Source organism: Pantoea sp. MQR6 (genome assembly GCF_022761075.1).
GTDB lineage: Bacteria > Pseudomonadota > Gammaproteobacteria > Enterobacterales > Enterobacteriaceae > Pantoea > Pantoea phytostimulans.
The window spans coordinates 917150-1032492 of the sequence record NZ_JAKYXB010000001.1 but is presented as its reverse complement, the minus strand read 5'-3'; the positions used below and the strand labels follow the sequence as shown (position 1 = coordinate 1032492).

The 115343-nt window shown below is 50.4% G+C and carries 106 protein-coding genes, 4 pseudogenes and 1 other annotated feature (2 of these 111 running past the window's edge); of the genes and pseudogenes, 51 read left to right on the top strand and 59 right to left on the bottom strand.

Annotated elements, in window-relative coordinates; translation table 11 throughout:
* Nucleotides 1–2569, bottom strand: the 5' portion of a protein-coding gene (hrpA, locus tag MUG06_RS04790; RefSeq protein ID WP_243077876.1) for an ATP-dependent RNA helicase HrpA. It extends 1334 nt beyond the left edge of the window; only the first 2569 of its 3903 coding nucleotides appear in the window; its start codon is at nucleotides 2567–2569; the stop codon falls past the left edge of the window.
* A gap of 257 nt (nucleotides 2570–2826) precedes the next feature.
* Here hrpA and azoR point away from each other — a divergent pair, with 257 nt between their 5' ends.
* Nucleotides 2827–3426 carry an FMN-dependent NADH-azoreductase gene (gene azoR / locus MUG06_RS04785; RefSeq protein WP_215846755.1) on the top strand — a complete coding sequence of 200 codons (600 nt, stop codon included), beginning with the start codon at nucleotides 2827–2829 and terminating at the stop codon, nucleotides 3424–3426.
* Between the two features lie 84 nt (nucleotides 3427–3510).
* On the opposite strand, the gene MUG06_RS04780 is transcribed toward azoR, so the two are convergent.
* The 3 genes from MUG06_RS04780 to MUG06_RS04770 are packed head-to-tail and all read right to left on the bottom strand — an operon-like array spanning nucleotide 3511 to nucleotide 6649.
* Nucleotides 3511–3831, bottom strand: coding sequence for a YdbL family protein (locus tag MUG06_RS04780; protein ID WP_243077875.1), 321 nt, complete (start codon nucleotides 3829–3831; stop codon nucleotides 3511–3513).
* A gap of 11 nt (nucleotides 3832–3842) precedes the next feature.
* The gene (locus MUG06_RS04775) at nucleotides 3843–4031 is read right to left on the bottom strand and encodes a YnbE family lipoprotein (RefSeq protein WP_215846753.1); all 189 of its coding nucleotides are present in this window, start codon (nucleotides 4029–4031) and stop codon (nucleotides 3843–3845) included.
* A complete protein-coding gene (locus tag MUG06_RS04770) occupies nucleotides 4028–6649 on the bottom strand; it encodes a YdbH family protein (RefSeq protein ID WP_243077874.1) in 2622 nt (873 codons plus the stop codon). Before MUG06_RS04770 ends, MUG06_RS04775 begins: the two co-directional genes overlap by 4 nt.
* Before the next feature lie 156 nt (nucleotides 6650–6805).
* On the opposite strand from MUG06_RS04770, the gene MUG06_RS04765 reads away from it, so the two are divergent.
* Nucleotides 6806–7798 carry a 2-hydroxyacid dehydrogenase gene (locus MUG06_RS04765; protein WP_243077873.1) on the top strand — a complete coding sequence of 331 codons (993 nt, stop codon included), beginning with the start codon at nucleotides 6806–6808 and terminating at the stop codon, nucleotides 7796–7798.
* 32 nt (nucleotides 7799–7830) lie between these two features.
* Here MUG06_RS04765 and MUG06_RS04760 read toward each other — a convergent pair whose 3' ends face one another.
* Nucleotides 7831–8106 (bottom strand): DUF333 domain-containing protein, encoded by a 276-nt coding sequence (locus tag MUG06_RS04760; RefSeq protein WP_215846752.1) that lies wholly within the window; start codon nucleotides 8104–8106, stop codon nucleotides 7831–7833.
* A 183-nt stretch (nucleotides 8107–8289) separates the two neighbouring features.
* Here MUG06_RS04760 and MUG06_RS04755 point away from each other — a divergent pair, with 183 nt between their 5' ends.
* Entirely contained in the window at nucleotides 8290–8946 is a 657-nt protein-coding gene (locus MUG06_RS04755) for an MgtC/SapB family protein (protein ID WP_215846751.1), read from the top strand.
* Nucleotides 8947–9349: 403 nt separating this feature from the next.
* On the opposite strand, the gene MUG06_RS04750 is transcribed toward MUG06_RS04755, so the two are convergent.
* Complete coding sequence (locus MUG06_RS04750) at nucleotides 9350–10330, bottom strand: 2OG-Fe(II) oxygenase family protein (RefSeq protein WP_243077872.1); 981 nt, start codon at nucleotides 10328–10330, stop codon at nucleotides 9350–9352.
* A gap of 573 nt (nucleotides 10331–10903) precedes the next feature.
* Here MUG06_RS04750 and MUG06_RS04745 point away from each other — a divergent pair.
* The 3 genes from MUG06_RS04745 (at nucleotide 10904) to ttcA (ending at nucleotide 14450) form a co-directional block, all read left to right on the top strand.
* The gene (locus tag MUG06_RS04745; RefSeq protein WP_243078495.1) at nucleotides 10904–11830 is read left to right on the top strand and encodes an ABC transporter substrate-binding protein; all 927 of its coding nucleotides are present in this window, start codon (nucleotides 10904–10906) and stop codon (nucleotides 11828–11830) included.
* Nucleotides 11831–11839: 9 nt separating this feature from the next.
* On the top strand, nucleotides 11840–13258 hold the full coding sequence (locus MUG06_RS04740; RefSeq protein WP_243077871.1) for an amidohydrolase family protein: 1419 nt from the start codon (nucleotides 11840–11842) through the stop codon (nucleotides 13256–13258).
* 256 nt (nucleotides 13259–13514) lie between these two features.
* Nucleotides 13515–14450 (top strand): tRNA 2-thiocytidine(32) synthetase TtcA, encoded by a 936-nt coding sequence (gene ttcA / locus MUG06_RS04735; protein ID WP_215846748.1) that lies wholly within the window; start codon nucleotides 13515–13517, stop codon nucleotides 14448–14450.
* A 50-nt stretch (nucleotides 14451–14500) separates the two neighbouring features.
* On the opposite strand, the gene MUG06_RS04730 is transcribed toward ttcA, so the two are convergent.
* The 3 genes from MUG06_RS04730 to MUG06_RS04720 all read right to left on the bottom strand — a co-directional run bounded on the left by MUG06_RS04730 (nucleotide 14501) and on the right by MUG06_RS04720 (nucleotide 17714).
* The gene (locus MUG06_RS04730) at nucleotides 14501–14638 is read right to left on the bottom strand and encodes a hypothetical protein (protein WP_243077870.1); all 138 of its coding nucleotides are present in this window, start codon (nucleotides 14636–14638) and stop codon (nucleotides 14501–14503) included.
* A gap of 354 nt (nucleotides 14639–14992) precedes the next feature.
* Nucleotides 14993–15976: a zinc transporter ZntB gene (zntB, locus tag MUG06_RS04725; protein ID WP_215846746.1), complete on the bottom strand. Its 984-nt coding sequence runs from the start codon at nucleotides 15974–15976 to the stop codon at nucleotides 14993–14995.
* A 118-nt stretch (nucleotides 15977–16094) separates the two neighbouring features.
* Nucleotides 16095–17714, bottom strand: a complete 1620-nt coding sequence (locus MUG06_RS04720) for an ABC transporter substrate-binding protein (protein ID WP_243078494.1) — start codon at nucleotides 17712–17714, stop codon at nucleotides 16095–16097.
* Between the two features lie 156 nt (nucleotides 17715–17870).
* On the opposite strand from MUG06_RS04720, the gene mpaA reads away from it, so the two are divergent.
* A complete protein-coding gene (gene mpaA, locus MUG06_RS04715; protein WP_215846745.1) occupies nucleotides 17871–18578 on the top strand; it encodes a murein tripeptide amidase MpaA in 708 nt (235 codons plus the stop codon).
* Here mpaA and ycjG read toward each other — a convergent pair.
* Entirely contained in the window at nucleotides 18553–19536 is a 984-nt protein-coding gene (gene ycjG / locus MUG06_RS04710) for an L-Ala-D/L-Glu epimerase (RefSeq protein WP_243077869.1), read from the bottom strand. The genes mpaA and ycjG overlap by 26 nt on opposite strands.
* A gap of 152 nt (nucleotides 19537–19688) precedes the next feature.
* Between ycjG and tpx the strand changes: the two genes are divergently transcribed.
* The gene (gene tpx / locus MUG06_RS04705; RefSeq protein WP_215846743.1) at nucleotides 19689–20192 is read left to right on the top strand and encodes a thiol peroxidase; all 504 of its coding nucleotides are present in this window, start codon (nucleotides 19689–19691) and stop codon (nucleotides 20190–20192) included.
* Between the two features lie 79 nt (nucleotides 20193–20271).
* Here the strand turns inward: tpx and tyrR are convergent, their stop codons facing one another.
* The 7 genes from tyrR to pspA form a co-directional block, all read right to left on the bottom strand.
* Nucleotides 20272–21837 (bottom strand): transcriptional regulator TyrR, encoded by a 1566-nt coding sequence (gene tyrR / locus MUG06_RS04700; protein WP_243077868.1) that lies wholly within the window; start codon nucleotides 21835–21837, stop codon nucleotides 20272–20274.
* Between the two features lie 169 nt (nucleotides 21838–22006).
* Nucleotides 22007–23059, bottom strand: a complete 1053-nt coding sequence (locus tag MUG06_RS04695; RefSeq protein WP_243077867.1) for a YcjF family protein — start codon at nucleotides 23057–23059, stop codon at nucleotides 22007–22009.
* Nucleotides 23056–24453, bottom strand: a complete 1398-nt coding sequence (locus MUG06_RS04690; protein WP_243077866.1) for a YcjX family protein — start codon at nucleotides 24451–24453, stop codon at nucleotides 23056–23058. Before MUG06_RS04690 ends, MUG06_RS04695 begins: the two co-directional genes overlap by 4 nt.
* The gene (gene pspD / locus MUG06_RS04685) at nucleotides 24434–24679 is read right to left on the bottom strand and encodes a phage shock protein PspD (RefSeq protein ID WP_215846741.1); all 246 of its coding nucleotides are present in this window, start codon (nucleotides 24677–24679) and stop codon (nucleotides 24434–24436) included. The genes MUG06_RS04690 and pspD overlap by 20 nt, the downstream gene beginning before the upstream one ends.
* A 56-nt stretch (nucleotides 24680–24735) precedes the next feature.
* Nucleotides 24736–25086, bottom strand: coding sequence for an envelope stress response membrane protein PspC (pspC, locus tag MUG06_RS04680; RefSeq protein WP_215846740.1), 351 nt, complete (start codon nucleotides 25084–25086; stop codon nucleotides 24736–24738).
* Entirely contained in the window at nucleotides 25083–25310 is a 228-nt protein-coding gene (gene pspB / locus MUG06_RS04675; RefSeq protein WP_215846739.1) for an envelope stress response membrane protein PspB, read from the bottom strand. The genes pspC and pspB overlap by 4 nt, the downstream gene beginning before the upstream one ends.
* Nucleotides 25311–25346: 36 nt before the next feature.
* Nucleotides 25347–26012, bottom strand: a complete 666-nt coding sequence (pspA, locus tag MUG06_RS04670) for a phage shock protein PspA (protein ID WP_215846738.1) — start codon at nucleotides 26010–26012, stop codon at nucleotides 25347–25349.
* A 164-nt stretch (nucleotides 26013–26176) separates the two neighbouring features.
* Here pspA and pspF point away from each other — a divergent pair, with 164 nt between their 5' ends.
* From pspF to MUG06_RS04630, 8 genes are all read left to right on the top strand, one after another.
* Nucleotides 26177–27181, top strand: coding sequence for a phage shock protein operon transcriptional activator (gene pspF, locus MUG06_RS04665; protein ID WP_243077865.1), 1005 nt, complete (start codon nucleotides 26177–26179; stop codon nucleotides 27179–27181).
* Nucleotides 27182–27727: 546 nt separating this feature from the next.
* The gene (gene sapA / locus MUG06_RS04660; RefSeq protein ID WP_243077864.1) at nucleotides 27728–29350 is read left to right on the top strand and encodes an ABC transporter substrate-binding protein SapA; all 1623 of its coding nucleotides are present in this window, start codon (nucleotides 27728–27730) and stop codon (nucleotides 29348–29350) included.
* A complete protein-coding gene (sapB, locus tag MUG06_RS04655; protein WP_215846736.1) occupies nucleotides 29351–30316 on the top strand; it encodes a putrescine export ABC transporter permease SapB in 966 nt (321 codons plus the stop codon). It abuts the gene before it with no gap.
* Nucleotides 30303–31193, top strand: coding sequence for a putrescine export ABC transporter permease SapC (gene sapC, locus MUG06_RS04650; protein WP_243077863.1), 891 nt, complete (start codon nucleotides 30303–30305; stop codon nucleotides 31191–31193). The genes sapB and sapC overlap by 14 nt, the downstream gene beginning before the upstream one ends.
* A complete protein-coding gene (sapD, locus tag MUG06_RS04645; protein ID WP_215846735.1) occupies nucleotides 31193–32188 on the top strand; it encodes a putrescine export ABC transporter ATP-binding protein SapD in 996 nt (331 codons plus the stop codon). Before sapC ends, sapD begins: the two co-directional genes overlap by 1 nt.
* 1 nt (nucleotide 32189) lies before the next feature.
* A complete protein-coding gene (gene sapF, locus MUG06_RS04640) occupies nucleotides 32190–32993 on the top strand; it encodes a putrescine export ABC transporter ATP-binding protein SapF (protein ID WP_243077862.1) in 804 nt (267 codons plus the stop codon).
* 142 nt (nucleotides 32994–33135) lie between these two features.
* The gene (gene fabI / locus MUG06_RS04635; protein WP_215846734.1) at nucleotides 33136–33924 is read left to right on the top strand and encodes an enoyl-ACP reductase FabI; all 789 of its coding nucleotides are present in this window, start codon (nucleotides 33136–33138) and stop codon (nucleotides 33922–33924) included.
* Between the two features lie 341 nt (nucleotides 33925–34265).
* On the top strand, nucleotides 34266–35384 hold the full coding sequence (locus tag MUG06_RS04630) for an oxidoreductase (protein ID WP_243077861.1): 1119 nt from the start codon (nucleotides 34266–34268) through the stop codon (nucleotides 35382–35384).
* Here the strand turns inward: MUG06_RS04630 and MUG06_RS04625 are convergent.
* A complete protein-coding gene (locus tag MUG06_RS04625; RefSeq protein WP_215848275.1) occupies nucleotides 35381–36277 on the bottom strand; it encodes a LysR family transcriptional regulator in 897 nt (298 codons plus the stop codon). The genes MUG06_RS04630 and MUG06_RS04625 overlap by 4 nt on opposite strands.
* A gap of 408 nt (nucleotides 36278–36685) precedes the next feature.
* On the opposite strand from MUG06_RS04625, the gene MUG06_RS04620 reads away from it, so the two are divergent.
* Complete coding sequence (locus MUG06_RS04620) at nucleotides 36686–37024, top strand: hypothetical protein (protein WP_215846732.1); 339 nt, start codon at nucleotides 36686–36688, stop codon at nucleotides 37022–37024.
* Nucleotides 37025–37093: 69 nt separating this feature from the next.
* Here MUG06_RS04620 and MUG06_RS04615 read toward each other — a convergent pair whose 3' ends face one another.
* Nucleotides 37094–37510 (bottom strand): cell envelope integrity TolA C-terminal domain-containing protein, encoded by a 417-nt coding sequence (locus MUG06_RS04615; protein ID WP_243077860.1) that lies wholly within the window; start codon nucleotides 37508–37510, stop codon nucleotides 37094–37096.
* 147 nt (nucleotides 37511–37657) lie between these two features.
* Nucleotides 37658–37909, bottom strand: coding sequence for a bacteriocin immunity protein (locus MUG06_RS04610; RefSeq protein ID WP_243077859.1), 252 nt, complete (start codon nucleotides 37907–37909; stop codon nucleotides 37658–37660).
* Between the two features lie 201 nt (nucleotides 37910–38110).
* Between MUG06_RS04610 and MUG06_RS04605 the strand changes: the two genes are divergently transcribed.
* On the top strand, nucleotides 38111–38560 hold the full coding sequence (locus MUG06_RS04605; RefSeq protein WP_243077858.1) for a hypothetical protein: 450 nt from the start codon (nucleotides 38111–38113) through the stop codon (nucleotides 38558–38560).
* Here the strand turns inward: MUG06_RS04605 and MUG06_RS04600 are convergent.
* The 8 genes and pseudogenes from MUG06_RS04600 to MUG06_RS04565 all read right to left on the bottom strand — a co-directional run bounded on the left by MUG06_RS04600 (nucleotide 38526) and on the right by MUG06_RS04565 (nucleotide 42480).
* Nucleotides 38526–38711 carry a hypothetical protein gene (locus MUG06_RS04600; protein ID WP_243077857.1) on the bottom strand — a complete coding sequence of 62 codons (186 nt, stop codon included), beginning with the start codon at nucleotides 38709–38711 and terminating at the stop codon, nucleotides 38526–38528. The two genes, MUG06_RS04605 and MUG06_RS04600, sit on opposite strands and share 35 nt — an antisense overlap.
* 478 nt (nucleotides 38712–39189) lie before the next feature.
* Nucleotides 39190–39375, bottom strand: a pseudogene (locus tag MUG06_RS04595) (DNA translocase FtsK); the annotation flags it as partial.
* Nucleotides 39376–39704: 329 nt separating this feature from the next.
* Nucleotides 39705–39878, bottom strand: coding sequence for a hypothetical protein (locus tag MUG06_RS04590; RefSeq protein ID WP_243077856.1), 174 nt, complete (start codon nucleotides 39876–39878; stop codon nucleotides 39705–39707).
* Nucleotides 39875–40535: pseudogene (locus MUG06_RS04585) on the bottom strand (phage antirepressor KilAC domain-containing protein). The gene MUG06_RS04590 and the pseudogene MUG06_RS04585 overlap by 4 nt, the downstream one beginning before the upstream one ends.
* Nucleotides 40536–40741: 206 nt before the next feature.
* Complete coding sequence (locus tag MUG06_RS04580; protein ID WP_243077855.1) at nucleotides 40742–41191, bottom strand: lysis protein; 450 nt, start codon at nucleotides 41189–41191, stop codon at nucleotides 40742–40744.
* Nucleotides 41172–41686: pseudogene (locus MUG06_RS04575) on the bottom strand (lysozyme). Before MUG06_RS04575 ends, MUG06_RS04580 begins: the two are co-directional and overlap by 20 nt.
* A 101-nt stretch (nucleotides 41687–41787) precedes the next feature.
* On the bottom strand, nucleotides 41788–41910 hold the full coding sequence (locus MUG06_RS04570; RefSeq protein ID WP_243077854.1) for a phage holin: 123 nt from the start codon (nucleotides 41908–41910) through the stop codon (nucleotides 41788–41790).
* A gap of 162 nt (nucleotides 41911–42072) precedes the next feature.
* Complete coding sequence (locus tag MUG06_RS04565) at nucleotides 42073–42480, bottom strand: lipoprotein (protein ID WP_243077853.1); 408 nt, start codon at nucleotides 42478–42480, stop codon at nucleotides 42073–42075.
* Nucleotides 42481–42894: 414 nt separating this feature from the next.
* Here MUG06_RS04565 and MUG06_RS04560 point away from each other — a divergent pair, with 414 nt between their 5' ends.
* Nucleotides 42895–43080: a hypothetical protein gene (locus tag MUG06_RS04560; RefSeq protein WP_243077852.1), complete on the top strand. Its 186-nt coding sequence runs from the start codon at nucleotides 42895–42897 to the stop codon at nucleotides 43078–43080.
* Nucleotides 43081–43358: 278 nt separating this feature from the next.
* On the opposite strand, the gene MUG06_RS04555 is transcribed toward MUG06_RS04560, so the two are convergent.
* Nucleotides 43359–44675 (bottom strand): MFS transporter, encoded by a 1317-nt coding sequence (locus MUG06_RS04555; RefSeq protein ID WP_243077851.1) that lies wholly within the window; start codon nucleotides 44673–44675, stop codon nucleotides 43359–43361.
* Nucleotides 44676–44796: 121 nt separating this feature from the next.
* Complete coding sequence (locus MUG06_RS04550; protein WP_243077850.1) at nucleotides 44797–46827, bottom strand: choline transporter; 2031 nt, start codon at nucleotides 46825–46827, stop codon at nucleotides 44797–44799.
* A gap of 246 nt (nucleotides 46828–47073) precedes the next feature.
* Here MUG06_RS04550 and betI point away from each other — a divergent pair, with 246 nt between their 5' ends.
* Genes betI through betA form a run of 3 tightly spaced genes read left to right on the top strand, consistent with a single transcriptional unit; the run spans nucleotide 47074 to nucleotide 50867 of the window.
* Nucleotides 47074–47667: a transcriptional regulator BetI gene (gene betI, locus MUG06_RS04545; protein ID WP_243077849.1), complete on the top strand. Its 594-nt coding sequence runs from the start codon at nucleotides 47074–47076 to the stop codon at nucleotides 47665–47667.
* Between the two features lie 14 nt (nucleotides 47668–47681).
* The gene (gene betB / locus MUG06_RS04540) at nucleotides 47682–49154 is read left to right on the top strand and encodes a betaine-aldehyde dehydrogenase (protein ID WP_215846720.1); all 1473 of its coding nucleotides are present in this window, start codon (nucleotides 47682–47684) and stop codon (nucleotides 49152–49154) included.
* A 24-nt stretch (nucleotides 49155–49178) separates the two neighbouring features.
* Nucleotides 49179–50867 (top strand): choline dehydrogenase, encoded by a 1689-nt coding sequence (betA, locus tag MUG06_RS04535; RefSeq protein WP_243077848.1) that lies wholly within the window; start codon nucleotides 49179–49181, stop codon nucleotides 50865–50867.
* A gap of 69 nt (nucleotides 50868–50936) precedes the next feature.
* Here betA and aroD read toward each other — a convergent pair whose 3' ends face one another.
* Nucleotides 50937–51803 (bottom strand): type I 3-dehydroquinate dehydratase, encoded by an 867-nt coding sequence (gene aroD / locus MUG06_RS04530; protein ID WP_243077847.1) that lies wholly within the window; start codon nucleotides 51801–51803, stop codon nucleotides 50937–50939.
* A gap of 95 nt (nucleotides 51804–51898) precedes the next feature.
* On the opposite strand from aroD, the gene MUG06_RS04525 reads away from it, so the two are divergent.
* The 3 genes from MUG06_RS04525 to MUG06_RS04515 all read left to right on the top strand — a co-directional run bounded on the left by MUG06_RS04525 (nucleotide 51899) and on the right by MUG06_RS04515 (nucleotide 56062).
* Nucleotides 51899–52960: an FUSC family protein gene (locus tag MUG06_RS04525; protein WP_243077846.1), complete on the top strand. Its 1062-nt coding sequence runs from the start codon at nucleotides 51899–51901 to the stop codon at nucleotides 52958–52960.
* 184 nt (nucleotides 52961–53144) lie between these two features.
* Nucleotides 53145–55556: a membrane-bound PQQ-dependent dehydrogenase, glucose/quinate/shikimate family gene (locus MUG06_RS04520; protein WP_243077845.1), complete on the top strand. Its 2412-nt coding sequence runs from the start codon at nucleotides 53145–53147 to the stop codon at nucleotides 55554–55556.
* 179 nt (nucleotides 55557–55735) lie between these two features.
* Nucleotides 55736–56062, top strand: a complete 327-nt coding sequence (locus MUG06_RS04515) for a four-helix bundle copper-binding protein (protein WP_243077844.1) — start codon at nucleotides 55736–55738, stop codon at nucleotides 56060–56062.
* A gap of 88 nt (nucleotides 56063–56150) precedes the next feature.
* Here the strand turns inward: MUG06_RS04515 and iraP are convergent, their stop codons facing one another.
* Together iraP and MUG06_RS04505 are read right to left on the bottom strand one after the other, a co-directional pair.
* The gene (gene iraP, locus MUG06_RS04510) at nucleotides 56151–56480 is read right to left on the bottom strand and encodes an anti-adapter protein IraP (protein ID WP_215846716.1); all 330 of its coding nucleotides are present in this window, start codon (nucleotides 56478–56480) and stop codon (nucleotides 56151–56153) included.
* A gap of 279 nt (nucleotides 56481–56759) precedes the next feature.
* Entirely contained in the window at nucleotides 56760–58346 is a 1587-nt protein-coding gene (locus MUG06_RS04505) for a PTS transporter subunit EIIC (RefSeq protein ID WP_243077843.1), read from the bottom strand.
* 262 nt (nucleotides 58347–58608) lie between these two features.
* Here MUG06_RS04505 and MUG06_RS04500 point away from each other — a divergent pair, with 262 nt between their 5' ends.
* The 5 genes from MUG06_RS04500 (at nucleotide 58609) to pdeR (ending at nucleotide 67637) form a co-directional block, all read left to right on the top strand.
* Nucleotides 58609–60912 (top strand): FdhF/YdeP family oxidoreductase, encoded by a 2304-nt coding sequence (locus MUG06_RS04500; RefSeq protein ID WP_243077842.1) that lies wholly within the window; start codon nucleotides 58609–58611, stop codon nucleotides 60910–60912.
* A gap of 114 nt (nucleotides 60913–61026) precedes the next feature.
* Nucleotides 61027–62961, top strand: coding sequence for an exoribonuclease II (locus MUG06_RS04495; protein ID WP_243077841.1), 1935 nt, complete (start codon nucleotides 61027–61029; stop codon nucleotides 62959–62961).
* Nucleotides 62962–63143: 182 nt separating this feature from the next.
* The gene (locus MUG06_RS04490; protein WP_243077840.1) at nucleotides 63144–65210 is read left to right on the top strand and encodes a carbon starvation CstA family protein; all 2067 of its coding nucleotides are present in this window, start codon (nucleotides 63144–63146) and stop codon (nucleotides 65208–65210) included.
* The gene (locus tag MUG06_RS04485; protein ID WP_243077839.1) at nucleotides 65203–65493 is read left to right on the top strand and encodes a CstA-like transporter-associated (seleno)protein; all 291 of its coding nucleotides are present in this window, start codon (nucleotides 65203–65205) and stop codon (nucleotides 65491–65493) included. The genes MUG06_RS04490 and MUG06_RS04485 overlap by 8 nt, the downstream gene beginning before the upstream one ends.
* Nucleotides 65494–65651: 158 nt before the next feature.
* Entirely contained in the window at nucleotides 65652–67637 is a 1986-nt protein-coding gene (gene pdeR / locus MUG06_RS04480) for a cyclic di-GMP phosphodiesterase (RefSeq protein ID WP_243077838.1), read from the top strand.
* Between the two features lie 15 nt (nucleotides 67638–67652).
* Here the strand turns inward: pdeR and MUG06_RS04475 are convergent, their stop codons facing one another.
* The 3 genes from MUG06_RS04475 to araD form a co-directional block, all read right to left on the bottom strand.
* Nucleotides 67653–68519 carry a crotonase/enoyl-CoA hydratase family protein gene (locus tag MUG06_RS04475; RefSeq protein ID WP_215846711.1) on the bottom strand — a complete coding sequence of 289 codons (867 nt, stop codon included), beginning with the start codon at nucleotides 68517–68519 and terminating at the stop codon, nucleotides 67653–67655.
* Nucleotides 68520–68660: 141 nt separating this feature from the next.
* A complete protein-coding gene (kdgT, locus tag MUG06_RS04470) occupies nucleotides 68661–69644 on the bottom strand; it encodes a 2-keto-3-deoxygluconate transporter (RefSeq protein WP_243077837.1) in 984 nt (327 codons plus the stop codon).
* 229 nt (nucleotides 69645–69873) lie between these two features.
* Entirely contained in the window at nucleotides 69874–70572 is a 699-nt protein-coding gene (gene araD / locus MUG06_RS04465) for an L-ribulose-5-phosphate 4-epimerase (protein ID WP_243077836.1), read from the bottom strand.
* A 338-nt stretch (nucleotides 70573–70910) separates the two neighbouring features.
* Here araD and osmB point away from each other — a divergent pair, with 338 nt between their 5' ends.
* Nucleotides 70911–71126, top strand: a complete 216-nt coding sequence (osmB, locus tag MUG06_RS04460; protein ID WP_031374546.1) for an osmotically-inducible lipoprotein OsmB — start codon at nucleotides 70911–70913, stop codon at nucleotides 71124–71126.
* Nucleotides 71127–71207: 81 nt separating this feature from the next.
* On the opposite strand, the gene yciH is transcribed toward osmB, so the two are convergent.
* The 5 genes from yciH to pgpB all read right to left on the bottom strand — a co-directional run bounded on the left by yciH (nucleotide 71208) and on the right by pgpB (nucleotide 74825).
* Nucleotides 71208–71531 (bottom strand): stress response translation initiation inhibitor YciH, encoded by a 324-nt coding sequence (yciH, locus tag MUG06_RS04455; protein ID WP_243077835.1) that lies wholly within the window; start codon nucleotides 71529–71531, stop codon nucleotides 71208–71210.
* Nucleotides 71528–72250 (bottom strand): orotidine-5'-phosphate decarboxylase, encoded by a 723-nt coding sequence (gene pyrF, locus MUG06_RS04450; RefSeq protein WP_215846709.1) that lies wholly within the window; start codon nucleotides 72248–72250, stop codon nucleotides 71528–71530. The genes yciH and pyrF overlap by 4 nt, the downstream gene beginning before the upstream one ends.
* Before the next feature lie 197 nt (nucleotides 72251–72447).
* Nucleotides 72448–73617 carry a lipopolysaccharide assembly protein LapB gene (lapB, locus tag MUG06_RS04445; RefSeq protein ID WP_215846708.1) on the bottom strand — a complete coding sequence of 390 codons (1170 nt, stop codon included), beginning with the start codon at nucleotides 73615–73617 and terminating at the stop codon, nucleotides 72448–72450.
* A gap of 6 nt (nucleotides 73618–73623) precedes the next feature.
* On the bottom strand, nucleotides 73624–73932 hold the full coding sequence (locus tag MUG06_RS04440) for a LapA family protein (protein WP_215846707.1): 309 nt from the start codon (nucleotides 73930–73932) through the stop codon (nucleotides 73624–73626).
* 128 nt (nucleotides 73933–74060) lie between these two features.
* On the bottom strand, nucleotides 74061–74825 hold the full coding sequence (pgpB, locus tag MUG06_RS04435; RefSeq protein WP_243077834.1) for a phosphatidylglycerophosphatase B: 765 nt from the start codon (nucleotides 74823–74825) through the stop codon (nucleotides 74061–74063).
* A 227-nt stretch (nucleotides 74826–75052) separates the two neighbouring features.
* Between pgpB and ribA the strand changes: the two genes are divergently transcribed.
* On the top strand, nucleotides 75053–75646 hold the full coding sequence (ribA, locus tag MUG06_RS04430) for a GTP cyclohydrolase II (protein WP_215846705.1): 594 nt from the start codon (nucleotides 75053–75055) through the stop codon (nucleotides 75644–75646).
* Between the two features lie 31 nt (nucleotides 75647–75677).
* On the opposite strand, the gene acnA is transcribed toward ribA, so the two are convergent.
* The 4 genes from acnA to topA all read right to left on the bottom strand — a co-directional run bounded on the left by acnA (nucleotide 75678) and on the right by topA (nucleotide 83382).
* Nucleotides 75678–78359: an aconitate hydratase AcnA gene (gene acnA, locus MUG06_RS04425; RefSeq protein ID WP_243077833.1), complete on the bottom strand. Its 2682-nt coding sequence runs from the start codon at nucleotides 78357–78359 to the stop codon at nucleotides 75678–75680.
* Nucleotides 78360–78967: 608 nt separating this feature from the next.
* The gene (locus tag MUG06_RS04420; protein ID WP_215846704.1) at nucleotides 78968–79126 is read right to left on the bottom strand and encodes a YmiA family putative membrane protein; all 159 of its coding nucleotides are present in this window, start codon (nucleotides 79124–79126) and stop codon (nucleotides 78968–78970) included.
* A 494-nt stretch (nucleotides 79127–79620) separates the two neighbouring features.
* Nucleotides 79621–80595, bottom strand: a complete 975-nt coding sequence (gene cysB / locus MUG06_RS04415) for an HTH-type transcriptional regulator CysB (RefSeq protein WP_215846703.1) — start codon at nucleotides 80593–80595, stop codon at nucleotides 79621–79623.
* Between the two features lie 189 nt (nucleotides 80596–80784).
* The gene (gene topA / locus MUG06_RS04410; RefSeq protein ID WP_243077832.1) at nucleotides 80785–83382 is read right to left on the bottom strand and encodes a type I DNA topoisomerase; all 2598 of its coding nucleotides are present in this window, start codon (nucleotides 83380–83382) and stop codon (nucleotides 80785–80787) included.
* Nucleotides 83383–83753: 371 nt separating this feature from the next.
* On the opposite strand from topA, the gene MUG06_RS04405 reads away from it, so the two are divergent.
* Nucleotides 83754–84002 (top strand): DUF2498 family protein, encoded by a 249-nt coding sequence (locus MUG06_RS04405; protein ID WP_243077831.1) that lies wholly within the window; start codon nucleotides 83754–83756, stop codon nucleotides 84000–84002.
* A 41-nt stretch (nucleotides 84003–84043) separates the two neighbouring features.
* On the opposite strand, the gene sohB is transcribed toward MUG06_RS04405, so the two are convergent.
* Nucleotides 84044–85090, bottom strand: coding sequence for a protease SohB (gene sohB / locus MUG06_RS04400; protein ID WP_243077830.1), 1047 nt, complete (start codon nucleotides 85088–85090; stop codon nucleotides 84044–84046).
* Nucleotides 85091–85265: 175 nt separating this feature from the next.
* Between sohB and MUG06_RS04395 the strand changes: the two genes are divergently transcribed.
* Together MUG06_RS04395 and cobO are read left to right on the top strand one after the other, a co-directional pair.
* Nucleotides 85266–86027 carry a YciK family oxidoreductase gene (locus MUG06_RS04395; protein WP_215846700.1) on the top strand — a complete coding sequence of 254 codons (762 nt, stop codon included), beginning with the start codon at nucleotides 85266–85268 and terminating at the stop codon, nucleotides 86025–86027.
* Nucleotides 86027–86617 (top strand): cob(I)yrinic acid a,c-diamide adenosyltransferase, encoded by a 591-nt coding sequence (cobO, locus tag MUG06_RS04390; protein WP_243077829.1) that lies wholly within the window; start codon nucleotides 86027–86029, stop codon nucleotides 86615–86617. The genes MUG06_RS04395 and cobO overlap by 1 nt, the downstream gene beginning before the upstream one ends.
* Before the next feature lie 64 nt (nucleotides 86618–86681).
* Here cobO and rluB read toward each other — a convergent pair whose 3' ends face one another.
* Complete coding sequence (gene rluB / locus MUG06_RS04385) at nucleotides 86682–87572, bottom strand: 23S rRNA pseudouridine(2605) synthase RluB (protein ID WP_215846698.1); 891 nt, start codon at nucleotides 87570–87572, stop codon at nucleotides 86682–86684.
* A 765-nt stretch (nucleotides 87573–88337) separates the two neighbouring features.
* Here rluB and MUG06_RS04380 point away from each other — a divergent pair.
* The gene (locus MUG06_RS04380; protein WP_243077828.1) at nucleotides 88338–88985 is read left to right on the top strand and encodes a serine protease; all 648 of its coding nucleotides are present in this window, start codon (nucleotides 88338–88340) and stop codon (nucleotides 88983–88985) included.
* Between the two features lie 5 nt (nucleotides 88986–88990).
* On the opposite strand, the gene MUG06_RS04375 is transcribed toward MUG06_RS04380, so the two are convergent.
* Nucleotides 88991–89611 (bottom strand): L-threonylcarbamoyladenylate synthase, encoded by a 621-nt coding sequence (locus tag MUG06_RS04375; RefSeq protein WP_215846696.1) that lies wholly within the window; start codon nucleotides 89609–89611, stop codon nucleotides 88991–88993.
* Nucleotides 89612–89623: 12 nt separating this feature from the next.
* Nucleotides 89624–90508 carry a PHP domain-containing protein gene (locus MUG06_RS04370; RefSeq protein WP_215846695.1) on the bottom strand — a complete coding sequence of 295 codons (885 nt, stop codon included), beginning with the start codon at nucleotides 90506–90508 and terminating at the stop codon, nucleotides 89624–89626.
* Between the two features lie 154 nt (nucleotides 90509–90662).
* Nucleotides 90663–90767 (top strand) — a sequence feature (Trp leader region).
* Nucleotides 90768–90790: 23 nt separating this feature from the next.
* Between MUG06_RS04370 and MUG06_RS04365 the strand changes: the two genes are divergently transcribed.
* The 6 genes and pseudogenes from MUG06_RS04365 (at nucleotide 90791) to MUG06_RS04340 (ending at nucleotide 97810) form a co-directional block, all read left to right on the top strand.
* The gene (locus MUG06_RS04365) at nucleotides 90791–92353 is read left to right on the top strand and encodes an anthranilate synthase component 1 (protein WP_243077827.1); all 1563 of its coding nucleotides are present in this window, start codon (nucleotides 90791–90793) and stop codon (nucleotides 92351–92353) included.
* A pseudogene (gene trpD, locus MUG06_RS04360) lies at nucleotides 92353–93946 on the top strand (bifunctional anthranilate synthase glutamate amidotransferase component TrpG/anthranilate phosphoribosyltransferase TrpD). Before MUG06_RS04365 ends, trpD begins: the two are co-directional and overlap by 1 nt.
* Before the next feature lie 2 nt (nucleotides 93947–93948).
* On the top strand, nucleotides 93949–95310 hold the full coding sequence (trpCF, locus tag MUG06_RS04355; RefSeq protein ID WP_243077826.1) for a bifunctional indole-3-glycerol-phosphate synthase TrpC/phosphoribosylanthranilate isomerase TrpF: 1362 nt from the start codon (nucleotides 93949–93951) through the stop codon (nucleotides 95308–95310).
* Nucleotides 95311–95357: 47 nt separating this feature from the next.
* On the top strand, nucleotides 95358–96548 hold the full coding sequence (gene trpB / locus MUG06_RS04350; RefSeq protein WP_215846690.1) for a tryptophan synthase subunit beta: 1191 nt from the start codon (nucleotides 95358–95360) through the stop codon (nucleotides 96546–96548).
* Nucleotides 96548–97351: a tryptophan synthase subunit alpha gene (gene trpA, locus MUG06_RS04345; RefSeq protein ID WP_243077825.1), complete on the top strand. Its 804-nt coding sequence runs from the start codon at nucleotides 96548–96550 to the stop codon at nucleotides 97349–97351. The genes trpB and trpA overlap by 1 nt, the downstream gene beginning before the upstream one ends.
* 144 nt (nucleotides 97352–97495) lie before the next feature.
* The gene (locus MUG06_RS04340) at nucleotides 97496–97810 is read left to right on the top strand and encodes a BON domain-containing protein (RefSeq protein ID WP_215846688.1); all 315 of its coding nucleotides are present in this window, start codon (nucleotides 97496–97498) and stop codon (nucleotides 97808–97810) included.
* A 53-nt stretch (nucleotides 97811–97863) separates the two neighbouring features.
* Here the strand turns inward: MUG06_RS04340 and ompW are convergent, their stop codons facing one another.
* A complete protein-coding gene (gene ompW / locus MUG06_RS04335; RefSeq protein WP_243077824.1) occupies nucleotides 97864–98496 on the bottom strand; it encodes an outer membrane protein OmpW in 633 nt (210 codons plus the stop codon).
* 254 nt (nucleotides 98497–98750) lie between these two features.
* On the opposite strand from ompW, the gene MUG06_RS04330 reads away from it, so the two are divergent.
* The 4 genes from MUG06_RS04330 to yciA all read left to right on the top strand — a co-directional run bounded on the left by MUG06_RS04330 (nucleotide 98751) and on the right by yciA (nucleotide 101014).
* On the top strand, nucleotides 98751–99167 hold the full coding sequence (locus tag MUG06_RS04330) for a YkgJ family cysteine cluster protein (protein ID WP_215846687.1): 417 nt from the start codon (nucleotides 98751–98753) through the stop codon (nucleotides 99165–99167).
* 27 nt (nucleotides 99168–99194) lie between these two features.
* On the top strand, nucleotides 99195–99929 hold the full coding sequence (locus MUG06_RS04325; protein ID WP_243077823.1) for a YciC family protein: 735 nt from the start codon (nucleotides 99195–99197) through the stop codon (nucleotides 99927–99929).
* A gap of 56 nt (nucleotides 99930–99985) precedes the next feature.
* Complete coding sequence (locus MUG06_RS04320) at nucleotides 99986–100522, top strand: septation protein A (RefSeq protein ID WP_243077822.1); 537 nt, start codon at nucleotides 99986–99988, stop codon at nucleotides 100520–100522.
* 69 nt (nucleotides 100523–100591) lie between these two features.
* Nucleotides 100592–101014: an acyl-CoA thioester hydrolase YciA gene (yciA, locus tag MUG06_RS04315; RefSeq protein ID WP_215846685.1), complete on the top strand. Its 423-nt coding sequence runs from the start codon at nucleotides 100592–100594 to the stop codon at nucleotides 101012–101014.
* A 152-nt stretch (nucleotides 101015–101166) separates the two neighbouring features.
* On the opposite strand, the gene tonB is transcribed toward yciA, so the two are convergent.
* A complete protein-coding gene (tonB, locus tag MUG06_RS04310; protein ID WP_243078493.1) occupies nucleotides 101167–101922 on the bottom strand; it encodes a TonB system transport protein TonB in 756 nt (251 codons plus the stop codon).
* Between the two features lie 203 nt (nucleotides 101923–102125).
* On the opposite strand from tonB, the gene MUG06_RS04305 reads away from it, so the two are divergent.
* Nucleotides 102126–102422, top strand: a complete 297-nt coding sequence (locus MUG06_RS04305) for a YciI family protein (protein ID WP_215846684.1) — start codon at nucleotides 102126–102128, stop codon at nucleotides 102420–102422.
* 71 nt (nucleotides 102423–102493) lie between these two features.
* Nucleotides 102494–102667 (top strand): hypothetical protein, encoded by a 174-nt coding sequence (locus MUG06_RS04300; protein WP_215846683.1) that lies wholly within the window; start codon nucleotides 102494–102496, stop codon nucleotides 102665–102667.
* 31 nt (nucleotides 102668–102698) lie between these two features.
* On the opposite strand, the gene MUG06_RS04295 is transcribed toward MUG06_RS04300, so the two are convergent.
* Nucleotides 102699–102872, bottom strand: coding sequence for a YciY family protein (locus MUG06_RS04295; protein WP_215846682.1), 174 nt, complete (start codon nucleotides 102870–102872; stop codon nucleotides 102699–102701).
* A gap of 162 nt (nucleotides 102873–103034) precedes the next feature.
* Here MUG06_RS04295 and cls point away from each other — a divergent pair, with 162 nt between their 5' ends.
* A complete protein-coding gene (gene cls / locus MUG06_RS04290) occupies nucleotides 103035–104495 on the top strand; it encodes a cardiolipin synthase (RefSeq protein ID WP_243077821.1) in 1461 nt (486 codons plus the stop codon).
* A 44-nt stretch (nucleotides 104496–104539) separates the two neighbouring features.
* Entirely contained in the window at nucleotides 104540–104863 is a 324-nt protein-coding gene (locus MUG06_RS04285; protein WP_215846680.1) for an HI1450 family dsDNA-mimic protein, read from the top strand.
* Between the two features lie 45 nt (nucleotides 104864–104908).
* Here the strand turns inward: MUG06_RS04285 and oppF are convergent, their stop codons facing one another.
* From oppF to MUG06_RS04250, 7 genes are all read right to left on the bottom strand, one after another.
* Complete coding sequence (gene oppF / locus MUG06_RS04280) at nucleotides 104909–105910, bottom strand: murein tripeptide/oligopeptide ABC transporter ATP binding protein OppF (protein ID WP_243077820.1); 1002 nt, start codon at nucleotides 105908–105910, stop codon at nucleotides 104909–104911.
* Entirely contained in the window at nucleotides 105907–106920 is a 1014-nt protein-coding gene (locus MUG06_RS04275) for an ABC transporter ATP-binding protein (RefSeq protein ID WP_215846678.1), read from the bottom strand. Before MUG06_RS04275 ends, oppF begins: the two co-directional genes overlap by 4 nt.
* Before the next feature lie 11 nt (nucleotides 106921–106931).
* Entirely contained in the window at nucleotides 106932–107840 is a 909-nt protein-coding gene (gene oppC, locus MUG06_RS04270; RefSeq protein WP_243077819.1) for an oligopeptide ABC transporter permease OppC, read from the bottom strand.
* A 14-nt stretch (nucleotides 107841–107854) separates the two neighbouring features.
* On the bottom strand, nucleotides 107855–108775 hold the full coding sequence (oppB, locus tag MUG06_RS04265; RefSeq protein WP_215846676.1) for an oligopeptide ABC transporter permease OppB: 921 nt from the start codon (nucleotides 108773–108775) through the stop codon (nucleotides 107855–107857).
* 91 nt (nucleotides 108776–108866) lie between these two features.
* Nucleotides 108867–110507 carry an oligopeptide ABC transporter substrate-binding protein OppA gene (oppA, locus tag MUG06_RS04260; RefSeq protein ID WP_243077818.1) on the bottom strand — a complete coding sequence of 547 codons (1641 nt, stop codon included), beginning with the start codon at nucleotides 110505–110507 and terminating at the stop codon, nucleotides 108867–108869.
* A 161-nt stretch (nucleotides 110508–110668) separates the two neighbouring features.
* Nucleotides 110669–112240, bottom strand: a complete 1572-nt coding sequence (locus MUG06_RS04255; protein WP_243077817.1) for an ABC transporter substrate-binding protein — start codon at nucleotides 112238–112240, stop codon at nucleotides 110669–110671.
* A gap of 629 nt (nucleotides 112241–112869) precedes the next feature.
* The gene (locus tag MUG06_RS04250; RefSeq protein WP_215846674.1) at nucleotides 112870–113529 is read right to left on the bottom strand and encodes a YchE family NAAT transporter; all 660 of its coding nucleotides are present in this window, start codon (nucleotides 113527–113529) and stop codon (nucleotides 112870–112872) included.
* Between the two features lie 448 nt (nucleotides 113530–113977).
* Between MUG06_RS04250 and adhE the strand changes: the two genes are divergently transcribed.
* A protein-coding gene (adhE, locus tag MUG06_RS04245) for a bifunctional acetaldehyde-CoA/alcohol dehydrogenase (RefSeq protein WP_243077816.1) crosses the window boundary here: on the top strand, nucleotides 113978–115343 show its 5' portion. It continues 1322 nt past the right edge of the window; only the first 1366 of its 2688 coding nucleotides appear in the window; it begins with the start codon at nucleotides 113978–113980; its stop codon lies off the right edge, out of view.

Genomic DNA, 115343 nt, shown 5'->3' with positions numbered 1-115343 from the left:
GATTGCCTTGATGCCAGAAGTTCGGGTAGTCAAGCTGACTGACCTTATCCGCGCCCTCTTTGATCAGCATCTGCTTATCAAAGTTGAGCAGTTCCGCATTCTCGCGGCTGGCCCGCTTCCACCAGCTGTCGAAATGCTTAGCGGAGACCACCTCTTTGCCGACGCGCTGGTCATAGAACGCAAACAGCGTTTCATCATCGACTAAAATGTCACGACGACGTGATTTGTGTTCCAAATCTTCGACTTCGCTGCGCAACTTCTGGTTGGTGCGGAAAAAGGCGTGACGCGTCTGCCAGTCACCTTCCACCAGCGCATGGCGAATAAACAGCTCTCGGCTCAATGTCGCATCAATGCGACCATAATTGACTTTGCGGCCCGCAACGATAGGCAACCCATAAAGCGTGACTTTTTCCGTCGCCATCACCGCGCCTTGAGCCTTCTCCCAATGCGGTTCGCTGTAGCTGCGTTTGATCAAATGCTGTGCCAGCGGCTCGATCCATTCTGGATCGATGCGTGCAGCGATGCGGCCCCACAAGCGGCTGGTTTCCACCAGTTCAGCCACCATTGTCCATTTGGGCGGCTTTTTGAACAAACCAGAACCCGGGAAAATGGCGAAGCGTGCATTGCGTGCGCCGGTAAACTCTTGCTTGTCGGCATCTTTTTGGCCGATATGCGATAACAAACCTGTCAGCAACGCACAGTGAACTTCGCGGAACCCAGCGGGTTCGCTGTTAACAGGGATCCCCAGTTCACGTACCACCTGACGCAGTTGCGTGTAAATGTCCTGCCATTCGCGCACGCGTAAGTAGTTAAGAAAATCGGTTTTACACTGGCGACGGAACAGATTGCCGGACAACGCCTTTTGCTGCTCGCTGAGGTAATTCCACAGATTAACGAAGGCGAGGAAATCGGACTCTTTATCAGCGAAGCGGCGATGCTTTTCATCCGAAGCCTGCTTTTTCTCCGCCGGACGTTCACGCGGATCCTGAATCGACAAGCCCGCAGTGATAATCATCACTTCACGTACGCAGCCATATTTTTGCGCTTCCAGCACCATACGGGCCAAACGCGGATCGACCGGCAACTGCGCCAGCTGGCGTCCTGAAGGGGTGAGTTTGTAGTGCCCATCCTCTTCGTTCAGCGTCAGCGCGCCCAGCTCTTCCAGCAGGCGCACGCCGTCCTGAATATTGCGGCGATCGGGCGCTTCCACAAACGGGAACGCAGCGATATCGCCTAATCCCAGCGCGGTCATCTGCAAAATTACCGAAGCCAGGTTGGTACGCAAAATTTCAGGATCGGTAAAGGCCGGGCGACTCAGGAAATCATCTTCGGAAAACAGGCGAATACAGATCCCTTCCGATACGCGCCCGCAACGCCCTTTACGCTGATTTGCCGACGCTTGAGAAATTGGCTCAATCGGCAAGCGCTGCACTTTGGTACGGAAGCTGTAGCGGCTGATACGCGCGGTGCCGGGATCGATAACATATTTGATACCCGGCACGGTCAACGAGGTTTCTGCCACGTTGGTTGCCAGCACAATGCGACGTCCGCTGTGCGACTGAAACACGCGGTTTTGCTCAGCATTGGATAAGCGCGCGTAGAGCGGCAAAATCTCGGTATGCGGTAAGTCACGCTTGGTGAGTGCATCCGCGGTATCACGGATTTCACGCTCGCCGCTCATGAATATCAAAATATCACCGGCGCTTTCATGGCCCAGCTCATCAACGGCATCGAAAATGGCTTGTAACTGATCGCGGTCGCCATCGTCAGCGTCTTCCACAATCGGGCGATAACGCACTTCAACCGGATAAGTACGGCCTGAAACTTCAATTACCGGCGCGTTATTAAAGTGACGTGAAAAACGCTGTGGATCGATAGTGGCTGAAGTAATGATGATTTTCAGATCGGGACGACGCGGCAACAGCTCGCGCAGATAACCCAACAGAAAATCGATGTTAAGACTGCGCTCGTGCGCCTCATCGATAATAATGGTGTCATATTGCAGCAGCAGGCGGTCTTGCTGAATTTCTGCCAGCAAAATACCGTCAGTCATCAGCTTCACTTGGGTCGTTTCGCTGACCTGATCGTTAAAGCGCACCTTGTAACCGATGCAGCCACCCAACGAGGTATCCAGCTCATCCGCAATACGGTTCGCTACGGTACGTGCAGCCAGGCGACGTGGCTGCGTGTGGCCAATCAGCCCTTTCACGCCGCGTCCCAGCGTTAAGCAAATTTTTGGCAGCTGCGTGGTTTTACCCGAACCGGTTTCACCGGCCACGATCACCACCTGATGTTCGCGAATCGCGTCAGCAATCTCTTGCTGCTTTTGGCTGACCGGCAAATTTTCGGGGAAAGTGATGGTTGGCGTGGCCGCGATGCGCTGTGCAACACGCTGTTCAGCTGCGGCAAAATCTTGCTCCAGCTCCGCCACAATCCCTTGTTGCGCTTCACTATTTTTAACTTTTTTTGCGCCATGCAAACGACGCTGCAAACGCTGCCGATCGCGCAGCATCACAGCATCAAGCCGCGACCAGAGCGGCGCGAGAGAAGAATTATCCGGTGATGACATAGTAATGACGTACCTTACTCAGACGGTGTCGCTGTGAAATACAGCGCCCAATGGGGCTGGGATAACCAGCTGATTCAATAAAATAATTGTGCGCATAATAGCACATTTCAGGCGTTGCCGAGACCGGGCGCACGTGAAGCTTATTCAATAAATTCGAACATAGATCTCGAAATATTGCGCTTTCACCGTGCCGCTGATATCCGTAGAGTGTAAAGCATTGAGCGGGAAGCCTTCCGCATAACAGACAGGAAAATACCATGAGCAAAGTTTTAGTTCTGAAATCCAGTATCCTTGCAGGCTATTCACAATCAAGCCAACTGGCTGACTTCTACGTTGACCAGGCTAAAGCCAACGGTGACGACGTTACCGTTCGTGACCTGGCAGCAAACCCGATTCCGGTACTGGATGGTGAACTGGTTGGCGCACTGCGCCCGTCTGACGCTCCACTGACACCGCGTCAGCAAGAAGCGTTGGCGCTGTCTGATGAGCTGATCGCTGAACTACAAGCCCATGACGTGGTTGTTATTACTGCGCCTATGTACAACTTCAACATCCCAACGCAGCTGAAAAACTACTTCGACCTGATTGCGCGTGCTGGCGTCACGTTCCGTTACACCGAAGCGGGCCCAGAAGGTCTGGTTAAAGGTAAGCGCGCAGTCATCCTGTCCAGCCGTGGTGGCATTCATAAAGACACCGCTTCTGACCTGTTAACGCCATACGTAAAGCTGTTCCTTGGCTTCATCGGTATCAGCGACGTTGATTTCGTCTTCGCTGAAGGCATCGCTTACGGTCCAGAAGTGGCAACCAAAGCCACTGAAGATGCTAAAGATGCAATCAAGCAGATTGTTGCTGCTTAAGCTTTTGATGCCGTTGTACCTTGCCGGGCTTAATGCCCGGCTTTTTTATGCGCGTTAACCTGTGAATAAATGCTGTCGCGACGGTTACTTCTTTAGCCATTGTCCGTTTATCCCACGCACATACTCACCCGCTTCGGCCCTTCTCACCAGTTTTTGCCCGGCAATGCTGGCCACGTCTGAGGTGGTGAGATTGTTTTGCTGCGCCAGGCGCTGATACTGCGCGCTGCGCCCTTCATTAATACGCTTAACCAAAGCCAACGTCTCATTATCCTGCTCACGGGCAGCGATATAGCCGGAAAGCGTTTCGCCTACCCGACCTTGCTGGCGCGCTTCATCCAACGTGATCGCCCACGCCGGTTGGGCAACTATCCAGACCAAAAGCAGCACGGCGCTGATGCGTTTCATGCAGTTTCTCCTCAGAACAGATCGCTCTGGTTTTTCAATAACGCTTCCACGTCTTTATCCACTTTGATATGAATTTCATGCTCAATTTTTACATTCATATTGATCGTGATCGGCTCCTTGGGTGCGGCGACTTCAATGCGCGGCACGCATCCGATCAGCGGCAGCCCGGCGGCTAAAACCAGTAATGCCCTAAGGCTCATGGTTGAGGGTCCTTTTTCGATGGCAAGGTGGCGTTTTGCTCCACCCAGGATTGCAAATTATCGCCAAAACGCAGGCTGCGCCATAGCTGGAACAGATTTTCCTGATGACGATAGTTGAGATTAACGGTTTGATTACGATTGCTGAAGCGGCTTGTCCCTTGCACCTGCGCATCCATCGTCAGGTCGCCCAGATTATCCAGATTGATGGTGGCCCACGAGCGGGAAATTTCCATGTAACGCAGCCAACTCATTGCCGCGCCCGCTGCCATATTGTTGCTGGTAATCGCATCAGCCATGTCTTTGTCCAGCCTGAATGTCAGCGACCCGCTGTTGGCAATCCAACCCTTTTCAATCAGCCAGCGTTGATGATTAAGCCACAGCGGCAATTCACCGTTAACCTTGCCGGACATAGCAAACTGCTTGGGTTTGATGGCGGTAATGAGCTCACTCAAACTGATATCACGCAGCGCAACACGAGCAACCTTGTGTTGCGGCATGCGTAACGATGGCAACGTAATTTGCCCGCCGAGCAAATCCAGGCTGACGTCCTGCAGCGTTAATGGATGTGATTCCGTCCAGGGATAAGCCCCCTGCAAATCGGCACGTATGTTCTGCAGGGCAAACTGATTTTTTACCTCAGCGATACGCAGTGAAACCGGGCCGCGCACGCCCAGTTGCCAGCGCTGCTGCTTAAGGCGGAAAGGCAATGAGAAATCGACGCCATTGATTTGGCTGTCAGGCGTCCAGACGCTGCCCTGTTTGACCGTCCAGTGTCCGCCCGCTTCAAAACCTTGTTCCGGCGCGGCAGAAAAGGCGATTTGCGCGCGCAGCTCACCGGACTGAATTTTCATCTTCAGATCCTGGCTCAGTAAAGGTTGAAAAACAGTGAGCGATTGTGCTGGCCACCAGGCTTCGCCGCGCAGGCGTTCGCCATCCCAACGACCGTGGACGCGCAATGGGCCAATATCGCCTGCCTTTAGCTCACCGCGCCAGATAAAGTGGCTTGGATCGCGCCCTTTGGCTTTAAATTCCAGATCTGAGTTGGGTAACCAGCCGCCGTAGCTAAACTGCGTTTGCCCCGACTGCATTTTGAACCCGCCATCAAACGACGGGCGTTGCACATCTCGCTGCCAGTTAACCGGCGTCGTCAGCGTTAAACGCGGCTTACTGACCTGCACCATGCCATATTCCAGCTGATTGAACCCCGTTGATAAGGTATCGAGATGAATCAGCGTATCCTGCCAGCCGCCAGTGCCCTTCACATCCCACTTTGCATTGAGCGGCAACATTTCGCCGCCCCCCCAATAACGCCAGTTCCATTCGCCTTTATCTGGCCAGAAATTATTTGCCCGGCCATCAAGGTGCAGCAAAAACTTTCCGAAGCTGGGATCGTGGGCTTTTAGAATCGCCTGTAATCGACCATCAATACCTTGCGAAGAGAGTCGCACGCCGGCCAGCGGCCAGCGGGCTTCATCAACGTCCAGCGTGGCCAGCAACCGCCCGCGCAACCGCAGAAGCGCGCCAGGTTTTAACGTCAACAACGGATCAAGAACCGAGCCGCTGAGCTCACCTGGAATGGTGCCGTACAGCTGCATCTCCGCGAGCTTGCTTTCGCCGGTGAGCTGAAACGGCAGCTGGCTTTGCGTCATACTCAGATGACCCGGCCCGATCCCTAAAACGACGTTGCCTTTGCCGCCGCGCCCTTGGGTTAACAGATTAAGTCGGCCTGTTATGCGCGCAGCTTCCAGCCCGGCTTGCCAGTTATCCAGCGTCAGGTTGATAAAGCCCGACAGCGGCTGTGCATCCAGCGGCCAGTAATATTGCCCTTTTTCGATGTGGATCTGCTGCGCGCTGGCCTGCCACGGCAAACTTAACAACGGCTGCGGAATGCCCTGCATCATCACTTTTAACATGCCTTGCTGCTGTTGCCAGTCAAGCGTGACGTCAAGCGGATCGGGGAGTGCCCCCAGTGACAGTTGCCCACTCACGTTACCGTTCACCGGTAAGCCATCGGCGAATTTCGGTAACTCCAGCTGACCACTTACGGTAACCGGTTCAGGGAGTGCGCCATTTTTAAACGTCAGTCGCTGAATGTTGAGCTGCTGACCTTTTAACGTCGCCTCAAGCTGTAGGTTGTCGCCCTGATAATGCAACTGCTGCTGACCGCTCTCTAGCGCCAGATCCAACTGACCGGCATACGCTTGCCAAGGTGCAATGATCAGTTGATCAATATGCAGATCGGCGCCAGGCAGCATGGCTTGCCATTCAGCCAGGCTTTTGGGTGCAGAGGGATTATCGTTTGTGGCAGGAATGTGTTGCAGACATTCACTGTTTACACTGACTTGCCCCGCGTTGAGCCGCCAACGTGAGAGATGCCAGCCCAGTGAAGCGTGTTCAACCGAGGCTAAGACGCAATCGCCGGTCAGATAGCGAATGTGAGGAAACCACACGCCGCCGTCACGCCAGCGTGGCGTGCCTTCCAGTTCGATTCGTGTTTCAGGAGGCAGCCAGATGCCGACCAGCCGCGGCAGCCATTGTGTGATGGTGAGCAATAAACCCAGCACCAGCAGAATCAGCGCCAGAATCGCAGCAAGTCGTCGACGGAAAATCCGCGGCATGACAGCAATAATCCTTTTTCTTACAGTATCCTGACAAAGATGATGGCATGTTACGCGCACAAGGTGAAGGATTGCCGGCGAGATGATGAAGCAGATTCAGCAAAGCGCGGCAGAACACGTTATCCTTGGAATATCCCCGTATGCAGGAGCAAAACGATGAAAATCGCGGTTTACAGCACCAAACACTACGACCAGAAATATCTCGAGCAGGTGAATCAGGAGTATGGCTACGAACTGGTTTTTTTCGACTTTTTGCTGACCGAATCCACGGCCAAAAATGCCGTGGACTGCGATGCTGTGTGCATCTTTGTGAACGATGATGGTAGCCGCCCGGTGCTTGAGGAGTTGGCTGCGTTAGGTGTTAAGCACATCGCACTGCGTTGTGCTGGTTTCAATAATGTGGATTTAGCCGCCGCGGCTGAGTTGGGCCTCAACGTGGTGCGTGTTCCTGCCTATTCGCCTGAAGCCGTGGCGGAACATACGATTGGCCTGATGATGACACTTAATCGCCGCATTCATCGCGCCTATCAACGCACCCGAGATGCCAACTTTTCTCTGGACGGTTTAACCGGTTTTAATATGCATAACAAAACCGCAGGCGTGATCGGCACCGGCAAAATTGGTGTGGCGACGATGCGTATCTTGAAGGGATTTGGTATGCGCTTATTGGCCTATGATCCTTACCCAAGCCAGCAAGCGCTGGAATTAGGCGCCGAATATGTTGACCTCAAAACGCTGTTTGCTGAGTCAGACGTGATTACGCTGCATTGCCCGTTAACCCCCGAGAATCATCATCTGCTCAACGCAGGCGCTTTCAGCCAGATGAAAGATGGCGTGATGATCATTAATACCAGTCGCGGCAGTTTAATCGATTCACAAGCAGCAATTGATGGATTGAAACAGCAAAAGATCGGTTCGCTTGGCATGGATGTCTATGAAAACGAACGGGATTTATTCTTTGAAGACAAATCAAATGACGTGATTCAAGATGATGTTTTCCGCCGTTTGTCAGCCTGCCATAACGTGCTGTTTACCGGACATCAGGCTTTTTTGACTGCCGAAGCGTTGACGGCAATATCACAAACTACGCTGAGTAATCTCAGCCAGCTCGAAAAAGGCGAATCTTGCCCTAACCAGCTTTCAGCGTAAAAGACGCGGGCCGGTTTAGCCGGCCCTCTACGTTAACGTGCGCAGCGTCCGCCAATCAACGCTTGTTCATCACAGCGGCGGCCATTAACCAACTGGCACATCCCCACGCGTGAACCATCTAACTGATGCGAAAACGCCAATGTTCCACCGGCACCCGCACAATTACTCTCGGCTAAAGAAGACATCACAACGTGGGGTTGGATATGGGCGGCGGTAGCTTGTTGTGGCGGTTCATTGTCATCACTGTTGCTGCTACAGGCGGATAGCAACAAAGCGGCGCCGGCCAGCAGAAGGGTGGCAGCTTTCATCAGTCAAACTCCGGGAATTGAGGTTAGGGGCGGAGTCAGCATATGTCAGGCAGCGCAAGGGGTCGAGAGGTGAAACAGCTTTTTACAAAATTTCCTGGCTAGCTTTACAAGCAGAATTATCTTGTTTAGCGCCATGCTTGGTTTGACAGATTAAAAACGGTTCTGATATTTCGGAGAAAAGCCATGTTAACGGATATGCTAATCCGCATCGCCCTTGCCGGCGTGTTAGGTGGATTAATTGGGATGGAACGCCAGATGCGGGCCAAAGAAGCGGGCTTGCGCACCCATATCTTAGTGGCGATAGGCAGCGCGATGTTTATGCTGGTATCGAAATATGGCTTCGCCGATATGCTCAACGATCAACATGTTTCTCTGGATCCCAGCCGTATCGCTGCGCAAGTCGTTAGCGGCATGGGCTTTTTGGGTGCGGGTACTATCCTCATCCAAAAGCAGGTAGTTAAGGGCTTAACCACCGCCGCCGGACTTTGGGTGACCGCCGCAATCGGTTTAGTGATTGGTAGCGGCATGTATGAAATCGGCATTTACGGCACGGTTTTAGCTTTAGTGGTGCTGGAAGTCTTCCGCCGTCTGAGCCATCTACTGATAGGCAAACATCATACCATTGTGGTGTTCCTTAAAGCGAAAAGCGTGCCGCTGGTGTTATTGGTGTTACAGCGTGAAGGCATTCGCTATGGACATATTGCTGTGGTAAATCGCAATCCAGAAACGGGTTTATGTGAACTTAGCGTCCATGTGACGTTGTCACACAAAGCCAAAGATGCGCATCTTTATGAGAAAGTCATGGAAATCAAAGGGGTGCAGTCGCTTGAACTGATTTGAATCTCATTAAAATGAGATGCCCTTGCGTGAGCTATTACCACCACTCAGAAGAGAACGCGGTGTTTAACTTCGGCTTTCGGTTAAGCGTTGATCATCAACGCCAGCGTGCTTTGCGATTGCTGAATCAGCATAGCGAAGCGTTACCGCTTGAGATTCATCAAATATTTTTAAGTGACAACGTCACAATAAGTCGGTGTTGAGCGGCAATGATTCAGCTTAAAAAGCAGTTAAATCACTCCCCCCTCCTGTTGCGGTTGCGCTCTGTGACACAGTCGATGCGCTGGTTGATAAATCGGTCTGGATCATTGGCGGTGATATGGCGGGCTCGACCTAAGCTTAGCGATCACGGTAAGCGCAAGCGTCATGGCGAGAAATGCCCGGCGTGACCGGGCATTCTTGTTAATCAATACTTACCTGAGAAGTTCGCGCTGATCCGCTGCGCCAGATACTCTTTTGCAGAGATGGCAGGATACTTTTTCTCCGGGCCTTCAATGATGACATCTTCATTGGCCTGGCAAAAAAAGGCCAGACTGTAGCGAGCTGGAACCGATTCGCCTGGCAATGGATTACTAACCCGATGAAAATTAGACGGCAGTTTGTCATCGCTCCAGCGCATTAGCATATCGCCAATATTACAGGTGATCAGCCCTTCTGACGGTTCAATCGGCGTCCAGACTTGTTCATCCATCTCTTTGCCTGGACAGACCTGAAGCCCACCTTGTCCATCACGTTGAAAAAGCAGCGTCAGACAATCGAAATCAGTATGCGCACCCGCACGCCACGGGCCATCCGGTTCGCCACTAATGGCAAAATAGTGCAGCATGCGTAAGGTGCTTTGATACGTCTCACGCGACGGATCATGCGCTTGAGTAAAGAACGTTTCAGGCATGCCCAGCTTAATGGCGAAGCAGGATAATAATTTCATTCCCACTTCCCAGCATTGGCGTTCAAACGTCAGCGCGCGCTGTTTGAAGCCCGGCAACGTGACATCGTCAGGCCACAGCCCTTCCATACGTGGCCGGGTAATCTGATAAGACTCTTTTTGATCGGGTTTACCGGTTGAGGGGCGTATTTGCGAGCGATATTCCCACCCTGCGTTACGTCGCAAAGGATGACGAGCTTTATCGGCTTCGGGTAATGCGAAGAATCGCTCTGCATTCGCGAAAGCTGAATTGATCTCTTCAACAGCAACACCATGACCGGAAACCTGAAAGAAACCGATATCGGTGGCGGCTTGCCATACCTGATCGGCTATTTCCTCTTTGCGCTGGTCAAAATCGGTCAGGTCGATAATGCGCACTTCGCGTGCTGCTTCCACGCCTCGCGCGCCCATCCGCGATTCTTTTGATAACTCATGTAATGCATAAGCTGATGTATTGGTCATTGGTCTACCTCGTTAACGATTTTCAACGAATGACCCACGCCTGAGCGACGGGTCAAAGCCTCACTTCACAACTACGTGATTGAGCAATGACCCACCGAGAATGATATCGGCTGACAGCTTCTACTCTCTGGTCATCAAGCAAGTGCTGTGCCACTTAATAAATTCTTTATTAATCAGGTCGTTGATATTTTTTGGCTGCCTAAAAGCGCTGCTTATGCACTAAGAATGTGCATTTCTGCACCTTTTGCGCCATTAGCGTGCTTAATGGCGACTCTGCTCCTCAGTGGATTTTTCTGTTTTTTTTAAAATCACTTTCATAATCATTGAGATATACTCACCGTTTTGTAGCTGGCATGTGGCTTGCAACAAAAAATTCAGAGTATAAGCGGTCAACATGGCAGCAGAATCCATGTGGGACATTGCTCTGCAGCTTCGGCTGTACCTCGTCAGGGGGCGATGATAAGCATCGCGAGCACAACGCTTAGCCACTCATCCCCTGATGGCATTTTCATGCTTGAATTGGGGGTTACAATGTCAATGTCGTTATTCCGTTTATCTCTTTTCACCTTCGCGATGAGTGCTAGCGCCCTCTCTCACGCCGCAGACAAACTGGTTCTACAAACAACCTGGGTTGCGCAAGCAGAACAAGGGGGTTATTACCAGGCTGTTGCCACCGGAATTTATAAAAAATATGGCCTTGATGTTGAGGTGCGTTCTGGTGGGCCGCAACTTAATAACATGACGCTGCTGCTGGCAAAGCGTGCAGATGTCATCATCAGCTATGACCTTCAGGTACTACAGGGCATTGCGAAAAACTTTCCCCTGAAAGCGATTGCCGCGCCTTTCCAGTTTGATCCACAAGGCATTATCACCCACAGCGATGTTGATTCTTTGGCGAGTTTGAAAGGCAAAACCGTATTAGTGTCTGCCAGCGGTCAAGCCAGCTGGTGGCCATGGTTGAAAAGCAAATATCAGCTCAGCGACGCTCAGGTTCGCCCTTATACCTTCAACATGCAGCCTTTTCTCGCCGATAAAAATACGGCGCAGCAGGCGTATGCCACTTCAGAAGTTCAGCAGATCAAAGCCGTTCAACCGGACAGTAAATTCTATCTTTTTGCCGATTACGGCTATCCCGCTTATGGCGGCATTCTAGTCACGCGCGACGATCTGCTGGCAGAAAAACCGGAGGTCATGAAACGCTTTGTTGCCGCATCAATGGAAGGATGGAAATCTTATCTTAGCGATCCTAAACCCGGTAATGCCCTGATAAAAAAAGAGAATCCACAAATGACCGATGCCGTGCTGGCCTTTGGCGTTGGACAGCTCAAAACGTTACATCTCATTGAGGGCGGCGATGCGGCTAAGCAAGGAATTGGCGCCATGACACCTGCACGCTGGCAGGCAACACGAGACTTTATGGTTAACGCTGGCCTGCTGAATAAATCCGTTAACTGGCAGAGCGCGTTTACGACCCAGTTTTACCCGCAGCCTGCCCTGTAAGGAGAAAGAATGGACGCGCTACTGATCAAAAATTGCCATGCGATTCTCACGGGAAACCGCCAACAGCCGCGCAGCACTGCAAGTGATATTCGCATCCGGCAAGGCATTATCACTGAAATGGGAAGCCTGACATGCCAACAGGGAGAGAGGCTGGTCGACGCCCGAGATTGTGTTGTCTATCCCGGCTGGGTAAATACCCATCACCATCTGTTTCAATCTCTGCTAAAAGGTGAGCCGCAAGGGTTGAATCAGAGTCTGGGCGCGTGGCTGGCTGCCACGCCCTACCGTTTTCGTGGCGCTTTCGATGAGCAGACCTTTCGCGTGGCGACGCGTGTGGGTTTAATTGAACTGGTGCGTTCTGGTTGCACCACGATTGCCGATCACCACTATCTTTATTGGCCCGATATGCCGTTTGATGGCGCTGAGATTCTGTTTGATGAAGCGCAGAAATTAGGCGTGCGTTTTGTTTTATGCCGGGGCGGCGCCACCCAAAGTCGTGGACTCGAGAGCAGCTTACCGACAGCCTTACGGCCTGAAAAATTTGATCGATGGATGGAGGACGTCGAACGGCTGGTTCAGCGCTATCATCAACCGAGCCAACATGCCATGCGCCGCGTGGTTATGGCACCCACAACGACATTGCATTCAACTACGCCGCAAGAATTGCGTGAAAGCGCCAGCCTGGCGCGAAAACTTGGCATTGGTTTACACAGCCATCTCTCAGAGACTGTCGATTATCTGGATGCGGCAAAAGCAAAATTTGGCATGACGCCTTTGCAGTTTTGCGCCGAACATGACTGGATTGGTGAGGATGTCTGGTTTGCTCATCTGGTCAAATTGCTGCCTGAAGAGATTGCGCTGCTTGGTGCATCGCGCTCAGGTATTGCTCACTGCCCGCAAAGCAATGCGCGGCTTGGTAGCGGTATCGCTGATTTAATTGGGCTGGAGCAAGCGGGTGTGAAAATTTCCATTGGCGTGGATGGTGCCGCCTCTAATGAAGCCGCAGATATGCAAAGCGAAACCCATGCAGCATGGCAATTACAGCGCGCACGTAAAGGGATGCTGGCGAAACCGCGTTACGCGGGCGGAACCTTTGAAGGCGGCGGCGATGCCGCCACGATTGAAGATGTGGTGCGTTGGGGAACGTCTGGCGGTGCGCAAATATTAGGATTAGATACGGGGGAACTTCGCCCGGGGATGGCGGCTGACATCGCTGTCTATCGACTTGACGATCCGCGCTATTTTGGCCTGCATGATAGTGCAATCGGGCCAGTGGCGTGTGGCGGACGCGCGGCATTGAAAATGTTGCTCTGCCAGGGAAAAGTGATTGTCGAAGATGATGTGATTCCCGGCGTCGATCTGGCTGAGCTGGGACGCGAGGCGGCAGAGGCTGTAAAAATTTTGCAACAGCGGGCAAATGTAAACTGATGGCGTTAAGGCTTTGTCGGTTCATTCAAAGCCTTAATAGCGTTTAATTACAGAGGATAGAGGGGGAAACTTATCGCAAGGAGGACCTGACAGGCCTGTCGGTGAACACGCCGGCTTACGCTAAAATCATGCTGGCTTTCATCGCCGCAATCCGTACCATACTGTGCATAGTCGATGTCGCTCTGTTTAGTGACCGGGTCACGCGCTGACGCAGCGCGTTTATCGGGTGCTCACCTCAATGTCAGGCAATAATTAAATGCAACAAAGTCAAGAAGATACAAAGAAAGCGCAGTACAACCTTAATAAACTGCAGAAGCGCCTGCGCCGTGATGTCGGTTCTGCCATTGCTGACTTCAATATGATTGAAGAAGGTGATCGCATCATGGTTTGCCTTTCCGGCGGCAAAGACAGCTACACCATGCTCGAAATTTTGCGTAACTTGCAGAAAAGTGCGCCCGTCAATTTCAGCCTGGTGGCGGTGAATCTCGATCAGAAACAGCCCGGTTTTCCGGGTCACATCCTGCCGGAATATCTGGAATCACAGGGCGTTGAGTACAAAATTGTCGAGGAAGATACCTATTCCATCGTCAAAGATAAGATCCCTGAAGGCAAAACGACCTGCTCGCTGTGTTCTCGCTTGCGTCGTGGCATCCTTTATCGAACCGCGAGTGAGTTGGGTTGCACTAAGATCGCCTTAGGCCATCATCGTGATGACATTTTGCAGACGATGTTCCTGAACATGTTCTACGGCGGAAAAATGAAAGGAATGCCGCCGAAGCTCATGAGCGATGACGGCAAACACATCGTTATTCGCCCGCTGGCCTACTGTCGTGAAAAAGATATTATTCGTTTCTCTGAGGCGCGCCAGTATCCAATCATCCCTTGCAACCTGTGTGGTTCACAGCCGAACCTGCAGCGTCAGGTCGTAGCAGATATGCTGCGCGATTGGGATAAACGTTATCCCGGTCGTATTGAAACCCTGTTCAGCGCAATGCAAAACGTGGTGCCATCGCATATGGCTGATATCAATTTGTTTGACTTCAAAGGCATCAAACACGGCGATGCCGTGGTGGATGGTGGCGATTTAGCGTTTGACCGGGAAACCTTACCGGTGCAGCCGATTGGCTGGCGCGCAGAAGAGGAAGAGTCGCCAGTCCTGAGTACGCGACTGGATGTGCTGCAGATTAAGTAAAATTCAACGTAGAAACAGAGAGGGCGCGCTGCATAACAGCGCGCCCTTTTTTATCTGTGCGGCGGCGGATCCATAACCGGCGGGAAGTCAGGGTTGGGTGGATCGGGTTGCGGCTGAGGTTGTGGAAACGGATCGGGGATTGGCGTTGGGTCAGTTGGAATCGGTTCGCTGGCGATAATCGCGTTCATGCCGTTCTCCTTCTGTTGCGTGGACACTTTTCGAATGTATTTTTCGTCTGTACTTATCGTATGTACTTAAGCATAGGAAAGAATGTGCGGCTGAGCCAGGCGGGCAAAAAAAAAGCCGGCGGATAAGGCCGGCATGATTCGAATTATAATGTGCTATGCAATAATTCTAAAAAGGAAGTAAGACAATATGGAGCGCAACGCCCATCGCTTGACGTTGCATTCACCTGCGGAAGAGAGTTTGCGTCAATCGGCGTTCGCCGTTATTGATATCGATCAGTTTTTATCGCCCTTTCTCCATCATCGGTCCGATAAAAACGTCTCTGTAACTTGCTGATAACCCTTTTTAAGCAATTTTTAAAGCCAGCGCCGCCGTTTGAGGTAGCCCGCTACGCCCAAGGCTAATACCACCAACAGAAAGCAAAAAACGCTGAAACCGTAGCGCCATTCGCCACCGGGAATGCCGCCTAAATTGACGCCAAACAAGCCAGTCAGGAAGGTCGCGGGCAAGAAGATCATCGCCATTAATGACATGGTGTAAGTCCGACGGTTCATCGATTCCGCCATCACTGACGCGAGTTCATCTGCCAGCACCGCAGTACGCGCAACACCCGCATCTAAATCATCCAGACCACGCCCTAAACGATCCGAAATTTCCTGCATGCGACGGCGTTCGGTATCATCCATCCAGGGTAATTTTTCACTGGCGAGGCGTGCATAAACATCACGCTGCGGTGCCATATAGCGCCGCATGACGATCAGTTGTTTACGCAGTAAGCCCAATTCGCCCCGTGCGGGAATGCGTTGATCAAGCAGTGCATCTTCCATCTCGATGATTTTATCGTGCAGCTCTTCGATAAATTCACTGGCGTGATCGGTTAAGGTGTCGCAGATATCTATCAGCCAGCTACCGCAATCCACCGGACCATTACCATTCTGCAGATCAGTCAACACTTCATCTACTGCATACACTTTGCGGCGACGGGTTGAGACGATCAACTTATCGTTGATAAACATCCGCATAGCAACCAACTGGTCTGGCCGTGAATCACTGTTGTGGTTGACGCTACGCAGCACAATCATGAACCCGTCACCCAACCGGCTAACGCGCGGACGCATACTGTCTCCCGCCAGCGCATCGCGCACTGAATCAGGCAGCAGCGGCGTAGATTGCAACCACTCGGCACTTTGGCGATGGGTGTAATTTAGATGGAGCCAACACGGCTTCTCGCAGTGAATAATATCTTTATCTTCGATGGCAATCTGGCCACCCTTACCGTCAAGCTGACAAGCAATAATGGCATCTGAAACTTGTAACGCTTTGCCTTCAATCACATCCACGATGGAGCCTCACTACCAAAATCAATACGATACAGTCTAGCGTGGCAGCAAACAGATGCAATCTTCTGGCTGTGAGTAAAAATGTCAGAACGCGGCCTGTGAACAGGCCGCGGCAGGATCACTGTTTTTCTATCCAGAGTTCGCGGCTATAGGCCACATCTTCGGGGTTGGTGATGGGATAACCTTTCACCCACGGCTTGATTAAACGGCCATTGGTATATTGATAAATGGGCGCAATGGGGGCCTGATCGGCAAGGATTTGCTCTGCACGATTGTAATCGACGTTGCGGGCTTGTTCGCTGGTTTCACTGCTGGCCTTTGCCATCACCGCATCGTAATCCTCATTTTTAAAGCGTGCGATGTTGCTAGTGTTGCCAGATGTTAGCAGGCTAAGAAAAGTTGACGGCTCATTGTAATCACCCACCCACGAAGCGCGAATCACATCAAAATTACCGCTGTTTCGGCTGTCGATATAGGTTTTCCACTCCTGATTTTCCAGCGTGACGTCAACGCCGAGATTCTTTTTCCACATTGAGGCGACAGCAATGGCAATCTTTTGGTGGCTTTCAGAGGTGTTATACAGCAACTTGAGATGCAAAGGCTTTTCAGGTCCATACCCTGCTGATGCCAGTAATGCTTTGGCTTGGGCATTGAGCTCATTTTGTGGATGCTGCTGTAAAATGGAGTCCAGCGGTTTGAATCCTGCGGTCACGTCTGGCGTGAAGTGCCAGGCCGGTTTTTCGCCGGTTCCCACTACTTTTTCTGCAATAATGCTGCGATCAATACTCCAGGACAGCGCCTTGCGCACCCGCACATCCGCCGTAGGTCCTTTTTGCGTATTAAACGCGTAGTAATAGGTGCCGAGTTGATCCGGTGTATACACCTCGCCCGGTAATTCTTTCTTCAATAGCGCATACATGTTTTTGGGGAAAGATTCGGTGATGTCGATGTCATTAGAGCGATAGCGTTTGGTCGCGCTGGATTCCTCGTTAATCGGTAAAAACGTCACTTTAGAGAGCACCGAATGCGCGTTATCCCAATATTGCGGATTGCGCGTCAGCACAATTTTTTCATTTACCACTCGATCGCTGAGCTGATACGCGCCATTGCCCACCAATTTGCCCGGCGATGTCCAGCTTTCACCCTCTTTCTCTACCACTTTTTGTGGTACCGGGAACAGCGCCACGTTAGCAACCAGGCTTGGAAACCAAGGCACCGGGCGATCCAGTGTCACTTTCAAACGCTGATTATCCAGCGCAGTCACGCCAAGTTTGTCTGGGCTGATTTCACCTTTGGTGATCGCTGTCGCATTTTCAATGCCGCTAAGAGCGGCAAACCAGGCGAAAGACGCGCTATTTTTAGGATCGACCAGCCGCTGCCAGCTGTAGACAAAATCGTGCGCAGTAACCGGCTCACCATTTGACCAGCGAGCCGTGTTGCGCAGGGTGAAAATCCAGGTTTTGTTGTCGCTGCTGCTCCAGCTTTGCGCCACGCCCGGCACGATTTTCCCGTGTGCGTCCTGGTTAGTGAGACCTTCAAACAGGTCGCGGATCACTTGAATTTCAGGTAATCCCACGGCTTTCACAGGATCGAGCGAAGCGGGTTCATCTTTTATATGGCGTACGATTTCTTGTTTATCGGCGAGTTGTGCACCCGCCGGTACATTGGCCGCCAGCGCGGGCGAGATAACACTGGCCAGGCTGAGCGCCGCCAACGTCATGCGAAACGTGTTGATCATCATCACCTCTTTACCCCAAAGAAGCGCTGCATCAGACCCTGTCTGACGCAGCTTGTCCTCGGGCACTTTAGCGCAAATTGCTGATTGATAAATAGCTATTTTCCCGCGCAGGCTTTTCAGCTACTTTTAGGGTAAACCCCTTCAAAGAGAGTGAACATGTCGTCATTACACCCGCGATCGCTGCGAGGCAAACTGGATGTTCCGTTTCAGCTTTATGGCAAATCGGTGTTGGGCGCACCGCTGCTTTGGTTCCCCGCGCCGCAGGCCGATGCAGACAGTGGTTTGATTCTGGCGGGCACGCATGGCGATGAAAACGCGACAATTGCCACGCTCTCTGCTGCCATGCGTAGCTTGCCCGATCATCTCCGTCGTCATCATGTCGTGCTGGCAGTGAATCCAGATGGATGCCAGCTTGGATTACGCGCTAATGCCAATGGTGTCGATCTCAATCGCAACTTTCCGGCGGCTAACTGGCAATCGGCCGATACGGTGTACCGCTGGAATAGCGTGGCTGACGATCGCGATGTCAGGTTATCTACCGGCACGCATCCCGCGTCGGAACCCGAAACGCAGGCGCTGTGCGCATTGATTCATCAGCTCAAACCGGCCTGGATTGTCTCGTGGCATGAACCGCTGGCCTGTATTGACGATCCTCATCAGGTTGCAGTGGGTGAATGGCTGGCACAGCACACCGCGTTGCCCCGCGTGAGCGCCATCGGTTATGACACGCCGGGCTCCTTTGGCAGCTGGTGTAACGACCTGAGTTTGCCCTGCGTAACAGCGGAGATGCCGGTGATTTCCGTGGATGAAGCCACGGAAACCTACCTTGACATGATGATTAAGTTACTGCGCTGGCAGCAATAATCACCCGGCCGTTTTGCACTTTCAGTGCCGGTTCAACATCCACTGCGAGCCAGGTTGGACCGTCTAAATCAGCGAAACGCGCCTTCGACACCAACGGTAACGCTGCACGAATGGCGCGTGAAGTACAGAGCATGCAGCCCAGCATCACCTCGAACCCCATTTTGCTGGCGGCATCGGCCAGGGCTAATGCTTCCGTTAGCCCGCCTGCTTTATCCAGTTTGATGTTAACCATTTCATAGCGACCACGCAGTGAAGGCAGGCTGTCACGCGTGTGGCAGCTTTCGTCAGCGCAAATCGGCAGCGGATGGATAAAGGTCGCCAGCGCGGCATCTTCCCCTGCTGGCAGCGGCTGCTCCAGCATCGCGATATTCAAATCGGCTAATAACTGACAACGCGCCGCCAATCCCTCTGCATGCCATGATTCATTAGCATCAACGATCAAGGTTGCGTCCGGCACCGCGGCACGTATTGTGATTAGCCGTTCAGTGATGAAGCTGTTGTCCAGCTTGATTTTTAACAACGTCGCCCCATTTTGCCATAAGGCCAACGCGCTACTGGCCATCGCTTCCGGCGCATCAATACTGACAGTTTGTGCGGTGACGACCGAATCGGGCGCGGTCATGCCGCTGAGTTGCAGCAACGATTGCTGCCGCTGATTTACCGCCAGATCCCACAATGCGCAATCAATGGCATTACGCGCTGCGCCAGCGGGAAGCGCCAATTGCAACGCTTCACGTGTCATACCTTGCTGGAGTTGCGGCAGCAGCGTGGCGATCTGTTCCAACACTAACGGCTCGCTTTCACCGTAACGTGCATAAGGTGTCGCTTCACCCACACCTTTGATACCGGCTTCTTCCAGTTCAACCACCACAACTTTAGCTTCGGTACGACTTCCACGTGCAATCACAAACGGCGTGTGTAACGGCCAGGTTTCGGGATAACTTTTTACCGTTCTCATCACCTCTCCTTAATCAGCTCGCTGGCGACTTAGCCCTGAGCGTAGTACAACGAATGCACTCGTAAACCCTTAAAAAATATGTCATAAACAATGACTATATTTCATCTTACGCAAATTTTTCGGCAATTATTCCATCATAAAAAGGAACATCTATGTCCCAGACAGTTCATTTTAAAGATCAGCCCGTGCTGGTTGCAGGTCAGTTCCCACAAGCGGGCGAGCGCGCCAAGCCTTTTACGCTGGTTGCAAAGACGCTGGCAAATGTCTCGCTCTCTGAGTATGCAGGAAAACGCAAAGTTCTGAACATTTTCCCAAGCGTTGATACCGGCGTTTGTGCAACATCGGTACGCAAATTCAATCAGCTCGCCAGCGAATTGAACAATACCGTGGTGCTGTGTATTTCAGCTGACTTACCTTTCGCTCAGTCGCGTTTCTGCGGTGCAGATAACCTGAACAACGTCATCACGTTGTCTACTCTGCGTGGCACTGAGTTCAAACAAGATTATGGTGTCGAAATTGCGGAAGGCGCACTGCAGGGTTTAACGGCTCGCGCAGTGGTAGTGTTGGACGAGAATGACAATGTTATCTACAGCCAACTGGTGAATGAAATCACCAATGAGCCTGATTACGACGCGGCACTGGCTGTACTGAAGTAATAAAAAAAGCGGATAACCTGGTTATCCGCTTTTACGTTTATTTTCAGTCTTTGATTCGTGGCTGCTTATTCAGAACAGGCTACTCACTTTCCGTACGCTTTTGCCCCAAACCATATTCACGCAGCTTATTCGCAATAGCCGTATGCGAAACGCCTAAACGTTTAGCCAGCTTGCGCGTACTCGGATAGGAAATGTAGAGACGCGTCAAAATGGATCGCTCGAAACGACTGGTAATTTGATCCAGCGTCCCTTCCATGGCTTCATCGCCCAACGCCACATCCAGCGCCTGCTCTGGCAGAACAATGTCCTGCGGTCGCAGTTCATATCCTTCAAGCTGAGTCAGCGCACGATAGAGCGCATTTTTCAGCTGACGCACATTGCCCGGCCAGCTGTAACGCATTAAGAAAGGGGCTAACTGTGGCGACAACCGAGGACGCGGAATACCTTGCTCATCCGCGAAGCGGGCAATAAACATCTCCGTGAGCGGCAATATGTCCTGAGGACGATCGCGCAGCGGCGGCAGATTCAGCGTTAATACATTCAGACGATAAAACAGGTCTTCACGAAATTCGCCTCGCTGGACTAACTCAATTAAATTCTTCTGCGTCGCACAGATCACCCGAACGTTAACATGAACCTCGTGCTCTTCCCCAACGCGGCGGAAAGTGCCGTCATTGAGGAAACGCAGCAGTTTAGTCTGCATGCGTGGCGACATCTCACCAATTTCATCCAGCAGCACCGAACCACCATTAGCCTGCTCAAAAAAGCCTTTTTTGCCTTCCAGCGCATTGGGGTACGCCCCCGCTGCATGGCCAAAAAGTTCACTTTCCGCGACTTCATCCGGCAATGAGGCACAGTTCAGCGCCAGGAACGGCATTTTACCGCGAGCACTGCGCAGATGGCAGGCACGCGCCAGCATATCTTTGCCGGTGCCGGTATCACCCACAATCAGCAGCGGCGCATCGTGCATCGCTAACTTGCGCGCCTGATCGACCACCTGACGCATTTTCGGCGTAACAGCAACGATATGATCGAATTCTGATTCATCGGTAACAATCAGGTTTTGCAGCTGGCGTCCCATGCGCGCTGTGGATTTCAGCATCACCATAGCGCCCACCGGCTGATCGCCTTGGCCCTCTTCCGCTGTGAGATAAATAGGACGCGCTTCCATCAGGAAATCACGCCCTTCAATCACCACATGCTGCGCCTGAGCTTCAACCCGATCGCTCTCCAGCCAACGCATAAAGTTAAAGCCGTTGATCAGGTTGCCCGCGCTGAAGTTACGCATTTTCTGTTCGTCGAGATTGAACAGGTTTAGGGCGGCTGGGTTAGCCAGTTCTACTTTGCTTTTGAGATCGATAGAAAACACCGGTTCGGGCATCGCAACCAGCAAAGCGCTCAAGGCGCGATGCTCGCGTTCAGATGGCATGTACGTGACAGTGCGCACATCCGTCACGCCCGGTGTACGGCGGATTTCGGCCATAAGATTACTGAACTGTTCGAATTCCAGCGCTGAGAAATTTAGATAGATACGGCCCAAGGCCGCGATTTCGATGCCGCGCAGATCAATATTACGCGCCACCAACAGGTCAAGCAGTTCGCGCGTCAAACCGATGCGGTCTTGACAGAAGACTTCCAAACGCATTGCGATGGCCTTAAACAGGTTAAGATTCAGCGATAATACGCTAACTTAGCGCGTGACAGAAAGAGATCTGTCAGGAAAAGTTGACAGTTTTTGTGTCTGTGGCGAGGATTTAGGCGAGATGAGTAATATGCGCGCTGCGATAACTCAGCGCGCGTCGAGCAACGCGGCGTTAAGCGTTGCTTTTTTGCAGCGCCTCTTTGAGTTGCCCAACAAGTTCACGGCGGAAATCGCCTAAACGCGGCTTATCTTCTTCCAACCAAGGCAACGGACGGCATAATTCCATCGCCTTGATACCCAATCGCGCTGTTAGCAAACCTGCACCAATGCCTTGCGCAGCACGTGCTGAAAGCTTTGCCGCAATATCCTGCGATACCCAATCCATTCCCACTTCGCGCACCAGTTCAGAAGCGCCAGCAAACGCCATGTTGAGTAAGACTAAGCGGAACAAACGGATCCGGCTAAAATAGCCGAGCTCAATGCCGTAAATAGCGGCGATGCGGTTCACCAGGCGCAAATTACGCCAGGCGATAAAGGCCATATCGACCAACGCCAGCGGACTGACCGCAATCATCAATGTTGATTCAGCGGCATGACGGCTTATTTCACGACGCGCCTGACGATCCAACACCGGTTGCACCAGCTGGGCATACAAGCGCACAATTTCGCTGTCGTTATGGGTTTCGTGTAGCGACGCTTGCCAGCGCTGTAACGCGGGATGCGCCTGATCAAGCTCCGCCTGCTTCGCCAGTTTTTCACAAAACGCCCGGCCTTGACCGATGCCATGGCTATACAGCAATTCACGCCCAACATCACGCTCTTCGGCACGCTGACGTAGCTGATATAAACGCCGCCACTCACTGGCTAACGCACCGACGCCAGCGGCAATGATTAATCCACCCGCTACGCCGCTACCCAGCGAAAACCAGTCGCGTTCCAGCCAGGCATCATGCGTCCATTGCACCCCTTGGGCAACCACGCTTATGCCAAAAAGAGCGATTCCAGCGCCGACCATTTTTCGCCAAATACTGCGTTTTGGTTTGAGTGCCGCCTCAACTGCTCGCTCACCTGCACCCTCTTCTTCGACGTTGACATCATCCTCTTTCACGGCAAGAAAGGCGGCTTGTGCATCTTCTTCAAATGCCTGCGCGGGACGCAACGGCATTTCGCGCGCATCATCCAGCGGGCGAGCAAAATCGATACGAGGTTTTAATGGATCGCTCATCGCAGTTTATCTCCCAATAAAAATTCCAGCGCAGCATCCATGCGAATGTGAGGCAGCGGACGATCAACATCCAGTTGTTGTGGGCGAAATTGCTCAAACTGAAAACCCTGCTGCTGCCAAAAAGCATTGCCCGGCAAGCGCGGTGGCACTTCGCCCGGATACACGGTAAGCGGTTCATTATCATCAAGTCGATGACCGCGCAGCGCCGGGATTTTCTCACCACGGTGATCAACTAAACCGCTCTGCGTAGCCTGCACTGACGCCAGACCGATGCAATCCATTTTAATGCCTTCAAAGGCGGCATTTTGCCAGGCGTCCTGAACCAACTGCTGCAACAGTGAAACCATGTTGCCGTGCTGATCGCTGGTGATGTGATCGGCTTTCGTGGCGGCGAACAGCAGCTTATCAATCACGGGTGAAAAGAGTCGGCGGAACAGCGTCCGCTGCCCGTAATGAAAACTCTGCATCAGCTGGGTCAACGCCAGCCGCATATCGTTAAACGCCTGCGGCCCGCTGTTCAGTGGCTGAAGGCAGTCGACTAACACTATTTGGCGGTCGAAGCGCAGAAAGTAATTTTTATAGAAGCCCTTCACCACGTGTTGGCAATAGTAATGAAAGCGCTGTTGTAGCATGGCAAAATTACTGCCTTTATCGGCCTGCGCCAGTTTGCTGGCTTGCGCATCGTCGCCGGTTGGCCATGGGAAGAATTGCAGCGCAGGCGCACCCGCCATATCGCCCGGCAAAACAAAGCGGCCCGGCTGAATAAAGTGCAAACCTTCAGATTTGCAGCGATGCAGATAGTCGGTCCAGGCGGCAGCGATATCGGCCAGTCGATTTTCATCAGCAGGCGCGAAAGGATCGAGTTGCTGGCACATTTCGCGCCAGGGTTTTGCCCATTCAGCGCGGTCGCCCTGCAGCAAGCCATTCATTTGCCGTGACCAGTCAGTGTAATCCTGCGCCAGCATCGGCAGGTCGAGCAGCCATTCACCCGGATAATCGACTATTTCGAGATAAAGCGTGGCGGTATCTTTGAAGTGACGCATCAGCGAATCGCGGGGGCGATAACGTAGTGCCAACTGCATCTCGCTGACGCCGCGCGTAGGCGTTGGCCAGGACGGCGGCGTGCCATAAAGCTGCGCCAGTCCTTCATCGTAAGTGAAACGTGACGTGCCCATGTCACGCTGCGGGACGCGTTTTACGCCCAGCAGGCGCTCATCCCGCACCACGGAAAACAGCGGCAATCGTGCGCCGCTGTTAACATTAAGAAGTTGATTGACCAACGAAGTGATGAATGCAGTTTTCCCGCTGCGGCTCAACCCGGTTACCGCTAAACGTAGATGGCGATCAACCCCACGATTCATCAACGCTGTTAATTCAGTTTGCAGTCTTTTCATCTTTTTCCTTGATGAAGCGCGATGCCGCCCGGTTCATCACGCGTTTCAGCAGCGGCTCCAGCGCCAGTGAAAGCAGAAGACGTAAAGGACGACGCGCTACGGATTTCACTGCCCAACCAGTAACGCCGGCGGGACCGTAGGTGACAGCATTGATAATGATGAATTTAGCCGCCGACTTCAACGCGGGTGCCGCGCGATGGCGAAAAGCAGATGAACGTAGTGACATCAACACCTCCGAGGAGTCAGCAAAAGGGCCTGAAACAGGCCCGTGAAAGATGAAAATCAAATCTGACGAAAGCGGCTACGCACGCTAAAGGTTTCTGAAGTGACGTAGCGCTCGATATCCCGCACGCTGCGCTCGTCATGCTGCAAGGCGGTTTCTAGCTGATCCAGCAGTTCGCTGGCGCTCGGCTGGCGTTCGTTCGGCGCAGCATCAGCGGGTTTTACGTCTAACACAAAACCCAAAACAAAATAGGCGATAACAGTAAACACGAACAGGCCAAAGAACAGCGATAACACCACAATGACCCGTAACAAACGCACCGGAATGTCGAGGTATTCAGCTAAGCCAGCGCACACGCCCATTAACTTTCCCTCATCGGGTATGCGCCACAACTTACGTCCTTTCATCATGGCTGCCTCCAGTGTGGGTGCTCCGCATCAAGAATCGCTTCCAGCGCCTCAATGCGGTCGCGCATGCGCTGCGCATCTTTGGTGACGAGCTGTAAACGCTGAATTTCACTCTGCGACAGCTCCGATCCGCCGTTACGTTTGTTGCTGTAATGCAGCCATAACCAGATCGGCGCAACGAACAACACGAAAATCGTTAACGGTATGGCAAGAAAAAGTGCGCTCATTGACTCTCCTTAATCAGTATTCGCAATTATGTGAATTTATTCGCTGCGGTTCATTTTGGCTTTCAGCGCATTCAGCTGCTGGCTAATTTCGTCATCCGCTTTGAGGTCAGTAAATTCCTGATCCAGCGTTTTAGGCTTACCAAAACCGTAGCTTTCCGCTTCAGATTCCATGTGATCGATGCGGCGCTCAAAAGATTCAAAGCGCGCCATTGCTTCATCGATTTTTCCACTGTCGAGCTGACGACGGACATCACGTGAAGAAGAAGCCGCCTGATGACGCAGCGTCAATGCCTGCTGACGAACCCGCGTTTCGCTGAGTTTTTTCTCCAGCTCGCCGATTTCGCCTTTCATACGCTCCAGCGTTTCTTCAACCAGGCTGATTTCCTGCGTTAAGGTGGCAATCAAATCGGTAAGCTTCTGTTTTTCGATTAACGCAGAACGGGCCAAATCATCTTTATCTTTACGCAGCGCCAGCTCAGCTTTTTCCTGCCATTCAGACTGCTGGATTTCAGCCTGCTCAATACGACGGCTCAGCTGTTTCTTTTCAGCCAGTGAGCGCGCTGAAGTTGAGCGAACTTCAACTAACGTGTCTTCCATTTCCTGAATCATCAGGCGTACCAGTTTCTGCGGATCTTCTGCACGCTCCAGCAGCGAGTTGATGTTAGCGTTTACGATATCGGCGAAACGAGAAAAAATACCCATAATGATGTTCCTCTTTAAAAGTCATATGTGCGTCATGCGCTGATTATCTAATTCAAGATGCGTGCCAGTTTTTATCATCCTGATATTGCTGACTTTTAAAAAATCACTACACTTAAACCCTACTTCGTTGTAGTCAATTTGATTAACGGATGGCGAATTTCATCATGTCAGAGCAAAGAGATAATCTGTTGGGCGAATCCAACAACTTTTTGGAGGTGCTTGAGCAAGTGTCTAAGCTGGCACCGCTGGAAAAGCCGGTGTTGGTCATCGGCGAACGCGGGACGGGCAAAGAGTTGATTGCCAGCCGCTTGCACTATCTTTCCGATCGCTGGCAAGGTCCGTTTATTTCTTTGAACTGCGCTGCGCTTAATGAAAATTTGCTCGACTCTGAACTGTTTGGTCATGAAGCGGGCGCCTTTACCGGCGCGCAAAAACGTCATTTTGGCCGCTTTGAGCGCGCTGATGGCGGCACACTTTTTCTGGATGAATTAGGCGCAGCGCCGATGTTAGTGCAGGAAAAGCTGTTGCGCGTCATTGAATATGGGCAACTGGAGCGCGTAGGCGGCAATCAGTCTTTGCAGGTCAATGTGCGGCTAGTATGCGCGACCAACGAAGACTTGCCGGTGATGGCGGCGGAAGGAAAATTTCGCGCTGACCTGCTCGATCGTTTGGCCTTTGATGTGGTGCAGCTACCGCCACTGCGTGAACGGCGCAGCGATATATTGGTCATGGCAGAACATTTCGCTATCCAGATGTGTCGGGAACTGGGCTTACCGCTGTTTCCGGGTTTCACCTATGAAGCGCGCAAAACCTTGTTGGATCATAGCTGGCCGGGAAACGTGCGCGAACTCAAGAATGTGGTTGAACGCTCGGTTTATCGTCATAACAGCAGTGAAGAGATGCTGGAAAAGATCATCATCAATCCGTTTGCGTCACGTGGCGAGCCTAATAAAGTGACTGACATCAAAACGGATTTCGCCGACCTTCCTGCTTTACCGGTTGATTTGCGCCAATGGCAGAATCAGCAGGAACGTGAGTTAGTCGAAGCTGGTTTACTGCAAGCGAAATATAATCAGCGCCGCGCAGCAAGCTTGTTGGGTGTCACTTACCACCAGCTTCGCGCCATGATGAAAAAACACGGTATTCAGGCAAGGGACGATGTGAGTTAACGCGCACCGGTTTTTTCTAAATAGTTTGCGCCGAGGCAAGGCGGCAAGCGAGTTTCAATCATGTATGAGCGCGCACCGGTCTTTTCTAAATAGTTTGTGCTGAGGCAAGGCGGCAAGCGAGAGCGTCCCTGGGAGCTTACTCAGGTAAGTGACCAGGGCAAACGAGTGCAGCCAACGCCGCATCAGTGCAAAATATGACGAAAAATCAGGTAAGTGATCAGGGCAAACGAGTACAGCCAACGCCGCATCAGTGCAAAATATGACGAAAAAAGAAAAAGGCCCGCACAAGGCGGGCTAAATACTGGAAGCAATGTGAGCAATGTCGTGCTCTTCTTCGGTAGAGCCACCGTCGAAGCGCAGATGAATAATAATCATTCCTATTATCATCTGTAAAGCTCTAATTGAGAATTTTTCTCATTTCCACACTAACACTGTGATTACTTTTTGCGCCGCAGCGAATAATAATCGACCTGCCAGCGCCACAGATTTTGGACAAAGGCTGCTTTGCTATACACTCAGCGTAATGCCTCAAAATCGTTGAGTTCTATGTCCAAACTAATCTTTTCGCTGTTGCTCAGCCTCAGTGTATTGAGTGCGCCTGCGTGGTCTGCACCTGCGGGCGACATTCGCCAGAGCGGCTTTGTTTATTGCGTTAACGGCACGCTGAGCACGTTTAATCCACAAATGGCCAGCAGCGGCTTAGCGGTTGATACGCTGGCTGCCCAGCTCTATGACCGTCTTCTGGACGTCGACCCTTACACGTATCGGCTGAAACCTGATCTGGCCGCAAGCTGGGAAGTGCGCGATAACGGTGCGACCTACCGTTTTCACTTGCGCTCGGGCGTGCATTTCCAGCAGACCAACTGGTTCAAACCCACACGGACGCTTAATGCTGATGATGTGGTGTTCAGTTTTGCTCGCATGTTTGATCGCAAACATCCCTGGCATAACGTTAACGGCGGCAGTTATCCCTATTTCGACAGCCTGCAATTTGCCGATTCAGTGCAAAGCGTGAAAAAAATCGATAACAACACCGTTGAGATGCGGCTCAATAGCCCGGATGCTTCGTTTCTTTGGCATATGGCTACGCACTATGCGCCTGTCTTATCGAAAGAGTATGCCGATCAGCTCAGCGCTGTAGGTCGTCAGGAAGAACTGGATCGCCAGCCAGTTGGCACCGGGCCGTTCCAGCTCAGCGAGTACCGTACAGGTCAATATATTCGTCTGGCACGCAACCCGCAGTACTGGAGAGGCGTGCCGCGTCTGCAACAGGCGGTGATCGATCTCGGTGCTGGCGGCACAGGACGCTTATCTAAGCTGCTGACCGGCGAATGCGACGTACTCGCCTACCCCGCCGCCAGCCAGCTCAGTATTTTACGCGACGATCCACGTCTGCGCATGACGTTGCGTCCCGGTATGAACATTGCCTATTTGGCGTTTAACACGCGTAAAGCGCCGTTAGATCGCCCTGAAGTGCGTCATGCGCTGGCATTGGCGATTAACAATGAACGTCTGATGGAGTCGATTTATTACGGCACAGCCGAAACCGCCGCGTCGATTTTGCCGCGCGCATCCTGGGCTTATGACAACAATGCACGCGTGACGGAATATAACCCCAAAAAATCACGCGCAGCACTGGAAGCGCTGGGTGTTACAGATTTGCATCTGCGTTTAGTGGTGCCTTCGTCATCACAATCCTGGAATCCCAGCCCGTTAAAAACTGCTGAGCTGTTACAGGCGGATTTAGCGCAAGTTGGCGTTAGCGTCACTATTGTGCCGGTTGAGGGAAGGTTCCAGGAAGCCCAGCTTATGTCAATGAATAATGACTTAACCCTGGCGGGATGGGCTACCGACAGCAACGATCCTGACAGTTTTTTCCGCCCACTATTAAGCTGTGCCGCCATTCGTTCGCAAACTAATTACGCGCACTGGTGTATGCCAGCCTTCGATGAAACGTTGCAAGACGCGCTGTTGACGCAACAGTTGGCGGGAAGAATTGATAACTACGATCGTGTTCAGCAGATGCTGGCGCAGGAGCTACCAGTGCTGCCGCTGGCGTCGTCGCTGCGTTTGCAGGCGTATCGCCACGATATTAAAGGGTTGGTGTTGAGCCCGTTTGGCAACGCCTCGTTTGCCGGTGTCTATCGTGATGAGCGAGAGGAGCCTTAAGTGATTATCTATATTCTGCGTCGCCTGTTGCTGCTGGTGATCACGCTGTTTCTTCTGTCACTGGTGAGCTTTAGTTTGAGCTATTTTACGCCGAATGCGCCGCTGGAAGGCGCATCGCTGATGGATGCTTGGTGGTTTTGGTTCAAAGGCATGTTGCAACTCGACTTTGGCCTTTCCAGTACCAACGGTCAAGAGATCGGATTACAGCTGCGTGAAGTCTTCCCCGCGACGATGGAGCTGTGCATTCTGGCGTTTATCTTGGCGTTGCTGCTGGGTATTCCGCTGGGTATCTGCGCGGGTGTGATGCGTAACCGCTGGCAGGACAAAATCATCAGTGCGCTGGCGCTGCTCGGCTTTTCCATGCCAGTGTTCTGGCTGGCGCTGCTGTTAACGCTGTTTTTCTCGTTAACGCTGGGCTGGCTGCCGGTTTCGGGCCGTTACGATCTGCTCTATCCGGTGCAAAACGTCAGCGGCTTTGCCCTGATTGATGCCTGGATAAGCCCATCGCCGTGGCGCCATGAGATGTTGATCAGCGTGCTGCATCACATGATTTTGCCCGTTACAGTGCTGGCGATTGTGCCCACCACCGAAGTGATTCGTCTGCTGCGTACCAGCACCAGTGAAGTGATGGATAAAAACTATGTCAAAGCGGCCGCCACCCGCGGTTTATCGCGCTTAACAGTGATTCGTCGCCACGTCCTGCATAACGCTTTGCCGCCGGTGATTCCGCGTCTTGGTCTGCAGTTTTCCACCATGCTCACGCTGGCGATGATCACCGAAATGGTATTCAACTGGCCAGGCTTGGGCCGCTGGCTAATCAACGCCATTCGCCAACAAGATTACGCAGCCATCTCCGCAGGTGTCATGGTAATTGGTGGCTTAGTCATTTTGATTAATGTGATCTCTGATGTAGTGGGTGCGGCGATGAATCCGTTAAAACATAAGGAGTGGTATGCCCTCAGATAATATCTACGCTGAGAAGCGACTGCCCAGCGCATTTCGTCAGAGCTGGCACCACTTTTATAGCGATACACCCGCCATGATTGGCTTGTACGGCTTTGGTGCCGTGCTGCTGCTGTGTTTGTTTGGCGGCTTGCTGGCGCCTTACGGCATCGATCAGCAGTTTCTCGGTTATCAACTCTTGCCGCCTTCATGGTCACGTTACGGCGATGTCTCTTTTTTCTTGGGCACTGATGACTTAGGTCGTGATGTATTAAGTCGCTTGCTGAGCGGTGTTGCCCCTACAGTGGGCTCCGCCATTCTCGTTACGCTGTTTGCCGCATTCTGGGCGCTGGTGCTGGGTGTATTAGCGGGAATGACGCATGGCGTGCGATCGGCCGTGATGAATCATGTGTTGGATACCTTGCTGTCGATTCCTTCGCTGCTGTTGGCGATTATCGTGGTCGCGTTTCTTGGGCCGCGCCTGGAACACGCCATGCTCGCCGTGTGGCTGGCGCTGATGCCACGGCTGGTGCGCGCCATTTACAGCGCGGTACACGATGAACTGGAGAAAGAATATGTGGTGGCGGCGCGGCTTGATGGTGCCACCAGCCGCAATATTTTGCGCTATGCGATCTTGCCGAACGTGTTGCCCATGTTGATCAGCGAGATCACGCGCGCGTTATCTATGGCGATACTGGATATTGCAGCATTGGGATTTCTCGATCTGGGCGCGCAGCTGCCTTCGCCTGAATGGGGCGCCATGCTGGGTGATTCGCTGGAGCTGATTTATGTGGCACCGTGGACGGTGATGTTACCCGGCGCGGCGCTGATGGTCAGCATACTGATTATTAACCTGCTCGGTGATGGCATGCGTCGTGCTGTCGAAGCGGGAGTGGAATAATGCCGTTACTTGATATTCGTAATTTGACGATTGAATTTATGACTGCTGACGGCCCGGTAAAAGCCGTTGATCGCATTAATTTGACGTTGACCGAAGGGGAAATTCGCGGCCTGGTTGGCGAATCGGGCTCGGGCAAAAGTTTGGTTGCCAAAGCCATTTGCGGCGTAACCAAGGACAACTGGCGCGTGACAGCAGACCGCATGGTATTTGACGATATCGATTTGCTGCGCCTGTCGCCGCGCGAACGTCGTCGCATTATTGGTCACAACGTTTCAATGATATTTCAGGAGCCGCAAGCCTGTCTTGATCCATCGGAAAGTGTTGGTCGCCAGTTGATGCAGGCGATTCCGCGCTGGACCTATAAAGGACGTTGGTATCGGCGCTTTTGGTTCTGGCGCAAAACGCGTGCTATTGAATTATTGCATCGCGTCGGCATTAAAGATCACAAAGACATTATGCGCAGCTTCCCCTATGAGCTGACCGATGGCGAATGCCAAAAAGTGATGATTGCGATCGCGCTGGCGAACCAGCCACGCCTGCTGATTGCCGATGAACCCACGAATGCGATGGAGCCGACTACACAGGCGCAAATTTTCCGTCTGCTGAGCCGCCTGAATCAAAATAACAACACCACCATTTTGCTGATCAGTCATGATTTGCGCACCATGAGCCATTGGGCCAATCGTATTAACGTCATGTATTGTGGGCAAACCGTGGAAACGGCGCAAAGTGAAGATTTAATGTCTGTACCGCACCATCCTTATACGCAAGCGTTGATCCGCGCGATGCCTGATTTCGGCCGTTCACTGCCGCATAAAAGTCGTCTGAATACGCTCTCCGGTGCGATCCCATCGTTAGAAAGCTTACCGATTGGCTGCCGTCTGGGACCACGTTGTCCTTACGCGCAACGCAAATGTGTAGAAACACCGCGCCTGACCGGCACTAAATCGCATCTTTATGCCTGCCACTTCCCGTTGAACATGGAGGGCCAATAGCATGGAAACGCTGCTGGAAGTGCGCAACCTTAGCAAAACATTTCGCTATCGCACCGGGTTGTTTCGCCGTCAACACGTTGAGGCGGTTAAATCGGTGAGTTTCACGCTGCGTGAAAAACAGACGCTGGCGATTATCGGTGAAAACGGCTCGGGAAAATCGACCTTAGCGAAGATGCTGAGCGGCATGATCCCGCCGAGCGAAGGCGAAATCCTGATTGACGATCACGCCCTGGAATATGGCGATTATGGCTATCGCAGCCAGCGCATTCGCATGATCTTTCAAGACCCCTCGAATTCGCTTAACCCGCGCCAGCGTGTTAGCCAAATCCTTGATTTCCCCTTGCGGCTTAATACCGAACTTGATGCTGAAGCGCGAGAAAAGCGCATTATTGCCACGTTACGTCAGGTGGGTTTGCTGCGTGACCATGCCGGTTATTACCCACACATGCTGGCACCAGGGCAAAAGCAGCGTCTGGGTCTGGCTCGAGCGTTAATTCTTCAACCCAAAGTAATTGTTGCGGATGAAGCGCTGGCTTCACTGGATATGACAATGCGTTCGCAGCTGGTGAATCTGATGCTGGAACTGCAGGACAAACACGGTATCGCCTATATTTATGTCACCCAGCATCTCGGTATGATGAAACACATCAGCGATCAGGTTCTGGTTATGCATCAAGGTGAAGTGGTTGAGCGTGGTGGCACCGCCGATGTGCTGGCGTCTCCCCTGCATGACCTGACCAAGCGACTTATTGCCAGCCATTTCGGTGAAGCACTGACCGCCGAAGCCTGGCGCCGCGAGCACTGATTTTTGCTGCCTGTCGCGGAAATAACGGGTCGATTTACCCGATCACAAAGAGACGTGCTAGAATCCGCACGTCGATTAACGTCGGTCGCCTACTTTTTAATCAATGCGACCGCCAACAACAATGACCATAAGGATTACAGCTATGGGTTTTCTTTCCGGTAAGCGCATTCTGATTACTGGCGTTGCCAGTAAACTTTCCATCGCCTACGGTATTGCACAGGCGATGCACAAACAGGGCGCAGAACTGGCTTTCACCTACCAAAACGACAAATTGAAAAGTCGTGTGGAAGAGTTTGCTAAAGATTTGGGTTCCGACATCGTTCTGCCGTGCGACGTTGCAGAAGACGAGAGCATCAAATCACTGTTCACTGAACTGGCAAAAACCTGGCCGAAATTTGACGGTTTCGTTCACTCCATTGGTTTTGCCCCAGGCGACCAGTTGGTGGGTGATTATGTGAATGCCGTAACCCGTGAAGGTTTCAGCATTGCTCACGACATCAGCGCGTATAGCTTCGTTGCGATGGCGAAAGAGTGCCGCGAGATGCTGAACCCAAGCTCAGCGCTGCTGACGCTTTCTTACCTGGGTGCTGAGCGTGCTATCCCGAACTACAACGTGATGGGTCTGGCAAAAGCTTCTCTGGAAGCCAACGTGCGCTACATGGCGAACGCGATGGGTCCAGAAGGCGTACGTGTGAATGCCGTTTCTGCGGGTCCAATTCGTACCCTGGCAGCTTCAGGTATCAAAGACTTCCGTAAAATGCTGGCACACTGCGAAGCGGTAACCCCGATTCGTCGTACCGTAACCATCGAAGATGTCGGCAACTCAGCAGCTTTCCTGTGCTCTGACCTGGCTGGCGGCATCACCGGCGAAATCGTTCACGTTGACGGCGGCTTCAGCATTGCTGCCATGAACGAGCTGGAACTGAAGTAAGTTCTGCAATAAATCGTGAAATCAGTTTTAAGGGCGGGTCTGACTCGCCCTTTTCTTTTGCATCATTTATACCCCAAATCATTCGCGCTGCAGAAAGGCAGCAAGCTTATCAGCTCCAGGAGCTTACTTTGGTAAGGCTGGGGCGAAGAAGCCCGCCCAACCTATCTGCAGTTTGAATGATGTCGGGCTAGTCGTCGTTATATTCAATCGCTATTAATTATCACCGAACAATCTTTTGCCCTGGCTTGCCCTTCGGCGACGATAAGTCAGCCCTTCGTCGCCGCGCTGTTTTCAGATTATTGCTCAGCTGCGACGAACCTGAATTTGCAAAAGGATTAACCATGGAACATCGCCGCTACCCTGGCCATAACCACTGGTTTTACGAGAGCCAGACCAGCCCGCGTAACTCACAAGCGGCACCGCTGGTTCCCGAAGCTGCCCACATTGACGATCGCTTCCTGCTCGGTTTGCAGCAAGAGACATCTGCGCTGCAGTCGCTGCTGCTTGATAATCAGCCTGCCCTGTTGGCAGCACGCGATCTTAGCCAGCTACTTTTTCCTGACAGCTCAGCGCCGACGTTGACGCACACGCTGACCTTGTATGATCGACTCAGCACCGCGCTGACCGTGGCGCAGGTAACGGGCGTACAGCGTTTGTGCAATCACTATTCAGCTCGCCTGAATCCGTTGCCGGGGCCTGATTCATCACGTGAAAGTAATAATCGGCTAACTCAGATCACACAATATGCACGCCAGTTAGCCATGCAGCCTGAGGTTATTAACGCAGCGTCCATTACCGCGCTGGATGCGGTGGGATTAACCGAGCCTGATATTGTTACGTTAAATCAGCTGATCGGTTTTGTCTGTTATCAGGCGCGAGTGGTAGCGGGAATACATGCGCTGCAGGGCTTGCCGGTACGTTGGTTGCCGGGTATCACGCCACCGCCTGACGCAGATAGCAGAGGCTTTGGCCAACCACCGTCCTGGCTGCCCACACTTAAGCCTCTTGAATTGCGCTACGCCAGTGCCGAGCAGCTGGCAGCCATCACTTTCTGTCAGCCCATTACAGAACTTACCGATGCGGTGTGGGTGTTAGCGCACGATCCGGCGGCGCTGTATGGCTGGGCAACGTTGAATCAGCGACTAGAACCCAATCCATCAACCCGTTTGGCGCAAGCCGCCAGTGCACGTATTCTCGGTAGCCGCTGGGCGTTTCAACACAGTTTCCCAGATGAAGCGTTGATTGCATCAGTGGATGAGGCTGAGCTAAGTGAAGAACAGCAGCAGATCGTTACGCTGGCGGCGCAGCTCACCCGCACGCCAGAACGCTTTAGTGCAGCACAATTGCAGCCATTACTCAGTCGTGAATGGGATCAACCCGCGTTGTTTGATTTAATTCAGGCGGTTGCGCTGAGTAACTGGAACAGTCGGCTCTACTTCGCACTGGGCGAGGCGCGTTAAGCCGTAACATATCCACGCGCTTCATCAAAGAAATGCTGAGCCAGCGGCGTTGCGCGCCCCGGCTCCGCAATCACTAATGCCGCCTCTCGCGGCATTTTTGTTACATTAATCGGACGCTGGGCTAAACCGTGCAGCGATTCCGGCAGTAAATGCCCTATCGGCGAGACCAATACACCCAATCCCACTTGCGTACACTGCAACAACTGCATAATCGATGCGCTTTCAACAATCACGCGCGGAGTAAAAGTAGCTTCTCGGAACGCCATATCCAGATAGCGACGGAAGTAACGCGTCGGCTCGGCCAGACAGAGCGGCTGTTGCGCCAGGGTTTGCAAAGTGAGCGTTTCATGCTGCAGCAGATCAGGAAAATGTTCGGGATGAAAAACGGCCTCAACACCACGATCAGCGAGCATGGCGGTTTGGAAATGCAGCTCCCGCAGCGTTGCCATTTCAAAAAAACCAATGCCGACATCAACGGTATGGCTGTTTAATGCCTCCAACAGCTGATCGGCGCTGAGCACCGCGATACGGTAATCCAGCTGCGGGTAGCGCGCTTTAACGGCCTTGAGGAGTTGCGGTAGCGCGACGCTGCATTGCGGCACTACGCCCACACGCAAGGTACCGTTAACGCCGTGCTTGAGGGATTCAACTTCCAGCTTCAAGCCTTGATAAACTGAGACAATTTCTCGCGCCCAGGCTAAAACGCGATCGCCTTCAGGCGTAAATCCAGCAAAGTTGTTGCTGCGGTTAATCAACGACAATCCTAGTTCACGCTCAAGATTTTTGAGCCGCATCGATAAGGTCGGTTGAGTAACGAAACTGGCTTCGGCGGCGCGCCCAAAATGACGTTCGCGCTCTAGATTGCAGAGATAAATAAGTTGCTTGATATCGATTTTGTTTACCTATCAATAACTTAGGGTGAGTAAATTTCTTAAATAGAATAATTATGTACTACTGTGTGTACTAAACAAAAATTCACCCCGTCGATAAGCGACTTTTTGTTACCAGTGAATGTTCTTAGACAACCCGTGTATTGTCAAACTATACCGGCCTACGGCCCTCATGCATGCAAAGCACTTCATACGTCACCTTGCCCACAATCGTGACGTCTTCCAGTGACTCACCCTCTATCGCCTCACCCTCTTCTGTGATGATGGCCTGATACATAAACCTGCCGATCGCCGCTTCACCCAAAAAGTTATACGCGACCTTGTCACCTATTTTTACCGTTAGCGCCCGGTCAACCTTGTTTGTCGGTGAGAGCCATTTAAACTCTCTTAGAAAAAGAAATAAGATTAATTATGAGTAAGAGCCAAGAGTTGGATTGGTGCTTAAATAAAGATGATTCGCTTTATTTTTATCCTCTTTGTATTGAGGTTCAGGGCAACTATAAAATTTGGTGTGACTTGAGCGGATCATATGAATTAACTCTTTCAGATGTTACTTACAAAGACAAAGTAATGGTCATGCTTGAATACAAAGATGAGGATGATGATAGACCTGCATCAATTGCTTTCATTGAGACGGACAACAGCATTGAATCTATGCTTGCTTTTATCAAAAATACTGATTCTGCATTTCATGAGCCATTACACATAACGATCCATGAATGGGCGTTGCAATGCTTTTACCGCTCGTAACCATTGCCCACCGATTGATGAGATTTCTGGTGGCAATAAAAAACCGCCCGGAGGCGGTATATTCTTGCATCAAGGCGCAAAACGCATGGGTATCTCATCTTTCAGATATGCTGGTCGCATAGGAAAGGTATTTGATTCTATAGCCTGATTTGTAGCCTCAATTGCTGCCACACACAGGTCTGGGTCTCCACCTTTAGATGTAATGCTTACCGGCGGTTTCCCCAACGGCTGCATGATTACTAAATCACAGGTCTTTCCTTGATACTTATCAGCATCGAAAAATCGGTATTGGATTGCTGTTACCACTTGGCAAAGCCATAAATTGGTGTCTCGGCTTGCAGCTTGTGCTGGTATCTGAGATTCACACTGACTTTGTATTTCTGACGCTGTTGGAAATTTGAATGGCCTATTTGGATGTCTGCCGTTATTAGATTGGCAGCCAACTAACAATAAAGCGGCTATCAGGTATAGTGATTTTTTCATCATGGCTTCCATGCAGGTTTTTTAAAACTTATACCACTCTGGACACATAACGAAAACTACGATCTAGATTGAGTAAACCATCATCAGGCGCACTCGCAAATGCGTCTTGTGATGCCCACAAAAAAAGCCTCCGTAAGGAGGCTTTATGATTTATGACTTAAAGCCACTCTTACCATTAGCTTTGCGCCATGATTTAACAGCGGCGACAATCTTCACAGGTGTTGCGTCCTCATCTTCGCTGTAATAAATCAGGTCAGAACCTTCAGGGTGCTCACTTACTGAAATGAAATTTTCCAGAAGTTTATCCTGATAATCTTCGCCGCCCTCAGCGCTACAGATTTCACTCACAAGTTGGGTGAATTCTGCTTCCGTATACTCTTCGAAACTTGGCTTTAAATTCATTGAACACCCTCATGTTTAGAGTGATGTTAACCCAAGCTGTTCAAGAGAGCACTGAACTGAAATGCGCAGATGTCAGCAGCCACCTCTGGTAGATAATCAGAAGGGCGGCCAGTTTTAGATTTGATCGCCATATTTATTGCTCTAATGTTTTTTTGTGATGAACCGATAAAGATCAACTTCACTATTCAAAATGGGTAGCTTATGTCGATTCTCAATTTCCTTGCCGGGCCAAGCATGGCGGAACTTGCCTTCAGGTCTATATACGATCTTTACAAGTCAAATACCGGGGATGCAAAAGCGAGCCCTGAGGAAAAAGCAGAGACTGTTGAGACCGCTAACTCGCTTGTTGATATCCAGGCGAAAGCACAACAGGAATTGGCAATAGCCCGAAGAATCCTCATTGCAGAGTGCGTGGAAATTACTGAAGTATATGAAGCCTCAGGCAATGGAGGAGTCGGTGTTAAATACGAAAATTCTGCTCTCCATGGTGGGGCCCACGGAGAAGGCCGAAAAATGACACAAAGGACGATTAAGTTCACAGGTTTCAATCAAAAAATTGAAGAAGTTATTTCACTTCTCGATGAAAGCTACAAAATGAATCATAAAGATGACGAGCCTAACCCCTCCCAACAGGCACATACTCCATCTTGAGCACATCATCAGGCGCGAGGTATATCCAAGCGCCACCTTCCCGGGCAACGCCAATGAATCCGTTAACCATCTCTGGCTGTGATCGGTTCATCAGGCCTTCGTGAGTTTCGCCTGATTTGGTAGTGACGGTAATACGGTAGGTGTTAAGCATATTCACTCCAATAAAAAACCGCCCGTGCTCGATTGCACTTATTTTTAAATCATAAATGAACGTAATGCATTGTCTGCGTTAGGATTTTTATATTTTTCTGAGGATATTCTTAATATAAAATGCCTGAAATATCCTGTATTGAGCCATACCATGCCCGTCATCAAAATTCACTGCACGAGTTGCGGTGGAGACCGCTTCAAGGCCTCGACAAACTCACTAAAAGCTGAGCAGGTATCACATATTTACTGCGATCAATGCTCAGCCCCGGTAAGGGTCAGTGATGTGGTTTGGTATCAGGAGGATTTCATTTCAGCACGGGCGCTCGCTTTAGAAGATAATGTTTCCTTCGCTGATTGCATTCGCCTTATAGCCGGAACGTAGCATTATCAATACCTACCCGCAGATGAGCTTTGTAATGGCAACAAAAAACCGCCCGGAGGCGGTTATGAACCTAATAAACACTCTGTATTACTAATGGTTAAATCAATTCGCGACTACCGTCACGGTTTGCCGGAGAAACAATGCCTTGGGATTCCATTTGTTCGATGAGGATTGCGGCACGGTTATAGCCAATACGGAGTTGGCGTTGAAGGCCTGATATTGAAGCCCGGCGCTTTTCGACTACAAACGCTACGGCCTGATTATATAAAGGGTCAAGCTCATCGCTTTTTTGATTAGATGCCCTCCAGTGTTCATTTTCTTCACGGACTGACGGCATTGGCTGGCAACTTACTGGAACGATGTATTTTAGCTCCACTGCTTTAGATTTAGCTAATCGCTCAAGATGCTCCCCAAGAACAATATCGATCAAAAATGGATCCGTTACTTCTATAAAATGATATCCCTTTTCAATCAACGACCAATGCGTCGAATAATGCTCCCAAGCTATAAAAAATTTCATTTCACCCCCTTTGCTCTGTCGTTAAGGGATGAATATACATCAGGCGCACGCGCAAATGCGCCTTGTGATGAAAGCCGTTGAGGAAGAGACTCTCAACCATTTCTCCTATTTTTTGCCTCTTCCATAGCCATTAGGGCATCAAGAAGAACCTCAGCTTTTTCGACATTAGATGCGCCGACCGCAATGCGTCCACAGTTCAAATCCTTAAAACCATCCTTTAGATAGCGGCAGATGGTTTCAAGTTGCTGCATTTCATCTTTCGTCATGCAGCCCGCCCACTCACCTTATTGGATACCAGTAATCCGGCAATCCACTGAATACCTTTCGGCGTGCCCGTTGTGTTGATTCTCACCGGTTTTAACTGTGAAGCGTCCAGCGTCCAGATGCTGAGCATATGGCGTAAGCTTTCCTGCAAGTCGATACATAATGTCGTGTTCAACCAGAAACAAGCGGAACTGAGTTTCTTTAATCTTCAACAACTTTGCAGCCTCATGAAAACCCATAGCTCCTGATGCCTCGACGTAGCTATCAACAAAATCAGCTTTTGGTGCCGCAATTGCGAGCTTGTTTTCCAGTTCCGCCTTTTGCTCTGCGAGGTCAGCAGCAAGGCGGAGCGCTTCAGGTAATGTCTGTGGGATACGTACTAACTCTTCAAGCTCATGCATCCGCTTGATCACTTTCATGCGCAGCAATGCGCTATACCCTGTCACAAGGCATTCTGTATGTTCGCGATCCAGAACATACTCGGTTTGCTTGCGGTTCATGGTGTCCAGATAGATACGAGCAAATTTGCTCACATCCTCCTGAAGCTGTTCCATCATAGTTTCTATGTCGCGCTTTACATCGGGATGACGCTTGCCAGTTACTTCCGCTATTTCACGGCTGGTCATCGTCAGAGCCTGATCATTTACTGGCTGTTGCATGAGCTGGTACTCCTATAGAGAAACAAGCCTGTCGCACAGATTAAGCCGCCCCCTAAGATGCACCATTTACGGCTAATCTCAGGCTTGCTTTTCTGTAGGCTTAGGGGTTGATATTTGCGCGTGCGAGGCGCATAAAAAAGTCCCGCATTGCGCGAGACTCATTTAATAGACTTTGTGCTTTGCAAAGTGCGGTCAATAAATATTTTTTATTTCAGGCACTGCTCTCTGACGTACTGCTGCAAACCGGCTATTTGCTTTCCGGCTGTTTCGATTCGCTCTCTGAGGGTGAAATAATCCCGTTGAGCGGCGTCAGTAAGTCGGGCGCGGGCTGCATCATCCATGCCGGAGGAGGCGGTGGATTGCTTCGTGCAGGTGGCGTTGAGCTGCAACCGACGCTTGCCAGCAATAACATCGTCATGCAGCTGCTCGATAGTGGCTTTAGCATCAGCTAGCTCCTGTGTGTATTTGGCATCGAGAGCAGCAACACTTTGCTGGCGGCGCTGCATATCGTTGATTGTTTCCTGTCGCGTTTCCGCCAGGTGGGATGCTGATTCGTATTTGCTGTGGTAGTAGTTAGCTACCGAAGCAAACGCCGCAATGCAAAGGCAAAGCAGGAACCACAACAGCGCACGCCAGTTATTTACCAGCCAGATCATCAACACTCTCCGCCAGGCACATGGTGCGTTCCATATCGCGGCGGTTCATCAGTCCGCGCCACTTCTGCCCTCCGGCGTAAATCCAGCGGCGCAACTCTTCGCGTAGGCACCGTCAACATCACCGGTATTCAGGCGCTTCAGGAGGGTTGATTTTGAGAAGGCACCCGTCCCGACGTTATATGTGAAGCTGTAGAGCGCGGCGCGCTGATATTCGCCGAGCAGCACCTTGACCATTCCGTCTACAGCTTTCTTTACGGGTTGCAGGTCATTCCACATCAGGCGATCTCATTCGCGGTCGGTGTACTTTTTACCTTTGATGATGTCGTTACCGGTATGACCGTCACAGACAGTCCATACGTCAGCCACATCTTTGTAAGGCTCATACACACGCCCTTCTACGCCATCCTTACCGCCAAGGTATACAGTAGCGATCAACATAGAGCCGCCCCCCGCTGCTGCAATCAGTTTGTTGCGCAGGCCGTTTGACATAGCCATAGGTTAATCCTCAGTGAGTTCCGGCGCGGTGGGCCAGCGTTGAAGCGCCTGAATCTGCGTGAGTGTTGCTTTACGTTTGTAATACCAGTTGATACCGAGCGTCAGTAGCGCGACAGAATACCGGCCAGAACGTCAACAGCACTCCATTCGTCGGGGCTAAGCCTAGTCAACAGACCATTGGCAATAGTCCCGGCTGATGCCAGTTTGCTCATATCGATACTCATATACACCTCCGTGATAACGGTCGGTGCTGTTTGTAGTCAGAAGAAAAGAGCGCTCCTCCCCATCACAGCAATGAGGGTCATCCGATTTAGTTTTGGGAGGGCGCTAAAACGAAAAAGGCCCACCGAAGTGAGCCTTTAAAATTTGATTATGAGGGTTTACCCTTATTTACTTACAACATCACCGACACATTTAACTGTGGACCAGCAATTATGGCCCCAATCTACGCCACCTGATTTGCAAACGGCGTTTACGACAGCGTCACCGCCCATGACCGCAGCTTTATATCTCATATCCTGAAGGGCTTCTGCGCCGTTAGCGACGTCAGGGCCAGAGCTGGTTGCAAAGATATTCCCGCCAATTTCAGTAACCATCATTGACGATCCACCTCTACGAGCACAACTCATACCCATGACCTCGCCCAGCATTTTCGCTTGCGGGTATGGATTATTAGAGTAGCCCTCCATGTTGGCGAACTTAATTCTTGCGTCTCGGGGCATATCTTCAATGTCATTCGAGGCGCACCCAGCGAGTACAGCCGCCGCCATCAAAACCAGTAAATACTTCTTCATTTTGATTCTCCAGGATATTTGGACGGAGAATCTTATACACCTTAGGGCCATATGGTTAATTTAATTTCCAGCTTTTTTGATTTAAAGCAAACCCAATTAACCACTGCATCAAGGTAATCTTCTTAGCCCCGATCAGCCTGCCTTAGCGAGCCTTAATAATTATTTGATATTTCGGTTAAAACACGAAGAAACATTTTGCCTATAATTATAGGTTAACCTATATGTAATCACATCAGCAAGATGCTGAAACGGGAAGGCCCCTACCGAAGCAGAGGCCAACGAGAAAAGGATTATGATGAAATTAATCATCATCCTGAATGTTCTCTTAGTGATTAGCTCGCCAGCTTACTAAGACAGTCAGGAAGAGAGGGAGAAACCCCCTCTCACCCTACCCACTTAATCTAGGATTTTCATATGGCACAGTCAATATCTGACATTCAGAAAAAGAGCGATGAAAAGCGCGGCGTGAAGGTTAAAGGTATTAAGCTCCACATGAACGTTATCGAATTGCTGGAACGACTGGCAAATGAGACTGGAGAATCACAGGCGGCAGTGGTTACTAAAGCATTGCAGATGTATGCCGAAAACCTTAGTAAGTGATAAAAATTTTTTTAGCTAATGAGGGTGGATCAATGATGGCCTTAGATGAAGCAATCCAAACGATTATTGATGATAATCAGCAACTTACTTAGAAGAATTTCACTACCCCAAAGGGTGAGTACTGCGTGGTATTCAATAACAAAAACGAATAGGTATTAGTGAAACTTGTTCTTCAAAACGATTGGCTTCAAGGCTCATGCTGCTTAATCAAATCTCTGGTTTTCTGCCTGTAATGCTTCGCCAGCTCCTGCAACTCTTCCCGCGTCCACTTTTTCAACTCATGTGGGCCCATCACAGGTGGGCTGTTCGCCCTTCTGCTCCTCGACTTCATCCTCGTTGCTCCCCATCGATGCCTGAATCACCTCCTCTTCAAGCGTCGGATTTAATGCCGCACCCAACGGTGAAGTTGCCAAACTGTCTGGCAATACCACGTGCGGTAACGGTACTTCGGTGGTCGGCATCGGAATATGTTTAGCGGTGTAACTTAACAGAGCAATGGCTACTGCGCACAGCATGAAACAGAGATAAAGCATATTGCTACCGAGCGGTTGCATCAGTGCGCCAGCGATCAGCGGCCCAATACTGGCACCAATACCAAATGCCATCAGCAGGCAGGCGGTTAAAGAAACACGACGTTCAGCAGCGACCTGATCGTTAGCTAACGCAACCTGTAACGGATAGAGCGAGAATTGCATCATGCTGGCGATAAAAGAGACGCCCAACAACCAGCCAAACGTCAGGTGCGGCAGCAAGACCAGCGGCAATGCGCTAATAGCAAACAGCACGGCGATAAAGAACAGCAAGCGCTGGCGATCGTAGCGGTCAGAGAGCCAGCTCAGCGGAAATTGCGACACCAGCCCGGCAAATATCGTTAAGCTCATGAACAGGCCGGTTTGTGCGGTTGAAAAGCCTTTGCTACTGGCATATACCGGCGCTAGTCCGTAAAACGCCCCTATCGCCATGCCGGTAATCAGCGTGGTGCCCAGCAGTTTAGGAATGGTATGAATGAAATAGCCCAGCTCCATTGGCGCGGGCGACATCGCCTGTACGTTGGTGCGAGTGGTCAAGGCGATAGGCACCAGACACAGCGCAAAGCAGAGTGCCACAATCAGCAAGGTGCTGACGCCAAAACCGCTTTGCAGCGTCAGTAAAACCTGCCCACCACTTAAGCCTAAATAGGTCGCCACCATGTAAAAACCAAAAATGACGCCACGCTGCGAAGATTCAGCCTGATCGTTCAACCAACTCTCCAGCACCATGTACTGGCACATCATGCAAAGACCGATGATCAAGCGTAGAAAAACCCACAGCGGGATGAAGTCTGTCAAACCATGTCCAATCACGGAGGCGGTAATGATGCCAGCGCAGGAGACGTAAGCACGGATATGGCCCACGCGGGCAATCAGGTTATGCCCAACTTTGCCGCCAATGACCAAACCGACATAGTTAGCCGCGATGATGGCACCAATCAGCGCACCATTAACCTGCTCATGCGCTAGCCGCAGCGAAACGTAGGTAGTCAGAAGGCCGGAACCTAACAGCATCAACAATGTGGTGGCATAAAGCGGAAGAAACGTGCTGAGGATTTTTTTCATACGACTCCCTGTCAAAATCAATGAGACATAACGCCTTAAAGATAGATGATTTGTTGACGTTGCGGGTCAGCGTAGAACTGAAAAAAGCCGGAGAAAGATTCTCCGGCCTGTGCCATGCGCGTTAGACGTTGGGGAACGTAATATTGTTGCCCGGCGCTTCACGATGAAGATGGATAAAGTTCAGGTGGCGTTCGTACTGATCGAGAATATCGATAATCACCTGTTCTTTGCTGTAATCCATTAAATCGTTGCCTTGACTGCCTTCCAGCAGGAAGGTTTCCAGGCGGTAATAGGTTGATTTACCGCTGCGTGCGCGGTAGGTGAAGCCCGGAACCGAATACTGTTGCGGCCAGACCTGATAAACAAAGTCCTGCTCTTCACCCAAATTCACCCGCAGATCGAGATAGCCGATCGGGTTAGCTTCATCGGCTGGCACGCTTTCCAGCGTCACTTTACCGCCACGCAGTTCCAGCTCTTTCGCAACATCCTGCATCGCCGGGAACACCACGGTTTCCATCATTTGCTGGGTATAACGTGTGCCGGGATAGTTCATCAAACGTGACAGGCGTTTTTTCCAGCTCAGACGATCATTTGCCGCCGCAAGATAGGGAGCAGTTTCACGCGAGGCGCTGGCCCGACGGTAATCCTCAATTTTCAGCGATTTATACAAACCCGCCATCACAAAGAACATGACAAAACTGAACGGCAGCCCCATGATTACCGTGGTATTTTGCAACGCCGAAATACCGTTGGTCATCAACATACTCAGGGTTAATACGCCGATGGCAATTGACCAAAAAATACGTAACCAGTTCGGTGCATCACTGTTGATGTCTTTCAGCTTCGAAGTGAAGTTGCCAAGCACCAGCGAGCCAGAATCGGCTGAAGTGACATAAAACAGCATACCGGTAATCGTTGCCACGGAAGCACTCAGCTTAAAGGCGGGATATTGCGCCAGCAGGCTATAGAAGCCGCGTTCCGCATGGCCCATCACTTCCTGCGCAAATCCTGCATCACCGTGAATGATTTCGTACAGCGCGGCATTACCGAATACCGACAGCCACAACAGCGTAAAGGTAAACGGAATAATCAGCGTTCCCAGTACGAATTCACGAATAGTACGACCACGAGAGATACGCGCCAGAAACAAGCCAACAAACGGCGACCAGGCAACCCACCACGCCCAGAAGAAGAGTGTCCAGCTGTTCATCCATTCGGTTGGACGATCAAAAGCAAAGGTGTTCAGCGTCATGCCCATAAAGCGATTAATGTAATCGCCCACGTTCAGCACGAGCGCATTCAGCAGGAATTCAGTATTGCCCATAAACAGCACAAACAGGATCAAACCCAGCGCCAGCGCCACGTTGATCTCTGAAAGAATACGGATCCCTTTGTCCACGCCGGACGTCACGGAAATCGTCGCAATGACCACAGACAAAATAATCAGTGCCGTTTGCGCGGTCAGCCCTTCAGGAACATCAAACAAGACTTTCAGACCGTAGTTCAACTGAACCACACCGATACCTAATGTCGTGGCAATACCAAAAATCGTGCCGACTACAGCAGCAATATCCACGGTATGGCCGATTGGCCCATTGATTCGCTTACCAAAAATAGGATACAGCGCCGAGCGTATGGTCAATGGTAAGTTGTAGCGATAGCTAAAGTAACCCAGCGCAATTCCCATTAAGGCGTACATCGACCAACCGGTTAAGCCATAGTGGAACAGTGTCCAGACCATTGCCTGGCGAGCCGCTTCCATGGTTTGCCCCGCCCCTTCTGGCGGCTGCATGTACTGCGCAACCGGCTCAGCAACCGAGAAAAACATCAGGTCAATACCGATACCGGCGGCGAACAGCATGGCCGACCAACTCAGTACGCTGAATTCAGGTTTTGATTGTTCCGGGCCAAGCTTGATCGCACCAAAACGCGAACAAGCCATATAGAGCACAAATACGATATAGAGTGAGGCGGATAACATGTAGTACCAGCCAAACGTCGCAGAAACCCAGTTTACTGTTTTTAAGATCCAGCTTGCGGCCAAATCGCTATAAAGAATTGTCACAAGTGAAAATGTCAGAATCAGTCCGGCTGACGTGTAAAACACAACAGGATTGATTCTGTCTTTTTCACTGGCAGGTGAATTAATCATCGATTACCTCTGGTTAATTTACTGCAAAATATCAAGAGCTTACTTCAAAGTCAGGCGATGTCTGACTCGTATCCTTCCCTTTTATTGCCAAAACTTAATCTGCGCTACGGCGTTGTATTGCGCTTCCCACCGCTGCGTTTATCGTAACAACTGAAGCACAGCATCCTAACAACTTTTCTTTTTATATTGAACGTGCAATCAAAAAAAGTTTTAATAGAGGCTCGAATTGAGGGTGGAGTTGGAGTTATGCCAAAGGTGGGGATGCAGCCGATAAGACGTCGGCAACTGATTGATGCGACCCTGAGCACAATTAATGAAGTCGGGATTAATGATGCAACTATCGCCCAGATTGCGCGCCGTGCAGGCGTGTCGACCGGGATCATTAGTCACTACTTCAAAGACAAAAATGGCTTATTAGAAGCCACAATGCGCGACGTGACCCGCCAACTGCGTGATGCGGTTGCCGCCAGGCTGCGGCCTTTGGCTGATGCCAGCACAGAAGCGCGCTTGTGCGCGATTGTCGAAGGCAATTTTGACGAAACGCAGGTGCACAACGCCGCCATGAAGGCCTGGCTGGATTTTTGGTCCAGCAGCATGCATCAACCCCAGCTCAATCGCCTTGAGCGCGTCAGTAGCAGTCGGTTGTTTTCAACGCTGGCAGCAGAGTTCCGTCGTGAAATCCCCCGCGATAAGGCGCGTCTGGCGGCTTATGGCTTAGCCGCATTGATTGACGGTTTATGGCTACGTGCCGCATTAAGCGGTAAGCCCTTCAATCCAGACGCGGCCAGAACCTTGACCACACAATTCATCCGTCAGCAGTTGGCTGGCGAGCACGAATAAAGGAAGGAGAAGATATGTCCCTGTTCACCGAGCAAAAATTATATATCGATGGTGCTTACGTAGCCGCGACCGAAGGCGAAACTTTCCAAACCATCAATCCGGCCAATGGCGAAGTGTTGGCTGATGTGCATCAGGCAGGTGCAGTGGATGTTGATCGTGCCGTTGCTGCGGCGCAAAAAGGTCAAAAAGTTTGGGCAGCCATGACCGCAATGGAGCGCTCACGCATTTTGCGCCGTGCGGTTGATATTTTGCGCGAGCGTAACGACGAATTAGCTGAGCTGGAGATGCTCGATACCGGTAAGCCGTACAGCGAAACCGTCAGCGTGGATATCGTCACCGGCACCGACGTACTGGAATATTACGCTGGCCTGATCCCCACGCTGGAAGGCCAGCAGATCCCGCTGCGTGATACTTCATTCGTTTATACCCGCCGTGAACCGCTGGGCGTGGTGGCAGGCATTGGTGCCTGGAACTACCCCATCCAGATCGCGCTATGGAAATCCGCACCCGCATTAGCTGCGGGTAACGCAATGATCTTCAAACCCAGCGAAGTGACGCCATTAACCGCGCTCAAACTGGCAGAAATCTACACCGAAGCTGGCGTGCCAAATGGCGTATTTAACGTGCTGCCGGGCACCGGACAAGTCACAGGTCAGCTGCTGACTGAACATCCCGGCATCGATAAAGTCTCGTTCACCGGCGGCGTCGCCAGCGGCAAGAAAGTCATGGCTAATGCAGCGGGATCTACGCTGAAAGAGGTCACCATGGAGCTGGGTGGCAAATCTCCGCTGATCATCTTTGATGATGCCGATCTCGATTTGGCTGCCGACATTGCCATGATGGCCAACTTCTACAGTTCAGGTCAGGTTTGCACCAACGGTACTCGCGTCTTTATCCCTGCCCCGCTGAAAGCGGCATTCGAAGCGAAAATCGCTGAGCGCGTGGCACGCATCCAACCTGGCGATTTGCGCCAGCCGGAAACCAACTTTGGTCCGCTGGTGAGCTTTAGCCATCGCGATAATGTCATGCGTTATATCGAGTCAGGTATCGCTGAAGGGGCGCGCGTGCTGTGCGGTGGCAAACGCCTTACTGGCGCGGGCTTTGATCAGGGAGCTTGGGTTGCCCCCACCGTGTTCACCGATTGTCACGACGAGATGAAAATTGTGCGTGAAGAGATCTTCGGCCCGGTGATGTCAATTTTGAGTTACGAGAGCGAAGAAGAAGTGGTACGCCGCGCCAACGCCACCGAATTTGGTTTGGCTGCGGGCGTTGTGACGCAGGATCTGAATCGTGCGCACCGCGTGATTCATCAAATTGAAGCGGGCATTTGCTGGATTAACACTTGGGGTGAATCGGCAGCAGAGATGCCGGTCGGCGGTTACAAACATTCCGGCGTGGGTCGTGAAAATGGCCTGATGACGCTGCAAAACTACACCCAAGTGAAATCTGTGCAGGTCGAACTGTCACGTTTTCAGTCAATATTTTAATTATTCCAACCTGAGGAACGACGAATGGAATTTGATTACATCATCATCGGAGCCGGATCCGCAGGGAATGTTTTAGCTACACGCCTGACCGAAGACAGCACTGTAAACGTTCTACTGCTGGAAGCAGGCGGTCCAGATTATCGTTTTGATTTCCGCACCCAAATGCCTGCGGCGTTAGCGTATCCACTCCAGGGAAAACGCTACAACTGGGCTTACGAAACCGATCCTGAACCTTACATGAACAACCGCCGCATGGAATGTGGTCGTGGCAAAGGTTTAGGGGGGTCGTCGCTGATTAATGGTATGTGCTACATCCGCGCCAACGCGATGGACCTCGATGGCTGGGCCAAAGAGCCGGGCCTGGAATCGTGGAGCTATCTGGATTGCCTGCCGTACTACCGCAAAGCCGAAACCCGTGATATCGGGCCAAACGATTATCACGGCGGAGACGGCCCGGTTTGCGTGGCAACGCCAAAAGCGGGTAATAACGTGCTGTTTGAAGCGATGATCGAAGCGGGCGTGCAGGCGGGTTATCCGCGTACTGAAGACCTCAACGGCTATCAGCAGGAAGGTTTTGGTCCAATGGATCGCACCGTAACGCCACAAGGTCGTCGCTCCAGCACCGCGCGCGGTTATCTTGATCAAGCTAAAGGCCGTACCAACCTGAAAATTATCACGCATGCCACCACCGACCGCATCGTGTTCGAAGGCAAGCGTGCTGTCGGCGTGGAATATTTGGTGGGTGAGAGTAACACCTCACATAAAGCCCATGCGCGTCGCGAAGTGTTGTTGTGTGCAGGCGCGATCGCATCGCCGCAGATCTTACAGCGCTCGGGTGTTGGCCCGGCGACTTTGCTGAAGCAGTTCGATATTCCTGTGGTACAGGATCTGCCTGGCGTGGGTGAAAACCTGCAGGATCATTTGGAAATGTACCTGCAGTACGAATGCAAAGAGCCGGTTTCTATTTATCCGGCATTGAAGTGGTGGAACCAGCCGAAAATCGGTGCTGAATGGATGTTAAATGGCACCGGCCTCGGTGCCAGCAACCAATTCGAAGCGGGTGGCTTTATTCGAAGCCGCGAAGAGTTCGCCTGGCCGAATATTCAGTATCACTTCCTGCCGGTTGCGATTAACTACAACGGTTCTAATGCGGTTGATGCGCACGGTTTTCAATGTCATGTCGGTTCGATGCGTTCGCCAAGTCGGGGCCATGTGCGGTTGAAATCACGCGATCCGCGCCAGCATCCTTCGATTCTGTTCAACTACATGGCGTCTGAACAGGATTGGCACGAGTTCCGTGATGCCATTCGCATCACCCGCGAGATCATTCAGCAACCAGCCCTGGATAAATATCGCGGTCGCGAAATCAGCCCGGGTCTTGATTGCCAGACCGATGAGCAGCTGGATGAGTTTGTGCGTAATCATGGCGAAACGGCTTATCACCCTTGCGGTACCTGTAAAATGGGTACCGATGCGATGTCGGTGGTTGATGGCGATGGACGCGTTCACGGCCTGGAATCATTGCGTGTAGTGGATGCATCCATTATGCCGCTGATCATCACCGGTAACCTGAATGCCACCACCATTATGATTGGCGAGAAAATTGCTGACCGTATTCGTGGTCATCAGTTACCGCGCAGCACAGCGAAATACTTTGTGGCGGGCGATACGCCAGTGCGTACAGAGCCAAAGCGCGCAAATCAACACGCATAACGATCACCCATATTGCACTCGCGCCAACAGCTAAGTTGTTGGCGCTTTTTTGTCTGTTAACCGACTTGGTTAACTATCCTGACCCGCCTGATGCAGCGCTTTCAATGTTTGATACAGTACATTCACGTCCAACTGGCCGGGAGCAGACGCTTGTCCCAGGTTACCAAACGTCAGATTGCTGCCATACACTTCACCCGCGATACGGCTAATTGTCCCCTTTCCTCCCATTGCCATTGTCAGCAAAGGCTTATCACTGTGCTGTCGCATTTGCCAGGTGACAGACGTTAAGCGATTCACATCCTCTGGCGTTTTCGGCATCACGGCAATTTTCAACACATCAGCACCGTGCGCGGCTTGCCATTCCAGACGCTGTAACATCTCTTCATTAGACGGCGTAGCATTGAAGTCATGATAAGAGAGGATCACCGCCACCTTTTGCTGTCGCGATTCTGCCACCAGCTTTTGTATTGGTTGCTCACCGATGCGCATCTCAATATCAACCATATCAGCGAATCCCGCGGCCAACCATTGCTGATAAAGTTGCGTATAACGCGCATCGTCCAGCATTTTTTCTCCCCCTTCCTGTTTGGTACGAAAGGTCAGCAGCAACGGCTTACCGTTCAGTTTTTGGCGCATCGACTGGCCCAATTTAGCGACGCGCGGTCCATCCATAGCAAAAGCGATTTTATCAACACGCAGTTCAACGATACTCACTTCATGCGTGCGCGCGGCTTGCTCAGTTTCTTGCAGCACGCTGGCTTCATCCTGCCCTGAGGTCGAGACGATAATCGCGGGTTGTCCCTGACCAATGCGCACATTGCCTACCTGAAGCGGCTGAACCTGCTGTTTTTTCGACTCTGGCTCTTGAGCACTGGCGTCTGTCGCGCAAACAGAAACCGCCATCGCCAGTAAAATCGCTGTGGGTGCGTTTAACATTAATTTCTCCTTTCGCTTTGGTATGATCATTTCAGTTTTTAAGATCTGGTTCACACTTTTAAGATAGGCAAGAGAGAAGCAAGGAGAGAATAAATATGAAAGTGGATGCCGGACTGAAGCACGACCTGCGGCTGGGCCTCTGTTGTTTGCCTGCACTGATGCTGATTTTTATCGGCGGATTTCTGTTAAATCATGTTGCCGAAGCGAGCGTTATTGCCAGCGGTGCTTTGCCGCTGGCCTTTGGTGCCAGTAAAACCTGGGAAGGCTCTTCATTTAAATTGCTGCTGGCAACCGTGGTGGGACTCGGTTTCTCATCCTGGCTGGGCGCCATGGCGGGATCGGTGTTGCCGCTCTACATCAGCCTGGCCATGATTTATACCGCGGCCTACGCCATCATCACGGGTATCGATGGCACCGCGGGTTGGGTATTCCTGCAAGCGGCGATCGCCTTTCTGGTCTCAGGTTACTTTCCTGGCGATATGGCGCATGCCACTCACCGAGCGCTGCTTATTTCCATCGGCGGCTTGGTACAGTTAACAATAATTTGCCTGCTGTTGAGCAAAGGTCATTTTCATTTGCAGTGGGTGAGCCGATTTTCACTGTTCTCCTTTCTGCGTCAGGAGACGCTAAAACATCGCCACAAACTCCATCTGCGCTGGTCAGTGCTGTTTGGTTTATTGTCGATGGGGATGGCGCTGTTCACCGTTGAACTTTATCACCTGAAGAATGGCTACTGGACCGGTATGACTCTGCTGTTGTGTTTGCGCAACCACTATCAAGAATCACTGCTGCGGGTGCCGGCAAGGCTGTTTGGCACGTTTCTGGGCTGTTTGTCGGCGGGCGTCCTGATGTACTTTTTCCCACAACTTGCCGTGCTGGCATGCGGTTTTATCGTTTCAGGTTACGTCGCGTTTACCCTTTCCTATCGCCTGGCAACCGGCTCCTATTTTGTCTTTACCTTTTTCGTCACCCTGATGGTGGTATTTATGATTTCACTGACCGGGTTAGCGCAGGGAAATGTGGCAGCCGATCGCCTGACTGCAACGGCAATTGGCGGAGCCTACGCATTAGCCGCAATCTTATTCACCCGTTTGGCGACGGCATTACAAATCCGACTTAGCGACAATAAAAAGTCCGATCCTGAATCATTATATTGAATCAACGAACCCGGAAACGGTATGCCGATAAGGGTTCGAAAACTTCAGGAACAATAATTTACCAATTAAATCGCATTGAAAAATAAGCGTATTTTGGAAAAATCATGTGATTTAAAGCATGCCGTCTGCAAAGTGTCAGTTTTTCTATAGGCTTTACTGACAATCTTTTACAGAGGGATGTATTGTGGCATCAACATCGCTGCGTTTTTGGCCAACGCTAAGTGGTCTTTTGGTCAGCTTGTTTGGTTTAGCTTATTTGATACTCGGAGGCTGGCTGGCTTTTTCAGGCGGCACGCCGTGGTATCTGCTGTTTGGTATTGGCTTCTTAATCAGCGGCATTCAACTTTTACGGCGTCGCTCGTCAGGTATCTGGCTCTATTTGATCACTTTTTTGATTTGTGTGGTGTGGTCATTAACGGAAGTGGGACTCGATGGCTGGCAATTAATGCCTCGTCTTCTGGCGCCAGCAATTCTTGGCATTTGGCTCTGCATGCCTTGGGTTGTGCGTCCAATCATCACGGCTGCTGCTCAACGCCGTTCAACGTTGGCTGCCGCATTGATTTATCTTCTCTCTATCGGCGGCATTCTTTACAGCGGCTGGCAAGTCACTGACGCCCGCTTTGTTCATCATCTCCCCTTTCCCGCCGTGCAATCTGCTCAGCGCTCAGCCACTGAAGATAACGGCAATGACTGGAAACATTACGGGCGCACGGCGGCTGGACAACGCTTTTCTCCGCTAACGCAAATTACGCCGCAGAACGTAAATGAATTAAAACCGGCATGGCGTTACGACACCGGTGATGTCATGCGTAAAGGCGAAGACAAGGCAGGACGTGAGTTCAGTTTTGAAGTGACACCCATTAAAGTGGGCAACAGCTTGTACATTTGTACGCCTCATCGTGAAGTGATTGCGCTGGATGCCACCACAGGAAAACAGCGTTGGAAATTTGATCCGAAATCGAATACTTCAGCTAATGAATACCTTGCCTGCCGTGGTGTGGCATGGAGCCAGGTTGATAGTGATGCGACCTGCCCACAGAAAATCATTACGACTACGGCGGATGCGCGCATGGTGGCGCTGGACGCACGCACCGGCAGACCGTGCGAATCTTTTGGTCAACATGGTTATGTCTCTCTTACCGATCACATGGGCAACGTGCCACCTGGATTTCATTACATCACTTCGCAGCCGATGGTGCTGGAAGGCCGTATCGTGTTAGGCGGTTGGATATATGATAATCAAACCACGGGCGAACCCTCAGGCGTTGTGCGTGCCTATGATGAGAAAACCGGTGAATTGAGTTGGGCGTGGGATTTGGGTCGAAATCCAGCGAATGCGCCGTTAAAAGCGGGTGAAACCTATACACGCGGTACACCAAACGGCTGGGGAACCTACACCGCCGATCCAAAATTGGGTTTGATTTATATTCCGCTGGGTAACGCCACACCGGATTACTACGGTGCGGGAAGACGCACTTTTGACGAAAAATATTCAAGCTCAATCGTTGCACTCGACATTCATAGCGGCGAAGAAAAATGGCATTTCCAGACGGTGCATCATGACGTATGGGACTTTGACTTGCCGATTGGTCCAACGTTAGTTGACCTGCCCACTCCAGATGGAAAAGGTGTGCATGCGCTGGTGCAAACCACAAAGATGGGGCAGTTGTTCTTGCTGGATCGTCGAACCGGTAAGCCGCTGGCTCAAGTGAATGAAAAATCTGTTCCCACCTCGCCCTCATTACCGGGCGAACATCTTTCACCAACGCAGCCTGATTCCGTGGGTATGCCTAACCTTGCCCCGCCCATATTAAAAGCAACCGACACCTGGGGCGCTACGCCGTTTGATCAGCTTTGGTGCCGCATTCAGTTTCACCGTTACCGTTATCAGGGTAATTTCACGCCACCAGCAGCGGGAACTTCCATCGCTTATCCTGCCTTTGATGGGGTAATGGATTGGTACGGTGCATCAATTGATCCGCGCCATAATGTCATGATTGCCAATACCAGCTATATCCCTTTCACCATGCAAATGATGAAAAGTGACGACGCTATTAAGCAAGGTCTGATGCAGAAATGGGCAGGCTGGGCCAGCGGTCAACCTTATCTAAAACCTAAGGAATTCGCGGTGGGCCCTGAATATGGCACGCCTTGGGCGGCAGTCGTCAAACCCTGGCTCAGCCTATTAGGTGCCCCGTGTAGCACACCGCCGTGGGGCAAGTTATATGCCATCGACCTCACCAGCCGCAAAATTATCTGGGAACGTCCGGCTGGCACGACGCGCGATATGAATATTTTCGGTACACATACTAACGCTCCGCTGCCAACCGGCATCTTTATGATGGGCGGCAACGTCATTACTCAAAGTGGACTGATTTTCATGGGGGCAACGGCCGATAATTATCTGCGTGCTTATGACGAAGCCAGCGGAAAAGAACTGTGGCGCACCCGCTTACCGGCAGGCGGCCAGGCTACGCCGATGACTTACCAAGGTGAAGATGGCAGACAATATGTGGTTATTGCGGCGGGAGGACACGGAGGTTTGGGTACAGCCTCAGGGGATTCTGTGATGGCTTATGCGCTGCCTTCTCATTAAATATTTTCTTTGGGCTGTGCTTTTTTCAGCCCTGCTTATTCCCTTTACATAAAAGTAAAAAGGTTTTTTTATTGTTAGATATAATAAACCAGCCACTGAAATAGTTATTAACATATTACTGATTTGCATAAAGTCGGTTTTATTTTCAGACTTAAGGAGGAATAAATTGAGGAGGAAATATGATTGAACAATATCGTCATTGCATTGAAGCATGCTATTTCTGCGCTGCCGCCTGTGATAATTGTGCCGCATCCTGTTTAAAAGAAGAGAATTTAGAAATGATGCGGGATTGCATCAGACTGGATACACAATGCGCCAGCCTCTGTCGTTTAAGCGCGCAATTTATGGCACTGGACAGCGATGCTGCAAAAGCATTATGTGCAATTTGCGCGGATATTTGTCAGCAATGCGGCGAAGAGTGTGGGAAACATCAGCATGATCATTGCCAGCAATGCTCAAAAGCGTGTCTACACTGCGCTGAAGCATGCCGCAAAATGGCCGCTTAACATACGTGATTAACCGCCTGAAAAGGCGGTTTATTACTGGTGGTGAATTATAAAAGATCACTAAGCGTGAAAGTCAGCATTAATAATTTTAGGCATTTTTTGCATCAAAAGGGCCTGTATCGCCGGAGTTAAGCACAGCATTTTCTTTGGCGATCATTTGGGAAACTCTAACCATATCCTGGAACTCTTGCAGCAGGAGTTCTGCTTCAGGTCGATAGGGATCATAGGGATCAACCATGACAGAGTTGATGGCTTTATTCACGCTGCCAATGAGTTCGCTCAGTCCACCATTTTGGCCGATGGTCAAAAGCAAGGCACTCATCATCAGAGATTGCGCTTCTACTCGAGCGGCTAGCTGTTTAGCTTGAGCATCCATATTCGAAATTTTAGCAAGCATACTCAGTATGACATTATTCATCTGACCTCCAGTCTTTTATTCAGAAAAACAATGAGCGCTTAGCGCTGAACATACAGAGTTTACCTGAAAAAGGGGGGAATATGCCACATGGTCAGACCAGAGTGCTGTTTTCAGGTAATTAACCGCGCCTATCTTCTGTGGATAAGATTAATAAAATTAAACCCATAAAAGAAGCTTATATACTCAATATTAATTACGTTGCAACAGTGAAGAGATAACCCTGCTGCAACGCGGAGAGAATAAACCGCAAGAACCTTTCAACGTTCTGCCGCTTCGCTTTTAGGCTACACCCAATGCTGTTTTTACTTCATTCGCAATTTTTTCAACTTGCGGGCCATATATGACCTGGACATCGTTATTACTGACACGGTTTATTCCATTAGCGCCAGTGCTCATTAAAGTCTGATCAACGACTTCCTTCATATCTTTAACCCGGACGCGCAAACGCGTAAAACAGCAATCAACATCTTCAATATTCGCATGGCCGCCTAAACCACTGATGATCACTTGGGTGCGCTCGTTGGCAGCAACCACCTGCGGTTTTTCATCCTCAGATTCTCTGCCTGGCGTTTCTACGTTCATTCGGGTAATGACGAAGCGGAAAGCGTAGTAATAGAGCGGTGCATAAATCACGCCCAGCGCCAGCGTCCACCACCAATGCGTTTTGCTGCCGCCGAGCATGCCAAACACGACCAAATCGATAACGCCACCCTGAACGTTCCCGATCATCAAGTGCAACATCGACATCAACATAAATGAGAGGCCGGTCAGAAAGGCATGCAGTAAATAAAGCACCGGCGAAACGAAGATGAAACAAAACTCCAGCGGTTCAGTGATACCGGTAGTAAAAGAGGTTAATGCTCCCGCCATCACCAGCGCCTTGACGCGTTGCTTATGCTCTGGCCTTGCCGTGTGATAAATCGCCAGCGCCGCTGCGGGTAAACCAAACATCATTACTGGGATTTTTCCCTGCGCAAGAAACTGGGTGGCAGTGCGAATGGTTTCATCTGGAATCATACCAGGATGGGTTAAAGAGGTATTAAAGATATTCAGTGCACCGACAACACTTTGGCCATCAACAGTTGCCATACCGCCAATCGGCGTAAAACGCACCGTTTCATTCAGAATATGGTGCAGGCCGGTAGGAATCAGGATGCGCTCGAAGGCACCTAGCAGAAAAGCGCCATATTGTCCGCTTTTACCAATCATCTGACCGATCCAGGCAATGCCCTGACCTATGGTTGGCCATATCATTGCTAACAGCACACCGATGAGCGGTAAACAGACCACGGTGACAATTGGCACAAAGCGACGCCCTCCAAAGAAGCTGATCGCCGTGGGCAACTGCTGGGTGTAGAAACGATTGTGTAGCGCAACTGTTGCTAAGCCAGCAATGACGCCGCCGAGCACACTCATGTTGTAGGTGAAGACGCCCAGCATCTCGATGTATTCCGCCGAGGTCATCATCGCCGTGGTTTGATCCATGCCCGCCTGCTGTAACGCTTCTGGCGTGGTCGTAGCGGCAGTTAAGCCTTTGGCGGCCAACGTGGCATTGATACCGACATTCATCGCAATGTAACCAATCACCGCTGCAAAAGCCGCCGTGGGTTTTTCTGCTTTGGCCAAACCGATGGCGCTGGCCACGGCAAAAAACACCGGCAAATTAGCGAACAGCGCGCCAGCAACTTTGCGGATAAAGCCAATGATTAATTGTGGAACCTGCATCTGCGCAAACGCATCGCCGGTAATCGCCGGATTTTGCATTGCTGCTGCCAATCCAAGAAATATCCCCGCAGCGGCAATGACCGAGATCGGCATCATCAACGCTTTGCCAAAAGCATGAATCTGGCTGGTCAGCTGTTTCATGGTATCGCGCCCTCTTCTGTTGTGAAAAAACAGTATTAGCGCGATGTAGAAACTTCACCCGTAAACGCCGGGTTAAACGCGAGTAAAATTTGACCAACATCACATTTAAGTCAAATGCACGATAAACAGTGACTATCGCACCATTAAGTCAATCAATTAGACAACTTTTATGCAGAGCGGCACACTTCCCTTCACCATCAGGCCATATCCTGATAACAAACTTTCTACAATATTTTCCAATAAAAATAAGCCTGCACTCATTATGAAATTTAAACGCAAAATCAAACCTTACCGTGCCGCAGCGGGCGGTTGGGGTTCACTGGAAGCTACCACGCGTTTCGTCTTTGACAGCAAAGCTGCACTGAAAAATATGCGTAATCTGCTACGCATGAATAAAGCCCGCGGTTTTGACTGCCCAGGCTGCGCATGGGGCGATGACAACAAAAGTACGTTTAGCTTTTGCGAAAACGGCGCAAAAGCGGTCACCTGGGAAGCGACACGTCGTGTCGTCGATACCGACTTCTTTGCTAAGCACAGCGTTAATACGCTTTACGCGCAGAGTGATTACTTTCTTGAATATCAGGGCCGTTTAACGCATCCGCTGCGTTACAACGCCGAAACCGATCATTATGAACCCATCAGCTGGGATGAGGCGTTCGCGCTAATTGCACGCCATATCAAGGCGATGGATAATCCTGATCAAATGGAGCTGTACACCTCCGGCCGCGCCAGTAATGAAGCGTCCTGGCTTTATCAGTTGTTTGGCCGCCTGATGGGCACGAATAACTTCCCTGACTGCTCCAATATGTGCCACGAAGCCAGCGGTACTGGCCTGAAGCGCAGTATCGGCGTAGGTAAAGGCACGATTCGCCTGGATGATTTTGACCACGCTGACGCGATTTTTGTCTTCGGTCAAAACCCGGGAACGAACCATCCACGCATGCTGCACAGCCTGCGTCACGCTGCCGATCATGGCGCGAAGATCGTAACCTTTAACACGCTACGTGAGCGCGGTCTGGAACGGTTTGCCGATCCACAAAAACCCCTTGAAGTCATGACGTCTAAAGCGGGCACCATCAGTTCGGCTTATTACCAACCGAATTTGGGGGGTGATATGGCGGCGGTACGCGGCATGGTGAAGACGCTGCTGGAAACGCACCGTGCGCGTCTGGCTGCGGGTGAAAGTGGCTTGTTCGATCAGGCTTTTCTGAATGCCAAAACGCAAGGCGTTGAAGCGTACTTTGCAGCAGTTGATAACACCGATTGGGCGCAGATCGTGGCGCAATCAGGTCTGACTGAGGCGCAGATCCGCGAAGCCGCGGCGATTTATCAAAGCGCCGACCGGGTAATTTGTACTTGGGCGATGGGCATTACCCAGCACAAACATTCGGTTGATACGGTTCGTGAGATCACTAACCTGCAACTGCTGTTTGGGCAACTGGGTAAAAAAGGCGCGGGCCTGTGTCCGGTTCGCGGTCACAGTAATGTTCAGGGCAACCGCACCATGGGCATCGATGAGAAACCGGCTAAGCCGTTCCTTGATGCGCTGGGCAAACATTTCGATTTTGAACCCCCACGTGCAGCAGGCCATAACACCGTTGAAGCCTTGAATGCCATGCTACGTGATGAAGTCAAAGTGTTGATCGCGTTAGGCGGTAATCTCGCTGCAGCAGCGCCAGATTCACCGATTACCGAAGAAGCGATGTCGCGTTGCGGTTTGACGGTGCACATCAGTACCAAGCTGAACCGCAGCCATTTGGTTCCGGGGCATGAAGGATTGATTCTGCCGACGTTGGGTCGCACCGAGCGTGACGAGCAGGCGACCGGCAATCAGTTCATTACTGTGGAAGATTCATTCAGCATGGTGCACGCCTCTGAAGGCATCGGCATGCCGCTGGCGGATACGCAGCGTTCAGAAACGGCGATTGTGGCAGGTATTGCACACGCAGTACTCGGTGATGACAAAGTAAAATGGCTGGATTTGGCCGGTGATTACAACCTGATCCGCGATCATATTGCCGCCACGATCCCAGGCTTCACTGATTTCAATGAAAAATGCGACCTGCCGGGCGGTTTTTATCTGGGCAACGCCGCAGCGGAATTGCGTTTTAATACGCCGTCAGGAAAAGCAGAATTTAGCCACGCAGCACTGCCAACGTCACTGTTTCCCAACCTGAATGCGGACGTGCCGTTTACCCTGCAAACTCTGCGTTCCCACGACCAGTACAACACCACGATTTACGGTCTCGACGATCGCTATCGCGGCGTGTACGGCCAGCGCGAAGTGGTGTTTATTAACCCTGATGACATGGCCGAATTGGGTTTCAGCGAAGGTGAGTTGGTTGATATCGAAACGCTGTGGAACGACGGGATTACGCGTTGCGTCAGCGGCTTCAAGCTGGTGCCATACAATATTCCGCGCGGCAATCTCGCGGCCTATTATCCCGAAACCAACCCGCTGGTCCCACTCAATAGCTTTGGTGACGGCAGCGGTACGCCAACCTCAAAATCGGTACCGGTAAAACTCGAACTTTCACAGGCACTTCCCGGTCAGCGAATTGCCTAAAATCCTTGTTACAGCATTGTTAAAAAGCCGCGCTAAGCGGCTTTTTGCCTTGCCGCGCGACCCCGATTCGCGTAAAACTGTCAGCCGCTCTTAGGCCACGAAACTAAAAAAATTATGTTCCAGGATAACCCGCTGCTCGCGCAGCTCAAAGAGAAGCTCCACTCGCAAACGCCTCGCGCCGAAGGTGTGGTAAAAGGCACTGAAAAAGGCTTCGGCTTCCTCGAAGTTGATGCGCAAAAAAGCTACTTCATCCCGCCTCCGCAGATGAAGAAAGTGATGCACGGTGACCGCATCGTTGCCATCATCCATAGCGATAAAGACCGTGAAAGTGCTGAACCAGAAACGCTGGTTGAACCGTTTCTGAGCCGCTTTGTTGGCCGCGTGCAGAAGAAAGACGATCGTCTTTCAATTGTCCCGGATCATCCGCTGCTGAAAGATGCCATCCAGTGCCGCCCGGCCCGTGGTGTGACACATGATTTTCAAGCTGGCGACTGGGCAGTGGCTGAGATGCGCCGCCACCCGCTAAAAGGCGACCGCGGTTTTTATGCTGAACTGACCGAATTTATTATCAAAGCTGACGATCACCTTGCGCCATGGTGGGTGACGCTGTCGCGCCATAACCTTGAGCGTGAAGCGCCAGACGTTGGCTTTGGCGAAATGATGGATGAGAAACTGACGCGTGAAGATCTCACCGCACTGGATTTTGTCACCATCGACAGCGCCAGCACCAAAGATATGGATGATGCGCTGTACGTTGAGGAACTGAACGATGGCGCGCTGCGTCTGACTATCGCCATCGCCGACCCCACCGCTTACGTGCCAGAAGGCAGCCAGCTCGATAAAGTGGCGGCGCAACGTGCCTTTACTAACTATCTGCCAGGCTTCAATATTCCAATGTTGCCACGCGAACTCTCTGACGATGTGTGTTCGCTGCGTCCGAATATGCGCCGTGCAGCGTTGGCTTGCCGCGTGACCGTGGCAAAAGACGGCACTTTAGGCGAAGATCCACAGTTCTTTGCTGCCTGGATTGAATCTAAAGCCAAGCTGGTTTACGACGACGTCTCTGACTGGCTGGAAAACAGCGGCGAATGGCAACCCGAGAACGAAGCGATCGCGAACCAGATTCGACTGTTGCATCGCATCTGCCTGGCACGCGGCGAATGGCGTCAAACCCATGCGCTGGTGTTTAAAGATCGCCCAGATTACCGCTTCCTTCTGGGTGAAAAAGGCGAAGTGCTGGAGATCATTGCCGAGCCACGCCGCATCGCTAACCGCATTGTTGAAGAAGCGATGATCCTGGCTAACGTCTGCGCGGCCAAAGTGCTGCGTGAACGCCTCGGCTTTGGTATCTACAACGTTCATGCCGGTTTTGATGCGACCAATGCCGAGCAAGCAGCAACAGTGCTGGCTGCACATGGCATCACCGTGGATGCGGAAGCAATCACTACGCTGGAAGGCTTCCGCGTGCTGCGTCGTGAACTCGATGCGCAGCCAACGCAGTTCCTCGACAGCCGCATTCGTCGCTTCCAGACTTTCGCTGAAATCAGCACTGAACCAGGCCCACACTTTGGTTTAGGCCTGGAAGCTTATGCGACCTGGACTTCGCCGATCCGTAAATTTGGCGACATGATCAACCATCGTTTGCTGAAAGCGATTATCCGGGGTGATGACATTGCACGCCCGGATAGCGCGCTGACCGTGACCATGAGTGAGCGTCGTCGTCTGAATCGCATGGCTGAACGCGATGTCGGTGACTGGCTGTATGCGCGCTATCTGTCGCCGTTCGCTGGCAGCGATCGTAAATTCAGTGCCGAAATTATTGATGTGTCACGTGGCGGTATGCGCGTCCGTTTGCTGGAGTTCGGCGCGGTCGCCTTTATCCCTGCCCCGTTTATTCACGCGGTGCGTGATGAACTGGTCTGCAGCCAGGAAAACGGCACGGTTCAGATCAAGGGTGAAGTCGCTTTCCGCGTCACCGACGTTATTGACGTGACCATCGCTGAAGTGCGCATGGAAACACGTAGCGTTGTGGCTCGCCCAGCGGTATAAGCACGAAAATTTGCGGGACAACTCAGGTTGTCCCGCACTTTCCCCAAATTATTTGCCTAAATGTTAAATTTGTACCTCGCCTCACACTTCTCTATCGATTAACTTCCACTTACATTCCATTACATTAAGTTTAACTCGTTGTTTTCGATCGCCTCTCTCTCGATCCCTACAAGGAGTTAGTCATGAAAAACGTCAAAACCGGAGTCATCTGGTTAGCGGTGGCGTTAATCGGCGCGGGCGCGTTTGCCATGCTCGCCTTAAACCGTGGCGAGCACGTCAACGCCGTTTGGCTGGTCATTGCCGCTGTCGCCTGCTACAGCATCGCTTATCGCTTTTACAGCCTGTTTATTGCGCGCAACATTTTTGAACTGGACGACCGTCGCCTCACACCTGCCGAACGTCTTAACGACGGGCTGGATTATGTCCCAACCAACAAATGGGTGCTTTTTGGCCATCACTTTGCTGCCATTGCAGGCGCAGGTCCGCTGGTTGGCCCAATTTTAGCGGCTCAAATGGGGTTCTTACCGGGCACTATCTGGATTCTGGTCGGCGTAATGATGGCTGGCGCAGTGCAGGACTTTTTGATTCTGTTCATTTCCACGCGCCGTGACGGACGCTCCTTGGGTGAAATGGCGCGTCAGGAGTTAGGCGCTTTTGCTGGTGTGATTACTATGCTGGGTGCGCTGGGCGTAATGATCATTATTCTCTCGGCGCTGGCGTTGGTCGTGGTGAAAGCCTTAGCGGACAGTCCTTGGGGACTGTTTACCATTGCCGCCACCATACCGATCGCGCTGTTTATGGGCGTTTACATGCGCTTTATCCGCCCCGGTAAAATCGCTGAGGTCTCGTTGATTGGCTTTGTGCTGATGATGGCCGCGATTATCTTCGGTGGCGATGTGGCACAACATCCCTACTGGGGGCCCTTTTTTACGTTGAAAGGCACGTCACTGACGTGGGTCTTGGTAATTTACGGCTTTATCGCTTCGGTGCTGCCGGTTTGGTTACTGTTAGCGCCGCGTGATTATCTCTCGACCTTTCTGAAAATTGGTGTGATCGTTGGCTTGGCGATTGGCATCGTGTTTGCCATGCCAGAGTTGAAAATGCCTGCGGTGACGAAATTCATTGACGGCACCGGCCCGGTCTTCTCCGGCGCGCTCTTCCCCTTCTTGTTTATTACCATTGCCTGTGGCGCGATTTCTGGTTTCCATGCGCTGGTTTCAAGCGGTACTACGCCAAAACTGATCGAGCGCGAAAGTCATATTCGCTTTATCGGCTATGGCGCGATGCTGATGGAATCCTTTGTCGCCATCATGGCGTTAATCTGTGCATCGGTGCTGGATCCGGGCGTCTACTTTGCCATGAACTCTCCGGCAGCGCTGATTGGCACCACGGTTGAAAATGCCTCTCAGGTCATTAACGGCTGGGGCTTTGTGGTAACGCCAGAAGTGTTGAGCGGCATTGCACGTGACGTTGGTGAAGGATCGATTTTATCACGGGCCGGTGGCGCACCGACCTTTGCGGTTGGCATGGCGCATATCATTACGGAAGTGTTCAACAGCCGCGCCATGATGGCGTTTTGGTATCACTTCGCCATTCTGTTTGAAGCGCTGTTTATTCTTACCGCTGTTGATGCAGGCACACGCGCCTGCCGCTTTATGGTGCAGGATTTGGTCGGCACCGTGGTGCCCTCAATGGCCAACAACCGTTCGTGGTTAGGTAACATGGCCGGTACCTCGGTAGCTGTCGCGGGATGGGGCTTTTTCGTTTATCAGGGCGTAGTCGATCCGCTTGGCGGTATCAACACCTTGTGGCCACTGTTCGGTATTGGTAACCAGATGCTGGCTTCAATGGCGTTGATCCTCGGAACGGTAGTGCTGTTTAAGATGAAGAAACAGCGTTACGCCTGGGTCACGATTCTGCCCACGATTTGGCTGTTTATTACCTCAATGACTGCGGGCTGGCAGAAAATCTTTCATGAAAAACCTTCGATCGGTTTCCTTGCGCAGGCAAATAAATTCCGTAGAGGTTTAGATGAAGGCGTGATTCTTGCGCCAGCAAAAACTGTAGCCGATATGCAAACCATCGTTTTTAGCAACCAAATCAATGCCGCTTTGTGTGGATTCTTCATGCTGGTGGCGGTCACGATGTTAATCGCTGCGGTGTTTGTTATTCGTCGCGCCCTGCGCAGTAACGTGCCGACTACCCATGAATCTGAGCCAGCGTTACGTAAGGAGGTGCGTCATGTTTGATGCCATTCATCGTGCTACACGTCCACAAGGCGTATGGCAAATTGAACGTTGCCAGCGGCTATCAGCGCCAGATACGGCGAAATTTAGCTGGCGCGCGCTGTGGCAAGGTTTACAACAGAGCTTTCGCTTAATGGTCGGCGTTCAGGATTATCAAAAATATTTACAGCATATGCAGCACCATCATCCCGATCAGACAGCAATGACAGAGCGAGATTTTCATCGTTATTGCCTGGATGCTCGCTTTCCAAGCCAAGCGGGGAAACTGGGTAAATGCCCTTGCTAAATCAACGCCATCGCCCCGTTTTTACGGGGCTTTTTTGTGCCATTCATAGCTGGACAACAAAATATATTCAGTTTGCATCTTGTGCTCGCGTCAGATGATGAATACTGTTGCTAAAATAATGAGATAACGCCTGCAGAGCACTTCCCGGAGGAAGTTCCATGACCGATGAACAAGGGCAAACCTTGTTGTATACCTTATTTGGTACAACCAGCCCTCATTGGCGTCTAACCGCGGACAGCGATGCGCTGCATTTTGCTGAAGACGAATCGTCAAATACCAACATTGCCCTGCCGCTGACGCCGGGCCAGGCCAGTTTAATCCGCGCAATGCCAGTGATCACCTCGACAATTAATCTTACGCTGCCGCTACACGGCGTGCCGGTGCCAATGCACTTGGTGGGCCGCAAGGTAAACCAGTCATCCTGGGGCGGAACGGCTTCTGCGTGGGGTGATACCTCTGCCGTGGCACGTGATTTGACGCTGGGTCTTTCATTTGCTGAGCAAGTGGTTTCAGAAGCTAATTCGGTGATCGTGATTCTCGATCAGCGCGGCAATATTCAACGTTTTAATCGCCTCAGTGAAGAATATACCGGCCTGAATGAACATGAAGTGATTGGGCGCAACGTCTTTCAATTGTTTATGAGTAAACAGGAAGCTGCAGCATCACGCCGCAACATTGCCGGATTCTTTCGCGACGGCAATTCCTACGAAGTTGAACGCTGGGTGAAGACTAAAAAAGGCCAGCGACTGTTTCTGTTTCGTAATAAGTTCGTGCACAGCGGTAGCGGAAAAAATGAAATTTTCCTCATCTGTTCAGGAACGGACATAACCGAGGAAAGACGGGCCCAGGAACGTCTACGGGTGCTGGCAAACACCGATACGGTGACCGGATTGCCTAATCGCAACGCAATTCATCAACAAATGAGCCTGGCACTAGAGCAAGCAGGCGGCGATGAAACCGGTGTGGTTTATCTCGATCTGGATAATTTCAAAAAAGTTAACGACGCTTACGGCCATATGTTTGGCGATCAACTGCTGCAAGCTGTCTCTTTGGCGATTCTTAGCTGTTTGGGTAAAGATCAAACGCTGGGACGTCTGGGTGGTGATGAATTCGTGGTGCTGGCTGAACATACTAGCCAGGCGGCGCTGGAAGCGATGTCATCTCGCATTCTGGAGCGTTTGCGTTTACCGTTCCGCATTGGACTCATTGAGGTTTATAGCGGCTGCTCCATTGGTATTGCCCTTGCCCCGCTGCATGGCGAAGACCGTGAAAGCCTGATTCGCAATGCTGATACTGCGATGTATCACGCAAAAGAGAATGGTCGCGGTAAATATTGTGTTTTCGCCGCTGAGATGAACCAACGCGTATTTGAATATTTATGGCTTGATACCAACCTTCGTAAAGCGCTGGAACTCGATCATTTAACGGTTTTTTACCAGCCTAAAGTCGACAGCGATGGGCAGATACGCAGCGCGGAAGCGTTAGTGCGCTGGAACTCACCGGAACGAGGCTTGGTTTCCCCGGCTGAATTTATCCCCTATGCGGAAGAATCTGGCCTGATTGTGCCGCTCGGCCGCTGGGTCATGCTCAATGTGCTGAAACAGATCCTCACCTGGCGTCAACAAGGCATTGAACTGCGCGTAGCCGTAAATGTTTCTGCGCGACAACTGCTGGATCAGAGCATTTATAGCGATTTAAAACAGGCATTGGCCGATGCCGGTTTAAGTGATTGTCCAATCGATATCGAATTAACCGAAAGCTGCTTGATTGAGAATGAAGCTGAAGCGCTGACGCTAATGAAAAAGTTCCAGGATCTGGGCGCCCAGGTCCATCTTGACGATTTTGGTACAGGCTATTCGTCACTTTCCCAATTAGCACGTGTGCCAATCAATGCCATCAAGCTCGATCAAAGTTTTATACGTGATATCAACTTACAGCCTGTTTCTCAGTCGCTGGTTCGCGCGATCGTTGCCGTCGCCAAGGCTCTCGATCTGTTAGTGATTGCCGAAGGCATTGAAACAAAAGCTGAAGAAGCATTTATCCTCAATAGTGGCGTTGATGGGCGTCAGGGTTACTATTACGCAAAACCAATGCCCGCAGAGCAGTTTGGGCATTGGCTGGCTAAGCATCCTGCCCGCGTTTAACGCTGGATTACATTACTATCCCGCTTTACGCAACGAGGCGCTGTGGCGGTTTTGTAATTGCACCAAACGTTCCATGTAAGCAATATCTTTTGGCTCAATGGTAAAGGCAAAATCGACCCAATCTTCGGTGATATCCATCAATTCAGCGCGTGTTAATTGCAGCACGCGCTGACGCGCTTTGAGCATAGCCCGCACACCATTCAGCTTCGGACGCAACGTATCAATGAATGTGCGTGTTGCACGATAGCTGTCGCCCGGCTGGAAGACTTTATCGACCAGTCCTCGCGTTTCAAACCACTCCGCACTGTGAGATTCACCTTCACAAATTAACTCCTCTGCCAGTTTCATGCCTGCGCGGCGAGCCACCAATGAATAACCGCCCATACCAGGGAACAAGTTGAAGGCAATTTCAGGGAATCCCATGCGTGCATTGTTCTGCGCCAGAATGAAGTGATGCGCCAGCGCCGCTTCAAAGCCACCGCCTAATGCGCTGCCCTCAATCATCGCTAGCGTCACCGCGCCGGTATCAAAACCACGTGCTGCAGAATGAATGCAATCCACACAGGCTCTGGCATAAGCACGTAAAGCTTCACGGCGATTGTTACGAATACATTCAACGAAGAAACGCAGATCGCCACCCGCATTAAACATCTGCGGTACCAAAGAACCGGTTACCCAGAAATCAATCGGTAAGCCAGAACGCTGTGCGGCATAGCTCAAATTCATGATTTCCTCTATCAGCTCATGGTTGAAGCTAGGACGCGGCTGCGCCCGCAACATCATCCACATGGTGCGTCGTCCTTCTTCGTAGTACGCCACCAGCTGTGTGGTATGTCCGACTTCGGTAAACAATCTGCAAGTTGCTTGGTTAATAACTGTCATAGTCTCATCCTCTGATTATTAGATGCGTTTTTTACGCCACATCAGCGTAATGCAGAGTGAGGCCAGACCAAATGAGAGATTGATTTATAAAACAAAATCCAGAGATTTCCCCGACTTAGGGCCGGGGATTGATTAGGTGGGTTACTTAATAGCCGCGCGCTGGCTGACAACAACCTGCGAACGCTTAACGCGTTTTGAATATATCGCGGTGATAATCGGGACCAGAACAGACGTTACAATAACCGATGTCGCGACCACCGCGGTCGCAGCTGGTGCAACCGGTTTGAACTGTGGCAGCATTTCTGCAATCAATACTGGCGTAGCAACGGCGGCTCCTGCCGTACTCGATGCGGCAATACCTGCGGTTCCGTCTCCGCCTCCGATTACGCGATCGGCAATAATTAATGGGATGCCGGTAATGATAATCACTGCGACGCCCAACATGATACCGAGCAGACCCGTTTCAGCAATGACGGCCAGATTGATGGTATTGCCCAAAGCAAACGCGAAGAAAGGAATCAGCGTATGGACCGCTTTGCCAAAGAATTCTCGCAATTCTGGATCAAGATTTCCTAAAGCAAAACCGACAATAAAGGGCAGAACTGCACCGACAAAGACGTGGGGTTCAAATGATGCTATGCCGGCTGTGCCAAGAATAACCATAGTCATCAGTGGACCTGATTCCAGCGACATCAGGACAAATGCGCCCGCCTCTTCCTTCGAACCATATTGCTGCATAATCGAGGCATAAAGGCCGCCATTGGTCATATCCATCGCGGCGACCAAAGCCAGCGTAGAGAGTCCAGCAAACATGCCGACTTCAACACCGTTCTCCGGCATCATGCGTGAGGCGATGGCCGCGACTACCCAGGCCACGGCAATTTTGGTCAGCACTAACGTACCGGACTTACGCAATACCGTTCCCGTCGCGCTGATTTTTATCGATGCACCCATACAGAAAAACCACACAGCCAGAATAGGTACCGTCCCGGTCATCAATCCGTTGGTGAACGATCCAAAATATTTTCCGGCATCGGGGGAAAAGGTGTGACAAAGCGCGCCGAGAAATAGCGGTATCAACATCATGCCGCCAGGGATTTTATCTATCGCACGTTTGATATGCATATTGGTGTCACCTTTGCTGTTCCAGAGGAAGATGTGAGTTGTGCCCGAAGGCGATGACAGCAAAGTAATGACATTAAGAAACAAAAACAGTGATCCTGACTATAAAATTGAAACAGCGTTTTATTTTTATAGATGCACTGTTTTAATAAACATGTTCGCGATCGCCCTATCCGTTTTTGCTTAAACAGCGATACAGCAAGAAGGGATGGGTTACATCCCTGTTAGCCAGTTACTTTTGTCCATACCACGCGTTTTCGCCGTGCTTGCGCAGGTAATGGAGATCGAGCAGCGTTTGCTGAATCGGTGGCAAGTTAGCGGTCAATTGCTGACTGAATAACCCCATATAAGCGACTTCTTCCAGCACAACGGCGCTGTGTACCGCAGCATGCGCGTCTTTGCCCCAGGCAAAAGGCCCATGCGAATTAACCAGCACAGCGGGAATTGCGCTGGGAGAAAGCTCACGTTCAGCAAAGGTTTCAATAATCACCTGGCCGGTATTCCACTCATACTCATGTTTGATTTCATCATCACGCATTGCCCGTGTACACGGGATCTCACCGTAGAAGTCATCAGCATGGGTCGTTCCCCAGGCAGGGATGACACGCCCGGCCTGCGCCCAAATGGTGGCATGGCGCGAATGGGTATGCACAATGCCGCCCACTTCGGGCCACGCCAGATAAAGTGCACGGTGCGTTGCGGTATCGGAAGATGGCCGTTTATCCCCTTCTATAACGTCGCCACTCGCAAGGTCAACCACAACCATATCGTCGCGCTTCATCACGTCATAGCTGACTCCTGAGGGTTTAATCACCAGCAAGCCCTGCTCACGATCGACAGCGCTGACGTTGCCCCAGGTAAAAGTGACTAAATTATATTTTGGCAAGTCCAGATTCGCTTCTAAAACCTGCTGTTTGAGCTGTTCCAGCATTCCTTTTCTCCTGCTGATCATTGTCCCTAAAGTGTGCGGAGCCAGCGGGCAAAAGGTTATGGAGCAAATCGCTATAAACGCAGAATGAATTAGCTGTGAAAGCAAAATTGTGGAGTGAATTAGGAATTGTCTATCTTCGGAAATTTCGTAGAACGCTTAAAATCCTCTCAGACAAAGAGCGGACCTGTCTGAGCTTTGTTGATTACTCGTCGGTCATCATGATGAAAGCCGATGCATTGCCTTCAAGGATGTGGCAATAACTCGGCGACGACGAGTGAAATTAATTTCGAAGCTATACTTAAGGTGTTGCCTCTGTGAGCACACTAATGGAGAAGTTTATGACAATTACAATGAAACGTATTACAGCAGCTGTCCTTGCTACCACCTTAGTCGTCGCGTTAAGCGGTTGTTCTAACTGGTCTAAACGCGACCGTAATACCGCAATTGGCGCGGGTGCCGGTGCGATTGGTGGTTCAGTGCTAACTAACGGCAGCGCGCTCGGCACCGTCGGTGGCGCAGCGGTAGGTGGTATTATCGGTCATCAAGTTCATTAAGACCGCATTAACATAAAACACGGCTACGCAATGCATCTACATACTCATCGGGCTACTTTTAGTAGCCCGATTTTTTTCATTTTAGCCGCCTGCCAGCTTTACCTTCATGCCTTTTGCTTCCAGTAAGCTCTTGAGTAAGTCGCGCTTGTCACCCTGGATTTCGATAACGCCCTCTTTTAATGCGCCACCGCAACCGCATTTTTTCTTAAGCTCGGCAGCAAGCTGTATTAATGCGGCATCATCCAGATCAATACCGGTAATCAAACAGACGCCTTTGCCTTTTCGTCCGCTGGTCTGACGCTGAATGCGAACAATGCCATCACCTTTAGGTCGCTCAACTTTCTGCTGCGGCTGGTCTATACGACCTGTATCCGTTGAGTAAACCAGCGGGTTATCGCGATTCATGAGGCATCCTCCAGACTTTTTAAGATTGATTGCAATGTAGCAGCGGGATTGGCCGATTGGGTAATAGGGCGTCCAATCACCATATAATCAACACCTGCCTGCTTCGCCTGCTCTGGTGTCATGATACGGCGTTGATCGCCTGCATCACTGCCTGCCGGGCGTATACCTGGCGTAACCAGCGCGAAATCTGATCCAATGACCTGTTTAAAACGTGCCGCTTCATGTGCGGAACAGACCACACCATCCAGTCCACACTCACGGGTTAATTTTGCCAGTTTTTCTGCCTGTTCTGCCGGTGAGAGTGTGATGCCCAATCCTTTCAGATCGTCTGCATCCATGCTTGTCAGTACTGTCACAGCAATCAGTAAAGGTGCATCCTTTCCAAAGGGAACCAGAGCTTCACGTGCAGCATTCATCATGCGTGCCCCACCGCTGGCATGGACATTGACCATCCAGACACCCAGATCGGCAGCCGCGGCAACCGCATGCGCTGTCGTGTTGGGAATATCGTGAAACTTCAGGTCAAGAAAGATATCGAAACCGCGTTGCTGCAAATCTTTCACCAATGAAGGGCCAAACAGCGTAAACATCTCTTTGCCCACTTTCAGTCGGCAGCTACCGGGATCGATCTGGTCAACAAAGCGTAATGCGCTATTGATGTCATGGTAATCGAGAGCCACCAGAATCGGCGAAGCGGTCACAGTTTGGGGTGAAGGCATGGCATTTCCTCTGCAGTGGGCACCCATGGGCGCAATAGACAAACGGCTGGCATTTTACCTGCGGTGTCGGGCCATCACAATCGCTGTTCCCGTCTGTTAGAAGACAAACTGCACAGATGCGTAGGTTTTGAGAGTTTTAGGCTTTTAGTATGTTGTAACTATAATAAGAGTAAATCACCAACGCTGGCTGTTGATGATTATTGACCGTCGAGTCCTCGAATAGGCTTCACAGAGGACCACGTGCGACAAGAAGGGCAATGCCAGTAAAGTGCGTGGGCTGTGAAGCCGCATTTCTGGCAGCGATAGCGTGGCTTGGTGCGAATCTGCTCGCCAACCATGTCGCGTAAAACCATCAAACTTTCTTTGGCGCGACCATCTTCAGCTTCGTGTAGGTGAAAATTCATCAAACGATGAAACACTCGCATGGTTGGGTGACGTTGTAACTGCCGATTGATATAAAGCTGAGCTTCTTCTGGTCCCTGCTGCTGCTCGAGTATATCGGACATATACAGTTCAGCGGCGGCGCCCGTATTTTCTTCAACGCAGCGTTGCAGGAATTCTGCCCACGCGTCTGGCTGATTCAGCCGTTGAAAACAGGTTTCTAGCATTGGCAGCGTTTCACTCACCAACTCTTTATCCTGATCGAGTACGCGCTGTAAATGCCCCACTGCTTTTGCGTAATCGCCCTTCTCCATCAGAATACGTCCCATCATGATAGAGATTCGTGCACTTTGACGATCGGCTGCTTCACCTTTCTTCAGCAGGCTCATAGCGCGATCAAGATCGTCGCTGCTCATCGCCTGCAAAGCCAGCTCGCAATAAAAATGGGCTATTTCACCTTTCTGCTTATCTTTGCCCAGTTTCACCAAACGTTCAGCGACTTCAATCGCCTGCTGCCAGTCGCTTGTTGCCTGGTGAATCAGCAATAATTGCTGCAGCGCACCGATGCGAAAATCCGTTTCATCAGTGAGCTGTTTGAACATATCTTCGGCGCGGTCATACAATCCGGCCGCCATGTAATCACGCCCTAATTGCTGAATCGCAAGTAAGCGCTGCTCGTAGCTCAGTGAAGCGCTTTCCATTAATGACTGGTGTATGCGAATAGCGCGATCAACTTCGCCGCGAGAACGGAATAAATTACCCAGCGTCAGGTGAGCTTCGACTGTGCCGCTGTCTTCTTTAAGCATGTCTAGAAAGAGATCAACGGCTTTGTCTTGCTGATTAGAGAGCAGGAAGTTAACGCCGGCAACATACTCGCGGGATAAACGGTTCGCTTCCTGCTGCTTATCCTGTTGTGCACTACGTCGACCCATATACCAGCCGTAAGCAGCAGCAACCGGAAGCAACAGAAACAGCAATTCAAGCATGGATTATTATTCCCGGGCAGCCGATGACGATGTGGTCGTCACTGTCGTGCTGCCCTGTTCAATTTGTGCTTGCATACGCTTTACTTTGCGCTGCGCATTCGCCAGTGAAACGCGAACACGTAACCAAAACAATCCACAAATTGCCCAGCCCAACAAGAAGCCTACACCAAACAAGCTTGCCAATAATGTAGAGATACTGAATTGGCCCTGCGCCAGCAGATAGTTAAAGGTGATGACCTGGTCGTTATGCGCACCTAATGTGACGGAGATGATGAAAATGACCAAAACCACTAAAAAAATCAGCAAATATTTCACAGTGCATCCTGTTGTGAGGTTGTCGGGTGGAATTATGCCAAAACTACGGCAAAAATGCTGCTCCCAGCAGCATCAGGCGATTCGTTTTTACGCAAGCACAATCAATGATATGGGGTCTACGCGTGGAATTACAATTCAGGTTCACGCTCTTGTACCTCTTTTTGTTCTTCGGGCGGCAGGCTAAGCGGCCCACAAAAACGTTGTGCCAGCCAGGTGGCCAGGGTTACCAACACCCATGACAATACAGTGGCCATGATTAAATCACGTGGCCAGTGCATGCCCAGCAACAGGCGGCTACCCATTACCGCGCTGGCCCAGATAAAGACAATCACAACCGTTTTGTAATGGCGACGCGGCCACAGCAATCCAATTACCAGCAAAGCCCAACTGGCCGCAAACATGGTATGCCCGGAAGGAAAAGCAAAACCGGTCTCTTGCGCCCAGTGATGTTTTAGCCAGCCGGGTAACAGCGTATCGTCAGCCATTAAATCATTAACCATTTGGCTGCGCTGATGGCGTTTTAGTTCGTAGAACGCTTTGTCATCCAGACCATGACTGTGTTCTAACCATACGACATAAGGCCGCGGTTCCTGAACCTGGTCTTTAATGAAGGATTTGGTGTACTGCCCTGCCAGAATGGTGGCGTTCATAATCAGCAACAGCAAAATAGCGGGCTTCCATCTAAAACGCAGACACCACATGACCCATGCACTGAGTAACAGGCTGGTCAGGGTTCCCCAAGGACTGGTGACAGTTTCGGTCATCCAGAATAAGACTTTTAAAACCGCACCGCTTTCACCCGGTTGCCACTGCCAGCCAGATAACCAAACCGCCAGCGGCATTATTAACAACAGCAGCATCCCCAAGGTGGTGCGGCGTGAAATCTTCAACATCCGTTTTCCTTTTAGAGAACTTAATTCATCTCTGATGAATAACTTTAGCTTAAAAAAGAATAACATAACCATTGCAGATTGGATAATTGTGCTTTATCACTACAATCGCTCTGACAGATTACCAGCCCACCAGTGGGTTGTGGCACAATATTACACGTTTGTCGGGCTACACTCGCCCGTGCGCTATCATGATGATAGTGCATCCTCTGAAGGTTCTGGAGAGTCACATGCAGCTTAAACGGGTGGCAGAAGCCAAACTGCCAACGCCATGGGGAGATTTCCTGATGGTAGGTTTTGAAGAATTGGCAACCGGCCATGACCACGTCGCGCTGGTCTTTGGTGATATCAATGATAACGATCCGGTTCTGGCGCGCGTCCATTCTGAGTGCCTGACAGGCGATGCGCTTTTCAGTTTGCGTTGCGACTGTGGCTTTCAGCTTGAAGCCGCGTTGAATTCAATTGCTGAAGAAGGTCGCGGTGTGCTGCTGTATCACCGCCAGGAAGGCCGAAATATCGGGCTGCTGAACAAAATTCGTGCCTATGCGCTTCAAGATAAAGGCTACGACACGGTTGAAGCCAACCATCAATTAGGCTTTGCTGCTGACGAGCGAGATTTTACGCTGTGCGCAGATATGTTCAAACTGCTCGGGGTGAATGAAGTGCGATTGTTAACTAATAATCCACGCAAAGTAGAAATTCTGTCGGAAGCTGGGATTAACATTGTGGAGCGTGTGCCGTTGGTTGTTGGTCGCAATCCCAAAAATGCCCATTACCTTGACACCAAGGCAGCTAAGATGGGTCATCTACTGCCGAAGGGATAAAATAAAAAGCCGGGATTACCCGGCTTTTTTATCAGTTAAGCATGTTGCGTATCACGTAGTGCAAGATGCCGTCATTTCGGTAATAGGTTAACTCATTACCTGTATCAATACGGCACCGCGTTTCCAGCAGCTCCTTGCTACCGTCAGCGCGCGTTAAGGTCACTTTCACCGTGCAGCCGGGCTGCAATTGATCCAAATTTTCAACGTCAATCAACTCTTCCCCGGTCAGACCTAACGTTTTACGCGTGGTATCCGGTGGAAATTCCAGCGGCAAAATTCCCATACCGATCAGATTTGAACGGTGAATTCGCTCAAATGACTCCGAAATCACTACGCGTACGCCTTGTAAACGAGGCCCTTTGGCTGCCCAGTCACGGCTTGATCCCGATCCATACTCTTTACCCGCAATTACCGCTAAGGGGACACCTTCGGCCTGGTATTTCATCGCCGCATCGTAAATCGCTAACACTTCGCCACTCGGATGATGTTTGGTGTAACCCCCTTCTACGCCAGGCACCATCTCATTACGAATACGGATATTTGCAAAGGTGCCGCGCATCATTACTTCATGGTTACCACGACGCGAACCGTAAGAGTTAAAGTCATTGCGTTCTACACCATGCGACATCAAGTAGCGTCCTGCTGGGCTTTCCGCTTTAATGCTACCTGCTGGAGAGATATGGTCGGTTGTCACCGAATCACCTAACATTGCCAGCACGCGTGCGCCTTTGATGTCTTTAACCGGCTTGGGTTCTTTCTCCATATCATCAAAGAAAGGTGAAAGCCGAATATAGGTCGAGCCTTCATCCCAGTCATAGGTGGCCGCTTCGCTGACTTTTATCTCCTGCCACTCCGGCGTGCCATCGAACACTTCGGCATACTCTTTATGGAACATGTCACTGGTAACTTGCTGAACAGCAGTAGCAATTTCTTCAGGTGATGGCCAGATATCTTTTAGATAAACCGGCTGCCCGGTGTGATCGTGACCAAGCGGATCGGTTTGCAGATTGATCTTCATGTTTCCAGCCAACGCATACGCCACCACCAACGGCGGTGAGGCCAACCAGTTCGTTTTGATCAGTGGATGAATACGGCCTTCAAAGTTGCGATTACCAGAAAGCACCGCGCCAACGGTTAAATCACCTTCTTTAATGGCAGATTCAATCTCATCAGGCAACGGGCCTGAGTTACCGATGCAAGTCGTGCAGCCGTAACCCACCAAATTAAAGCCAAGCTTATCCAAAGAAGGCGTCAACTGCGCCACCGCCAGATAATCTGAAACCACTTTCGAACCCGGTGCCAGGGACGCTTTAACCCACGGCTGGCGCTTGAGGCCGCGCTCAACAGCTTTTTTAGCCAATAAACCGGCCGCCATAAGGACACTTGGATTAGAAGTATTAGTACATGACGTTATGGCACTGATAACAACCGCGCCGTCGGTAAGCTCATGGCTTAAGCCGGTTTCACTGTCCGTGTAATTAATAATCTTGTGCGGTTTTTGTGCCTGATTGACTTCAAGTTCATTGCTGGCATCAAATGCAGCGGGAACATCTCCCAGTGAGACGCGATCCTGAGGACGCTTAGGACCCGCCAGGCTCGATTCGACCTCATTCATATCCAGCGCTAGCGTGCTGGTAAAAATAGGTTCATCGCCAGGGTTACGCCACATGCCCTGCTGTTTTGCATAGGCTTCAACCAACGCCACCTGATCGGCTTCGCGACCGGTTAGCGTCATGTAGCTTAATGTCACTTCATCAATGGGAAAGAAACCGCAGGTTGCGCCATATTCTGGTGCCATATTGGCAATAGTTGCGCGGTCAGCCAGCGGCAAATCAGCTAAACCATCACCGTAGAATTCAACAAACTTACCCACTACGCCATGTTTGCGTAGCATCTGCGTGACAGTTAATACCAAGTCTGTGGCAGTGATGCCAGGACGTAATTTACCGGTTAATTTAAAGCCGACAACATCAGGGATCAACATGGAAACCGGCTGTCCGAGCATGGCCGCTTCAGCTTCGATCCCTCCCACACCCCAGCCTAATACGCCCAGCGCATTGATCATGGTGGTGTGCGAATCAGTACCGACTAAAGTATCGGGCCAAGCATACTCTTTTCCGTTCAGGTTTTCATGCCAGATAGATTTGCCAAGATATTCGAGATTAACTTGATGGCAAATACCTGTTCCTGGCGGGACAACGCGGAATTTATCAAAGGCTTTTTGCCCCCAGCGCAGGAAAACGTAACGTTCATGATTGCGCTCCATTTCCAAACGAACGTTCTCTTCAAACGCATCATCATCACCAAAATGGTCAACCGTGACGGAATGGTCAATGACTAAATCTACAGGGGAAAGCGGATTAACTTTTGCGACATCACCACCGAGGCGGTTTACCGCTTCTCGCATGGCGGCTAAATCCACAACAGCAGGCACGCCGGTAAAATCTTGCATGAGCACACGCGCAGGACGATAAGCAATTTCGCGATCGGCATGTGCATCTTTTTGCCAATCAACCAGCGCCTGGATATCTTCTGCCGTAACAGAGTCTCCATCCTGCCAACGTAACAGGTTTTCAAGCAACACTTTCATAGACTTAGGAAGGCGATCAATGTTGCCGAGGTGTTGAGCAGCGAGGGGCAGACTAAAAAAATGATAGGTTTGATTGTCGACCTGCAGTGTTTCCTGACTCTGCTCGCGTAGGGTAAACGACATAGTTCCTCCTTTATAATCGTGATCTTTAAACCTCAGTGAAAACAAGGTTTATGTTAAAGATAGACCACAATTTCGTTAACGTTTTGATTACAACACGATTTGCTACAATCAAACGCAAACGAAAATGCCCCGTGCAGGACACGAGGCATCAGAAAGAGGTGATTTAATTCAAATTATAGTGCGATCCATACAGCCGCAGACCAAAACGCAAATGAGAAGGCGTAAGCACTGAACCAAGACATTTTTATCATATTCATAAATTCACTCCTCACTGAAAATTGGCGCAAAAAGTCATGAAATCATCCCTGAAAAGGATGAAAACTTTTTAAACTGAGTGTGATAAAGATTGGGCTTTTAAAGTGCCCGCCGGAATAACCGGTAAGAAAAGATTTTCACTAAGTAATAAATTACTTACTTCTTAAATATTATTTCGCTTTCGGGTCCATGAAAGACTCGATGAAATGGCGTTGGGTGTCACTCAACTCCCAAGAGTCTGGGATTGATGCAAATTCCTGCTTCGCGCCAGCCTCTTTTGACTTACAGCCAGAAGGTTTGTGCTGGCGCGCGGTCAAAGAACGTTTATGGCTGAGTGTATTTGCCCACATGGCTTAGCCCCACATACGCCAGATCGTTAATGCTACGACTACCCAAAACAGTGCGGAAGCAGCAAAAATGGTCAACCAAGCTTTGCGACGAGTATTGCCAGAACGCTCAACCTTGGTGCTTTTAGCCGGAAAATCCGGTTGTACAGTTATTCTCGTATTCATAGTTTTTGATAATCACTCTCAATAAAATGATTGATAACACCGATGAAGAATTAGGACGAATCCTAAACTCGTTAAGACCAAAAATCCAGTTATTTTTATTGAGTACAACGATTAACGCTATTTATCAAAATAACTAAAAAACTTAAGTAATCATTAACTTCTCCCCTCTTTTATTATTAAACAATTACAGCAAAAATTTGGCTTAAAATGGAATTAGTACCAGTTAAAACTAATGTATAAATTTAAAACCCTTATTAAAAGCGCTTCCACATCAAGTCATAACTGGAGTATGGGAATAATCCTGGCGTGCCGCAAAGCGGTATGGTTAAAAATGTGTACTGATTCGCAATTAATGAACATCAATAAAGAAACATGTGATCGATGTTTCATTTACAAAAAAATAATGAAACTTATCCATCTTCATCTGGCGCTAACAACTAGCAATAAAAAAGGCTGCCAAAGGCAGCCTTAAAAAAAATTAATCAGTGAGGTGATTATTTAAACGGTAACTTTATGTCTTTAAACATCGCTTCAATATCGTCATTAGAACGTAATGCAACCGCGGCATCCACCACATCACGAGTCAAATGTGGCGCAAAACGTTGAATGAAATCATACATATAACTCCTCAGAAAGGTGCTTCGTCGGAAACCAATTTTGGTTGTGCTATTGGTGAATATTTCCGCAGCCTCAATCCTTACAAGGTCAGGATCTGACACCGGATCAACCGCCATACTGGCAATGACACCCACGCCTAATCCTAATCTAACGTAGGTTTTAATCACATCAGCATCGGTTGCAGTGAAAACGATCCGTGGTGTTAATCCCGCACGGTTAAAAGCGGTATCAAGTTCAGAGCGCCCAGTAAAGCCAAAGGTATAGGTAACAAGCGGAAAATCTGCCAGCTCTTGAATCGTAACCTGTGCTTTGCCCGCTAAGGGATGATCAGGCGTAACAACAATTGCGCGATTCCAGTGGTAACAAGGCAACATGATCAGGTCGTCGTACAAATGCAGCGCTTCAGTAGCAATAGCAAAATCTGCATTCCCTTTCGAAACGGCTTCTGCAATTTGAGTCGGTGAACCCTGATGCATATGCAGCGATACGCGCGGGTAACGTTCTATAAACCCTTTAATAACGCCGGGCAAAGCATAACGAGCCTGAGTGTGTGTCGTAGCTACGTAAAGCGATCCTTTATCGGGCCAGGTGTGTTCACCCGCCACAGATTTAATCGCATCTACTTTTGATAAGACTTCTCGAGCGATGCGGATAATCTCTTCACCAGCAGGGGTAACCTGGGTGAGATGCTTTCCGCTACGGGCAAAAATCTGTACCCCTAACTCATCTTCTAGCATGCGCACTTGTTTACTGATGCCAGGTTGCGAAGTGTAAAGGCCTTCCGCGGTCGAGGATACGTTTAAATTATGATTAACCACTTCAACGATATAGCGCAACTGCTGTAATTTCATATATGTTCTATCCCAGTAAGCTACAGAGTCGCATCCCCGGCTGACATAAAGTCGCCTAAACAGCGTGCTGAATATCCGGAATCAGAAAGGTCGGAAATGCTATAACCACTATATCATTTAGATAACAAATGTAGAACTTATTGATATAAGGGAATGAGAAAGGCCAGCGATCGCTGGCCTTTTAGGGGATTACTTCTTCGCTTCTTGCCACTTGCCTTCTATATAGAAGGCGGACCAACCGGTAGCTTTGCCCTCTTTTTCAGAAGAGACATATTGCTGTTTAGTTTTACGGCTAAATCGCACCATGGTTTTGTTGCCTTCTGGATCCGCAGCCGGGGCTTCAGCCAGGTATTTCAATTTCTCAGGCAAACGGTCGCTGAAGCGTTGTAACTCTTCTACCAACGGCGCACGCGTTTCGCGCGATTTAGGGAAGGTATTTGCTGCCAGGAAAACGCCCGCTGCACCATCACGTAAAACAAAATACGCATCCGATTTTTCACATGCCAGTTCTGGTAAAGGAACCGGATCTTCTTTCGGCGGCGCAACATCACCGTTGCGTAATATCTTACGGGTGTTTTTACACTCGTCGTTGGTGCAAGCCATGTATTTGCCGAAACGCCCCATCTTCAGGTGCATTTCAGAGCCACATTTTTCACATTCAACAATCGGGCCGTCATAACCTTTAATGCGGAATTCACCCTGCTCGATTTCGTAACCGTCACACTCTGGATTGTTACCACAAACGTGCAGCTTACGCTGATTATCGATCAAGTAGCTGTCCATTGCCGTGCCACATTTTTGGCAACGACGACGAGCACGCAGCGCATTGGTTTCCGCATCATCGCCTTCCAGAATATTGAGCACTTCATTTTCTGGAATCAGGTTGATGGTCTGCTTGCAACGCTCTTTAGGCGGTAACGCATAACCAGAACAGCCGAGGAATACACCGGTGCTGGCGGTACGAATACCCATTGGACGGCTGCAGGTTGGACAATCAATGCTGGTTAACACCATCTGATTAGGCTGCATGCCGCCCTCTTCAGGATCTTTTTCAGCTTGCTCAAGTTGCTGGCTGAAATCACTGAAGAAGTTATCGAGCACCGCTTTCCACTTCGCTTGATTATTCGCAACCTGATCAAGGTTGTTTTCCATGCGCGCAGTGAAGTCGTAATTCATCAATTCACGGAAGTTCTCTTCCAGACGATCGGTAACGATCTCACCCATTTTTTCAGCATAGAAACGACGGTTTTCGACGCGTACGTAACCACGATCCTGAATGGTAGAAATGATGGAGGCATAAGTGGAAGGACGACCGATTCCGCGCTTTTCAAGCTCACGTACCAAGGACGCTTCGCTAAATCGCGCTGGCGGCTTGGTAAAGTGCTGGCTTGGCATCAGCTGTTGCAAATCGAGCACATCGCCCACGTTAACGGCAGGCAATGTACGATCTTCATCGTTCTTGCGCAGCGCAGGCATGACTTTTGTCCAGCCGTCAAAACGCAGCGTGCGTCCTTTGGCCTTCAATTTATAGTCACCCGCCGCCGCTGTCAGCGTAGTGGAATCATATTGTGCTGGCGTCATCTGACAGGCCACGAATTGACGCCAGATTAGCTGATACAGCTTCTGCGCATCCGCTTCCATGTCCTTAAGTTGCTCTGCAATCACTTCCACATCAGAAGGACGAATTGCTTCGTGCGCTTCCTGCGAGTTCTCTTTGCTGGCGTAAGTATTGGCAGACTCCGGCATGTATTTTTTGCCAAAGTTGCTTTCAATATATCCACGCGCCATAGCAACCGCATCCTGACTCAAGTTGGTTGAGTCGGTACGCATATAGGTGATGTGTCCTGCTTCATACAGGCGCTGCGCCATCATCATGGTTTTCTTGACGCCAAAGCCCAAGCGTGTGCTGGCTGCCTGCTGCAATGTCGAGGTGATATAAGGTGCGCCAGGTTTGCTGCTGGTCGGCTTATCTTCACGATCCACAATTTCATAACGCGCTTTTTCCAGCAGCGCTAGCGCAGCATGCGTCTGCTCGCGGTTTACCGGGCGGAATGCTTTGTCATTATGATGCGAGACTTCCATTGGCAGATCGTCGCCTTTCGGCGTGGTCAGGCTGGCTTGTAATTCCCAGTACTCTTCTGGCACAAACGCTTTGATTTCGCGTTCACGCTCAACCACCAGACGAACGGCAACAGATTGCACGCGGCCTGCGGATAATCCACGCGCCACTTTTTTCCATAACAAGGGAGAAACCATGTAACCCACAACGCGGTCCATAAAACGACGCGCCTGCTGAGCATTTACACGGTCAATATTGAGTTCGCCCGGCTTTTCAAAAGCCTGACGAATAGCATTCTTGGTGATTTCGTTGAACACCACGCGGCTGAAGCGCTTGTCATCTCCCCCGATCACTTCCCGCAGGTGCCAGGCAATGGCTTCCCCTTCGCGGTCAAGGTCAGTTGCGAGATAAATGTGGTCTGCATTTTCTGCTAACGCTTTTAATTCAGCGACGACTTTTTCTTTGCCTGGCAGAATTTGGTAATCCGCTTCCCAGCCATGATAAGGATCGACGCCCATGCGGCTAACCAGCGCGGCTTTCTCATCTTTTTTAACTTTTTTAACTTTTTTATCTGTCGAAGCGTCAGCACTTTTTTTAGCGGTTGAACCACTGGTCGGCAGATCTCGAATATGACCAACGCTGGATTTAACCACGTAGTCATTGCCGAGGTATTTATTGATTGTTTTGGCCTTTGCCGGGGACTCAACAATAACGAGTGCTTTACCCATATTTACCTTTACCTAATGAAATCGTCCTGCTTAACGGGAGAGGATTTGATGCCCAAAAACCCATCGGGTTCAATATTGCTGCGCCTGTTTAACATTTCAAGGCGGCGGGATCAATCTCAGGTCAGACAACATGGCGTGATGCAACTTTATGATTAAAATCGCTTTTTCCACCTGACATAATCACACTTCCTGGTGCGATCTCCCTGAAATCTGAATCGCCCACACTCTACCTGATAAAATCTGTTACGCAACTTAATTAGCACTCAGGCTAAATTTGCGCCAATTTTTCAGTCATTGCGACCATTTGTCGAACAGTGAGGCTCGCAAGTAATATAGAAAGGATTAAGAGGCTGTCAAAAAGGAATGAATAAATGCAGAACGATACCCAGGCTATTACACGCCACGCGTTGCTGGAAAAAGCCAACGTAATGATCAAAGCGCATGATGATTATTTTACCGGAATGGAAGCGACAGACGTGGTACAGCACGGTGAGGTTTTCGTGTTTCGCGGTCCCTTTTTTCTTGATGAGAATGAGGTCCCTACAGCGAAAACAACGGCGGTGTTTAACGTGTTTAAATATCTCGCGGTCGCGCTATCATCTCAATATCACCTGGAGTAAAACCACCGCATTAAAAAACCCGGCTCTCGCCGGGTTATATCTTACAACAAGGGCTTTTCACCCCGTTGCCAGAGCTTCATTAATAGTCGCTCGGCGACAGAACCGGCGCTATGCGTAACGCGGTCAATCATCTTGCGACGACGCGCGTAGTGAACGCCCAGTACATTAAAGCTATCCATTTGACGAATAATGAGATCGTCACTGGTGCCAATCTCATCAATCAAACCCAAGTCTAGCGCCTGGCGTCCATACCAGTGTTCACCGGTAGCCACGTTATCGATATTCAATGATGGACGCATTTCATGAACGAAATCTTTAAACAGCACATGTGTTTCATTAAGATCTTCCTGAAATTTTTCACGTCCTTCTTCGGTGTTCTCACCAAACAGCGTTAGCGTACGTTTGTATTGGCCAGCAGTATGCAATTCCACATCAATGTCGTTACGTTTAAGCAGACGATTAAAGTTTGGAATTTGAGCGACAACGCCAATCGAACCGATTATGGAAAACGGCGCGGCGACAATACGATCGGCCACACAAGCCATCATGTAACCGCCGCTAGCCGCGACTTTGTCAACAGCAGCCGTAACGCGCAGGCCACCATCACGCAAGCGTTGCAGCTGTGACGCTGCCAAACCATAACCATGAACCACCCCGCCAGGACTTTCCAGACGCAACAACACCTCATCACCGCTCTGTTTTACAGCTAACACGGCTGAAATTTCTTCTCGTAATGAAGTCACTTCGCTGGCGTCCATGCTGCCTTTGAAATCGATGACATACAGTGTCGGCTTCACAATGTCGGTTTCACCCTGCTTAGCCGCACGCTTTTCCGCTTTTGCTTTCTGCTTCTCAGCTTTCTTATGATTTTTCAACCACAGTTTTTGCACTTGCGGTTTCATCTTCGCTAACTGCACATCGTCTTTCATCTGCTGATAATCATCACCCAGATGTGTCAGACGCAGCTGGCCGCTTTGACCGCGTTTGCGCAGTGTCGCATTCACGATGATCAGCACAATAGCCGCGACGGCAATCACCAACGTCACAACTTTTGCGAGAAAGAGTCCATAATTTGCAAGAAGATCCATTACGTCGCCTTATTAAACAGAGAATTAGAGACAATAGAATAGTTTAACTCGTTTACACCCAAGCGTCGCCTGAAATGCCAGCACCTGGCACAGAATGCGCCTGTCGATGATTGCACATCACATGAAATTGAGGCATAAAACGAAAACACTTTGACCTTCGCTAGAGGATTTCCCTGTGCACTATCAACCGAAAAGCGATTTGCTCAATAATCGAATTATTCTCGTCACCGGCGCTTCTGACGGTATTGGCCGTGAAGCCGCGTTAACCTACGCGCGCTACGGCGCGGAAGTCATTCTGCTGGGACGCAATCTTGAGCGACTTCAGCTCACCGAGAAGGCAATCAATCAGTTAAACAAGCGACCCGCGCACAGCGTGGTGTTCGATCTTGCACAAGCTACACCAGAAAATTGCCAACATATTGCTCAACAGTTGGCACTGCAATTTTCGCACTTAGATGGCGTATTACACAATGCGGGTATTTTAGGTGAGATTGTCCCGCTGGCTGAGCTTGATCCTCACGTTTGGCAACAAGTCATGAAGATAAATGTCGATGCCACTTTTTATCTCACACAGGCGTTGCTGCCGCTGCTGTTAAAATCGGATGCAGGCTCACTGATCTTTACCACGTCCAGCGTAGGACGCACCGGGCGTTCCGGCTGGGGTGCTTACGCAGTGTCGAAGTTTGCTACTGAAGGTATGATGCAAGTATTGGCTGATGAATATAAAAATCAGCACTTGCGGGTGAACTGTATCAATCCGGGTGGAACGCGCACAAAAATGCGAGCCAGCGCCTTCCCTGAGGAAGATGCCAACAAGCTAAAAACCCCAGCCGATTTAATGCCGCTCTATCTTTATCTGATGGGTGATGATAGCCGTCGTAAAACCGGTATGAGTTTTGATGCCCAGCCAGGCCGAAAACCGGGAGCAGCTGAATAATGAGTGAAGATCGCCACCAGCAACGTCAGCAACGATTAAAAGAACACGTTGATGCACGCATTGCCGCCGCGACCGAGGTACGCGGTATTCTGATGGTTTTCACCGGCAATGGTAAAGGCAAAACCACGGCGGCATTTGGTACTGCATTGCGAGCTTGCGGTCACGGTAAGCGTGTCGGCGCAATCCAGTTCATAAAAGGCGAATGGCCTAACGGCGAGCGCAATCTGCTGGAGCAACATGGCGTTGAGTTTCAGGTGATGTCGACCGGATTTACCTGGGAAACGCAAAATCGTCAGGCTGACACCGATGCCTGTTTAGCCGTATGGGAACAGGCCAAACGCATGCTCGCAGATAGCCATCTTGATTTGGTGATCCTTGATGAAATCACTTACATGGTCAGTATGGATTACCTGCCGCTTGAGGAGCTGATTGCTGCACTTATTCAGCGTCCTTTGCAACAAAGCGTCATTATTACAGGACGTGGTTGCCATCGCAGCCTCATGGAAATGGCTGACACAGTGACCGAGATGCGTCCGGTTAAACACGCTTTTGATGTCGGTATTCAGGCGCAGCAAGGAATTGACTGGTAATAAAGAATAAGCGGGTAATAAAAGAAAACGCAGCGGTTAAGCTGCGTTTAGATGAACAGGAAACTTAAGAAGACGTTCGTTTGCTGCTTTTGCCACCGGTAGGACGACGCTGCGCAGTTCCGGTCTGGCTGTGACGTTTTACGGCTCGACGAATTTGGTTAGCCTTGGTACGACGACGATCTTTCTCAACAACCAGTTTGGTAACCGTTTCGTCATCCATACCGACCAAATTACGTAAGTAGTTGACCGCAGGAAGATCCAGCTCGGTCCAACCGCCACGTGGCAAGTTTTTCGGCAGATGAATATCACCATAACGCACACGCATCAGACGGCTCACCTGCACGCCAACCGCTTCCCATAAACGACGTACCTCACGGTTTCGTCCTTCGGTCAGCGTTACGTTATACCATTGGTTAATGCCTTCACCGCCGCCAAAGCGCAGAGTTTTGAAAGCGGCTGGGCCATCTTCCAACTGAACGCCTTTGCTCAACTGACGGATTTTATCGTCATCTACCTGACCAAATACACGCACAGCGTATTCACGTTCAACTTCACGGCTTGGATGCATCAGACGGTTTGCCAGCTCACCATCAGTAGTGAACAGCATCAATCCACACGTATTGACGTCCAGACGACCAACAGCAATCCAGCGTGAACCGCGCAGTCGCGGCAAACGATCAAAGACAGTTGGGCGACCTTCAGGGTCACTACGGGTGCAAAGTTCACCTTCTGGTTTGTAATATGCCAAGACGCGACAGACTTCCGTTGCGGATTCGGCAATCGAGACCAGATGACCATCAATGCGAATTTTAAGGGCTTTACTGTTTTCGATACGGTCGCCTAGCGTAGCCAGTTTGCCATCAACGCTGACGCGTCCGGCGGCGATCATTGTTTCGATTTCACGACGCGAACCATGGCCGGCACGCGCTAATACTTTCTGTAACTTTTCGCTCATTGAGCTTCCTCATTGTCGCCTTCCCAGGCGTCACGGTAGGGTGGTAAGTCTTTTCAAATCAACAAGTTAACTTAAAAAGTTTGGCCTATTATACAGGCATTTAACCCTGATGTAACGCGGTTTATGAAGATGGCACTCTTCCTAATAATAGTGTTAATTGGCGATAATTCACGCCTAATAACTCGTCGTTAAACACGACTTATTTACTATTTCGAGCAGCACTCAAAACGGCAATATCGAAAACTTTATACTTAGTGAGCATTAAATTTATTAAACAATATGATTTAATTAAAAGTACTGACAACTCAATAAGTAACGGTATCTTAAACTCCACTGGCATTTCACATGCATCATTTAAACCATAAAAAAAGAGCTTGTCAGCATAATGTATCGTTTAATTGATTTTACCCAGCATGTGATATTGATAAAAAATAAATTATCAAACTTAATACACCATAGGTTGAATTAAATCATGATATTCAGGTTTATTTGACTAATATTAATTTTATTGAATTGTACAGCCTTATTATCTGTGTACAATTTAACCCCGAAGAGCAAAAAAATCAGAGTGAAAGATTAACGCTATTCACCTAAAAATTAAATTATATCTCATGTTTCATTAATAAATATTTTGCTTCTTCATTAATACAATAAACCGGCGCATCCGGAATTGTTGCGTTAATACGGTTCAGTGATGAACCTGATATTGCATGTCGAAAATCCTCACCAGGGATATTAAAGACATGCCTAAATAAAGAAAAAACCATGAAAAAACTGTTTCTGTGCCCAGCGTTTGTCGCGCTGGCTTTAAGCGGTTGTTCTGTGGGCCAAACCGAGTACAGTCGTACGGCGATGCAGCACGTAGACATGAGCGTGACCGGCATCCCGACGATCCTTGGTCTTGGCACTTTGGGCAGCAGCATCCCCCTCACACCTGAATATAGCCTGACAGCCGCACACGTTGCGAAATATGCCGTTCAACGCGTAAAGGCCTATCATCCTTATTGCGATCTTGCGATTATTTATCACAAGAATGACGCAAAGACATTAGCCAAATTCCGTAACAGTGATATTGGCGATTCAATAAAAATGTATGGCTACAGCTTTATTTCCGCCTTGCCTGTGGAATCAACGGGCACTAATTTAGCGCGCACAGCCATTCGGAATAATTGGAATAAAAGTCCTTGTATGGCGATGGCTTCAAATGCGGGAGTGGTGCAAGGGATGTCTGGCGGCGGTGTTTATAACCGCGATGAAACGCTGGGTGGTGTTATTGTGGGATATACAGACGCCATTAAAAATGGTCGCAGCGGAAAGATCATACTTAAAGACGTTTCGCTCTATATTCCCTACCGTGATTTCAAAGATTGGCTGCAGACAAATATTGGTCAGGCACCGACGCGCGGTGCCTGAGGAAATTACTGGAACGGACGGGTATCGCCAACGCCTTCGCGGATGATCTCAGGCGCATCATGCGTCAAATCAACGACCGTGGTTGGCTGCTGCCCCAACGTTCCTCCATCGATAATCAGATCGACCAATTTGCCAATGCTGTGCTGAATCTCTTCTGGGTCTGATTCGGTGAAATCATTGCCTGGCAAAATCAAAGAGGTCGACATCATTGGCTCATTTAACGCTTCAAGCAGCGCCAGAGCCACTGGATTTGACGGCACGCGCAGGCCAATGGTTTTACGCTTGTCGCTCATCAGGCGGCGCGGAACTTCTTTGGTGGCTTTCAGGATGAAGGTGTAATTCCCCGGCGTGTTGTTTTTTAGCAGACGAAACGCGGAATTATCGACCTGTGAATAGACTGATAACTCAGATAAGTCACGGCACATCAGGGTGAAATTATGATTGCCATCCAGCTGACGAATACGGCAAATGCGCTCCATTGCGCCCTTCTCTTCTAAACGACACCCCAAGGCATAGCCAGAATCGGTGGGGTAAACAATCACGCTGCCTTTATTGAGATATTCCACGGCCTGATTAATCAGGCGAGGCTGCGGATTGTCAGGATGGATATGAAAAAATTGACTCATAGAAACCTCGTGTCACCTTTCCGTGCAATCAGATGCAGGTGCCAAAGCCGGAAAACGTTCCCAGACCGGCTCGACGCCTGCGGGCAGCCATAATTTGCGTCCCAATTCAATCCACGGACAGGGTTGATGAAAATCAGAACCTTGTGAACCAGCTAACCCATTATCTCTGGCGTATTGCGCCAGCTGTGTGCGCTCATTAGGTGCTTGCTGGCACTGTGCAACTTCCATCGCATCACCGCCGGCATCGCGAAAATAAGCGACTAAGCGCTTAAGCCATTTTGCGGACAGTCCATAACGTCCGGGATGAGCCAGCACGGCACAACCACCAGAATGATGAATTGCATCAATAGCTTGTTCAATTGTACACCATTGTGGCGGGACATAACCGGTTTTACCGCGCGCCAAATAAGATTTGAAAACCTGCGCAAAATTATCCGCCCGTCCTTGTTCAACCAGAAAACGGGCAAAATGGCCACGCGTGATCACGCCACCTTCCGCCAAACGCGTTGCACCCGCCAGCGCGCCGGGAATCTGTGCTTTTTCCAGTCGTTCCGCAATATGTTCGGCACGTGTCTGACGGCGATCGTGCTGTGCAGCCAAAAAAGTGCTCATTACTGGATGGTGAATATCAATATTGAGTCCGACAATATGAATTTCATGATTCTCCCACACTGTTGAAATCTCAACGCCAGCCACAACTTTGATGGGCAAATCTTGATCAATAGCCACCTGCTGCGCTTCCGTAACGCCGCCCACTGAATCGTGATCCGTAATTGCTAAAACGCCAATACGCATCTCAACAGCGCGCTGCACAAGGGCCTGCGGCGTGAGAAAGCCATCAGATGCCCGCGTGTGGCTGTGTAAATCATAAATAGGGAAACGGGCGATATCGCTCAAGCTAACTCCAGTAAAAATCTAAACTGGCCAGCATGATAACGATTTTGGCGGTCAGAGAAAAAGTGTATTGACATTTAAGCTATGAACCCGTTAACTAGTACACAAGTTCACACGTAACGGGTATTTAATCATGGCTGTTGTTCGTACGCTTTTAAACGGTTGGTGGCGCGATGTTCCCAGATACGGGCGACGTCGTCGTGCACAACTAGCGTAAACGCTGTGCAGATACCTGAGCCCGCCACCGAGCGGGCTTTTTTTCGAGCGAAATTCAGAGAATTCATCATGCCAAATGCGAAACCTACAGTGAAGTTGATTACCGGCACCGCGCCCTATCGCGAAGATCCGGCCGCAGTGTTTCATCAGTTATGCGGCGCACGCCCGGCAACCTTGCTGCTTGAATCTGCGGATATCGACAGTAAACGTAACCTAAAAAGCTTGCTGATTGTTGACAGCGCCCTGCGTATCAGTGCGCTTGGCAATAACGTCACCTTACAGGCGCTTTCGGAAAATGGCCGCGCGCTGCTGCCGCTGCTGGATGCCGTGCTACCGGATTCCGTGAAGATTGAAGCGCGCCCCGATGGACGAGTTTTAACCTTTCCCACCACAGAAGCGCTGCAAGATGAAGACTCCCGCTTACAGGCGCTTTCCGTATTCGATGCGCTGCGTTTGATTCCTCAACTGGTGAACGCACCCGCCGATGAACGTGAAGCTTTGCTGCTGGGCGGTCTGTTTGCTTACGACTTAGTGGCTGGCTTTGAAGAACTCCCCGAACTGGAAAGTCATCAGCGCTGTCCTGATTACTGCTTCTATTTAGCTGAAACCCTTTTAGTGCTGGATCATCAGGAACGCAGCGCACGTTTGCAGGCTAGCCTGTTCAGCCCCTCCACCAGCGAATTCCAACGCCTACAAGGGCGTATTGAACAGTTGCATGGCCAAATGCTGCAGCCAGCAGCGCCGTTACCGGTTCAATCTGTTGAACAGATGACGCTGAACATTAATCAAAGTGACGAAGAATATTGCGAAGTAGTACGCGACATGCAGGAAGCGATTCGCATTGGCGAGATTTTCCAGGTTGTACCTTCGCGCCGCTTCTCGCTGCCTTGTCCGTCGCCGCTGGCAGCGTATGACACGCTGAAAAGCAGTAATCCCAGCCCATACATGTTCTTCATGCAGGATCAGGATTTCACGCTATTTGGCGCATCACCGGAAAGTTCGCTGAAATATGACGCAACTTCACGCCAGATTGAAATCTACCCGATTGCCGGGACGCGCCCGCGGGGTCGTCATGCTGATGGTTCGCTGGATCGCGATCTCGACAGCCGCATTGAGCTTGAAATGCGCACCGACCATAAAGAGTTGGCTGAGCATCTGATGCTGGTTGACCTGGCGCGTAACGATTTAGCGCGTATCTGCGTGCCCGGCAGCCGATATGTCGCCGATCTGACTAAAGTCGATCGTTATTCCTTTGTGATGCATTTAGTGTCACGCGTTGTGGGCACATTGCGCGAGGATCTTGACGTGCTGCATGCCTATCGCGCCTGTATGAATATGGGCACGCTAAGCGGCGCGCCAAAAGTCCGCGCGATGCAACGCATTGCCGCTGCGGAAGGTTCACGTCGTGGCAGTTACGGCGGCGCAGTGGGTTACTTCACCGCTAACGGCGACTTAGACACCTGCATTGTGATTCGCTCTGCCTACGTTGAAGACGGCGTTGCCACCGTGCAAGCCGGTGCTGGCGTCGTCCTGGATTCCAATCCCCAAGCTGAAGCGGATGAAAGCCGCAATAAAGCCCGCGCGGTGTTGCGCGCCATTGCAACAGCCCATCACTGCAAGGAGATTTTCTGATGGCCGATATTCTGCTGCTCGATAACATCGACTCATTTACCTATAACCTCGTCGACCAGTTGCGGACTTTCGGTCACAACGTGGTGATTTATCGCAACAACCTACCTGCAGAATTGCTGATCGACCATCTTCAGCGTATGGAGAACCCGGTATTGATGTTGTCACCAGGACCGGGCGCACCGAAAGATGCCGGTTGCATGCCTGAGCTGCTTCGTGTGCTGCGGGGTCGCCTGCCGATTATTGGCATTTGCCTCGGTCATCAAGCCATTGTGGAAGCCTATGGCGGACACGTGGGCCAGGCGGGCGAAATCCTGCACGGCAAAGCATCCATTATCACGCATGACGGTGAAGCGATGTTTTCTGGCCTGAGCAATCCGCTGCCAGTGGCGCGTTATCACTCGTTGGTTGGCAGCAACACACCCGACGAATTAACGGTCAACGCCAGCTTTAACGGCATGGTGATGGCAGTGCGCCACGATGCAGATCGTGTTTGCGGATTCCAGTTCCATCCTGAATCCATTTTGACTACTCAAGGCGCACGTCTGCTTGAGCAGACGCTGGCTTGGGCGCTGGCGAAGTAACAGGGAGAACAAAATGCATACTATTCTGGAAAAGCTTTACCAGGCGCAGACGCTAAATCAGGCTGAAAGCCATCAGCTATTCAGCGCAATCATTACCGGGCAGCTCGAGCCAACACAGTTAGCCGCAGCGCTCATCGCGATGAAAGTTCGCGGCGAAAAGCCAGAGGAGATTGCGGGTGCCGCAACGGCCTTGCTGGAAGATGCTAAACCCTTCCCGCGTCCCGATTATGCCTTTGCCGATATCGTTGGCACCGGCGGTGACGGCAGCAACAGCATTAATATTTCTACCGCCAGCGCATTTGTTGCCGCGACCTGTGGACTGAAAGTGGCGAAGCATGGCAACCGCAGCGTCTCCAGCAAGTCGGGTTCATCCGATCTGCTGGCTGCATTTGGCATTAATCTGGATATGCCTGCTGAGCAGGCGCGTAAAGCGCTGGATGATCTGAACGTTTGTTTCCTGTTTGCTCCGCAATATCACACTGGATTCCGCCATGCGATGCCGGTTCGCCAGCAGCTCAAAACCCGCACACTGTTTAATGTGCTCGGCCCGCTGATCAATCCCGCGCGCCCGCCGTTGGCCGTGATTGGGGTTTACAGCGCAGAGCTGGTGCTTCCTATTGCGCAGACATTAAAAGTATTGGGTTACCAGCGTGCCGCTGTGGTTCATGGAGGTGGCATGGACGAAGTGGCGCTGCATGATGTAACGCACGTAGCGGAACTGCGTGATGGCGAAATTACGCGTTACCTGCTGTCGCCAGAAGACTTTGGATTCGGCTTCCATCCCAAGGAAGCCTTGGCAGGCGGCACGCCGGAAGAAAACCGTGACATTCTTACACGTTTACTCCAGGGTAATGGCGAGCAGGCCCACGAGGAAGCCGTTGCCGTGAATGTGGCTATGCTGCTCAAAGTATTTGGCAATGAAGATTTGCGTGAAAATGCACAGCGTGCGCTCGCCGCAATCCGTAGCGGGCAGGCTTACGAGCGCGTGGTCGCTCTGGCAGCAAGAGGATAACCATGCAAGGTACAGTGTTAGAAAAAATTGTTCAGGATAAAGCGGTTTGGGTTGAAGCGCGTAAGCAGCAGCAGCCGCTGTCCAGCTTTCAAAACAGCGTAGAACTGGCATCGCGTAATTTCTACGATGCACTGCAAGGAGCGCGTACTGCCTTTATTTTAGAATGCAAAAAGGCATCACCTTCTAAAGGTTTGATTCGCGCTGATTTTGATCCGGCAGCCATTGCAGGCGTTTATCGTCATTACGCTTCTGCCGTGTCGGTATTAACCGATGAAAAATACTTCCAGGGTGATTTTGCTTTCCTGCCCATTGTTAGCGCAGCGATTACTCAGCCGGTATTGTGCAAAGATTTCATTATCGATGCGTATCAAATTTATTTAGCCCGTCACTATCAGGCAGATGCCATTTTACTGATGCTATCGGTGCTGGACGATGATCAATATCGTCAGCTCGCCGCGATAGCGCACAGCCTGAAAATGGGCGTGCTAACGGAAGTCAGCAACGAAGATGAGCTGGAGCGTGCCATTGCGCTGGAAGCCAAAGTGGTGGGTATTAATAACCGCGATCTGCGTGATATGTCGATTGATCTCAATCGGACTCGCCAACTGGCGCCACGTTTATCGCATGGCGTAACTGTCATCAGCGAATCGGGTATTAACAGCTACGCCGATATTCGTGAGCTTAGTCATTTTGCTAATGGTTTCCTGATCGGTTCTGCCCTGATGGAAGAAGATGATTTACAAAGCGCGGTGCGTCGCGTCACGCTGGGCAGCAATAAAGTCTGTGGGCTGACGCGAGCTGAAGATGCGCGCGCTGCGTACGAAGCCGGTGCGATTTTTGGTGGTCTGATTTTCGTTGAAAGCTCGCCACGTTATGTGGACAGCGTCAAAGCAAAAACGGTGATAGCAGGCGCACCACTGAGCTATGTAGGTGTTTATCGCAACGCTGCAATTAGTGACATTGTCACGCAAGCAGCAGAGTTACAGCTGGTTGCGATTCAGCTTCATGGCGATGAAGACCGTGCTTACGTCGCTGAATTACGGCAAGCGTTACCTGCATCCGTGAAAATCTGGAAAGCGTTGCGTATTGAAGGTGCTTTACCGGAACGCGACTGGCCACATGTTGATCGCTATGTCTTTGATAACGGAAACGGCGGCAGCGGCCAGCGCTTTGACTGGTCACTTTTGCAAGACCAGAAGCTTGATAATGTATTATTGGCAGGCGGATTAAGTGCTGACAACTGCGTTGAAGCGGCACGACAAGGTTGTGCGGGTCTCGACTTTAACTCTGGCGTGGAAAGTTCGCCGGGGATTAAAGATGCCAGCAAAATTGCGGCCGTGTTCCAGACGCTTCGCGCCTATTGATTTGCCGGACCCGCGTTGCTGCGGGTCAGAAAAAGAGAGATGAAAAAATGACGTTACTGAATCCCTATTTTGGCGAATTTGGCGGTATGTATGTACCGCAAATCTTGATGCCAGCCTTGCGCCAGCTGGAAGAAGCGTTTGTTGACGCGCAAAAAGACCCTGAGTTTCAGGCTGAATTTACTGATTTGTTGAAGAACTATGCGGGACGTCCCACAGCGTTAACGTTGTGTAAAAACCTGACTAAAGGCACCAAAACGCGTCTTTACCTGAAGCGTGAAGATCTGCTGCACGGCGGCGCGCATAAAACTAACCAGGTTCTGGGTCAGGCGCTGTTAGCGAAGCGCATGGGTAAAAACGAAATTATTGCCGAAACCGGTGCCGGGCAGCATGGCGTAGCTTCGGCATTGGCTTGTGCACTGCTTGGCATGAAATGCCGCATTTACATGGGTGCCAAAGATGTCGAGCGTCAGTCGCCTAACGTCTTTCGTATGCGTTTGATGGGTGCGGAAGTGATCCCTGTTCACAGCGGATCCGCGACCCTGAAAGATGCCTGTAACGAAGCATTGCGCGACTGGTCTGGTAGCTATGAAACCGCGCACTACATGTTGGGCACCGCTGCTGGCCCTCATCCTTTCCCAACTATTGTGCGTGAATTCCAACGCATGATTGGTGAAGAGACTAAAAAGCAGATCCTTGAAAGAGAAGGCCGTTTGCCAGATGCCGTGATCGCCTGCGTGGGCGGCGGTTCAAACGCTATCGGTATGTTTGCTGATTTCATTGATGATACCAGCGTGAAGTTAATTGGCGTTGAACCAGCAGGACACGGCATTGAAACCGGCGAGCACGGTGCTCCGCTGAAACATGGTCGCGTTGGCATTTACTTCGGTATGAAAGCGCCAATGATGCAGACAGAAGATGGACAGATTGAAGAGTCGTATTCGATTTCTGCCGGTCTCGATTTCCCGTCCGTTGGCCCTCAGCATGCACACCTGAACAGCATTGGCCGTGCCGACTACGTATCCATCACTGATAATGAAGCCCTGGCTGCGTTTAAACAGTTGTGTCGTGCCGAAGGCATTATCCCCGCACTGGAATCGTCACACGCGCTGGCGCATGCACTGAAAATTATTCAGGCTGATCCTGAAAAAGAGCAGCTTATTGTGGTCAACCTTTCCGGTCGCGGCGACAAAGACATCTTCACCGTTCATGATATTTTGACAGCGCAGGGAGAAATCTGATGGAACGTTATGATCAACTGTTCAAGCGTCTGGCAGCGAACAAAGAAGGTGCTTTTGTTCCTTTCGTCACCTTGGGCGATCCGTCACCTGAACTCTCTTTGCGCGTAATTGATGCGCTGGTTGAAGGCGGTGCAGATGCGCTGGAGTTAGGCATTCCCTTTTCCGACCCGCTGGCTGATGGCCCGACAATTCAAAACGCAACATTGCGTGCCTTCGCTGCGGGTACCACGACGGCTCAATGTTTCGAAATGTTGGCAAGCATTCGTCAAAAATATCCCGACTTACCTATTGGCTTACTGATGTATGCCAACCTGGTGTTTGCGAATGGTATTGATGCGTTTTATGCACGCTGTGCAGAAGCTGGTGTGGATTCTGTATTAGTTGCTGATGTGCCGGTTGAGGAATCTGCGCCCTTCCGTCAGGCCGCCCTGCGCCATAATGTTGCGCCAATCTTCATTTGCCCACCAAACGCCAGCGATGATTTATTGCGTGAAATCGCTTCACATGGCCGTGGATATACTTATCTGCTGTCACGTGCCGGCGTAACCGGTGCTGAGAATCGCGCCAGCCTGCCGCTGCATCATCTGATCACCAAACTGCGTGAATACAATGCGGCCCCGCCTTTACAGGGTTTTGGTATCTCTGAACCTGGTCAGGTGAAAGAAGCCATTGCATCAGGTGCAGCGGGTGCTATCTCCGGATCGGCGATTGTGAAGATCATCGAAAAGAATCATGCACAACCTGACGTGATGCTGAGCGAGCTCAAAGCGTTCGTCAGCAATTTGAAAGCAGCCAGCCGCTAACAAAATCATGCCTTATCGTGCGGTAAGGCATGATTTCTTTCTCTTTTTATCTCCTCGCAGTTGCCCATTATTGAATTCTTGCACCACAATTAACTCGCGCCGTTATGGTAACGTCGCATCACCTTTGTGACAGGGAGAGAAGCAATGAAATGGTTTAAAGTGCTGACAGGTGCGTTGATTGCGAGTGTGGTTGCGCTGACACTGAGCGCCTGTGCGCCGACACCAACTAAAGAAGGCACCGGCGGTTATATTGATGACACTGTGGTAACGACTAAAGTTAAAGGTCAGCTTTTGAAAGATGACTCTCTGAAATCCACTGAAATCAATGTAGAAACCTTCAAAGGAAAAGTTCAGCTGAGCGGTTTTGTGAGTTCGCCACAAATGGCGAATCGTGCGGTAGAAGTGGCGCGAAGCGTAGCGGGTGTGAAATCTGTTGTGAATAACATGCAAATTAAATAGCACATTGTTCACCACTAAAAAGGCCGCTATGAAAAGCGGCCTTTTTTCTTTTATCAGAAACGGTAACCCGCACCGAAGAAAAATACCCAAGGATCGATACGCATATTAATGTTCTGCTGCTCACCGCCTGCTTTAAACTTCACTTCTGTATCAATATCCATGTACCACACCGAAGCATTCAGCATCCAGTCGCGGTTAATCTGGTAATCCAATCCAACTTGTCCCGCCATACCCCACGAATCTTTAACGCTCAAATCAGTTAAACCGGCATCGCGTCCAGTGTTATTAAAATCGGCATCATAAAACGTGGTGTAGTTAATACCTACGCCGATATAGGGGCGCGCTTTGCTTTTGCTGTCAAAAAAATAGTATTGCGCCATCAGCGTTGGCGGCAACTGGCGCACCGTGGCCAACGTGCCGGTTGGTCCCAAACCCACTTTGTGGCGGAACGGCGTCGCTGCAAGTAGTTCCACGCCAATGTTATCCGTTGCCATATAGGTAAAAGTCAGGCCAAGCTGCGTATCATTGCTGGCGGAGAATGATCCCATGCCCAGCACATTATCCGATCCTTCGGTTGGTCGTACGGTTGCGCTGCCTGCACGCATAAAAAAATCGCCAGCCTGATGAGCCAGTGCCAGTTGAGGTAATACCAGAGTCAGTAGCATCGCGCATTTTGCCAGTTTCATGGTCGCTCCTTTGCAGAATTTTAATCGTGGGAAGATGTTGTCATTTATTTGTCGGCAAAGGTTTAACGCGATTTTTTGAAAAATGCATCCAAATCATTTCGACTAATTTGCTTAAAAAACAAAGGATTGATTTAGATCAATTTAGACGGAGCCATGATGTTGAAAATAGAGCTTGCTGAAAAATTTGCCCCCGCTTATTTTGCTTATCTTCTCTGGTGATTTTGGTTCGATGCTCAGGAGTAGCTGGCGATCAAATGAGCGAAATAACAAATCCATGTATCAGCTGTGGCGCCTGTTGCGCCCACTTCCGTGTCTCTTTTTACTGGGCTGAAGCTCAAGACGCGGGCGGCGTTGTGCCCACTGAATTAACTGAACCTCTCAGCCTGTTGATGCGCAACATGATCGGCACCAATACGCGTACACCACGCTGTATCGCGTTAGAGGGTGAAATCGGCGGGTGCGTTTCTTGCGGTATTTATGAACAGCGGCCAACACCTTGTCGAGAGTTTGCCATGTCCGGTGAAAATGGTGAGTGGAACGAAGCCTGCGATCGCGCCAGAGCGCGTCACGGTCTTCCAGCACTTTTTCACCCATCTTTACCTGTGATGACAGAAAGTTATGCCGCGGCGGGTGCCAGCGAGCTGCCAGAACATGTACAATCGCCGGGTTAATCAACCCGGTTTCTCCAAGGAGTGTACATGTCTATCACGGCAAGCTCGTTATACCGTGACACTGGAAATTTTTTTCGCCACCAGTTATTAACTGTCGTGCTGATGTCGCTGTTGACCGCTTTTATCACGGTCATGCTGGCGCACGTGATGACGCCCGGTGAAGATCAATTGGCGATTTTGCAACAAGGCGATTCCAGCGCCACTTCTCTGTTTGACATGGTTCAGAATATGTCACCCGAACAGCAGCGTGTATTACTTCGCGCTTCCGCCGCGGGCACCTTTGCCGCGCTGGTGGGCAACGCCTTGCTGTTAGGTGGCATGCTGTGCCTGATCCCAATGGTCTCTTCCGGTCAACGCGTTAGCGCCTTACGTGCAATTGGTGCCTCTGCACCGCTGCTGCCGAAACTGATACTGCAAACCTTCCTCATCACCTTGCTGGTTCAACTCGGCTTCATGGTGGTTTTAATCCCGGGCGTGATTTTTGCGATTCTGTTTTCGCTGGCACCTGTGATGTTAGCCAGTGAAAAAATGGGTGTATTCGCGTCTATGCGCGCCAGCATGCGTATGGCGTGGCAGAATATGAAGCTCATTGCTCCGGCTATTATTCTTTGGCTGCTGGCAAAAATCGCGGTTATGTTCTTCTTCTCCTCTTTGACCGTGCTGCCGGTAAATGTAACTTCAGTAATGCTGACCGCAGTGGGCAATCTGGTTTCCGTTGTCTTGATTATCTACCTGTACCGGCTCTATATGCTGTTACGTTAATTGTGGGTGCGCCTGCGGGCGCATCAACTAACGCCTCTGCCTTTACTGGAATGACTATGAAGCAGTTACTCGATTTTCTTCCCTTGGTGGTTTTTTTCGTTTTCTACAAGATGTACGACATCTTTGTCGCCTCCGGCGCGCTGATCGTTGCGACAGGCTTAGCCTTGGTTGTTAGCTGGGTGCTGTATCGCAAGCTAGAGAAAATGACTATCTTTACCTTTGTGCTGGTTGCAGTGTTTGGCACATTGACCCTGGTTTTCCATAACGATGAGTTCATTAAATGGAAAGTAACGGTGATTTACAGCCTGTTCGCGCTGGCATTGCTGTTTAGCCAATTTTTCATGAAACAACCGCTGATCCAGAGCATGTTAGGGAAAGAACTGCAGCTTCCTGGCCCCATCTGGCGTCGCTTGAATGTTGCCTGGGCGATGTTCTTCCTGATTTGCGGCCTGGCAAATATTTATGTGGCCTTTTGGTTGCCTCAGGAAGTTTGGGTTAACTTTAAAGTGTTTGGTTTGACCGGCCTTACCCTGCTGTTTACCTTATTCAGCGGACTCTACATCTGGCGACAGATGCCGCAAGAACAAAAATAATTATTCGCCCGGTACGCGCCGGGCAATTTTTGGCGCCTGCCGCCATCACCTGCATAAGAAACTGAAGCAATGGACGATAAGCATAAGTTGCCGCAAGGCGAAATGGTGTTGCGTACCTTAGCCATGCCGGCGGATACCAATGCCAATGGCGATATATTTGGTGGCTGGCTCATGTCGCAGATGGACATGGGCGGCGCAATTTTGGCTAAGGAAATTGCAGAAGGACGCGTAGTGACAGTGCGTGTGGACGGTATGACGTTCCTCAAGCCGGTCGCTGTGGGAGATGTTGTGAGCTGCCATGCCAATTGCATTCGCACAGGCAACAGCTCCATGACGATTAACGTTCAGGTATGGATCAAGAAAGTCTCGTCAGAACCGATTGGCCAGACATATTGCGCGACGGAAGCGGTGTTTATTTATGTTGCGGTGGATAATGAAGGAAACTCTCGTCCGCTGCCGCAAGGCCGAGCCAATCAGCAACCCCATGCCTGAGTGACGTTGAAATAAACTGTGCTGGCGAAATCTAACGGATAAGGTTGAAAACTCTCAACGTCCGAGTCTGGGAAGGTGAGTCCGATGGTTAACAGAAAAACGCGTTAACTGTCGGACATCCCCCACATTACCCCATCCTCAATAAAGAACGGTTATTCGATACTTGCGCCACCGTTCATTTTGAACACGATATTCATGGTCAAATTTTGTCCCGGACGACCACTCTGATAACGCCACTTCTTCATCGCCTGCTTCACTTCTCGCTCAAACATATTACGCGGCTCCGCTGAGAGCACGCGGATGTTATCAACGCGGCCATCGCTATCCACATCAAACTGCACACGAACGCGCCCTTCTATACGTAATGCAAAAGCACGTGCGGGATAAGCAGGTTTGCTGACATTCAGCGCTTTGGGTCCATTTGAGACCGATTGTGTCGGCGCAGGATTCGTTTTAGGTGCAGTAGTCGGCTTAGTTTGTGTCGTCGGCGCCTCTTGCTTAAAGGGATTCGCCTGCGGCTTACTTTCCTGACGCGGTTTCACTTCGCGCTTCGGCTGCTCGCGTTTGTGTTCTGGCTTAGGTTTCGGCTTCGGCTTCGGTTCGGGCTTAGGAATGGGAACGGGCACAGGCTTAGGCGGTTCCGGCGCAGGCTGTGGCTCAGGAACCGGTTCAGGCTCTGGCTCAGGTTGCGGTTCCGGTTGTGGCGGTTGTACAACAGCAGGTGCCGGTTCAGGCTGCACTTCTGGAGCCACCATCGTTACGCTGATCGGCTGCGACGCCTTAGGAACTTCAATAACCTGGTTATACGAGGCATAAAGGACGCCTGCAATCACCGCGCCGTGTAATGCAACGGAAAGTAACATGGAAATCGGCGTGCGTTTTGGTAATGGCATAGTCAGCGTGGTCATAACAATCGCAGTCATTGAGTGAAGCAGCGATTTTAAATGCAAATAGCAATCAGTTTCAATAACTGCTGCAGCCAGGTTGAAAGAAAAGCGTTTTTTAAACCCTGGATGCTCACTAAAGTTGCGCATCTCTTCTTTCGTTTGCACTCTGATTAACGATCACTTAACGTGTTGCGAAATTCAGAAGAATTAATCGGAGCTACCAAGTGCTTTACGTCATTTATGCAGAAGACAATGCCGACTCACTGGAAAAACGTAACGCCGTGCGCCCTGCACATCTCGCACGCCTGAAACTGCTGCATGAAGAAGGTCGCCTGATCATTGCTGGACCCATGCCCGCTGTTGACAGCAACGATCCGGGTGTAGCGGGTTTTACGGGTTCAACGGTTATTGCTGAGTTTCCATCACTGGAAACCGCTCAATCCTGGGCTGAAGATGATCCTTACATTGCCGCAGGCGTATATAAGAACGTTGCGGTAAAGCCGTTCAAACGCGTTTTTTAATTTCCGCATTATATAAAAATGGCTTCTGAGCATCAGCGCAGAAGCCATTTTTTTTGATTGGGCTCTGCATTATGCAAATGGTTATTTTGGCGCTGCTGTTGGTTATTGCTGTACTGATTGGCTCAGCGATTATGCTGTGGCGCAAACATGGCTGGAAGCGTAGAAAGCATTTGATTGTCATGCTGATTGTTCTTGCCGCCGCGCTACAGCTGGTCAACCTAAAATTAGTGATGACCGGACATTAATAAAAAAGCCGCATCGTGCGGCTTTTTTATTTTATAAAATTTGCGTAATGAACAGAATGGAACGACGTTGCTGCTGAGCAAGTTGATGCCGAATGCCGTGAATGCGCTTATAGCGTCGTGACTGCCCTTCCAGCCAACGCGAGCGGCGGCGGTGAGCCTGACGTAACATTCTCCAGCGAGCTACTTCATTTTTGCTTCGTCTCATGACTTCCTCTCTGACATCGATATCACGCGGACGCATTATAGAGATCTGTACGCCAATGCCAAATCGTATCTCTTATCGTGAAGGGTCAACGATAAAGGGTTTCACTGACCGACATCTGCACGTAAACTTCTCAGACCAAAGCGCGAACAGGACGTCCACTTAATGACCACTTTTTACACGCTTATCAGTTGGTTATTGCTGTTTGGCTACTGGCTACTGATTGCCGGAGTCACGCTGCGAGTACTGATGAAGCGTCGTGCCGTGACCTCAGCCATGGCCTGGCTGTTAATTATCTATATTCTGCCGTTGGTTGGCATTATCGCTTATCTGTCGTTCGGCGAGCTACATTTAGGTAAACGGCGCGCCGAGCGTGCGCGCACCATGTGGCCTTCAACCGCAAGATGGCTGAACGATCTTAAACAATGTCGTGAAATATTTGCCACCGAACACAGCGACGTAGCACGCTCACTTTTTCAGCTGTGTCAAAACCGTCAGGGCATTGCAGGCGTAAAAGGCAACCAGCTACAGCTGTTAACCAGCTCCGATGAAGTCATGCAGGCGCTGATTCGTGATATTCAGCTCGCTCGTCATAACATTGAAATGGTGTTCTATATCTGGCATCCCGGTGGCCTGGCGGATGAAGTTGCTGAGTCCTTGATGGCTGCCTCACGGCGTGGCGTACATTGCCGTCTGATGCTGGATTCAGCGGGCAGCGTAACGTTCTTCCGCAGCCCTTGGGTAGGAATGATGCGCAATGCGGGCATTGATGTGGTCGAAGCGTTGCAGGTCAGCTTGTTGCGTGTGTTTCTGCGCCGTATGGATCTCCGCCAGCACCGCAAAGTAGTATTAATCGACAACTATATTGCTTATACCGGTAGCATGAATCTGGTGGATCCACGCTTTTTCAAACAGGACGCAGGCGTAGGACAATGGGTCGATTTGATGGCGCGCATGGAAGGCCCCGTGGCTACCGCAATGGGCATTGTCTTTAGCTGTGACTGGGAAATTGAGACCGGCAAACGCATTCTTCCGCCGCCACCCGATCGCAACATCATGCCTTTCGAAAAAGAGAGTGGTCACACGGTACAAGTTATCGCCTCGGGTCCAGGTTTTCCCGAGGACATGATTCATCAGGCTTTGTTAACCGCAGTTTACTCCGCGCGTGAGCAATTGATCATGACCACGCCCTACTTCGTGCCCAGCGACGATCTGTTACATGCGATCTGCACCGCAGCTTTACGTGGCGTGAATGTTAGCATTGTGGTACCACGCCACAATGATTCACTACTGGTAGGCTGGGCCAGCCGCGCCTTTTTCAGTGAGTTGCTGGAAGCGGGTGTTAAGATTTATCAGTTTGAGGATGGCTTGCTGCATACCAAAAGCGTGCTGGTTGATGGGCAACTCAGCCTGGTCGGTACGGTTAACCTTGATATGCGCAGCTTATGGCTCAACTTTGAGATCACCTTAGTGGTCGATGATGCAGGCTTTGGCAGCGACCTTGCTTGTGTTCAGGATGATTACATCGCCCGCTCAAGACTGCTGGATGGCAAGCGCTGGGCGAAACGTGCCTGGTGGCAACATATCGTTGAACGACTGTTTTACTTCTTTAGTCCTTTACTGTAAAACGAGCAAAATTGTGTAAACGCCCTTGGGCAACGGGATAGATCATGGATTTAAATAATCGCCTTACCGAAGACGAAACCCTGGAACAGGCTTACGATATTTTTCTCGAACTGGCAGGTGACAACCTCGATCCGGCGGATATCATCCTCTTCAATTTACAATTCGAAGAGCGTGGCGGCGCAGAATTGTTCGATCCGTCTGAAGACTGGTCTGAACATGTTGATTACGATCTGAATCCAGACTTCTTCGCAGAAGTCGTGATCGGATTAGGTGAAGCGGACGGTGAACCGATCACTGATGTGTTTGCGCGCGTTCTGCTGTGCCGCGAGAAAGACAATAAACTGTGCCATATCTTGTGGCGTGAATAAGCGCCAATGATGAAAAAACGCCGGGCAACTGCCCGGCGTTTTGTTTTATAACGGATCGACCTTGAGGCAAGAGACAGCATGGCGGAAACTGCCTTCCAGTAATGGACGCGTTTTCGCACACTCTGGTCCAGCAATCGGGCATCGGGTGCGAAATACGCAGCCGGATGGCGGATTAATTGGCGAAGGCAGCTCACCTTCCAGCAATTGAATCTGCTTGTTCTTTTCCAGATCCGGGTCGGGAATGGGCACCGCTGACATCAACGCTTTGGTGTAAGGATGCTGCGGATTGCTATAAACCTCATCGTAAGTGCCTAATTCCACAGCATGTCCGAGATACATCACCAGGACACGATCGGAAATATGCTTCACGACGGCCAAGTCGTGCGCAATAAAGATCAGTGACAAGCCCATTTCACGTTGTAACTGCTGTAGCAGGTTGACTACCTGCGCCTGAATTGACACGTCGAGCGCTGAAACCGGCTCATCACAAATGATCAGTTTTGGCTCAAGAATCAGCGCACGCGCAATACCAATACGCTGACATTGGCCGCCTGAAAATTCATGCGGATAACGGTTTATCAGGTTTGGCAGTAACCCTACTTTCATCATCATATTTTTGACGCGATCTTTGACTTCCTGACGCGCCATTTTGGGATGATAGGTGCGCAGCGGCTCAGCAATGATGTCGCCAATGGTCATGCGCGGATTCAGTGAAGCCAGCGGATCCTGGAAAATCATCTGGATATCGCTGCGGGCTTTACGCCACTCCTCTTCACTTTGTCCCAGCAGGTCGCGCCCTAACCACGCAACGCGGCCATCTGTGGCTTTTACCAAGCCGATGATCGCACGCGCTAAGGTGGATTTGCCACAGCCTGACTCTCCGACCACGCCCAGCGTCTCGCCTTCGTACAAACGCAGGCTGACGCCGTCCACCGCTTTTAAGCTTTTTGATGGCTGCCAGAACCACTGTTTGCCATCTTTGATATCGAAATGCACCTTCAGGTCGGCGATTTCAAGCAACACTCTTTTCTCAGCTACGGTGCTCATACTAATTCCTCCACCGGTTTAAAGCAGGCGCGTAAACGTCCCTCTTCAAACGGTAATAGCGGCGGCGCTTGGGTACAGATGTCCATGGCGTGAGGACAGCGCGGCTGGAACGGACAACCTTGCGGCAGGCGCAGCAGATTGGGTGGATTGCCTGGAATGGTCGTCAGGCTCTCACCTTCTGCATCCAGACGCGGAACGGCATTGAGCAGGCCAATCGAATAAGGGTGTGCCGGTTTATAGAACACATCGCGCGCACGACCATATTCCATGGTACGTCCGGCATACATGACCAGCACTTTGTCGCAGATCCCGGCCACGACACCCAGATCATGGGTGATCATGATAATAGCCGTGTTGAACTCACGCTTCAGATCGTTCAGCAACGTCATGATCTGCGCTTGCACTGTCACATCCAACGCTGTAGTAGGTTCATCTGCAATCAGCAACTTTGGACGACACATCAGCGCCATAGCGATCATGACGCGCTGACGCATACCACCAGAAAACTCATGCGGATACATCTTCATGCGCTTGCGCGCTTCCGGCATTTTTACTGCGTCTAGCATGCGCACTGACTCTTCAAACGCCTGTGCGCTGTTCATGCCCTTGTGTAGCTTAAGCACTTCCATCAACTGCTCACCCACGCGCATATAGGGATTGAGCGATGTCATGGGATCCTGAAAGATCATGGCAATCTGCTCGGCACGCAGCTTATTTAGCTTTTTCTCGGGCAGATTGAGAATCTCATTGCCGTTGAACATCGCCGAACCGCCGATGCGGCCGTTTTTCGCCAACAGCCCCATTAATGCAAAAGCGGTTTGTGATTTGCCTGAACCAGACTCGCCGACAATACCCAGCGTTTCGCCAGCACGCAGTGAGAAATTCAGGTCATTAACGGCGGTGACATCGCCATCATGCGTATCGAAGGTGACGCGTAAATCTTTAACATCTAACAGCAGATCACTTCCCGAACGGGCAGCCAGGGCTGGCTGAAATTCATGAATAGTCATCGGGAAATTCCTTAACGATCTTTCGGGTCGAGGGCATCACGCAGGCCATCGCCGATAAAGTTAAAACAAAACAGCGTAACGACCAGGAAACCCGCCGGGAAAAACAGCAGCCACGGAGAGACTTCCATTGAATTGGCGCCGTCACTAAGCAACGCACCCCAACTGCTGAGCGGCTCTTGCGTACCTAAGCCGAGGAAGCTCAGGAATGATTCGAACAGAATCATACTCGGCACCAGCAAAGAGGCGTACACCACCACCACGCCAAGCACGTTCGGCACGATATGACGTAACACAATGTTGAACGTTGAGACGCCGCCAACATGCGCTGCTTCTATGAACTCTTTGCGTTTTAGTCCCAGGGTTTGACCACGTACAATACGTGCCATATCCAGCCACGAAACCATGCCGATGGCGGCAAAGATCAGCAAAATGTTACGGCCAAAGAAAGTCACCAGCAAAATGACGAAGAACATGAACGGAAATGAGTTCAGTATTTCAAGAATACGCATCATGACCGAGTCAGTTTTCCCGCCGAGATAACCGGCAACCGAACCGTATAACGTGCCGACAATCACCGCGATCAACGCGGAAGCAATCCCTACCATCAAGGAAATTCGACCGCCAATGGCAACGCGCACTAACAAGTCACGTCCCGAAGAGTCGGTGCCAAACCAGTGTCCTGACGTGGTGTCTGGCGTTGCGGACATCATGCCCCAATCGGTGTCGTCATAGGCGAACTGCGACAGCATCGGTGCAATGATGACAAACAGCGTAATCAACAGCAGAACCAACAAACTGATCAATGCTGCACGGTTATGGATAAAGCGGCGACGCGCATCCTGCCAAAGGCTGCGCCCTTCTACTTCCAGTTTTTCACTGAATGCATCAAGAGCTTCGCTGTTTTTCTTACTCAACATCATGGCGAACTCCAGAATCAGTAGCGAATTTTTGGATCGATGACGGCATAAAGCACGTCGACAATCGCGTTAAATACAATGGTAAGCACACCGACCAGAATCGTCAGGCTCATGACCAGCGAGTAATCGCGGTTTAATGCGCCATTGACGAACAGCTGGCCTATGCCTGGCAGACCGTAAATAGACTCGATCACCATTGAACCGGTGATGATGCCGACAAAAGCCGGGCCCATATAGGAGATAACAGGCAGCAGTGCGGGTTTCAGCGCATGGCGTAAAACGATACGGTGCAGCGGCAAGCCTTTGGCGCGGGCAGTACGAATAAAGTTAGAGTGCATGACTTCAATCATCGAACCACGGGTAATACGCGCGATGCTGGCTATGTAAGCCAGCGAAAGGGCTACCATCGGCAGCAGCATGTAGTTCCATTGTCCGCCGTTCCAGCCACCACCCGGTAACCACTTCAGCGTGATCGCGAATACCAAGACCAGCAGCGGCGCGACCACAAAACTGGGTATCACCACGCCGGTCATTGCCACCCCCATCACGGCGTAATCCCATAAGCTGTTTTGCCGCAAAGCGGCGACCACACCCGCCGTCACACCCAGCACCATTGCCAGCAAAAAGGCCGCCAGTCCAAGCTTGGCCGAAACCGGGAAGGCGTGGGCGACAAGGTAGTTCACGGAGTAATCTTTGTATTTAAATGATGGGCCAAAGTCGCCATGACCGAGCTGAACCAGATAATCCAGATATTGCTTACCGATCGGATCGTTGAGGTGATATTTCGCCTCAATGTTGGCCATGACTTCTGGCGATAATGTGCGCTCGCCGCTGAATGGGCTGCCGGGCGCCAGGCGCATCATAAAAAATGAGATCGTAATCAAGACGAAGAGCGTCGGGATTGCTTCAAGCAATCGACGCAGAATGAATTTTAACATTGCCGTATCCACCAGGCTGTTGCTTCACAACGCAATAAAACTAAAAAAGGCGGCGCGAGATGCGCCACCGCTACCGATAGCCTGTGTGCTATTAATGCTTAATGATATACAAGTTTTTGTCGTAGACGTTGTCCAGTGGATCTTTACCGGTATAACCACCGACATAAGGTTTCACCAGACGCGCGTTCACGTAATAGAACAGCGGTACAATCACTGAATCTTTATCAAGAACCTGTTCAGCTTGCTGATAATCTGCCGCGCGCGCTTTGTCATCTGCTGCGCTTAAGGCTTCATGTACCGCTTTATCGAAGTCAGCACTCTTGTAATGCGAGGTGTTGTTGCTGCTGTCTGACAACATAATGTTCAGGAATGAAGTCGGTTCATTGTAGTCAGCACACCATGCCGCGCGTGAAACATCAAAGTTCCCCTGATGACGCGTATCCAGGAAGGTTTTCCATTCCTGATTTTCCAGCTTGATGTTAACGCCAATGTTTTTCTTCCAGATAGAAGATGCTGCGATTGCCAATTTCTTATGCAAATCGGAGGTGTTGTACAGCAGGTTGAAGGTCAACGGCTTATCCGCCGTGTAACCCGCTTCGGCTAACAATTTTTTCGCTTCTTCATTACGTTTTTCTTGCGGCCATTTGAACCAGTCTGGCGGCAGAATATCCATGCCATCGGTTGCCGGAGGCGTGAAGCTGTAAGCCGGCATCTGGCCTTGCGCCAAGACTTTATTTACGATGATGTCACGATCAATACCCAGCTTCAGCGCAGCACGAACGCGTGGATCGGTAAACGGCGCTTTCTGGTTATTGATTTCGTAATAATAAGTACAGAGATAAGGATCAACATGCAGCTCTTTGCCATTGTCACGCTGTAGCTTTTTGAACAGCTCGATAGGCATGTTGTTATAAGTCATATCACTGCCGTTATCTGAGAAGTAGCGGTTAACATCGCTGACTTCTGAAGAGATTGGCAGGAACGTCACTTTATTCAGCACGGTATGGGCATTGTCCCAATACTGCGGGTTACGAACCAGCGTAATACGTTCGTTGATAATGTGTGATTCCAGCTTAAATGCGCCGTTGCCGATCCAGTTTTGCGGCTGAGTCCACTGATCACCAAATTTTTCAATTGCTGGTTTGTATACAGGTGACATAGAGGGATGAATGAGCAGCTTATAGAAATAAGGCACACCTTCGCTCAACGTCACTTCCAGCGTGTGGTCATCAATGGCTTTTACGCCCAGCTCAGACGGTTTTTTCTTGCCTGCAATGATGTCATCAACATTCAGCAGATGGCCGTACTGCAGATAGCTGGCGTAAGGGGAAGCCGTTTTTGGATCGGCCAGGCGCTGCCAGCTAAAGACGAAATCTTGTGCGGTAACGGGCTCACCGTTAGACCATTTGGCGTCTTTACGGAGATGGAAAGTCCAGACTTTAGCCTCTTTATTTTCCCAGCTTTCAGCCACGCCCGGAACAGGTTTACCCTGAACATCACTGATCAACAGACCTTCTAACAAATCGCGGTTAACGTTTGATTCAGGCACACCTTCAATTTTGTGCGGATCCAGCGACTGCACTTCATCGCCATTACCTTTAATCAGTTCTTGCTTTGCCGCTAATTCAACGCCAGATGGCACTGATGCCGCCTGAACAGCGTTCCCTGCCAGCGCGCTCATCGCCGCGAACACACCTGCTGCGATAAGGCTTTTCTTCGTGATGTTGTTCATTATTACACTCCAGTTTTTTTATTTTCACCCAGGCATTGTTCCGCCTTGGCGTCCCCCGTTTCCGGGATCCTCGGTGTGAGCACCTGAGGATGTCATCGACCCCGAATGGTGGCCTTTACGGTCGTTAACTTCCCGGCTGTCTCGCCAGGTAAATTCGCGACTTAATGTTGTTTAATGAAATAGTATTTCAGGTCTGTCATGTCTTGCGGATCGGTGCCGGTAAACCCGCCCACCCAAGGTTTCACCAGACGTACACTAACGCGGTAGTAAACTGGCACAATTGGTGAGTCTTTGTCGAGTTGTGTTTCAGCTTGCTGATAGAGCGCTGCGCGCTGTGCTTCATCACTGGCGTTAAGGGATTGAGCCATTAACCGATCAAAATTTTCGCTGCTGTAAAAAGCCGTATTGATTGAGGCATTACTGATCAGCATATTCAGGAAAGTGGAAGGTTCGTTGTAGTCCGCACACCATGTTGCGCGAACGACATCGTATTGTGCCTGGTGACGCGTTTCGAGCAGGGTTTTCCACTCCTGATTTTGCAAATTAACGGTTGCGCCAAGATTTTTTTGCCACATCGATGCCGCCGCAATCGCCTGCTTTTTATTTTGATCTGACGTGTTATAAAGCAACGTGAACCGCAGTGGATTTTTAGCATCAAAACCGGCCTCAGCGAGCAATTTCTTCGCTTGTTCATTGCGTTGCTGCTGTGATTGCTCAAACCACGCCGGTGGCGATAATGTCATGCCTGCGGTAAAGGGCGGCGTTAAGCTATAGGCAGGAATTTGCCCTTGCCCCATGATTTTATTGGCGATGATATCGCGATCTAACGTCATTTTGATGGCCGCGCGCACGCGTGGATCGTTAAATGGCGGCTTCTTGTTATTTATCTCGTAATAGAAGGTGCAGAGCAGCGGGCTGACTTTGACTTGATCGCCAAGTTCATCCTGCAGTCGCTTGAACATTTCAGGCGGAACCGCACTGTTAGTGATGTCAGTGCCGCCACTGCGGTAGCGATTGATGTCACTGTTTTCGGAAGAAATGGGTAAGAAGGTGCCCTGCTCAATCACAGTGCGTGCGTTGTTCCAGTAAAGCGGATTGCGCTTCAGCACGATTTTCTCGTTCACCACCCAGTCGCTCAAGGTGTATGCGCCATTGCCCACGTAATGTCCTGGACGCGTCCAGGCTTCACCCCACTGTTTTATGGCGGGTGCGTAGACCGGTTTCATTGCAGTATGTGCCAGCATAGCAACCAGATAAGGCACGGGCTCACTCAAGGTGATTTGCAGATGCCGATCGTCTAGCGCTTTTACACCCAGTTGCTCGGGCGACATTTTACCATCAAGGACGTTATCTATATTCGTAAAATGCGCAGCCTGCAGATAGCTTGCATAAGGCGAAGCGGTTTTAGGATCGGCGAGCCGGCGCCAGCTATAGACAAAATCTTGCGCAGTGACGGGTTTGCCGTCGCTCCATTTAGCGTTATTGCGCAGCGTGAAGACCCAGACTTTGCCCTGCTGGTTTTGCCATGATTCCGCCACGCCTGGCACGACATTGCCGGCGTTGTCGGTATTCACCAATCCATCAAGTAAATTCAAAATAATATTTGATTCAGGTACACCTTCGGTTTTATGCGGATCGAGTGAAGCCACTTCACTGCCATTGTTAACAACAATTTGTTGATTAGGCGCAAGCTTGATGTCATCAGGAACCGTTGCAGCGTAAGTGAGGGGCATGAAGAGCGTTAAGCTCATGGCTAAATGCATCACAGTTTTTTGCGAGTTAATTATCCCAATCATTCGACAGCGCCAACCTTAAATTTATAAATCCCGATAGCCTTTAAGCAAAAATCGTTCTCACTTTTGTCTGATCGGTAAAATTTTTTTGGAGCGACGAAATTATCAGAAGCATTCGAAGGGCGCCAAAGCAAAATAACAAAAATGTTACCTGATTCTCTTTTATCATGAGAATTGCTTGGGCGAAAGTGTTAATTTTTAGCCTGAAAATAGATTAAACACATGAAAAATAAGACTTAAAACCTAATGATGACGTTAATACGCTCACAAAATGACAATTATGTATTTTTTTAGTGATAATGCGGGAAAGCGTCAAGAGAGTGGTAATAAAAGAGGGATTAGCAGATAAAAATGGTTTTTAGTAACGTGAAGAAAATAATATACAGAGGATTATCATGTGATGATTATCACATAATTATTTTGAATGCTGAGGCTGTAGTAATGAATATGATAATAGGCAGGCTATGTTTAGCAAGACGAATACCTGCATCATAAAGGTGCAACAAAAGGGAATATTGCACCTTTATGGTTCGTTTTTTCCTTTTACAGGAAAAATAAGCCTTACTTTTTTAACCGACTAATCCGGGGAAAAGTGTTTTCATTCCGGTAACGACAAATTCAATACCCAGTGCCATGAGCAATAAACCCATAATGCGTGTAATAACGTTAATACCGGTTTGGCCAAGTACACGCACCATGAGCGGCGCCGCCCTGAATAACAACCAACAGCAAAACGCAAAAATCGCTATAGCAAGGCTGAAACCTAATAAATTAAGCCAACTGTGATAACGCGTACTCCACACAATTGTTGAACTGATTGCGCCTGGCCCGGCCATTAAAGGTAGCGCCAAGGGCACAACGCCAATACTTTCGCGGATTGCCGTTTCGGTTTTTTCCTGCTTATTCTGCTTATCCTCACCCAGCTTGCCGCTGATCATCGACATTGCAATGGTGACAACCAGAATTCCACCCGCGATACGGAATGAATCAATGGAAATACCGAATATATGCAGAATGGCATCGCCCAAAAACAGCGAAGTCCATAAAATGATCGCCACCGCCAGGTTAGCCGTAAGATTGGTTTTATTGCGTTCGGCTGCGCCCTGATAACTGGTCATACTGATAAATACCGGAATAATACCCACCGGGTTAACCAGAGCAAAAAGGCCCACAAAAAACTTAACATAACCAGACAAATCTAACAGCGCAGGGTTCACGATGAACTCCATTCCAGAATGAAAAAAATCGCGCCTAATGTAAGGCAAAAGCCAAGCCTAAGCCAGCGCGTCTCTCAGGTATTTATTCTGTCATTTTGCGTTTTATATGGTTTGATCATCCAGATATTAAAATCGTGATGGTTCATGCCGCTATACGTCAAATTATGCCCGCCATTCAGGTGATTACTTAATAACCGATGCATTGATTCAAACGCTTCCGTTAGCTGAATGGTGTCAGCTTGCATGTAAATTGATCCAGATCATTATTCTCCTACCTCAAACCAGGTAATCTTTCCGCATCAAAAGCATTCAGGGCGCTCCACCCAGAATGGTATGAATTTTTTATTAAACAGCTGAAAAGCCTGACAATTTAACTGTTACCGTCGCATTAACGCAGCGGAACTATACTCAGTGGTCAGGCTTGTTTACTAAAAAGTTTAACTTCCTTCAGGAGAGCATCATGGCCGTTACTAATGTCGCTGAACTTAATGCACTGGTTGAACGTGTAAAAAAAGCCCAGCGTGAATACGCCAACTTTTCTCAACAACAGGTTGACGCTATTTTCCGCGCTGCCGCCCTCGCCGCCGCCGACGCCCGTATCCCTCTGGCAAAATTGGCTGTAGCCGAATCCGGCATGGGAATTGTTGAAGACAAGGTCATCAAAAATCACTTCGCCTCTGAATATATTTACAACGCCTATAAAGATGAAAAGACCTGCGGTGTGTTAAATACCGATGATACTTTCGGTACGATTACCATTGCGGAACCGATTGGGTTGATTTGCGGTATCGTTCCGACCACAAACCCAACCTCAACCGCGATTTTCAAAGCACTCATCAGTCTTAAAACCCGCAACGGTATTATTTTCTCGCCTCATCCACGTGCAAAAGATGCCACCAATAAAGCTGCAGATATTGTCCTGCAGGCCGCTATTGCCGCTGGCGCTCCTAAAGATATCATTGGATGGATTGATACACCGTCTGTGGAACTGTCTAATCAGTTAATGCATCACCCAGATATCAACCTGATCCTTGCGACCGGTGGCCCCGGCATGGTGAAAGCCGCTTACAGTTCCGGTAAGCCAGCCATTGGTGTGGGTGCAGGTAATACCCCTGTCGTTATTGATGAAACCGCAGACATCAAACGCGCTGTCGCTTCTATCCTGATGTCTAAAACTTTCGATAACGGCGTGATTTGTGCCTCTGAGCAATCCGTTATTGTGGTGGATTCTGTCTACGAGGCCGTACGTGAACGCTTCTCAAGCCATGGCGGCTATATGCTGCAGGGCGCAGAGTTAAGCGCTGTTCAGGGTATCATCCTGAAAAATGGTGGGTTGAATGCCGCCATTGTCGGCCAGCCCGCAGTGAAAATCGCTGAAATGGCAGGCATTTCAGTGCCGCAGAATACCAAAATTCTCATTGGCGAAGTGAAACTGGTTGATGAGTCAGAGCCTTTTGCCCATGAAAAACTCTCACCAACATTAGCAATGTATCGTGCAAAAGATTTTCAGGATGCGGTGAGCAAAGCCGAAAAACTGGTAGAGATGGGCGGTATCGGTCATACCTCTTGCCTCTATACCGATCAAGATAACCAAACTGAGCGCGTACACTATTTCGGCGATAAAATGAAAACCGCGCGTATTTTGATTAATACGCCCGCTTCGCAAGGTGGTATCGGCGACTTGTACAACTTCAAACTTGCGCCGTCTTTGACATTAGGTTGTGGTTCATGGGGTGGCAACTCCATCTCAGAAAACGTTGGACCCAAACATCTTATCAATAAGAAAACTGTCGCCAAGCGAGCTGAAAATATGTTGTGGCATAAAC

What these genes read in the sequence shown, in the direction of transcription:
- MUG06_RS04610 (WP_243077859.1), bottom strand. Translation starts at nt 37,909, where the DNA reads ATGAATTTAAAGCCAAGTTTCGAAGAGTATACGGAAGCAGAATTCACC.
- MUG06_RS04600 (WP_243077857.1), bottom strand. Translation starts at nt 38,711, where the DNA reads ATGCTTAACACCTACCGTATTACCGTCACTACCAAATCAGGCGAAACT.
- MUG06_RS04285 (WP_215846680.1), top strand. Translation starts at nt 104,540, where the DNA reads ATGGATTTAAATAATCGCCTTACCGAAGACGAAACCCTGGAACAGGCT.
- pspA (WP_215846738.1), bottom strand. Translation starts at nt 26,012, where the DNA reads ATGGGTATTTTTTCTCGTTTCGCCGATATCGTAAACGCTAACATCAAC.
- MUG06_RS04250 (WP_215846674.1), bottom strand. Translation starts at nt 113,529, where the DNA reads ATGGAGTTCATCGTGAACCCTGCGCTGTTAGATTTGTCTGGTTATGTT.
- iraP (WP_215846716.1), bottom strand. Translation starts at nt 56,480, where the DNA reads ATGAATAATGTCATACTGAGTATGCTTGCTAAAATTTCGAATATGGAT.
- mpaA (WP_215846745.1), top strand. Translation starts at nt 17,871, where the DNA reads ATGTCGTCATTACACCCGCGATCGCTGCGAGGCAAACTGGATGTTCCG.
- MUG06_RS04555 (WP_243077851.1), bottom strand. Translation starts at nt 44,675, where the DNA reads ATGAAAAAAATCCTCAGCACGTTTCTTCCGCTTTATGCCACCACATTG.
- MUG06_RS04485 (WP_243077839.1), top strand. Translation starts at nt 65,203, where the DNA reads ATGTTTGATGCCATTCATCGTGCTACACGTCCACAAGGCGTATGGCAA.
- MUG06_RS04365 (WP_243077827.1), top strand. Translation starts at nt 90,791, where the DNA reads ATGCCAAATGCGAAACCTACAGTGAAGTTGATTACCGGCACCGCGCCC.
- MUG06_RS04755 (WP_215846751.1), top strand. Translation starts at nt 8,290, where the DNA reads ATGTTAACGGATATGCTAATCCGCATCGCCCTTGCCGGCGTGTTAGGT.
- MUG06_RS04515 (WP_243077844.1), top strand. Translation starts at nt 55,736, where the DNA reads ATGATTGAACAATATCGTCATTGCATTGAAGCATGCTATTTCTGCGCT.
- MUG06_RS04770 (WP_243077874.1), bottom strand. Translation starts at nt 6,649, where the DNA reads ATGCCGCGGATTTTCCGTCGACGACTTGCTGCGATTCTGGCGCTGATT.
- MUG06_RS04560 (WP_243077852.1), top strand. Translation starts at nt 42,895, where the DNA reads ATGGCACAGTCAATATCTGACATTCAGAAAAAGAGCGATGAAAAGCGC.
- cobO (WP_243077829.1), top strand. Translation starts at nt 86,027, where the DNA reads ATGAGTGAAGATCGCCACCAGCAACGTCAGCAACGATTAAAAGAACAC.
- MUG06_RS04630 (WP_243077861.1), top strand. Translation starts at nt 34,266, where the DNA reads ATGGAACATCGCCGCTACCCTGGCCATAACCACTGGTTTTACGAGAGC.
- MUG06_RS04500 (WP_243077842.1), top strand. Translation starts at nt 58,609, where the DNA reads ATGAAATTTAAACGCAAAATCAAACCTTACCGTGCCGCAGCGGGCGGT.
- MUG06_RS04765 (WP_243077873.1), top strand. Translation starts at nt 6,806, where the DNA reads ATGAAAATCGCGGTTTACAGCACCAAACACTACGACCAGAAATATCTC.
- kdgT (WP_243077837.1), bottom strand. Translation starts at nt 69,644, where the DNA reads ATGCATATCAAACGTGCGATAGATAAAATCCCTGGCGGCATGATGTTG.
- yciA (WP_215846685.1), top strand. Translation starts at nt 100,592, where the DNA reads ATGGACGATAAGCATAAGTTGCCGCAAGGCGAAATGGTGTTGCGTACC.
- aroD (WP_243077847.1), bottom strand. Translation starts at nt 51,803, where the DNA reads ATGTTAAACGCACCCACAGCGATTTTACTGGCGATGGCGGTTTCTGTT.
- ttcA (WP_215846748.1), top strand. Translation starts at nt 13,515, where the DNA reads ATGCAACAAAGTCAAGAAGATACAAAGAAAGCGCAGTACAACCTTAAT.
- pgpB (WP_243077834.1), bottom strand. Translation starts at nt 74,825, where the DNA reads ATGTTGAAGATTTCACGCCGCACCACCTTGGGGATGCTGCTGTTGTTA.
- tonB (WP_243078493.1), bottom strand. Translation starts at nt 101,922, where the DNA reads ATGACCACGCTGACTATGCCATTACCAAAACGCACGCCGATTTCCATG.
- acnA (WP_243077833.1), bottom strand. Translation starts at nt 78,359, where the DNA reads ATGTCGTTTACCCTACGCGAGCAGAGTCAGGAAACACTGCAGGTCGAC.
- trpA (WP_243077825.1), top strand. Translation starts at nt 96,548, where the DNA reads ATGGAACGTTATGATCAACTGTTCAAGCGTCTGGCAGCGAACAAAGAA.
- MUG06_RS04495 (WP_243077841.1), top strand. Translation starts at nt 61,027, where the DNA reads ATGTTCCAGGATAACCCGCTGCTCGCGCAGCTCAAAGAGAAGCTCCAC.
- lapB (WP_215846708.1), bottom strand. Translation starts at nt 73,617, where the DNA reads ATGCTTGAATTGCTGTTTCTGTTGCTTCCGGTTGCTGCTGCTTACGGC.
- MUG06_RS04255 (WP_243077817.1), bottom strand. Translation starts at nt 112,240, where the DNA reads ATGCCCCTCACTTACGCTGCAACGGTTCCTGATGACATCAAGCTTGCG.
- rluB (WP_215846698.1), bottom strand. Translation starts at nt 87,572, where the DNA reads ATGAGCGAAAAGTTACAGAAAGTATTAGCGCGTGCCGGCCATGGTTCG.
- MUG06_RS04295 (WP_215846682.1), bottom strand. Translation starts at nt 102,872, where the DNA reads ATGAGACGAAGCAAAAATGAAGTAGCTCGCTGGAGAATGTTACGTCAG.
- azoR (WP_215846755.1), top strand. Translation starts at nt 2,827, where the DNA reads ATGAGCAAAGTTTTAGTTCTGAAATCCAGTATCCTTGCAGGCTATTCA.
- MUG06_RS04690 (WP_243077866.1), bottom strand. Translation starts at nt 24,453, where the DNA reads ATGAAAAGACTGCAAACTGAATTAACAGCGTTGATGAATCGTGGGGTT.
- sapC (WP_243077863.1), top strand. Translation starts at nt 30,303, where the DNA reads ATGCCCTCAGATAATATCTACGCTGAGAAGCGACTGCCCAGCGCATTT.
- MUG06_RS04300 (WP_215846683.1), top strand. Translation starts at nt 102,494, where the DNA reads ATGCAAATGGTTATTTTGGCGCTGCTGTTGGTTATTGCTGTACTGATT.
- betB (WP_215846720.1), top strand. Translation starts at nt 47,682, where the DNA reads ATGTCCCTGTTCACCGAGCAAAAATTATATATCGATGGTGCTTACGTA.
- MUG06_RS04325 (WP_243077823.1), top strand. Translation starts at nt 99,195, where the DNA reads ATGTCTATCACGGCAAGCTCGTTATACCGTGACACTGGAAATTTTTTT.
- oppF (WP_243077820.1), bottom strand. Translation starts at nt 105,910, where the DNA reads ATGAGCACCGTAGCTGAGAAAAGAGTGTTGCTTGAAATCGCCGACCTG.
- MUG06_RS04525 (WP_243077846.1), top strand. Translation starts at nt 51,899, where the DNA reads ATGAAAGTGGATGCCGGACTGAAGCACGACCTGCGGCTGGGCCTCTGT.
- cysB (WP_215846703.1), bottom strand. Translation starts at nt 80,595, where the DNA reads ATGAAATTACAGCAGTTGCGCTATATCGTTGAAGTGGTTAATCATAAT.
- MUG06_RS04760 (WP_215846752.1), bottom strand. Translation starts at nt 8,106, where the DNA reads ATGAAAGCTGCCACCCTTCTGCTGGCCGGCGCCGCTTTGTTGCTATCC.
- MUG06_RS04550 (WP_243077850.1), bottom strand. Translation starts at nt 46,827, where the DNA reads ATGATTAATTCACCTGCCAGTGAAAAAGACAGAATCAATCCTGTTGTG.
- sohB (WP_243077830.1), bottom strand. Translation starts at nt 85,090, where the DNA reads ATGGATCTTCTTGCAAATTATGGACTCTTTCTCGCAAAAGTTGTGACG.
- MUG06_RS04320 (WP_243077822.1), top strand. Translation starts at nt 99,986, where the DNA reads ATGAAGCAGTTACTCGATTTTCTTCCCTTGGTGGTTTTTTTCGTTTTC.
- oppA (WP_243077818.1), bottom strand. Translation starts at nt 110,507, where the DNA reads ATGAACAACATCACGAAGAAAAGCCTTATCGCAGCAGGTGTGTTCGCG.
- MUG06_RS04740 (WP_243077871.1), top strand. Translation starts at nt 11,840, where the DNA reads ATGGACGCGCTACTGATCAAAAATTGCCATGCGATTCTCACGGGAAAC.
- MUG06_RS04380 (WP_243077828.1), top strand. Translation starts at nt 88,338, where the DNA reads ATGAAAAAACTGTTTCTGTGCCCAGCGTTTGTCGCGCTGGCTTTAAGC.
- pdeR (WP_243077838.1), top strand. Translation starts at nt 65,652, where the DNA reads ATGACCGATGAACAAGGGCAAACCTTGTTGTATACCTTATTTGGTACA.
- pspB (WP_215846739.1), bottom strand. Translation starts at nt 25,310, where the DNA reads ATGAGCGCACTTTTTCTTGCCATACCGTTAACGATTTTCGTGTTGTTC.
- MUG06_RS04605 (WP_243077858.1), top strand. Translation starts at nt 38,111, where the DNA reads ATGTCGATTCTCAATTTCCTTGCCGGGCCAAGCATGGCGGAACTTGCC.
- pspD (WP_215846741.1), bottom strand. Translation starts at nt 24,679, where the DNA reads ATGTCACTACGTTCATCTGCTTTTCGCCATCGCGCGGCACCCGCGTTG.
- sapA (WP_243077864.1), top strand. Translation starts at nt 27,728, where the DNA reads ATGTCCAAACTAATCTTTTCGCTGTTGCTCAGCCTCAGTGTATTGAGT.
- MUG06_RS04615 (WP_243077860.1), bottom strand. Translation starts at nt 37,510, where the DNA reads ATGATGAAAAAATCACTATACCTGATAGCCGCTTTATTGTTAGTTGGC.
- pspF (WP_243077865.1), top strand. Translation starts at nt 26,177, where the DNA reads ATGTCAGAGCAAAGAGATAATCTGTTGGGCGAATCCAACAACTTTTTG.
- MUG06_RS04775 (WP_215846753.1), bottom strand. Translation starts at nt 4,031, where the DNA reads ATGAGCCTTAGGGCATTACTGGTTTTAGCCGCCGGGCTGCCGCTGATC.
- oppB (WP_215846676.1), bottom strand. Translation starts at nt 108,775, where the DNA reads ATGTTAAAATTCATTCTGCGTCGATTGCTTGAAGCAATCCCGACGCTC.
- MUG06_RS04420 (WP_215846704.1), bottom strand. Translation starts at nt 79,126, where the DNA reads ATGAATACGAGAATAACTGTACAACCGGATTTTCCGGCTAAAAGCACC.
- ribA (WP_215846705.1), top strand. Translation starts at nt 75,053, where the DNA reads ATGCAGCTTAAACGGGTGGCAGAAGCCAAACTGCCAACGCCATGGGGA.
- pyrF (WP_215846709.1), bottom strand. Translation starts at nt 72,250, where the DNA reads ATGCCTTCACCCCAAACTGTGACCGCTTCGCCGATTCTGGTGGCTCTC.
- sapF (WP_243077862.1), top strand. Translation starts at nt 32,190, where the DNA reads ATGGAAACGCTGCTGGAAGTGCGCAACCTTAGCAAAACATTTCGCTAT.
- cls (WP_243077821.1), top strand. Translation starts at nt 103,035, where the DNA reads ATGACCACTTTTTACACGCTTATCAGTTGGTTATTGCTGTTTGGCTAC.
- MUG06_RS04620 (WP_215846732.1), top strand. Translation starts at nt 36,686, where the DNA reads ATGAGTAAGAGCCAAGAGTTGGATTGGTGCTTAAATAAAGATGATTCG.
- MUG06_RS04570 (WP_243077854.1), bottom strand. Translation starts at nt 41,910, where the DNA reads ATGAGTATCGATATGAGCAAACTGGCATCAGCCGGGACTATTGCCAAT.
- betI (WP_243077849.1), top strand. Translation starts at nt 47,074, where the DNA reads ATGCCAAAGGTGGGGATGCAGCCGATAAGACGTCGGCAACTGATTGAT.
- sapD (WP_215846735.1), top strand. Translation starts at nt 31,193, where the DNA reads ATGCCGTTACTTGATATTCGTAATTTGACGATTGAATTTATGACTGCT.
- MUG06_RS04505 (WP_243077843.1), bottom strand. Translation starts at nt 58,346, where the DNA reads ATGAAACAGCTGACCAGCCAGATTCATGCTTTTGGCAAAGCGTTGATG.
- osmB (WP_031374546.1), top strand. Translation starts at nt 70,911, where the DNA reads ATGACAATTACAATGAAACGTATTACAGCAGCTGTCCTTGCTACCACC.
- trpCF (WP_243077826.1), top strand. Translation starts at nt 93,949, where the DNA reads ATGCAAGGTACAGTGTTAGAAAAAATTGTTCAGGATAAAGCGGTTTGG.
- araD (WP_243077836.1), bottom strand. Translation starts at nt 70,572, where the DNA reads ATGCTGGAACAGCTCAAACAGCAGGTTTTAGAAGCGAATCTGGACTTG.
- ycjG (WP_243077869.1), bottom strand. Translation starts at nt 19,536, where the DNA reads ATGAGAACGGTAAAAAGTTATCCCGAAACCTGGCCGTTACACACGCCG.
- MUG06_RS04405 (WP_243077831.1), top strand. Translation starts at nt 83,754, where the DNA reads ATGCAGAACGATACCCAGGCTATTACACGCCACGCGTTGCTGGAAAAA.
- MUG06_RS04330 (WP_215846687.1), top strand. Translation starts at nt 98,751, where the DNA reads ATGAGCGAAATAACAAATCCATGTATCAGCTGTGGCGCCTGTTGCGCC.
- pspC (WP_215846740.1), bottom strand. Translation starts at nt 25,086, where the DNA reads ATGATGAAAGGACGTAAGTTGTGGCGCATACCCGATGAGGGAAAGTTA.
- yciH (WP_243077835.1), bottom strand. Translation starts at nt 71,531, where the DNA reads ATGAATCGCGATAACCCGCTGGTTTACTCAACGGATACAGGTCGTATA.
- MUG06_RS04750 (WP_243077872.1), bottom strand. Translation starts at nt 10,330, where the DNA reads ATGACCAATACATCAGCTTATGCATTACATGAGTTATCAAAAGAATCG.
- MUG06_RS04745 (WP_243078495.1), top strand. Translation starts at nt 10,904, where the DNA reads ATGAGTGCTAGCGCCCTCTCTCACGCCGCAGACAAACTGGTTCTACAA.
- MUG06_RS04340 (WP_215846688.1), top strand. Translation starts at nt 97,496, where the DNA reads ATGAAATGGTTTAAAGTGCTGACAGGTGCGTTGATTGCGAGTGTGGTT.
- trpB (WP_215846690.1), top strand. Translation starts at nt 95,358, where the DNA reads ATGACGTTACTGAATCCCTATTTTGGCGAATTTGGCGGTATGTATGTA.
- MUG06_RS04580 (WP_243077855.1), bottom strand. Translation starts at nt 41,191, where the DNA reads ATGATCTGGCTGGTAAATAACTGGCGTGCGCTGTTGTGGTTCCTGCTT.
- betA (WP_243077848.1), top strand. Translation starts at nt 49,179, where the DNA reads ATGGAATTTGATTACATCATCATCGGAGCCGGATCCGCAGGGAATGTT.
- tpx (WP_215846743.1), top strand. Translation starts at nt 19,689, where the DNA reads ATGTCCCAGACAGTTCATTTTAAAGATCAGCCCGTGCTGGTTGCAGGT.
- ompW (WP_243077824.1), bottom strand. Translation starts at nt 98,496, where the DNA reads ATGAAACTGGCAAAATGCGCGATGCTACTGACTCTGGTATTACCTCAA.
- MUG06_RS04780 (WP_243077875.1), bottom strand. Translation starts at nt 3,831, where the DNA reads ATGAAACGCATCAGCGCCGTGCTGCTTTTGGTCTGGATAGTTGCCCAA.
- MUG06_RS04475 (WP_215846711.1), bottom strand. Translation starts at nt 68,519, where the DNA reads ATGACAGTTATTAACCAAGCAACTTGCAGATTGTTTACCGAAGTCGGA.
- MUG06_RS04695 (WP_243077867.1), bottom strand. Translation starts at nt 23,059, where the DNA reads ATGAGCGATCCATTAAAACCTCGTATCGATTTTGCTCGCCCGCTGGAT.
- MUG06_RS04590 (WP_243077856.1), bottom strand. Translation starts at nt 39,878, where the DNA reads ATGACGAAAGATGAAATGCAGCAACTTGAAACCATCTGCCGCTATCTA.
- fabI (WP_215846734.1), top strand. Translation starts at nt 33,136, where the DNA reads ATGGGTTTTCTTTCCGGTAAGCGCATTCTGATTACTGGCGTTGCCAGT.
- MUG06_RS04490 (WP_243077840.1), top strand. Translation starts at nt 63,144, where the DNA reads ATGAAAAACGTCAAAACCGGAGTCATCTGGTTAGCGGTGGCGTTAATC.
- tyrR (WP_243077868.1), bottom strand. Translation starts at nt 21,837, where the DNA reads ATGCGTTTGGAAGTCTTCTGTCAAGACCGCATCGGTTTGACGCGCGAA.
- topA (WP_243077832.1), bottom strand. Translation starts at nt 83,382, where the DNA reads ATGGGTAAAGCACTCGTTATTGTTGAGTCCCCGGCAAAGGCCAAAACA.
- MUG06_RS04565 (WP_243077853.1), bottom strand. Translation starts at nt 42,480, where the DNA reads ATGAAGAAGTATTTACTGGTTTTGATGGCGGCGGCTGTACTCGCTGGG.
- MUG06_RS04720 (WP_243078494.1), bottom strand. Translation starts at nt 17,714, where the DNA reads ATGATCAACACGTTTCGCATGACGTTGGCGGCGCTCAGCCTGGCCAGT.
- oppC (WP_243077819.1), bottom strand. Translation starts at nt 107,840, where the DNA reads ATGATGTTGAGTAAGAAAAACAGCGAAGCTCTTGATGCATTCAGTGAA.
- MUG06_RS04375 (WP_215846696.1), bottom strand. Translation starts at nt 89,611, where the DNA reads ATGAGTCAATTTTTTCATATCCATCCTGACAATCCGCAGCCTCGCCTG.
- MUG06_RS04275 (WP_215846678.1), bottom strand. Translation starts at nt 106,920, where the DNA reads ATGACTATTCATGAATTTCAGCCAGCCCTGGCTGCCCGTTCGGGAAGT.
- MUG06_RS04730 (WP_243077870.1), bottom strand. Translation starts at nt 14,638, where the DNA reads ATGAACGCGATTATCGCCAGCGAACCGATTCCAACTGACCCAACGCCA.